The sequence below is a fragment of the Planktotalea sp. genome, assembly GCF_018607995.1.
Classification (GTDB): domain Bacteria; phylum Pseudomonadota; class Alphaproteobacteria; order Rhodobacterales; family Rhodobacteraceae; genus Planktotalea.
Map to the genome: position 1 here is coordinate 283,803 of NZ_JABBAL010000030.1, position 115,343 is coordinate 399,145.

The following is a 115,343-nucleotide window of genomic DNA, read 5'->3' on the forward strand; positions in this document are numbered from 1 at the left end:
CACCCCTGTGACGGAATTGACGATTGGCGAGCATGATATTAGCACCGACCCGATCATTTTAGACGCAATGCACGCCTCTGCGCGTGGCGGGCATACGGGCTATGCGATGGTGCCAGGGATCGCAGCCCTGCGGCGCGAGGTAGCGCGCCGTGTGCAAGAGCGTACGGGTGTTCCAACGGGTCCAGAAAACGTGATGATCACGCCGGGTGGGCAATCGGCCCTCTTCGCGTCGCATCTTGCCACCTGCCCCAAAGGCAAAAAAGCGATGTTCATTGATCCTTATTACGCCACCTATCCCGGCACTTTGCGAGCGATTGGCGCGATTGCGACACCGATTGAGGCCGATGCAAAAAACGGCTTTCAACCCCGCGCAGCCGATATTGAGGCGCAGGTCGAGGGCGCTGCCAGCCTGCTGATAAACTCCCCCAATAACCCGACGGGCGTCGTCTATACCCTTGGCACGCTTGAAGGTATTGCCGAGGTGTGCAAACGGCGAGATCTGTGGCTGATCTCTGACGAGGTTTATGACACGCAAATTTGGGAGGGCGTGCATATCTCACCGCGCGCCCTGCGGGATATGGCGGAGCGCACGCTTGTTATCGGCTCTATGTCTAAAAGCCATGCGATGACGGGCAGCCGTGTTGGTTGGATCGTCGGACCGCGCACAGCGATTGAACATCTGGTTAATCTAGCGACTCACACGACCTACGGTGTTGCAGGCTTTGTACAGGACGCCGCCCTTTTCGCGTTGGAACAAGGGCCAGCTCTAGAGGCAGAGATCGCAGCGCCGTTTAAGCGCCGCCGTGCTTTGGCTGTTGATATACTTGCAGAGCAGAACCTGGTTAAAATGATCCCTGCGGATGGCGCGATGTACGTAATGCTTGATATTCGCGCGACGGGTCTTTCGGGAGAAACGTTTGCTAACCGTCTGCTCGATGAACGCCATATCGCTGTGATGCCCGGTGAAAGTTTTGGGCGTGCTGCGGCCGGGCACTTGCGCGTGGCGATGACGATTGAGGACACGGCCTACGCCGCCGCATTGCGCGAATTATGCGCCTTTGCGGCCGCGCTTTGTGAATAGGTCAAACTGCGATAAGCTCTTTTCATAAGAATAAAAGAGCGTTTTAGCATGACACGTTTTTTGATGATCCTCGCGCTGGTTTTCAGCGCCCACAATGCATACGCGCAATCCTAACTTGAGTACAATTCAACCACCGTGAACGACTACGCGGGACTTTTAGATGACACATCAGAGGCGCGCATCGTTGCGCAATTGGAGGCGCTGAAGAAAGACACGGGCGTTGAAATGGCCGTTCTCACCCTATCGCGTCAAGAAATGTTCGCCCCCGACATCACGCTTGAAAAATTCGCTACGGGCCTTTTCAACGAATGGGGCATTGGCGACAAGACCAGCAATGACGGTGTTCTGGTCCTTGTGATGAAAACAGACCGCGCCATGCGGATTGAACTTGGTGGCAGCTACGGACGGGATTGGGGTCGTGCCGCGGCGCGCGTTATTGATCGTTCTTTCCTGCCTGCGTTCAAGGAAGATCGCTATCAAGACGGAATAGAGGCTGGGGTCACAGACACAATCAACACGATTGTCACGCCCTTTCTTGCGGGGGAAGAGCCGTCGACTGGAGCGTCGAATAACTGGGTTTGGGCGATTGTCATGGCTTTCGTTGGTGGCATTGCTGCGCTTATCTTCAAAGATAATTTCCTAAAGCTAAAGAAATGTCCTGAGTGTGGAACACGCCATCTGGATCGCACACGGCACGTGAAGAACAAAGCAACAAAGATAAACACAGGGGACGGCGATGTAATCACCACCTGTTCGAATTGTTCCTACCGAAATGTGGTGCCGTATACGATCAGCCGGATTAGTTCGTCTTCGTCCAAATCCAGCTTTGGCGGTGGGTCATCCGGTGGCGGTGGCGCAAGCAGCAAATGGTGAAAGGGTCTGAAAGCGACCACTCGTCGTTTTCAGCTTAGAACCGTCAATAAATAAAGTTTCCACTCTTAGCAGAAGCGTCGGGAGGACGACTTTTGAAAGATCGAATTTGGAAGCTCACGCTGACACGCGTGACGATTGGGGCGCGACGGGGACGTGCTGCGCGGGGCCGTCCGTAAAGGGTTTTCGCCCTGCCCTAAATCCAATCGAAAGCTAATCAAATGAATGATCAAACCCCGTCCCGTCGTGCTGGTGGCCGCAACGCGCGGCGCGAAGCTCGCTCTGCCAAACTCGCCGATCACCTGCGCCCCATCCGGCCCGGAATGGAGGGCGGTCGGTACAAACCGCTGAGCGATGCCGATGTCGAGAAAATCCACAAAGCTGCGCTGACGGCGTTGGAAACCATTGGACTTGCGGATGCTCCAGAGTCTGGCGTGCAAATCCTGACGGACGCAGGCGCGATTTTGGGCGACGACGGACGCATTCGCTTTCCTCGCGCTTTGGTCGAGGATGCATTAGCAAAAGCCAACCGCGATGTTGTGTTGTTCAGTCGAGATGGAAAGACGGATCTCGATCTCTCCGGCCAGCGCGTACACTATGGAACTGCAGGTGCGGCGGTGCATGTGGTTGATGTTGAGGGCAATGAATACCGCGAAAGCACTGTGCAGGACTTGCATGATGCGGCGCGCATTTGTGATGTACTCGACAATATCAGCTTTGTGCAGCGCCCAATGGTGTGTCGTGATATAACAGACAACTTGGAAATGGATCTCAACACGATCTACGCCTGCACGAGTGGCACCAATAAGCATATCGGCACATCCTTCACAGAGCCCGGATACGTCAAATACGCACTTGAGATGCTGCACACGATTGCGGGTGGCGAAGATAAGTGGCGCGAACGGCCCTTTATGTCCAACACCAACTGCTTCGTGGTTCCGCCAATGAAATTCGCAACAGAAGCGTGCGAAGTGATGGAAGCTTGCATCGCGGGCGGCATGCCTGTTTTATTGCTCTCCGCGGGCATGGCGGGGGCAACCGCGCCCTCCACAATTGCGGGCGCAATAACGCAAGCCACTGCGGAATGCCTCGCGGGGCTGGTCTATGTGAACGCCATCGCACCGGGTCATCCAGCGATTTTTGGAACTTGGCCGTTTGGGTTGGATCTGCGCACAGGGGCCATGTCAGTTGGATCGGGCGAGCAAGCTTTGTTATCGTCAGGTTGCGCGCAGATGCATGCATTCTACGGACTACCGGGTGGTGCTGCGGGCGGAGCGTCGGATTCCAAAATGCCTGACATGCAAGCTGGCTGGGAGCAAATGTGTTCTAACGTGATGGCCGGTCTGTCAGGGTTGAACATGGTGTATGAAGCGGCTGGGATGCATTCATCCTTGCTTGGATTTTGTCATGAGAGCCTGATCCTGTCTAATGATCTCATCGGTCAAGCCATGCGCTGCGTACGCGGGATTGAAGTAAACGATGAGACCCTCGCGCTGGATCAGATTGCGTCGGTCTGCATGGGCGGTCCGGGTCACTATCTAGGGACTAGGCAAACATTGGGCCGCATGGAGGCGGATCATGTTTATCCAACATTTGGTGATCGCACCTCCCCTAAGGAATGGTCAGAGCTCGGCAAACCTGTATTGGTAGAGAAAGCTAAAGCGCGCAAAGAGGAAATATTGGAAACACGGTCCGCCGCAAGATTCGATGCGGCTTTGGACAGTGAGCTTCGCAGCCGGTTCAAAATACATTTGCCGTCCTAAAGATTGAGTTTATGCGCAAGATGAAGCCAAGCGTCGCGCGCAATTAAGGGTGCGGCGCTATTTCACTGGCCTTTTGAGCGCTCTGCCTATAACGGGGGCGCAACTCAGGTAAAGGCAGACCCAAATGGACCTTCGCAACATTGCGATTATCGCACACGTCGACCACGGCAAGACGACGCTGGTGGACGAACTTCTTAAGCAATCCGGCGCATTTCGCGAAAACCAAGCCGTGGCTGAACGCGCTATGGACAATGACGCGATCGAGCGCGAGCGCGGCATCACAATTTTCGCCAAGCCCACGTCAGTAGAGTGGAAAGGCACGCGCATCAACATCGTGGACACGCCTGGTCACGCGGATTTTGGTGGCGAAGTTGAACGTATTCTGTCCATGGTCGACGGGGTTGTATTACTAGTCGATGCGGCTGAAGGCCCTATGCCACAAACCAAATTTGTGACGTCTAAGGCGCTTGCACTTGGCCTGCGCCCTATCGTTTGCCTGAACAAAGTGGACAAAGGCGATGCAGAGCCTGATCGCGCGCTTGATGAGTGTTTCGATCTGTTCGCGTCTTTGGATGCGAACGATGATCAACTTGATTTCCCGCATATGTATGCCTCTGGCCGTAATGGCTGGGCCGACAATGAACTAGATGGACCTCGCAAAGACTTGAGTGCTTTGTTTGATCTTATTGTGAACCACGTGCCAAAGCCGCGCCAGATTTCGCGTCAGAACGAAGATTTTTCTATGCTGGCAACAACTTTGGGCTCTGACGCTTTTGTCGGTCGCTTGCTGACCGGTCGCGTTGAAACGGGTAAGCTGAAAGTTGGTGCAACGGTTCAAGCGCTTTCCCGCATTGGCCAAAAGATCGAGCAGTTTCGCGTCACGCGTATACAAGCCTTCCGTGGTCTTGCAGAGCAAGATATCGAGGAAGCGTTGGCTGGCGATATCGTCTCCATCGCAGGCATGTCCAAAGCGACGGTTGCTGACACGATCTGTGCGCTTGCAGTTGATGCCGCCCTGCCCGCACAACCTATCGATCCGCCGACCATTACTGTGACCTTCGGCATTAATGACAGCCCATTGGCTGGTCGCGATGGTAAAAAGGTTCAATCACGCGTTATTCGCGATCGTCTGCACAAAGAAGCCGAATCCAACGTTGCGATCAAGATCGCGGACACGCCGGGTGGCGATGCGTTTGAAGTCTCTGGTCGCGGCGAACTTCAGATGGGTGTCTTGATCGAAAACATGCGCCGTGAAGGGTTCGAACTTTCGATCTCGCGCCCTCAGGTGATCATGAAAGAAGGTCTGAACGGCCAACGCATGGAGCCTGTTGAAGAGGCCACAATCGACGTGGACGATGAATATTCCGGCGTTGTGATCGAAAAACTTACAGGCTCTCGCAAAGGCGAAATTGTTGAGATGCGTCCTGCTGGTGCTGGCAAAACTCGCATTATTCTGCGCGTTCCGTCACGTGGCTTGATCGGTTATCATGGTGAATTCTTGACCGATACGCGCGGAACCGGTGTTCTCAACCGTGTTTTCCATGGCTGGACAGAGCACAAAGGATCTATCCCTGGTCGTCGCGCTGGCGTTCTTTTGTCGATGGACAACGGTCAATCCGTGGCCTTCGCGCTTTGGAACCTAGAGGATCGCGGTAAAATGTTCATTGGTGCACAGACTGATGTGTACACGGGTATGATCATTGGCGAGCACAGCCGTGAGAACGATCTGGAAGTGAACCCACTCAAAGGTAAGAAACTTACAAACGTACGTGCCTCTGGCACAGATGAAGCGGTGCGTTTGACCACGCCTGTCACGCTTAGCCTTGAAGAGGCGATTGCTTACATTAACGACGATGAGTTGGTGGAAGTGACGCCGAACTCTATTCGTCTTCGCAAGCGTTACCTTGATCCGCATGAACGCAAGCGCCAGTCGCGTAGCGCCTAAGCATATAAAATACTAATCTAGAACGAAAAAAGCGCGATGGGGAGAACCATCGCGCTTTTCTTTTATAGGGGAGAAAATACGTAATTCTTATGATGACTGCGCAGTCTCGATCTCACTTAGTGATGGCACTTAACCTGAACCATAACGTACTGGGACGCTTTCTTAAGTGTCGCTACCTAACGGTAAAATAGCTGGATAAGAAACTAGCTCGATGCGACCCTTGCGATGTTCGTACTGCTTCTTGCTGTCGTTAACCATGTGCTTTGTGTAGGTGTGTTTCGCAGGCACGAGGTGCTTGTCATAGCAAGCAACTGCGTTGCCTTCCCAGGCCATTGCTGGTGCTGCAAAACCGATTGCGGCAATAACTGCTGTAAATAGGGTCTTTTTAATGTGTCTTACTACAATGAAAGCTCAACTAAGGCATGGACCTTTCACCAAGTATTCGGGGCAAGACATTGCATATTTCATGTTATAATTGTGTTTTGGTCTAATTGAGCGAAAAAAGTTGGTTCGTTTCCAAATCGGCAATCCATTCGACATAAAAAAGCGCGAGATCGAAATCTCATGCTTTTGATAGGTTTGGCGCTGAGTGCTAACGCAGACCGCGCGCAGTTAACTAATTAGTGATGGCATTTGACTTCGCGCATCACGTAGTGGAAGTCAGCAGCTTTCGTTCGAACTTCTTTGTACACAGATAAGTTCTTAACAAGTTCGATGTGACCATTGCGGTGCTCATACTGAGTCATGCTCTCTTTAAAGACAACCTTAACTGCAGAGTACTTTGCAGGAACAATGTGCTTGTCGTAGTAAGGCAAGCTACTGTTTTGCCTGCCCAAGCGATTGCTGGTGCTGCGAATGCGATTGCTGCTACAACAGCAAAATTAGGGCCGTTTTCATTTAAATATCCTGCGACTTACCCTTCACGTACTAAAATCCTAGCGCGTAGAAACTTGGCGCAGCTATAGGGAAATCCGTGTTGTTCTGGGGTGAGTTAAGCAAAACCCCTTATCTTACTTGCTATCGTAAAAATGTTATTTTTAAGCATCAATTTTATACCTAAGGTAATTTTACAATAAAAGCACACTAGGAAAACCTGCGAAATAGTCGAACTATCCTATTAAGATTGTTTTCTTTTTTAACAAGAATTCAGAAACATCCTGTCGAAATGCTCAGGTTAAATCCAAAGATATCCACAAAATTTTTGTTCACTTTGTGTATCGCGCTTATACGACTTGACCGCTCAAATATAAAACACTGGCAGATAACTGCCGGTGTTGTTTGACTGTGTTACGCGCTTGTATTGGATGTTAGAATTCTTCGACGATGACCAGATCCCGCTCCGATGCTCCACGTGCGAAATCAAGTGCGGCTTGATACGCATCGGAGTGATAACAGTCATGTGCCGCTTGCAGAGACGGGAAACGAGCAACAACGTTTCGTGCACGATCTCGCCCTTCGAGCTGCTCATACCTACCAGCGCGCGCCAAAAACACGCCACCATGCTCAGCGATTGCACCCGTCGCGCGGCTTGCATATTCGCTATAAGCCGCCTCGTCAGTCACATGAACATTTGCTATCCAAAGTGCGCTTGACATCGTTTAGCCCTCCAAAATTTGTTTCGCAGCCGCAATCGCCGCATCTGCGTTGGTCGCATCTTTACCGCCACCCTGCGCCATATCAGGACGACCACCACCGCCTTTACCACCTAGTTCGACAACCGCGGCCTTAACCAAATCAACGGCAGAAATTTTGCCTGTCGTATCGTCAGTCACACCCGCAGCGACCGCAGCTTTTCCGCCTGCATCTGCGATAAGCAGAACCGCACCTGAACCAATGTGCGTTTTGTGCTCATCTATAAGGGCAGGCAAATCCTTTCCGGATACACCTGTGAGAACCTGCGCAACAAAGTTTATACCGTTCACTATTTCGGCTTCTGCGCCGCCACCCTGCCCTGCACCGCCCGACATCGCCAATTCACGACGCAGTTGCGCCACTTCATTGGACAGCGCCTTGCGCTCTTCCAGGAGCGCCTTCACGCGCGCAGGAACGTCTGACGCTTGCGCCTTAAGATCGCCTGCAACTTCGCTCAAGCGTTGGTCTTGCGCGCGCATGTGATCCAGCGCCGCTTCGCCTGTCAGCGCTTCAATCCGGCGCACACCTGCGCTCGACGCACTATCGCCCAACAGCGCGAAGGCTCCGATATCGCCGGTTTGACGCACATGCGTGCCGCCACACAGCTCCAACGAATAGGTGTCCCCATTGCTGCCTTTGCCAGACCCCGTTTGCGTGCCCATGGACACCACACGCACTTCATCTCCGTACTTTTCACCGAAAAGCGCTTGTGCCCCAAGCGCGCGGGCATCGTCTGGTGTCATGATACGTGTCTCTACGGGCGCATTCTGACGAATATAAGCGTTCACCTCTTTCTCAACCTTGATCAAATCCTCGCCCGACACCGCCGCACTGTGAGAGAAATCAAAGCGCAGGCGATCCTCAGCGTTCAAAGAGCCGCGCTGCGCCACATGGTCACCAAGGGCTGCACGCAAGGCTTCGTGCAGCAAATGCGTCGCGGAATGGTTCGCCCGAATGGCCGTTCTGCGCCCATGATCAACCTCAAGGATCGCCGCACTGCCTTTGGTAATTTCACCATCCTGCATAGTCGCCATATGTATAATGACGCCCTGGCTCTTCTTAGTGTCGCTCACCACCGCAGTGCCGGTTTCGGTTTTGATGATCCCTTTGTCCCCAACCTGACCACCGCTTTCTGCATAGAACGGGGATTGGTTCAGGATGATCTGAACCTCCTGCCCGACTTTGGCAGCGTCAGCCTCTGCACCGTCGATGACGAGCGTCGCAATCTGACCCTCAGCCGTTTCTGTGTCGTAGCCCAGGAAATCCGTCGCACCATAAGCGTCCACTATATCGAACCAAATCGCGCTATCCGCGGCTTCGCCCGTGCCGGACCACGCAGCACGCGCCTTGGCTTTCTGGGCTTCCATGGCTTGATTGAAACCGTCCACATCGGCCTCACGGCCCTTTTCACGCAACGCGTCTTGCGTCAGATCGAGCGGGAAACCGAATGTGTCATAGAGCTTGAATGCTGCATTCCCTGAGAAGACCTGCCCCTCAGGGAGACCAACCAATTCATCGTCGAGCAACTTCAATCCGCGCTCCAGCGTCTTCTTGAAGCGAGTTTCCTCAAGGCGCAGCGTCTCTGCGATCAGCGCCTGCGCTTGCCCAAGTTCTGGGAAGGCCGCACCCATCTGGCGCACCAAGGCAGGCACCAAACGGTGCATCAAAGGATCTTTTGCACCCAACAAATGTGCATGACGCATGGCACGGCGCATGATGCGACGCAAAACGTAGCCCCGCCCATCGTTTGACGGCATGACACCATCCGCGATCAAAAAGGAGGTGGAGCGCAAATGATCCGCAATCACGCGGTGATGCGTTTTCGTTGGACCGTCAGGATCAACGCTGGTCGCATCCGCACTGGCTTCGATCAGCGAACGCATCAAATCCGTATCGTAATTGTCATGCTTGCCTTGCAGCAGCGCACCAATCCGTTCCAGCCCCATTCCCGTGTCGATGCTTTGCATCTCCAAAGGTTTCATGGTGCCATCTTCGAATTGTTCGTTTTGCATGAAGACAATGTTCCAAATCTCGATGAAACGATCACCATCCTCTTCCGGGCTACCGGGTGGTCCACCCCAAATGTGGTCGCCGTGATCAAAGAAGATTTCCGTACACGGACCACACGGACCCGTCGGACCCATGCGCCAGAAATTATCATCCGTCGCAATCCGAATGATGCGATCATCACTCAGGCCCGCAACTTTCTTCCAAATGTCCGCCGCTTCATCGTCGGTGTGATAAACCGTAACGAGCAACCGCTCTTTTGGTATATTGAACTCGACCGTCAGCAACTCCCAAGCGTATGCAATCGCTTCCGCCTTAAAGTAGTTACCAAAGCTGAAATTACCGAGCATCTCGAAAAACGTGTGATGCCGCGCCGTATAGCCGACATTATCAAGATCGTTGTGCTTGCCACCTGCGCGCACGCATTTTTGTGAGGTTGTCGCTCGCGCGTAATCACGGGTCTCTAACCCCGTGAACAGGTTCTTGAACTGCACCATACCCGAATTTGCGAACAGCAAAGTCGGATCGTTGCGTGGAACAAGAGGACTTGAGGGCACAATAGCGTGCCCCTGTTTTTCAAAGTAATTCAGGAAAGTTGATCGAATTTCGTTAAGACTTGCCATGGGACATGCGCCTTTTGGGCCGGATTTGCGTTTGGTTTGAAATACCCCCCTGCTGGTCCACTGTCCACAGGCCGATGGGGATGATTGGGATTTGTGGGTATAAAACGAAAAAGCGCCACCAAATGGCAGCGCTTTAATCTTTTACGTTGATATTCAGCAGTCTTTACGCCTCCAAAATATCATCGTCGTCTTTTTGTTCTTCTTTAGGCATGTCGAAATCAAGACCATGTGCGGCGCGGATCTTATCTTCGATCTCATAGGAAATGCGCGTGTTCTCTTTCAAAAACGTCTTTGCATTCTCACGCCCTTGACCGATCCGCTCATCGCCATAACTGAACCAAGATCCAGACTTATCGACGATGCCCGCTTTAACGCCCAGATCAAGCAATTCACCCATCTTGGAAATGCCTTCACCGTACATGATGTCAAATTCAACCTGCTTGAACGGTGGTGCGACTTTATTCTTCACCACTTTCACGCGGGTCGCATTACCGACCACTTCGTCACGATCCTTCAACGCACCAATGCGGCGAATATCAAGACGTACGGAGGAGTAAAACTTAAGCGCGTTACCGCCTGTTGTCGTCTCGGGTGAGCCGAACATCACACCAATTTTCATCCTGATTTGGTTAATAAAGATAACCATACAATTGGAACGGCTAATTGAGCCCGTGAGTTTACGCATGGCTTGGCTCATTAAACGGGCGTGCACGCCGACACTGCTGTCGCCCATGTCGCCTTCAAGTTCTGACTTCGGCGTCAGAGCCGCGACCGAATCGACCACGATCATGTTAACCGCGCCCGAGCGCACCAATGTATCGACAATCTCTAGCGCCTGCTCACCCGTGTCAGGCTGCGAAATCAGCAATTCATCCAGATCAACACCAAGCTTTTTCGCGTACTGCGGATCAAGTGCATGTTCCGCATCAACAAAGGCACACACGCCGCCTTTCTTCTGCTCTTCTGCAACAGTGTGAAGCGTCAAAGTCGTCTTACCAGAGCTTTCAGGGCCATAAATCTCAACAATGCGTCCCTTTGGCAGACCGCCGATACCCAGAGCAATGTCCAATCCAAGCGACCCTGTGGACGTCGCTTCGATCTGCTGGACAGCATTTTCATCGCCCAGTTTCATGATAGATCCCTTGCCAAACTGACGTTCGATCTGTGCCAATGCGCTATCGAGCGCCTTTTGCTTGTCTGCTGTTGCTTTGCTGCTCATGTTCAATAAATCTGCCGTTGCCATTGTGTGTGCTTCCTTATTTCATATGCCGCAGAGCGCAGCAATCGGTTCGCATGTTCCTATTTTATTCCTTAGTGAGACCAAAAAGAGAACAAATCAAGTTAAATTTTCACTCTGGTAGATTGGCTAGGAACGGTTAAGAATGCGTATAAAGTTTGAAAGAATGTAAGAGACATTGATATGCTCTTGTTTTGGAAGAAAAAATTGGCTCTCCTGTCTGTTCCAAAGACAAGAACGACGGCGATCGAAGCCGCCTTAGCGCACAAAACGTCAATGATCGTGTCAGAGCCTCCCGAGTTGAAACACGCGCCCGTCTATCGCTATAATCGCTATAATCGCCTTTTTAGGCCGATGTTCGAAAAAGCCTGCAAGGCAGAAATAGCGACATTCGCCATGATGCGGGAGCCGATCAGCTGGCTTGGAAGTTAGTACAAGTACCGCCAGCGCCCTTTCTTGTACGGCTCCCCCAAATCCACGGCACAGATCAGTTTTGATGAATTCATTTTGGCCTATATGAGGGGCGATACGCCACCATTTGCGAATGTCGGTTCACAGGCGCGCTTTCTAGAGCCGCGCCCAAATGGAACCAAGATTGATCATCTTTTCCGGTATGAAGATGTCCACGGTTGGCGCGGTTTTTTGCAAGGTCGTTTCGCTCAAGAGATTACTTTTGAGCGTTTGAATGTTTCTTCGGGACCTGCGCCTGAGCTGTTACAAAAAACCGAACAGCGTTTTCGTAGCAAAATGGCTGAAGAGTTTGAGCTTTGGGATAGTATTGAAACGTCGAGCTGACTTTGCACAGTTGATGTGAGCTCAACCAAGGAAAATGGTTTAGGCAGAAAGACTGATTTGAGCAATTTGAGTTTTTTGCCCTAAAATGCACCCCCTGCATGTCCTGAAACAAAAACGACATTCACATTCGGACGCGCGATCAATGCCTCTTGCCCCCATGTAGGCCCATCCATCCCAGCGGAGATAACGTCCGTGACAAAAACATCAACGTGCAACGCCGTTTTTTCAAGCAATTCCAGCGCTTTTTCAGCGGACCCAGCGTCGATTACGGTAAAGCCGCGTACACTCAATGCGCGCGTTGCGAAGGCCCTTACAGGCGCTTCATCTTCCACCAACAGTACAACGCCGCTGCAAAGTTCTTTAGATGGTGCAAGACGTCCATACGAAGACTTTGTTTTAATTAGGTCTTCTTTATCGCTTGCCGGGAAAAGAAGTGAAAAACAAGTTCCATCCCCCGGTTTGCTGTTAGCGAAAATAAAACCGCCGGTTTTCTTGACAATACCATAAGCTGTCGACAGCCATCGGCCCGTTCCTTCGCCGACACGTTGGATCGTATAGAAAGGTTCAAATATTTTTTGAAGAGACTCTTCATCGATACCAATCCCCTCGTCTTTGACGCGGACCAAGATATAATCACCGACTGGCACTGTGACGCGGTCACGTTTCAGTGGCGTGCTGAGGGTCATGCTTTCGGTCTGAATGGTTAGGTCCCCGCCATCTGGCATCGCATCGCGCGCGTTTACGACAAGGTTCATAATCACTTGTTCAAGTTGGCGCTTGTCCGCGCGCACTGCACGCAAAACTGGATCATGTGTTAACGTTAATGTGACCGTTTCACCGACAAGTCTGTTGAGAAAATGCGTCAAATCAGACAGCGTATTGCGCAAATCAAGATGCTCGAGCTAAAGCGTTTGTTTTCGTGAAAAAACTAAGAGTTGACTAACCAAGCCAGCTGCACGATTCGAGCTCTGATGGACTTGCATTAAGTCAGCGTAATCCTTATCCCCCAGGTCGTGGCGGAGCAGCATTAGATCGCAATGGCCGGAAATGACCGTCAGCAGGTTGTTAAAAACATGCGCCACACCACCTGCCAATTGTCCAATGGCCTGCATTTTTTGACTTTGCACAAATTACGCTTCTAGTGACTTTAACTTGGTCGCATCAGTAAGGATCGCGACCACACTAGCATCGGGTTGGCTGTTTATGCGCTTCAGGGCCACTTGAACAAAGGTCTCTGTCTTCGCACCTTGGGCGCGTAAGAATTCTGCATCAATAGTCGAATGTCATTATTTACCTTTTCGATCCAATCTTCAACTAGCACGCTATGGCCATCAAAAATTTCGCTTAAACTGCGTCCTTTCAAGTTCGAACATCCAAGAAGCGTAAGCGCAGAGGTGTTTGCATGTTCAATCGTGCCATTCAAACTGAACTGGAGTGGCGGGATCGGAAGATCTTTCAACGCATAGTTTTTGGTTTCTATACCGTCTGCCACCGGGGTCATGATAATATGTTAGCGGTCTGCTTGAAGGTGCGGAATATTAGTGTGGACACGTATAACCCCATCCGTAGTTTGAAGAGTTTACAGAGTTCGGTTCATCGGCATTCCCGAGGTAAAAAGCTGATCTATTGACTTAATTCTCTTACCAATTAGGACTTTGCATTTTTGTTCATAAACAAGATTGTGACTTTGCGCGCGACCGTCAGCATGAAAACGTCGTATTGTTCCACGCTGGGATTGCTGTCTTTTAGTGCGAAACGCCAAAGTTGATTGTTCCCTAAGGTCTGCACGTGTACGTCCAAGCGACCCGTCAAGCCAATCAGGCGCTCGGTGAAACGACCTTGATCCTGCGCATGCTGAGACAATCGTCGCGCTATTGCCGATGCATTGGGGAGATGGTCGTCCAAAAAAGCCGCTATAGAAGGTGCGAATTGGATAGTCCCCCCAGCTGCCTGTCTAGCGCTCCTGTTTTGCCATAAGATATCCCCATTGAGCGCTGACACAAATGTCGGAAGCAAGTCATCTGTACAAAGCTCTTCAATATACGAAAGGTCGATGTGTTCCTTGACCACTAATTCTGGCCCTTGGACGATCCGAGAGATCAAAAAGAATATCAGAACGCAGGCACATGCACCGAAAGACAAAATCAAAAACCGTTCTTGAGAAACCAATGCAAAAACGCAAAACGCTACTGCCACGATAAAAAGCCTTGCATGATATGCCTCTGATAAGCGCGCGATCTTTTGAGACCAACTCTGCGTTAGCGCTGTGTCTGCCAAAGAAACCTCCTGAAACTCGCTGCGTATGTCTCTAGAATAAAAACATTAACACTAGTTTAAGAATAGCATTTAGCAGTTTATAGTTGGGCAACTAAGCCTTAAGCTGCAACACGCAGACGAAAAAGCCGTCGCACCCGTCCGCTGGCGTCCAATTATGCTGTGATTTTCTTTCGAAGTTCGGGTGCGTTTCCAACAAGCGCTTTACTTGATTTTCATTTTCTTCAGCAAAAAGAGAGCAGGTCGCGTACACCAGATACCCCATCGGAGCCACTAATTTTTGCGCTTTGCACAGAATTTCAAACTGTAAATCGAGGAGTTCGTTGAATTTTTTAGGTTTAATACGCCACTTGGCATCCGGACTACGACGCCAAGACCCGGACCCGGAACACGGCGCATCGCACAGAACCAAATCGAATGGAGCGTGTTTGGGTAAATCTTCGGATGCGAGACAGGGTATTGTAACTCCTGCTCTTTCAGCACGTTTCGAGATGTCGGCCATCCGCGCGACACTGATATCATGCGCGAAGACCTTTGCATCAGACATATCGCTGATTGTAAGGGATTTGCCACCGCCACCGGCGCAATAGTCGAGAACGGTTTTACAATTTGCCAAAGGCAGCACGCCAACAAGCGCCTGACTGCCAGCATCCTGCAATTCTATTATTCCGTCGAGATAGGTTTGCGAACGCGCAATTTTGCGGGCGTTTTGTTTCAGGCGCAGCGCAGCAGGAGCGAGCGAACATGCTTCAGCTTCAATCTCCTCAGCGTGCAACTGCTCTTGCGCCTGAGAAACCGTTGCGCGGCGCAAATTAACCCGAACATCAACAGGTGCGCGAGATTTCAACGCTTCGGCGATGTGTCGTGCATTTTGAGGGTGAGACGAAGATAGCTTATCGCGGCACCAATCTTGTAAGTCCCAAAAATTAGAAGCACCTTCAGCACCATTCACCTCACTGGACAAGGTATTAGAAAGACGCGCTTTTTCTTCCTCACTCAACTCATAAGGCGCATGCCCAACACCATTGAATAACGCGTCAAACTCGAGATCTTCGTGAAACTGAGCGAGCCCGATCATCACAGAGCGCCCCGTCAAACCGCCACCTATGTTAGCATAAGTATCGCGTCGCCGTAGCACATCAAACACGTGATCGCGAACTGCTGCCCGATCCTTGGATCCTGCAAACCGCGACCGACGCGCCCATCCTGTCAGCGCCTTTTCCGCGGGCATGCCGTCAAAAATAAGATCAAGGCATTCAATTGCTGCCGAAATTCGCGCACCTGGCGTCATAAAAAACGCCTATCCAATGCGATAATTCGGCGACTCGCGGGTGATTTGGACATCATGCACATGGCTTTCTTTCAAGCCTGCCCCTGTGATCTTCACGAAGGAGCAGTTTTTGCGCATGTCTTCAATCGTCCCACAGCCTGTGTAGCCCATCGCCGCACGCAAACCGCCAACCAATTGATGCACGACCGCGCTTGCCGATCCCTTATAAGGAACCTGTCCCTCGATCCCTTCGGGCACCAACTTATCGCTCGCTGCATCCTTTTGAAAATAACGATCCGCAGAGCCACGTGCCATCGCACCTAGACTGCCCATACCGCGATAGCTTTTGAAGCTACGACCTTGATAAAGAATGACTTCTCCCGGGCTTTCATCGGTGCCTGCGATCATTGATCCAACCATAGCGCAGGACGCACCAGCGGCGATGGCCTTGGCAAAATCGCCTGAGAACTTGATGCCACCATCCGCAATGACCGGCACGTTCCCAGCGGCAGCAGCGCAATCCATGATCGCGCTGAGCTGGGGCATGCCGACGCCTGCGACCATCCGCGTGGTACAGATGGAACCTGGGCCGATCCCCACCTTGATGGAATCCGCACCCGCATCAATCAAAGCGCGCGTCGCTTCGCCCGTAACCACGTTACCGACAACGACCTGCACCTCGTTCGAGAGATTTTTGGCGCGTGTCACCGCTTCCGCGACAGAGGCGGCATGACCATGCGCCGTGTCGATCACGATCATATCGACACCTGCATCCACCAAAGCAGCAGAACGTTCAAACCCAGCGTCCCCTACAGTCGTTGCAGCAGCAACGCGCAAGCGACCTAGGGCGTCTTTACATGCGGTTGGATTCAACACCGCTTGCTCCGTATCCTTGAGCGTGAGCAAACCAGTTAGCTTGCCCACGCCATCGGTCACCAACAGCTTTTCGATGCGGCGCGCTTTCATCAGGCTTTTCGCCTCTTCCAGCTCTGCAGGTTCTTGCAAAATCGCCAAATCATCCGAGGTCATCATATGTTTCACAGGCGTTGTATCATCCAACGCAAACCGCATATCACGGTTGGTTACGATGCCAAGCACGCGGCCCTTATCATCGACTACTGGAAATCCTGTGACCCGGTAGCGCTCTTGCAGCGCTTTGGCATCCGCAAGCGTTTGATCTGGCGTCAATGTAATCGGATTATAAACGATGCCGCTCTCGAACCGTTTGACGCGACGCACCTGGCGCGCCTGTTCTTCCACGTCGAGATTGCGGTGAATAACCCCCATACCGCCGGCTTGCGCCATGGAAATCGCCATTCGGTTTTCTGTCACCGTGTCCATCGCAGAACTAAGCAACGGGATGTTCAAAGCAATTGATTGGGTCACAAATGTGCGCGTATCAGCTGTACTGGGCATCACACTTGAAGCCGCAGGAACCAGTAGCACATCATCAAAAGTAAGGGCCTCGCGAATCTCCATCAGAGCTCTCCTTGGGAGGGACGTTTGGCAATTTTCTATTTCACGGCTTTGGAAGAATGGAAAGAGGCTTGAGCTGCTTTATGCAGTTGCAGCACCGGTTTTTGCGGCCAACGCCCCAGTCGACCACATCACAAACACGCGGATCACGACAAATGGTGTAAGGCAACTGATCAGGAGAAGCGGCAGTAGCGCTAACCAAGCGAACGCTGCAACCTGTGCACTAATGGTGAAAAGCGCGACGCTTAAGGCGGCTACAGGAAAAGTGAACGCACCCCAGAGTGGTGAAAATCCAGCGCCCGTGAGGTAGCGCACCGAACTGAGCAACAATCCTGCGACCCCAATCGCCAATGTCGCAAACAGTAAGGACAAAAAAGAGTAACCAAGTAGGCTGCAAACAATCGCGAACAGGCTGACAGGGGCAAGGTGGATCACCAACATGGGTCGTAGTGGTGCCGGCGTGTCCGAATTGCTCATTTGCAAAAGGCTCACCGCGTAAATCACCACCGAAGTTAGTACCGTGAGCAGCAAGATTGTGCGCGCCAGTCCGAGATATCCTAGAGGCACCGCCGCCAAGCAGGCCACGATAAAGCCAACAAAACTGAGGTGCCAAGCCGGCGAAACGATCAAACCATCTGGGGTGCGGAGCATGATGATCAACGCGAACAATGTTGTAATGCAGTGAATTGGCAATGCTAGTAAAAGCGCGGTGCTGGCGACTGTTGGTGAGATCGGGGCCAATGTCGCGGCAAAAAGAAAGACGCTAAGTGACAGCGCAGAAACGCCTGCGCGCCCGGGTACAGTCGCCATATCGTTCAAAACCACGGCGGGTCGGTAGCTGGATTTAGAAAGGTATGACGACACGACAAAAAGCTCGAGGATACAAGCTATACCCAAAATAATACAGCCAAACCAAGGCGTTACGGCAAAAGGAGCATAGTCACTGGCAGCACGCCACGCGAGCCCGAGTCCAAACAACCCCATCATCGATGGAAACAGCGCTGGAGGCGTACGACGCCAGAATTCTAGAGGGGCGTCACCCTGTTTGGGTTCGGGCGCTTGGCTCGACATCTATCTATTCCTTGGTACTTTGAATGGAGCGCTCAAAAAGTCTAGAACATGCTTAACAACAGCGTGAGTGTGTGGAAAGTCCTTGGCACAAAACTTCTGAGAGAGCAGCACAGTTTCGTGAAATCCTGAAAAACGACGCGGTTCATGTTCTTTATGACGTTTGTGCGCTTTTCCACGCACGTGTGTCGGCTTAAGGTAAGCAAATCAGACCTTTATCCGCAGGTGCAAAATATGTCCAGTGATCCTCTTGTCGTCTTCACGCCGTCGGGCAAACGTGGCCATTTTTCTGTTGGAACCCCTGTTCTCACGGCTGCGCGCCAGCTTGGTGTCGATCTCGACAGTGTTTGTGGTGGACGCGGGATTTGTTCCAAATGCCAGATCACGCCGTCCTTTGGTGAGTTTTCTAAACACGGCCTCACCGCGACCGAAGATGCATTGTCTGAATGGAACGCTGTGGAACAACGCTATGACGACAAGCGCGGTCTAAAGAAAGGGCGCCGCCTTGGCTGTCAGGCGACGGTTCAGGGGGACATCGTCATCGACGTGCCCGAGGAAAGCCAGGTCCACAAACAAGTGATCCGCAAGGCCGCCTCAAATCGCGTGATCACCATGGATCCCGCAACAAAGCTCTATTTCATTGAGGTGGCAGAACCCGATATGCACACGCCGACAGGCGATCTTGAACGCGTTGCGCGCGCGCTTCAAGAGCAGTGGGAAATCAAGGACGTGCGCGCCGCCCTACCCGTTCTGAGCAAACTGCAACCCGCTTTGCGCAAAGGTAAATGGCAGATCACAGTCGCGCTATACAAAGGCCATGATGAAAGTCATTCGCGCATCCTTGATGTTTGGCCCGGTCTCTATGAGGGCGGCATTTACGGTCTTGCGATTGATCTTGGCTCCACCACGATTGCCGCGCATTTGTGTGATTTGGTGACAGGCGAAGTCATGGCCTCATCCGGCTTGATGAACCCTCAAATCCGCTTTGGCGAAGACCTGATGAGCCGCGTGTCTTATGTGATGATGAACCCCGGTGGGGACGTTGAGATGACAACGGCTGTGCGAACGGCGATCAATGGGTTGACCGAAAGCATTGCGATTGAAGCAAACATTGATCCTAATACGATCTTTGAGACGGTTTTCGTGTGTAATCCAGTTATGCACCACCTGCTTTTAGGAATCGATCCCGTCGAACTGGGCCAAGCGCCTTTCGCACTCGCCACCTCCCGCTCAATGAGCTTAGACGCGCGCGAAATGGATCTGCATGCGATGAACGACAACGCGCGGATCTACATCCTACCCTGTATTGCGGGCCATGTGGGTGCCGATGCCGCCGCCGTCGCTCTGTCCGAAGAACCCGGCAAATCCAGAGACTTGGTTCTAGTTGTTGATGTGGGCACGAACGCGGAAATCTTGCTCGGTGACGAAAGCCGTGTGCTGGCCTGTTCCTCCCCCACAGGCCCCGCATTTGAGGGCGCACAGATTAGTTCCGGCCAACGCGCCGCCCCCGGCGCGATTGAGCGATTGGAGATAAATACAGACACCAAAGAGCCACGCTTTCGCGTAATTGGATCGGACATTTGGTCTGATGAGGACGGCTTTGATGTGGCAACTGCAACGACTGGGATCACTGGAATCTGCGGCTCTGGCATCATCGAGGCAGTCGCAGAAATGCGCATTGCAGGTTTGGTCGATGACAGCGGTTTGATAGGCTCTGCCAAGCAAACTGGCACGGCGCGCTCTATCCCAGAAGGACGCACTCATGCATACGTAATTCACGATTCCACTGCTGATGGCGGGCCGCTGATTTCTGTGACCCAAGGCGACATACGCGCGATTCAGCTCGCCAAATCAGCACTTTACGCAGGCGCGCGGTTGTTGATGGATGAGCGCGGAGTGAAAACTGTGGGCCGTGTGGTGCTTGCGGGTGCTTTTGGTGCGCATATTTCCCCAAAACACGCCATGGTGCTTGGCATGATCCCTGATGCTCCTCTCGACAAAGTGACCAGCGCGGGCAATGCTGCGGGAACTGGTGCGCGGATAGCCTTGTGCAACGTCACTTCGCGCGCAGAAATTGAGAAAACTGTCGGTGAAATAACAAAGGTCGAAACCGCAATCGAACCAAAATTCCAAGAGCATTTCGTTAACGCCAGCGCGATCCCACACAAAACGGACCCTTTCCCAGAATTGGCGAAGATCACAACATTGCCCAACGTAAGCTTTAACACAGGTGGTGGTGCCAGTGTGGGCGGTGAACGGCGGCGCAAGCGTAAGGGTTAAGCGCCCTTGACCACACCGCACCCCGCGCGTATTTCGAGAATACGCGGGTATGGTGAAAAGGTATCACGGCAGCTTCCCAAGCTTTAGTTACGGGTTCAATTCCCGTTACCCGCTCCAGATTTCTGCCTATTTCGCATAGGAATGTTAGCACGGTTTGATGCTTCGCACTTTTATAATCTCCGCACTGTTCCTTGCGCTTGGCGCTTTGGGCGGTTGGATTTTCGCGTTTTTCCCTGTACCTTTGCCCCACATGCTCGGCTCTATGGCCGCGAGCGCTTTGGCGGTAGCGTTTTTGCCAAGCATAATAACGCAGGACTTCAAACCGCCTGTTCATCTGCGCACACCGTTCATTGCGAGCATCGGCTTGCTGATCGGAGCACAGGTTCACCTTGAAACGCTTTCGTCATGGCAACCGATCGCAATCATTGCGCTGATTGTCACCCTATTCACTCCTATTGCACACTGGCTAAACTATCGCTTCATGCAGCGTTTTGGCGGATATGACGTCCCCACAGCTTTTTTCTGCGCAGCACCCGGTGGCTTGATCGAAGCCCTGACCTTAGGCGAGCGCGCAGGCGCGAAAGCTGCGATCTTAACAGTTCAACAGTTTCTTCGGATCGTTTTGGTGGTCATGCTTATCCCGCTGTTGATGTCAATTTGGGTCGGTCATCCTGTTGGCAGCGCGGCGGGCCTGAGCCAGTTCTCGCATGCGGCCAGCAGCCCGCTTTGGCAGATCGTCGCTGCTGGGGCCGTTGGCTACGCACTTGGTCTCATGTTGCGTATCCCCGCAGGACAACTCACGGGGCCAATGATTTTTGCAGGGCTTTTGACATCCACGGGTTGGCTACCACTGACGCTGCCGAATTGGTTGATCATCCTCGCACAGATCGTCATTGGCACGACACTTGGGTTACGCTTCAACGGGTTAAGCGGCGCGATTGTGCAGCGGGGTTTGATCCTTGCGCTTGGTTCTGCAGCAATGATGCTTGCACTTGGGGCCGTGTTGGCCCTCCTCATCACTTCGCTCGCAGATGTGAGCTTCAGTGCCGCTTGGCTAAGCCTCGCTCCAGGCGGTGTCAATGAGATGTCGCTCGTCGCGCTCAGCATTGCAGCAGATCCCGCACTTGTGACGCTTGCGCATGTTTACCGCATTGCGCTGACCGTCATGATCATGAGCGCGTGGTATCCACGTCTTAGCCGCCCGCTTTCTCCTCAAGCATAAGCCATTCTTCTTCCGCGTCGCTGAGGGCTGAATGTCGCTCGACCAAAGCGTCGCTGGCTTTGGCAAATTTCACAGGTTCATCTGTGAAGAGGTTGGGATCACTCATAAATTCTTCGAGCTTGGCAATCTCAGCGCTGAGGCGTTCCATGACCGCAGGTAGCTCTTCAAGCCTATGTTTTTCAATGAAGGTCATCTTGGCATTTTGTGTGCCCATGTCTTTTGACGCACCGCTCTCAGCGGGATTGCCAGCGGCACCCCCAGATTTTGCGACGACCTCCGGTGCGTTTTCAATGCGCTGCGCCTGATAATCGCTCCACCCACCCGCGTAGACGGTGGCTTGCCCATTGCCTTCCATCGCGATTGTTGTACTTGCGACGCGGTCAAGAAAATCACGGTCGTGACTAACCAGCAAAACGGTGCCCGGATAGTCGCCTAGCAAGTCCTGCAACAGATCCAGCGTTTCTACATCAAGATCATTCGTAGGCTCGTCGAGCACCAAAAGATTGCTCTCGCGCGCCATGATCTTCGCAAGCAAAAGCCGCGCTTTTTCACCACCTGAGAGCGAACGAACAGGCGCACGCACCTGCGCATCATCGAACAGAAATTCCTTGAGATAACCCACCACATGTTTCGGTAGGCCGCGCACCATGATCTGGTCGGCTTTGCCAGAAACGCGCATCTCAGGATCACCTGTCAGACTGTCCCAAAGCGTCATATCAGGATCAAGACGTGAACGCGCTTGATCAAAGATCGCAGGCTCAAGCTTACTACCGAGCTTGACGATACCGCTATCAACAGGTTCTTCGCCCATGAGCATCTTGATAAGCGTCGTTTTTCCAACGCCATTAGGGCCAACGAACGCGATGCGGTCACCTCGTTGTACGGTCAATGTGAAGTTGCGTACGATGGATTTTCCATCAAACGCTTTGGACAATTGAACCGCTTCGATCACCTTTTTGCCTGAGGCTTGCCCGCCATCAAGTGCCATAGCTGCCGTGCCTTGGCGCCGAATTTGCGATGCACGCTCTGCGCGCAAATCCTGCAAGGCGCGCACCCGACCCTGATTTCGTGTGCGGCGGGCTGAAATGCCTTCAACCGCCCAACGCGCTTCAGACTTGATCTTGCGATCAAGCTTGTGGCGCTGCATGTCCTCTTCTTCCCAGACCGTGTCGCGCCACGCCTCGAAGTGTGCGAAACCTTTTTCCTGACGACGCACTTTCCCACGGTCAATCCAGAGGGTTGCACGAGTAAGTACATTCAAAAATGCACGATCGTGCGAGATCAAAACAAATGCAGTGCGCGTGCTTTTAAGCTCGTTCTCTAGCCATCCAATCGCTTCGATATCAAGATGGTTCGTCGGCTCGTCAAGCAACATCAAACCCGGTGCTTCAGCCATCAATTTCGCAAGCGCGGCACGGCGACGTTCGCCACCAGAAGCGGTTGAAACAGCCCGAGCAGGATCAAATTTTAAACCTGCGCCAGCGCGATCAACCTTATACGCCTCGGATGGTTCAAGCGCGCTCAGCGCGAAATCACCTAGGGTAGCAAAGCCGGCCATGTCCGGCTCTTGCTCCATATAACCCACGTTAATGCCCGGGCCAGCAACAACAGAACCTGTATCAGCCTCCACCAATCCGGCCATCACCTTCAACAAGGTGGATTTGCCCGATCCATTGCGCCCCACCAACGCAACTCGGTCGCCTGGTTGCACCACAAGATCGAGGCTTTTGAATACAGGATCACCGCCAAAAGTAAGCGAGATATTGGAGAGCTGGAGGATCGGTGCGCGTGCCATGCTGCCAGCTACGCAAGGCCCAAGCAAAGGTCAACGGGTACTGTTCAACTTGGCAAATAATCTCTGGCTTATTATCCGACAACAGCGCGCAAAAGCCGCTTGCGCGCGGCAGGAATTGCGCGGATCTCAACGCCAGTAAACACATGCAGCGTGTTCATCTGCGGATCGACCACTGCGTGATCGCTGACCCAACCGCCCATCATCAAATATGTGCGCAACAGCGGTGGCATCGCCCGGATCGCGCGTTTGATATCGGGCGTGCAAAGCCCATGCGCGGCAAAGCGAAACACATCAGGTGCCTTCACGCGAGGAAACCAACGTTCAGGGGCGAGATGGCGCTCGCTCAACATCGCAAAGCTATCGAGATAGGTCGCCGTCTCAGTACCCGAAAAGGATGAACAGCCAAACAGCAATTCGACCTTTTGCGCGTCCACGTAGGCGGTCATTGCACCCCAAGCCATGCGCAAAACGTCAGGGTCGCTGCCATGATCGGGATGTGTGCAAAAACGGCCCATTTCTACCATTTGCCCTTCAAACAGCGAAAGCGCAGCCAAGTCGTAATATTGAGCAGAATAACTTTTCGAGAGTGTGCTTCCATTTAGGCAAAGCATGCGAAAACAGCACAAGACCGCCCCGGTTTCGATGTTTTCCACCAAAAGATGCTTACAGAGCGCGTCCAATGCATCCGCATCATCACAGCCAAATGCGAGCGCGCGCAACGCTTGCGCAGCTGCAACATCTGCGCGGTCTGTGCTTTGACGCGCGCGCAAACGGCCTTTTTGCAAAAGCGTACTCAAGGACGGTCTCGACTGCGCCAACCACCTCGTCTGCGCGGACGATCGGACGCGGTTAATCCTTCGCGCATCACCTGTGTCATGGGGTGATCTTCATCACCATGGCGGTCAAGGAGAACTGTCAACGCCTCTTTGCTGTCACCTTGAAAACTCAACGCCCAATCAAGGAAAATACTGCGGCATTCCGCTGCCGTAATCCCATCAATTTTATAGGCCTCAGCCACCAAGCCTTTGGGATCAAGTGCGTCGCCTTTGAGTGATCGCATCATGGCACGTCCTTTATGTCTGGCAACACGCTCTCTAGCGCGATCGCCGCTGTTTCGCCAACCCCTTCGATCCCCGCGCGTAGTGCCGCAAGCGTGTCAAATTCGCATTCGCGCAAAAGAAACGTGAGACCGCCCTGTCCAATAATCTCTGGCATATGCGCATCATCAATCACTGTTTCGCTCAGCAGTTTGGTCACCAACTGGATATGCCAAAAAAGCCTGTAACTGCGGCTCAATGCTGCGCTTTGTGCGGCGTCCATCCAGCCCAATGCGACGCATTCTTGTAAACCTGATTCAATATCGCGCGCTGTACTGCCAGCGCCAAGCAATCCCGCCTGCCCCATAAGTTCGATATCTTGCAATCGTCCTGCCCCGAGCTTGCCATCCCAAAATTGCGCTTGCTTGACCGCTTGGATGCGCTCTCGCATTTTGGCGACTTCGCTCAGAATCATCTCAGGATCGTGCGGACTTTGCACAATTGAGACGCGCAAGTCATCGACGTCGCGCGCCAGATCCTCACTGCCCGCAACCACACGTGCACGCGTCAAAGCCAAATGCTCCCATAGCCACGCGTGATTTTTCTGATAGTCCTGAAAGCTTTGCCAAGAGGTCGCCACAGGCCCTTGCGTACCCGACGGGCGCAGGCGCATGTCCACCTTATAGATCCGCCCCTGCGCCATTGGCGCAGTCATCGCCGTCACCATCGCTTGGGTCAAACGAGCATAATACTGGCGCACAGGCAGCGAACGTTTGCCCGTCGACATCTCAACGCCATCCGCATCATAGATCATGATCAAATCAAGATCAGACGTGGCATTCAATCGCCCCGCCCCGAGTGAACCCATGCCTACAATCACCGCACCGCGCCCCGGCATGTTGCCGTGTTTGGTCGCAAATTGCGCCACCACATGCGGCCAAAGTGCACACAATGACCCCTCGGCTAGTTCCGCGTAGCGCATGGAGACCTGGTCCGCATCCGCAAGCCCGCGCAAGTGATGTACCCCAACGCCAAAATGCCATTCCTTGGCCCAACGACGTGTGGCATCCAGCTTGCGTTCATAATCGGTCTCGCGCCCAAGAACCTCGCTCAGATCACTGCTGAGACTATCAACGCCGGGCCAATCCGCGAAGAAACTCCCCGCGATCACCCCGTCAAAGACCCCCGCATTGCGCGACAGATGCCGCGAGAGCGCGGGCGCGGTGCCTACAATATCAATCAGTAAATCAATCAGTTGCGGATTGGCTTCAAACAGCGAGAATAGCTGCACACCCGCTGGTAGACCCGCGAGGAAACCGTCAAACGCGAGCAAGGATTCATTGGGTTTAGCGGTCTTTGAGAGCCGTTTCAAGACATCTGGTTTCAAGCGTTGGAAAATCTCCACTGCGCGTTCAGAGCGGAGCGCAGGATAGGTTTGCCAACGTCCGATGACTGTTTCATCAAAGCTGTGATTGCTCTCAAGCTGGGCGGCGTCTGGGGCAAAGAACCCCTCAGTGAGATCATGAACTGCCTGCAAACGCGCCATCAGATCCTTGCGCAACTCCGCCTCCTCACGACCCATAAAAGCGGCAAGGCGTGCAAAACCTTCGTCCGATTTCGGCAAAGTATGGGTTTGTGCATCGTTAAACATTTGCAAACGGTGCTCCACCTCACGGTGCGCACGGTAATGATCGGTAAGCGCAGCGGCCGCCTCATCCGGTACCCAGCCTTTGGCGCATAAAATCGCAAGTCCCTCAACTGTACCGCGCAAACGCAATTCAGGATTGCGGCCGCCTGCGATAATCTGGCGGGTTTGAGTGAAGAACTCGATCTCCCTGATCCCACCGCGGCCAAGCTTCATATTATGTTCTGCCAGTTTGATCTTTCCACCCAGCCCTTTGTGTTCGCGATAGCGCAGGCGCATATCATGGGCGTCCTGAATGGCTGCAAAGTCTAGGTGCTTGCGCCATACGAAAGGCGTCAGCGTTTTCAAAAAACCTGCGCCTGCCTGAAAATCGCCTGCACAAGGACGCGCCTTGATGTAGGCGGCGCGTTCCCACGTGCGACCAAGGCTTTCATAATACCGCTCCGCCGCTTCCATCGCCATGCAAACTGGCGTGACACCAGGATCGGGGCGTAAGCGTAGATCCGTGCGGAACACGTAACCCTCCCCTGTCAGATCATTCAACATTGCCGCCATACGGCGGGTCGCACGCACGAATGACGCACGTGCATCGTGGAAATCGTCAGGTGCAAAACGGGTCTCGTCAAACAAACAGATAAGATCAATATCAGAGGAATAGTTCAGCTCATGCGCGCCCATCTTGCCCATGGCGAGCACGCTCATGCCACCCGCGTCCACAATGTTGCTCGCATCCATGCCCGGCAATTTATTCCGCGCAATTTCTGCGCCGATGGTCGAACGCAGCGCGCAATTGACCGCAAGGTCAGCAAAATTTGTAAGAACAGTGGTGACCTTTTCCAGCGGCCAAACGCCACCCAAATCCGCAAGACCTGTGATCAAAGCGATACGCCGCTTGGCTTGGCGCAGCGTGGTTGACATGGCTTTGGACTCGACCTCTGGCAGGTCTGCGAAAAGTATTTCGACCGCCGCATTGGGGTCGTCAAGCGCCTCCTCCAGCCACGTGGATTCTTTATAAATCAAACTCTTGAGATAGGGACTACAACCAGCGGCTCCTAAAACCAGATCGCGCAATTGGCCATCAAGTGCTGGTAGGAAACCAAGCGCTTCTTGCCCTAGTGAGGCATCAAATGGTGTTGGCACGCGCATGATGGACGAAAAATTGCTCATCCTTCTATGAAGTCGCGGTGCGGCGGGATTTGCAAGTCCACAATTGAAAGGTTCTAACGAGATCATCTTGATCAAAGGCGAACGAGCATGAAGAAATCCTTGAAACGCGTGCACGCAGCGCTTATCGTAAAAGACTTACCCGATATAAACATCGAGACAGGCCAAGCAACGACCGCCCAAATGGCAGCGGAAGAAATTGGCTGCGTAGTCGATCAAATCGTTAAATCCATCATTTTTCTCGGGGAGACTTCGGAGCACTGCATCTTGTTTCTGACTGCAGGCAGCAATCAGGTAGATGTGGCAAAGGCGTCAAAACTCGCGGGGGAGCCTTTTGGGCAAAGCCGATGCGACGGTGATCCGTCAGCAAACGGGATTTGCGATTGGCGGGGTTTCGCCCATCAGTTACCTTCGGCAGCCACGGGCGTTTTTCGATCCGAGATTGATAGAATTTGACGAAATTTGGGGGGCTGCGGGCATGCCACGCCATGTATTCAACGCTGCACTTGCAATAGTCTCACGCATCTCCGACGCGCAAACATATGATTTCAAGATATAAATCTAAATAATGTAAAAAACGTTCACATTAACCCTTTTGACACGCAGGAAAGCAACCATCTTATTCAATGTGACAGTCATTCACATTTACAACGTAACCGAAAATAGGAATACCACATATCCACCCTCGACCTCGCCTACACTTCCCAGCCCCAAGGTTGGTTCGCCCGCTCTGAGGCCTGGCTCGACAGCAAAGGCAAAAGCGTGTGGATTGCGGCCATGGTGCTTGGCTTCATTTTTGTCTGGCCCGTCGGCCTCGCCCTTCTGTTTTATATGATCTGGAACAAACGCATGTTCTCACGTTCTTGCCGCACATCATCCGCCCGCCATGGCTTTTCAGCGATGCGCCCCTCTGGCAACACTGCCTTTGACGCCTACAAAGAAGACACGCTACGCCGCCTAGAAGACGAGCGAGGCGGCTTTGAAGATTTCTTGCAGCGCCTGCGTGACGCAAAGGACAAGGCAGAGTTTGACGAGTTCATTGATAACCACGCAAAAGTGGCCGCAAGCTCGAAAGAAACTGAAGACGCATAAGCAGTGAAAAACGCACGGACCGCCTTCTCCTCCCAAGGGCAGCCCGTATCCTCAAAACCAAACCCATAGAAGGACCATGACCGAGACCTTCGCCAACCTTTCCGACCCGATCCAAGCGCCGCAATTTTATGCCTCTGTGCCAAGCAAGCGGCTCTATGCTGGGGTTCTCGATTCCATATTTACAATTGCTATGACATTGGCGTTCCCCTCCACGGCCTTCATCGGCATGTTCTTTTTTCCCGTCCTAGCCCTGATCATCGGCTTTGCTTATCGCAGTCTGACAATCGCGTCCTCATCTGCAATCTTGGGGCATGCGTATGATGTCTATCGAGCTGCGCGACGCGCGCGGTGAGCACTTTAATTTTTGCCGAGCGCTTGTGAAGGCCTTGGGTTCTTCGATCTCTGTCACGTTTTTTTTCTGATCCAGATCGTGTCGATGATCTGCATGGCAGGCTCCGCACGTGGCCAAGGTCTGACTGACATGGCGCTGGGGCCGGTGATGATCAACCGCCGCTAAAGACCGGTTTTCGCTGCATCCAATTCTAGCTTGGATCATCTGGTGTTAGAGTGTTAGTTTCCAACCAAAGGAACCCTGACACGCATGCGCCATTCGCTCCCCGTTGTTCCGCAGTTTTATGTGACTGCCCCGCAGCCCTGCCCTTATCTTGAGGGCAGGATAGAGCAGAAATTGTTCACAACCTTGCAAGGTGAAGGTGCGGAAACCTTGAACAACAGCCTCTCAAAGCAAGGATTCCGGCGTTCGCAAAATGTGCTTTATCGCCCGACCTGCGCGGACTGTGCTGCGTGTTTGTCTGCCCGTATCGAGGTCGCAGCCTTCGCCCCAAGCAAAAGCCAAAAGCGCGTCCTGAAACGGAATGCGCATCTCGTGCGCCGGGCCACATCGCCTTGGGCCACGGAAGAGCAATACGAAGTATTTCGCACCTATCTTGAATCTCGCCACGCGGCGGGTGGCATGGTCGATATGGACGTGTTCGAATTTGCAGCCATGGTTGAAGAAACCCCGATCCGCACCCGTGTGATCGAATACACGAACGAGTACACCTCAGTCCTTGAGGCCGTGTGTTTGACAGATGTGCTCGATGACGGGGTGAGCATGGTGTATTCTTTCTATACCCCTGATGTCCCGCGCCAATCGCTTGGCACACATATCATTCTCGATCACATCGAGATCGCCCGGGCGGCCGCCTTGCCTTATGTTTACTTGGGCTACTGGGTGCCGGGCAGTCCAAAGATGGGCTACAAAATCAGCTTTGAGGGTCTTGAGGTGTTCTCAGCTGGCGAATGGCACAAAATGCGCGACCCAAACGAGTTTAAGCCAACATTGCATCCACTTTCAACGCCATCTATCGCAAAACAAGTGGCTGGCATATCGCTTCCGGGTGGATACAAGGTTGTGCCGAAGTGAATAGGAGCGCTCGATTTTTCGGCTCTGCCTAGAATAAGGAACTAAGACGAAGTGAGAATACGGCATAACGGGTGTTATGTGATATCGAACAAACAAACCGACCTTAAAAAAAGCGAGGCCAAGCGGCCTCGCTTTTCTTTTCAACTCAACCAATGATCAAATCAATTCGGGATCAGATCCGGTACGATTGTCACGATGGCTGGGAACATCCAGAGCAGGCCCAAACCAACCACTTGGATCAACACGAACGGTGCAACCCCGCGATAGATATGGCCTGTTGTGACCCCTTTCGGTGCAACCCCGCGCAAGTAGAACAGCGCGAAGCCGAAGGGTGGTGTCAGAAACGACGTTTGTAAGTTCACCGCGATCATGATCGTCACCCATTTCGGGTCGAATGTGCCGCCATAAATGACGGGGCCGACGATTGGGATCACGATGTAGATGATCTCTAGGAAATCAAGCACGAAACCGAGCACAAAGAGCACGAGCATCACGATCAAGAAGACCGTCAGCTCATTGTCGAAACTCTTGAGGAACTGCTGGATATAGTGCTCGCCACCGAATGAAATCACGACAAGGTTCAAGACTTGCGAGCCGATCAGGATGGTGAAGACCATGCTGGTCACTTTGGCCGTTTCGCGTACGACGGGCGGTAGAATGCCCGCCTTGAACAAAACGTAGCAAGAGAACAGCAAGCCAAAGAACGCATAGAGCCAAGCCGTGTAGGCAAAGGCAAAGGCGATCCATGTCTCTAAGCTCGGGCTACCCTGGTTTACCCGCAAATCGAAGTTCACACCTATCAGGATCATCAAGATCACTGCTAAGGTGGAGAAGATCACGACCTTGCCTGACTTGTCATCTTCACGCAATCGACGGTAGGCCGCGAGCATGATTGCACCCCCTGCCCCAAGCGCCGCTGCGGGCGTTGGATTGGTGATCCCACCAAGGATCGAGCCTAGAACAGCCACGATCAAGATAAGCGGTGGGAAGACCACGCGAACCAGCTCGTTCTTGGAAAGCATAATGGCCGCAAAAGTACAGCCATAAAGTGCAATGGCCCATGGGATCAGCATAAGAACCACGGCGGCACCCGCACTTGTTGTTGGGCGGATAAACAAGATATCCACCAACAGCCCAAGCACGACACCAATCAAGCCGATATAAATCGGGCGATGGTCCGCAGCGGGGCGTGCACCGCGCGCCGTAGTCAGGATCAATGCGAAGAGGATTGCAAGGATCGCAATGCCAGTGCCGATGGGCGCTGCCGCGTCTGCCTTAGCAACAACCGCTGCTGCGATCTCTTCTTCAGATAGTTTCACGCTTTCTGCGACACCGCCTGCGGCTTCGATTTCAGCAGATTGGGTAATCGCCGCATCCCACGCCTCTTGACCATGCAGACCAATCATTGAAGCTTGGCATTGTTCGCTCACGTTTGTGCGCAGGCTCGCGCCTTGACCGATGTCTGTGTAGCTATCGACTTGAATGCTTTGGCTGCCCACCATGTTGAGATTGCTCATCAACATCAGACCCGCGATCAACGCGACCGGCACACCAAGGAACCATGTGAAGCTTTCAGAGCGCGTGATAACGTCGCCGTTGCTTACGCCCATTTCAACCGCAGGTGCTTTGCTAGGGTTCACCAAGGCGTAGCCGAATGCATAGAGCGCATAGAGCAACGCAAGCAAGATCCCCGGCAAAAGCGCTGCTTGGAACAATGTACCGACCGAGAGAACCGCAGGTTCACCAAGGTAAGTTAGAGCATCCGTACAGCCCGCTTCAATCGCACGCGACTCCTGTGCGGATGAGTAAAGATCCCCCGCCAAAGTGCCGAGCAAAACAATAACGATAGAAGGCGGAATTATCTGCCCCAACGTGCCTGAGGCTGCAATGACTCCTGTGGCGATTTCGGGCGAATAATTGTTGCGCAACATGGTCGGCAAGCTGAGCAGCCCCATGGTCACAACCGTCGCGCCCACAATTCCTGTGGAGGCCGCGAGAAACGCGCCCACAACTACAACAGACACAGCCAGACCACCGGGCAGCGGTCCAAAGACCTTTGCCATAGTTGTCAGCAAATCATTGGCAATCTTGGAACGTTCCAGTGTGATTCCCATCAAAACAAACATCAAAACTGCGAGAAGCGTTTCGATGGATTGTCCAGCCAGAACGCGTTCGTTCATGCGGTTCACAATAAAGGAAACGTTGCGATCAAGCGCGAATTCCCAACCACGTGGGAAGACGGGCTCTTCCATTCGGGGCAAATCGGGATATCGGAAGATCGAAATCGCATCCGCCTTGATCCCGGAATTGATTAGATCGACATACATCGCCGAGCCAGTATCAATCGCTTGGTGAATAAGCAGGCCCGCCCCATCCAGCATCGCAATGATGCCAAAAGAAATTACGCCAGCGCCACCAATGGCGAACGCCACAGGAAAGCCCGACAGGATGCCACCGAACAAACACAGGGCGACAATGATCAGGCCAATTTCTACGCCATCAAGTCCAAAAATCATCGACTACGCCTCCCACACATTGGTTGCATTTTCGAAATGCATAATCGGTTCCCACTTTTGCTGAAAATGCGCCATTAGTGCGTCCCCTCATAAGCTTCTTCACCCTCACCGAGCGTGTCTTTGTCGAGGTACTTGCCCTCACTTTCTGGACCCTCTTTCCACTCAAGATAAGAGCGGTAGAAGAACGCAATTGCTTGCAAGAACACCATCACAGTGAAGGCAACGAGCAGGATCTTGAAAAGGAAGTAAGCGGTAAATCCGTTGGGTGAAAAACCGATAGTTTCTACGTTCCACTTCAGCAATTTGGATTTACGCATCAAAAGGTCAATGTTGTCAGACGCGGACACCTTTGGCGTCACAAGATGACGCCACATAAAGTACCAGCCATACATCCAAATCAACACAGCAGCCGGCATCATGAACAGGAGCGAACCGACCATGTCGATCACCTTCTTGGAGCGGTATTTGACAGCTGAATAGACCAAATCCACGCGCACGTGGCTGCCCTGTACAAAGGTATATGTTACGCAAAGACAGACGACTAACGCATTGTAAAGCTTGAGTTCTTCCGCGAACCACGAAATGTCGAATTGAAGCGGGATACCGAAGCCGAAAGAAATATCTGGGCGCGTGAAAATACGCTGCATGAAGACGATAACGATCTGCTGGATCACCATAAAAAGACCCGCCCATGCGAAGAAACGTCCTACCGAATTGGCAAATCCTTCTAGGATACGCACGCAGCCCCACATGATCGAATTTCGCCAAATGCCAACGGCCGTGAGGATCAAGAATGCCGTGAAGACGACGAAGAAAAACTCGACAGAACCACCGTAATAGATGAACCGCATCAGGGATTGGCTATTGGACCAATCGAGCCAGCTGGCCGGATGGGTAATTGCATAACCGAAGTTATAGAATGCCATGCCAATGTTCTGAATAAACCAGAGCAAACCATCGCCTATCGCGGCGAATGCTCCGCGAGACGCTTCATCCGTCATCGGTGTCCCCCCTTAAGAAAACCTGTCTTGCTGGCAACGCTATTTGAATAACGCGCTGCTCGTTTTAGGCAAGGAATAGGCTGGGCCACAGCGCGCGATGCGTGGGCCCAACCAAGTCGTTTCTGCCTCGTTTTAGCCGCCCAGAACGCGGTTACGCTGCTGAACGTAGAAGCCGTCAGACTTGTCGATCCAAGAAGAGCTGGACGCCATGGACTCTTCGAAGGACTTACGTGTCTTCGCGAAGATTTCGTCGCCCATGTTTTCGTCCATGACTTCTGCGGACGCTTTACCGAATGCATCCCAAACGTCGTCAGAGAACTGCAGAACTTTAACGCCCTGAGACTGAAGACGCGCAAGCGCAGCACCGTTGTTTGCAAGTGTCTCAGACAACTGCAAGTGCGTTGTCGCCATACATGCGTTGGAGATGATTGCCTGATGCTGTGGGGACAGGTCGTTGTAAACGTCGAGGTTTACACCAGCCGCAAGACCGGAACCTGGCTCGTGGAAGCCCGCAGCGTAGTAGACTTTCGCAACTTCTTGGAAGCCGGCGCGCTCGTCAGCCATTGGGCCAACCCACTCAAGACCGTCCAAAGCACCAGAAGATAGCGCTTGATACAGCTCGCCGCCTGGAATGTTCTGAACAGATGCGCCCAGTTTACCAAGCACTTTGCCGCCAAGACCTGGCATACGGAACTTCAAACCGTTGAAGTCTGCCGCAGATGCGATCTCTTTACGGAACCAACCACCGGACTGGGAACCGGAGTTACCAGCAAGGAAGGACTTCAGGTTGAAGATCTCGCCCAGCTCGGAGTGCAGCTCGTGGCCGCCGCCGTGGTGGTACCAGTTTGTCAGCTCTTGCGCTGTACCGCCGAATGGAACAGCTGTGAAATATGCATACGCAGGGTGCTGACCGATAAAGTAGTAGTCCGCAGAGTGATACATGTCTGCTTGACCAGAAGACACAGCGTCAAACACTTCAAGCGCGCCAACCAGCTCGCCCGGTGCTTTCTTGTCGATGGTCAATTGACCGTCAGACATCGCGCCGACCATATCCTGCAGGTATGTTGCCGCGTCGTCAAGAACAGCAAAGCCACGTGGCCAAGACTGAACCATGGTCAGAACACGCTTGCCCTGTGCATAAGCAGGTGCTGCAAGTGTTGCCGCTGCTGCCGCGGAGCCGCCAAGTGCGGATGTTTTTAGAAAAGAACGACGATCCATTTAGAATCCTCCCAGATGTGGTGATGCGTGAGAAGGCAAGATGGATCAGCCCTCCCAGCGCGGATCGTTTCAAGTGAAAATACCCTACCCAGCAAAATTGCAGAGCGGAATACCAAGTTATGCGTAGAGACGCGGTTTTTTCGCGTCTTTTCGCATGAAAACAGGCATTTTGTGTCTAATCACCGATCCTTTCTGTGAACGCCCCCCCCCCTGAGCTCTAACGCGCAAGCGCTATTGCTTTGATTCGCTTTCGATTCGCAGATAGCAAATGGTCATGACAGCGCGCCGCCTTCTTTCACTAAGCTATAAGCAAAAACTGTTCCTCCTTGGAACCGTTCCGCTGATCGTTGCGGTCGCTGCAATTTCGCTGATCGTCGCCTATCAATCACGTCAATTGGCAGAGCGCGAGATTGCCACGCTTGAACAAACCTTGATCGAAGCCAAGAAGGAAGAGCTACGCAATTATGTCACACAAGCACGCAATGGATTTTACTTTATCTACGGTAGTGCGCCTCCTGATGATGCTGACGCAAAACAACAGGTGATGCAGATTTTGTCTGCGATGATCTACGGCGATGAAGGCAGTTTCTTTGTCTATCACTATGATGGCACCAATCTGGTAAGCCCGCGCGACACGCAATTGATCAATGGCAATTGGAGCGGGTTGAGCGACCCCGAAGGCACACCCATCGTAGATGAGTTGATTAGCATCGCGCGCTCGGGTGCCGGGTACCACAGCTACATCTGGCCTAAGCCCTCAACGGGTGAGCCAGCGCGCATGATCACCTATGTGACCAGTTTTCCAAGCTGGCAATGGGCTGTGGGCACAGGTGTTTTCATTGACGATGTCATTGCGACGGTCGCCACCAGCCGCGCACAGGTAGAGGCGCGCACACGCAGAACCTTTCTCTATATTGGCGCGATAACATTGGCCGCTTTATTGATCGTCTTCGGCTCGGGCATGTTGCTCAACATTCGCGAACGCCGCTTGGCGGACACCAAGCTTAAGGCCCTCACCCAGCGCGTCTTTGACGCCCAAGAAGAAGAGCGCGGCCGCGTTGCGCGCGAATTGCACGACGGGATCAGTCAAACGCTTGTGGGTATTCGCTACGCTTTGGATGTGACGCGCCGCCAGCTGAGCGCCGAGCATCGTGATGTTCCGAAAACGCTGGATAAAGGCATCGAAGGGCTGGCAAGTGCTGTGCAAGAGATCCGCAGCATAAGCCGCGATTTGCGCCCCGGTGTTCTTGATGACCTAGGGCTTGGCCCTGCCCTAAAAACCCTCACGGAGGAATTTTCGTATCGCACGGGCATGACGTCCGAATTTTCCACTGTGGTCTTTCGCAACCGGCTTGATGCAGATGCCAAGATCGCACTTTATCGTGTGGCCCAAGAGGCGTTGACCAATATCGAACGCCACGCAAATGCCAGTATCGTGCGCGTGTCCGTGCGTGGGGATCGGCGCGGTGCGATTCTGACAATATCTGATGATGGACAAGGGATAGACCCGTCTCGTAAAGCGGCGAGCCAATCCGCGAATGGCGGCAGTGGTATGCGCAACATGCAAGAACGCATGGAGCAATTGAATGGCGCGTTCAGTGTCACAAGCTCTAAGGAAGGCACCACCATTGAAGCACGCCTGCCCTTAAGTCATATGTTACCCCCAGACTCCGAGGGACGTCAGGCGCAAAACGACATCGAGGACCCAAAGCAATGACAACGAAAGTCGCAATTGTTGATGATCACCCTATGGTCGCCGCAGGGATCAAAGCGATCTTGGAGAGCTTTGACGATATCGACGTTGTGGCTACTTATTCCTCAGGCCAAGACATTATCGACAACGCTGTTGCGCTGGCCCCTGATGTGATCCTGCTAGACCTTAACATGCCCGGAATGAACGGTCTCACTACAATTGAATTGTTGCTGGAAGCGCGCGAAGAAACACGCATTTTGGTGCTAAGTATGCATGACAGCGCGGAGTATATCACCACCGCCCTCAGTCACGGTGCGATGGGTTATGTTCTAAAGGACGTGCCAACTGAGGAAATAAAGACAGCAATCGATACGGTAATGACGGGCCAACGCTACCTGTGCACGGGCGCAAAAGGATCGCTGGTGCCTGAAGAAGGTGCCGCGACACGCGATGCGCTGACGGGGCGCGAACAAACGGTCTTACTGCAATTGGCCAAAGGACAATCCAACAAAGAAGTCGCTGCAGCGCTCAACATCTCTGTGCGCACGGTGGAAACGCATCGCAAGAACATCAAACGTAAGCTGGGGATATCGTCAACTGCGGGGTTAACCCGCTACGCAATGGAACATGGTGTGTTGCAAGGCACAGGTGCCTTTTTGTGAGCCGGGTCATTTTGCTGAACAAACCGTTCGGGGTGCTGTCACAGTTCACCGATAAGGGGCTTGAGGGCATAACCCGCCCCACCCTGTCAGCCTATGTAAATGTACCGCAGGTCTACCCCGCAGGCCGTCTTGATCGCGATAGCGAAGGATTGTTGGTTTTGACCGACGATGGACGCCTGCAAGCGCAGATCGCAGATCCGAAGTTCAAAAAGCCGAAGACCTATCTGGTTCTTGTGGAACGTATTCCTAGCGATGATGCGCTGCAAAGCCTGCGCACCGGCATAACCTTAAAAGATGGCATGACGCGCCCCGCAGAGGTGGAGAGGATCGAGCCACCTGATCTTTGGGAGCGCGACCCGCCCGTGCGCTTTCGCAAATCTGTTCCAGATTGCTGGTTAAAATTGACTATCCGCGAAGGCCGCAATCGCCAAGTACGCCGTATGACGGCTGCAGTGGGACATCCAACGTTGCGTTTGGTGCGTTGGACGGTAGGCGATTGGACATTAGATGGAATTGCATGTGGCGCTTGGCGGGACGCGTGACGGGCTTCGACTTTTTTAGAAAAATCGCTCCCTATAGTTCAACCCGCACCTCATGCATCCAAAGCTTTGCAGGCCGCGAGAGCATAAAGACAACCACATCAGCTAAATCATCAGGCTCTGTGAATATATGATTTGGCACGTCTTCACCCGCTTTCGCGAACATGCCTGTATTCGTGCCACTTTGATACAAGCCTGCTACGCGGACACCGCTCTCTGCTTCGTCCTCTTTGAGAACTTCGGTAAACCCGCGCATGCCGTATTTGCTTGCCGTATATACCGATTGGCCCGCCTGAGCTATCACGCCTGACTTAGAGATTACGTTCAAAACAGCCGCTTCATCTTGTGCACGCAATGTCGGCAAAACGTTCCGTGTTAAGATCATCGCGGCTGTCAGATTGACCTGCACGGTTTGCAAAAGCGTCGCTTCATAAATCGTATCAAGTGGGCCAGTTTTATGCCAAACCCCTGCGTTGTTGATCAAGATATCAAGACCGCCCATCTGCGATACAATCTGCGCACCCAAACCACTCACCACACTCGTATCATTCAGATCCGCCGCAAATATATGCGCGCGCGCTCCACTTACACTTTCAACCTCGCGCTTGACTGCCTCAAGACGCGCAGTATCGCGCCCCAAGATTGCCAACTCGCACCCGGCCTCGGCCAACTTCAAACAAATATGTCGTCCGATTCCATCGCTTCCGCCGCTTACGGCGACTCTCTTGCCTGCTAAGTCCATCTCAATCTCCCATTTGGGCCCTTGCTAACACGGCCAAAAGGCATCGAAAAGCGTCGCAGCTTCCATCATATGTCCCAAAATACCCATTTTGCGCAACAAACGGAAAGAAAATCTTACACTGACGTCACTTTTTTCGTAGGCAGACTGTTGACGACCCTATTTAAGAGACATAGTGTCTGCAGACGCAAAGAGGAGCGATCAGTGATGAAAGACGTCGTCGTCATTCTAATTCGAAAGCGCATGGAGCCGTAAGGCAGCCCGTGAGGGAACCCATGCGCCCCCGCCAGTCAGGACGGGGGCTTTTTTTATGTGTAACAGTTTTGAACGCCTATGAGATGGAGACAGGCGCATGGCCCAGAAAATGACCGGTGCAGACATGGTAATTCAAGCTCTGAAGGATCAGGGCGTCGATACCGTCTTTGGATACCCTGGTGGTGCTGTCCTACCGATTTATGATGCTATTTTTAACCAAAATGGCATTCGTCACGTGCTTGCGCGTCACGAACAAGGAGCTGTGCATGCAGCGGAAGGTTATGCGCGCTCAACGGGCAAGCCCGGCGTGTGCCTTGTGACTTCTGGCCCCGGTGCCACAAACGCGGTGACAGGTTTGACGGATGCGCTGATGGACAGCATTCCAATTGTTGTTTTGACGGGCCAAGTGCCAACTTTCATGATCGGCTCTGACGCGTTCCAAGAAGCTGATACCGTTGGTATCACACGTCCCTGCACGAAGCACAATTGGTTGGTGAAAGAAACCTCCAAGCTTGCGAGCACTGTGCATGAGGCATTTCATGTCGCCACAACAGGCCGTCCCGGCCCTGTTCTCGTGGACATCCCAAAGGACGTGCAGTTCGCCACAGATGAGTACACCCCACCAGCAGAGGCAGACCTTGGGCATTATCAGCCGCAAGTTAAAGGTGATCTAGAGACGATTACCGAGCTTGTCGAAGCCATTGAGCAAGCAGAGCGTCCGATCTTTTACACAGGCGGTGGCGTGATCAACTCTGGTCCCGCAGCCAGCCAGCTTTTGCGCGAACTTGTGGGTGCAACAGGCTTTCCCATTACATCTACGTTGATGGGGCTTGGCTGCTATCCTGCATCCGGTGAAAGCTGGATTGGCATGCTTGGTATGCACGGGCTTTATGAGGCCAATATGGCAATGCATGGCTGTGACTTGATGATCAACATTGGTGCGCGTTTTGATGACCGCATCACGGGTGTGCTTGATGCGTTTAGTCCTGATAGTCGCAAAGCACATATCGATATTGATCCAAGCTCCATCAACAAAGCGATCCGCGTGGAGATGCCAATTGTCGGCGATGTTGCACATGTTTTGGAAGATCTGCTGAATGTTTGGAAAGCACGCGGTCGCAAAACTAATTCTGCTGCCGTTAAGAAATGGTGGGGTCAGATTGATGAATGGCGCAAAGTTGAGTGCTTGAAGTTCGAGCAAAAGGGCAAGGTTATCAAGCCACAACACGCGCTTGCACGTTTGGAAGCGCTGACAAAGAAACATGACCGCTACATCACGACTGAAGTTGGTCAGCATCAGATGTGGGCCGCGCAGTATCTGGGGTTTGAAGATCCAAACCGTTGGATGACATCGGGTGGTTTGGGCACGATGGGCTACGGCTTCCCCGCTTCCATCGGTGTGCAAATGGCACATCCTGATGCGCTTGTGATTAATGTCGCAGGCGAAGCAAGCTGGTTGATGAATATGCAAGAACTGGGCACTGCGATGCAATATCGCCTACCCGTAAAGCAGTTCATTTTGAACAACGAACGTTTGGGCATGGTACGTCAATGGCAAGAACTCTTGCACGGTGAGCGCTATTCCGAGAGCTGGTCTGAATCCCTGCCCGACTTCGTCAAGTTGGCGGAAGCTTTTGGTGCGAAAGGCATTTTGTGCTCTGATCCCGATACGCTTGATGATGCAATCATGGAAATGATCACACACGACGGGCCGGTGCTGTTTGATTGCCTCGTCGAGAAGCACGAAAACTGCTTCCCGATGATCCCGTCAGGCAAGGCGCATAATGAAATGCTCTTGGGTGAAGCGGACACGCAGGGTGTGATTGATGCGAAGGGCTCTGTGCTAGTTTAGCACGAGTTGATCTATTGCAGTGGGGGCTTGCCCCCACACCCCTAAGGTATTTGAAGACCAAAGAAGGACAAGAAAATGTCACCTCTTAAGATCAAAAAAGGCGCGACTAGCCATTCTGCATATAATTTGCGTCCAAATTTTTCCGACGTTCAAGAAAGCCATACATTGGCAATCATCGTCGATAACGAGGCCGGTGTTCTGGCACGTGTGATCGGACTTTTTGCAGGGCGCGGCTATAATATCGAAAGCCTGACAGTGGCCGAGATCGATCATTCTGGCAATCTGAGCCGGATCACTGTCGTAACCACAGGTACACCGCAAGTAATCAATCAGATCAAAGCGCAACTCGGGCGGATTGTTCCTGTCCATCAAGTCAACGATCTGACCGTTGAAGGTCAATCGGTTGAGCGCGAGTTAGCCCTGTTCAAAGTGGAGGGTACTGGTGACAAGCGCGTCGAAGCATTGCGGCTGGCGGATATCTTCCGCGCCAACGTTGTGGATAGCACATTGGAGAGCTTTGTGTTCGAGCTTACGGGACCATCCGAAAAGATTGACGCCTTTGCGGATCTTATGCGCCCGCTTGGTCTAAGCGAACTGGCGCGTACGGGCGTTGCCGCCCTGTCGCGCGGGACGTAAGTCCTAGTCAGCCCCCGGCGCGGCAGATTTATACTTCTGCCGCGTTTCCGCAAAGTCAATTACACTGCATGATTGTTTCTTAGGCGGTGCTAGGCGCGCTTTGTCCCGTTCAGGCATCGCCTTTTTGATGTCTGATTTAACGGACTGTGCTTTCGCCAGCACTCCATCCAAATCGGCACAATAATGCTGTGCAATTTTCCGCGGGTTCTGAGCAAGGCGCATCGTGCGATGTTCAGCCAAATCGAACTGAATAAGATCACCTTGATCAACTTTCAAAATATCGTCGGCATGGTTGTGCTGACCCAAAAAGGTTAGTTTACCATGATTTTCACACCAGATGATCGCTTTGCTCTCAGTGGCGTCTGTCCAGATTACAACCCCAAGCATATTGCCCTTTCCACGAAACCTGGGGGAAGTATGACGGCAATCGCGGGGATCACCACTGCTTTTGACGCATCGTTCGCGTGCAATTTATGGTCAAGTTTCGCACAATTGAAACAATTTTGACTCTGCTTGTGTCAGTTTTGTATCAAATTATCCAAACATGTTCATTTTTGAACTCCTGAAGAAAACAAATCCCGAAATGACGACGACAGAGCACTGCTAATGGATAAGATAGCTCGCCCGGTCGCGATCCGTGCTCAATTTGCACGAAACCTCAGGTTGTTGTGCGCAGGTTACCCCTCTGTGTCTAAAGTTTGCCGCCAGCTTGAGATCAATCGTGCGCAGTTCAATCGCTATCTGAATGGCGAAAGTTATCCGCGCCCTGATATGCTTGCCCGGATTTGTGACTTCTTCGAAACCGATGCGCGCATTCTGATCAAGCCGCTTGAAGACATTGCTCAGGTAAAGCCCGACCTGTTGTCTCACCCAGAAATTCGCGATTTTGCCGCCCCTGAAACAACACGCATTCCCGAGGACACCTTGCCCACCGGGTTTTGCCGCTTTACGCGTCAGAGTTTCCTTTTCCCAGAACGCTATATCTTGGGTCTAATTTTCTCTATCGCAAAGACGGTTGGACCTTTCTCAAAGGCTCTGAGGCGCGTCAGTCTTTGAGCGAACAAGGCTTGTCCAATGAACCCTTCGTACGCCAATTCAAAGGCTATGCTCAAAAGATTGAAGATGGCATTAACATTGTCGTGTCAAGTCGCAACGCGATAACTTACACCAACAGCTTCATCACACCTGTAGCCTCATTTGATCGCAATTTTTGGCAAGGCTATTCGACCCGCACGGTGCATGAAGCGATTAATACAGCACGCGCAACGCGCTTGGCCTATGAGTTTATGGGCGGATCAACAAAGTTGATCTTGGAAACCGCTCGAAATACCGGCTTTTGTGAGCCAGAGAACTTGCCGTCGTATCACCAGCGTTTATTGCGCATTGGAGAGCCCTTCTACTAAAACGCAAGTCGCGTTGAGAAAAGTTGGCGTCGTTCACAGACCTTAGATATGCAACACGGCTTGCTAGTCTCAGGAGACATGCTCGGGAGGCGAAACCATGACTGCACCACTCACAAACTTATCAGCTGTACGCCGCCCCGTGAGCGAAGCGCAGGGCCTGCCTAACCCACATTATATAGACAGCCAGATGTTTAACGAAGAGAAGCACGCGGTATTGTTTTCATCTTGGTCCGGCCTTGCCGTCACGGCCGATGTGCCAGAGATTGGCGACGCAGTCCCAATGACATTCCTCGGCATGCCTTTGTTGGTGATCCGCGACAAATCCGGTACCCTACGTGTGTTTCAAAACACTTGCCGCCATCGCGGAATGATCCTTGTCGAGGAGCCCCGTAAAATTGAAGGGGCTATCCGCTGCCCTTATCATAGCTGGTGTTACAGCACAGAAGGCCGCCTTGTGAGCACACCGCACGTCGGTGGCCCCGGTCAGAACACACACGAAAGCATTGACCGTAATCTTCTTGGTTTGATCGAAGTGCGCAGCCATATTTGGCGCGATGTCATCTGGATCAACATCGACGGAACCGCCCTGCCCTTTGAAGATGTCAACGCTGATCTAATCGCGCGGTGGGCCGAATTTGACAAACCACTCTTTCATGGCGGTTCGGATAGTGTGTTTCAGCTTGAGGTGAAGTGCAATTGGAAGCTCGCCGTTGAGAACTATTGCGAGAGTTATCATCTCCCTTGGGTGCATCCCGGCTTGAATAGTTATTCGCGTCTTGAAGATCACTATCATATCGAAAAACAGGACTCCTATTCCGGGCAAGGCACATTGGTTTACCGCCAACTAAAAGGCGCAGAGGGCCAAGTATTTGCGGACTTCGAGGACGTGGGCGAAAAGTGGAACGAGGCCGCAGAGTATATTTCGGTTTATCCCAACGTTTTGCTTGGTGTGCACCGCGATCATGCGTTTGCCATTGTCTTGGTGCCTGAAAGCACGGAGCGCACGGTGGAAAACATTCACCTGTATTATGCGACCCCCCAAACCGATGACGCGATGCGCGCAGCCAACACCGAACAATGGAAGTTGGTCTTCGAGGAAGATATTTTCGTCGTTGAAGGCATGCAAAAGGGCCGCCATTCGCCCAACTTTGATGGCGGACGTTTCTCTGCCGTGATGGATAGCCCGACGCATAGTTTTCATGCATGGGTCGCGGGCAAGATCGAGAGCTATCGCGCCACGGCCCAAGCTGCAGAATGAGTGGGTTAGACGCACGTTTGCTGGACGCGCATGCGCGCGATGATCGCGCTGCCCTTGTGACCTTGTACCAGGAGGCTGCGGATGCAGCGTCCGATCAAGATGCGGAAGGGTTCTATCTGACCCATGCTTATGTATTCGCACTAGAGCTTGGGCATCCAGATATGCAAATGCTTCATCAACGGCTCAAGCGTGCCGGCCGAGAAGAATAGACTTATTCGTCAGCGATACGGATCGCGCCGTACAGATGCCAACTGGCATGGCCCAAAACTGGCAGCGTGATCAATAAGCCGAAGAACGCTGGGATCATCGATAGGATCAGCACCGCTACGACGAACATGCCCCAAAGTACCATAGGTGGAAAATTTGCCTGCACTTGCTGAAAACTAGTGATCATCGCTGTGACGAAATCGATCTCTCGTTCTAACAACAAGGGTAGAGCAAAAACCGTAATCATGAACAACAACAAACACACGAGCGCGCCGATCGCGCTTCCCATTACGAGCATTGCAAGCCCTTCAGAGGAGAGCAAGACATCAAGGCTGCTGTGAATGTTGGTCATCTGCGACAAGCCAAGAAACAGTGCGGAAATCATGTGGCCGATGAAGAACCAGAACAGGATTATGAAAACGATGATGGAGCAAATGGACGGCAACTGGCGTAGCCTTTGTTGCAAAACGACGCCAAACACACTTGGATCGCTCATCTTTAGCCCGCTTTCCTGTCGTCGGCTGATCTCGTAGAGCCCCACAGCTGCAAAAGGGCCAAACAATGGAAAACCGATGGCTGCAAGGACCAACCAATAAGTGGTATGCGTTACATAAGTGATCCACACCATGAGCAAGCCCGCAAGCACTTAAAACCCCGCAAACAAAAGGCCGTAGAGAGGAAACGGACGAAAATCACGCCAGCCTTTTGAAAGTGCCTCTTTAAGATCTATCGCTTTCACGGGTCTGCATGTCGGGACACCGCGGATTGGATCAAACGCCATTGCTTACCTTCTCACTAACCCACTCAAATCAGGGCGGCGGGATGCATTCTCGCTGATCTCATGCCACCGTTGGCCAATCTTGAGAAGCTTAGCATCGCTATGGCGCGGCCCAAATACCTGGATGCCCATGGGCAGTCCCCCCTCGTTAAAGCCTGCTGGAATATTGAGACTGGGCACTCCGACAAGGCTCACCGGGATCACAACCTCCATCCAGCGATGATAGGTATCCATTACACGACCCGCGATCTCTTTCGGGCTGTCCCAGTCGACAGGAAACGGCCAGACCTGCGCAGAGGGCAGTATTAGCGCGTCATACGTAGCAAACATCTCGTTCAATTTGGTGAACCACGCGGTGCGAATGGCGCTCATTTCATGTACCTCCACAGCGCTCAGCGCCATGCCGGTTTCGATTTCCCAGATGGCGTCGTCTTTCAGCAATTTGCGTGTGTTTTCATTTTTGTATAACGCGGCTTTACCACCAGCATTGGCCCATGCGCGCAGCTTGACCCAAGCCTCCCAAATCTTCTCCGCCGGGAACGGCGGATGAAGGAGCTCAACAGTTGCTCCAAGGCTCTCGAAACCTTTCAGCGAGGCTTCACAAGTCTCAAGAACGCCTGCATCCATCGCGTATGCGCTGCCCCAATCCCCGAGCCAGCCCAACCTCATCCCCTTGAGATCGCCGTCCAGTTGATCAAAACTCGGCGCTTGCGAAAAACTATGGGGATGGCGCGCATCAAAGCCCGCTTGCACGTCCAAAAGCAGTACCACATCTTGCGGCGTGCGCCCCATCGGGCCAGCGACGGCCAGTTGATGATGAAACATATCCCCTGGCATATCCAACGGCACCAATCCATAGGTCGGCCGCAGCCCATAAACATTGTTCCAAGCCCCAGGATTGCGCAGGCTGCCCATCATGTCTGACCCGTCCGCAATCGGAATCATACCCGTCGCCAGGGCAGCCGCAGCACCGCCCGATGATCCCCCTGCAGAGCGGTTCGGATCATAAGGATTGCGTGTTGCGCCATGCACCGAGTTGAAGGTGTGCGAACCAAGCCCAAATTCAGGCGTGTTAGTTTTCCCGATAACAATCGCACCCGCTGCTTTCATGCGCGCGACGAACAGGTCGTCCTTTTGTGCGATGTTTTCTGCGAAGATGGGAGAGCCCATCGAGGTCAGCAAACCCTCAGAATTGGCAAGATCTTTGATAGCGACCGGCAGACCATGCAAAGGACCTTTTGGTGCTATACTGTCAGCATGTTTGGCATCTGCGATGCAGTCCTCTCGGTCCCTTAAGGAAACCACAGCGTTAACAGTTTCGTTAACCGCATCAATACGATCCAGCGAGGCTTGCATCAGTTCCACCGAACTCAGATCTTTGGACGCAATACGTGCGGCAAGCTCTGCTGCCGTTTCATACAATAGGTCTGTCATAACACACCCTCCCAAGCGGATTTAGTCGTCGCCTTGCGCCTCTGCACGGCTCTTGCCTGCGACATTCATCGCAAGGGTCGCACCCATGAATCCATCGAGATCACCGTCGAGAACACCTTTGGTGTCCGACGTCTCGTGGTTGGTGCGCAGATCTTTAACCATCTGATAGGGCTGCAAAACATAGGATCGGATCTGGTTGCCCCAGCCCGCATCACCTGCATTCTCATGGGCTTCGTTCACCAGCGCAGACCGCTTATCCAGTTCGATCTGGTAAAGCCGCGATTTCAATGCTTTCATCGCAATGTCGCGGTTTTGATGTTGCGATTTTTCCGATGAAGTCACAACGATCCCTGTCGGCGCATGCGTGATACGCACTGCGGAATCCGTAGTATTCACGTGCTGACCACCTGCGCCGGACGAACGGTAAGTGTCGATACGAATATCAGACGGGTTCACTTCAATTTCGATATTGTCATCGACAACTGGGTAAACTTTAACGGAAGTAAACGAAGTATGCCGCTTTGCTGCGCTGTCAAAGGGCGAAATGCGCACCAACCGATGCACGCCGCTTTCCGACTTCAGCCAACCATAAGCATTCTGACCGCTAATCTTATAGGCTGCTGATTTGATACCCGCCTCTTCGCCCGCGCTTTCAGATTGCAATTCTACTTTATAGCCGCGTTTTTCGGCCCAACGCACATACATACGCGCTAGCATCGACGCCCAATCGCAGCTTTCCGTGCCACCCGCCCCAGAATTAATTTCAAGGAAAGTGTCATTACTATCAGCTTCGCCATCCAGCAGTGCTTCCAGCTCTTTCGCGGCGGCGAGTTTGGCAAGGACGTTCAAAGCCTCTTCGGCCTCGGCGACGACATCCTCGTCCTCTTCCATCTCACCCAGCTCGATCATTTCGACCTGATCCGACAGCTCTTGCTTGATCGAGGTATACGTACCCATCGCATCGACCAAGGCCTGACGTTCCTGCATCAGCTTTTGCGCGGCGTCGGGATCATTCCAAAGGTCAGGATCTTCGACGCGCGCATTGAATTCTTCAAGCCGGAATTCAGCGCTGTCCCAATCCAAGCGCTGCCGCAGCAGTTCCAAGGATTTTTCGATGTCTACAACCGTATTTTGAGCGTCTGCGCGCATGGAACGTCCCGTCTAATTGGCTTGTCTGGGCGTGATAAACCAGCGCCAAGCCACTCACAAGGGTTGCGCCCTAGTAAAGACCGCCAGAACTAAGCGTGCCCAAGGTAGCCCTTGGCCCCACGACTGCTTTCTTGCCTGTGGAGGTCGTCACTTGACGCCCAGCTTCGCCGTCAGGGCGGATCAAAGTCAGGTTGCTGCCCATCGCAAAACCACCATCAAAGGAGATGCCGAAGATCAGCTCCTCGCCCTCGCGGAAACATTCGTTCACGACGTTGTCGCCCGATGCATCATCCGACAAACGCGCACCAGAGAAGCGGTCAATCTTGATAAATTCACAGCCCTCAGGGACACGAAACTTGCTCGCGCCATACTTCTTAGTTGCTTTGAGCATGAATTGGTTGAACACAGGTCCACACATTCCACCACCTGACGCCCCGCCCCTAAGCGAACGTGGCGTGTCATGACCAATATAGCAGCCAGCCACGATGCGGTTGGTAAAGCCTACAAACCAGACGTCCTTCGCATCATTCGTCGTGCCAGTTTTACCCGCAGTCGGCACTCCCAAGCTTACAGTTTTAGCCGCTGTTCCGCGTTCCACCACGCCACGCATCATCGACGTGAGCTGATAGGCCGTCACAGCGTTCATCACCCGCTCACGATCAGACAAGATGCGCGGACTGCGCGTTGGCGCGATTGCAGGGTCATTACAATCAGTACACTCGCGAAGGTCATGCTTGTACACGGTTTTTCCGTATCGATCCTGCACACGGTCGACCAAAGTTGGCTCCACGCGCTCACCACCATTGGCGAACATCGCATAAGCGGCGACTATCTTGAATAGCGTGGTTTCCTGACTACCGAGCGAATTGGCAAGCACCCGCAGGAATTTACCGCTTTCATAAACGCCAAATTTTTCGGCATATTCGCCGACCACGTCCATGCCCACCTCTTGCGCAAGCCGAATGGTCATAAGGTTTCTCGACCGCTCGATCCCTGTGCGCAAAGGTGTTGGGCCGTAGAAAGTTTTCGACGCGTTTTTGGGCCGCCACAGACCTTGCGGTGTGTTAATTTCGATTGGCGCGTCGACGACGACAGTCGCGGGTGTGTATCCACTATCAAGTGCAGAGGCATAAACAAAAGGCTTAAAGCTGGACCCTGGCTGACGCTGCGCTTGCGTTGCGCGGTTGAACACAGAGTGCTGGTAGGAAAAACCACCCTGCATCGCAATCACTCGGCCAGAATTGACGTCCATCGCCATGAAACCGCCCTGCACTTCTGGAACTTGGCGCAGCGTCCAACGGATGAAATTGCCAGAATTATCATCCGTCATTTGGCGCACGTGAACGACTTCACCAACTGCAAGCAGATCGCCCGCGACCTGCGCTTTACGACCAAGTTTGCCATCAGAGAGCCGCTTCCGTGCCCACTGAACATCCTTTGCTGGAATCCAATGGCCATCGCTGTCCTCGTCCACACCTTCCAGACCAACTCGCGCTTCGTTGGAACCAACTTCCAACACAACGGCTGGATGCCATTTGTTTTCCAAACCGATATCGCGAGCAACTTTGACATTGCTCAGCGCTTCGCGCCAGTCGGCTTCCCTGCCAAGCTGCTCGACCGGAACCGTCTTGCCCGTGCCACGCCACACCCCTCGCGAGCGGTCATAGCGCTCAAGCTCGCGGCGCAATGCATCTGCCGCTTCGGCCTGCATTTCAGGATCAATCGTTGCGCGTACTGTCAAACCTCCTGTGAAAAACTCGCCCTCACCAAAATCACGGCTCAATTGACGACGAATCTCATCTGTGAAATAATCACGCGGGGGGAGCGCTGATTTAAAGCTGTCAAAGTCGCCGTTCTGTACCGATTTCAGCGGTAACTTCACTTCACTTTGATACACTTCTTGCGTGATGTAGCCGTTTTCCATCATCTCCTTCAGCACAAAATCACGGCGTTGCTTCAAGCGTTCTTTGCGGCGCACAGGATGAAATTGGCTTGGCGCTTTTGGCATAGAGGCGAGGAATGCGGCTTCATGCGGGGCAAGTTCACCCATGGTTTTGTTGAAATAAGTTTGCGAGGCAGCCGCGAAGCCGAAACTGTTTTGACCAAGAAAAATCTCGTTCATGTAGAGTTCAAGGATTTGATCTTTACTAAGCGTGCTCTCAATGCGCGTGGCGAGAATAATTTCCTTGATCTTACGTTCCGCACGGCGCGAGCCATCAAGTAAGAAGTTCTTCATCACCTGCTGCGTAATCGTCGAAGCACCCCGCACGTTTTCGCCGCGCGACACGACAGCATCTCGAAACGCGGAGGCCATGCCGCGGGTGTCATATCCAGCATGAGTGTAGAAATTTTTGTCTTCTGCAGAAATTAGCGCATGTTTCACAAGATCGGGGGTTTCATTGGCTGGCGCAAACAAACGACGCTCGCGCGCGAACTCGTCGATAATCTGGCCCTGCCCCGAATAAATCCGTGAAATCGTTGGTGGCTTGTATTGCGCAAGGCTCTCATGGCTGGGCAAGTCACGGCCATACATCCAGAAAATCGCGCCAATCGTCAGAGTGGCCATCATCGCTCCCATCGTCACGAGAGAAAAGATTGAACCGAAGAATGATAATATTGCTCTGAGCACGTGCCGGCCCCCGTTTTTTATTGGCTCCTCTATACGCGCGCAGGACCAAATGGTCAAAACACGACCTTATGAACGGTAAGCAGCTTCCCGCGCATGAAAAAGCATCACATCATCGTCGTTATTTTCGTCGCAACTGCGCGTCCGCCGCATCATTTAAGATCCACGCATGGATGCCATTGTTAATGCCCGTCACCATTTTTCTGCGCCATTTCGGATCCATCAATTTGCTCAAATTACCCTTGCTCGAGAGGAAACCCACCTCGATCAAAACCGATGGGATTTCCGGTGCTTTAAGCACGGAAAATCCGGCAGGTTGGATTGGTCGCTTATAAGCGTGCCCCACTTCGGCGTTGATCCCACGGATAATATTGCGCGCAAGCACCTGAGACCACAGTGTATTTTCAAGTCTCGCGAGCTCCATCAGGATTGAGGCTATTTCATCGTCCTGCCCTGACAGGTCCACTTCCGCCAGAAGGTCCGCACGATTGTGACGTTCTGCAAGCACGGCAGAGGCCTTATCAGACGACTCTTCTGTCAAAGTGTAAACCGCAGCACCGTTGGCCTTGCCGCTGGCCAACGCATCCGCATGAAAGGACACGAACATATCCGCCCCCGCTGTGCGCGCGATCTGAACACGGCGCTCAAGCAAGACGAATTCATCGCTATTACGTTTTAAAACAACATAAAAATCGCCCGATCGCAGCAAAGCATCGCGCATTTCTTGAACAAGCGTGAACATCAGATCTGCTTCGTTAAGACCATTCTCAGCAGCGCCCGGATCAATCCCCCATGGCCGGGATCTAGCAAAATGGTTATTGCTTTATCTTCTTTAGTTGGTATCGAAGCCAACGTACTTGGCATTAGCTTGCCCCATTCGGGATCGCGCGGAGTGCCCGTAGCAGCGTCGAACTCAGCTTGCTCAACCGCGACCAAAGCCACCTTCAAACGCGCATTTCTAGAATTCGCATCTACGCTTAGCCCTGCATGTTTGACCCCATGCGGGCTTGCCAAATCAAGCTCCAAACGCGACCAGCCTGGGCGCACAGCGCCAAACTTTAAGACGTTCGCATTCAAAGTGCTCATCAAAGCAGTGGGATCGATGCCTGCAAAATCAACCTCGCGAAAATCAAAAACCAGACGCGCAGGGTCATTCAGCATAAAGACGCGATACGGCACCCCTTGACTGGGGGCGAGATCAAGCTGATACGCGCTACCGCTTATTGTGATCAGGCTGTGCTAAAAATCGAGCCGCGCAAGCGCTGTGAACGGCTGCGCATAAGCGTTTGAAAAGCTGTTCAAAAGCACCGCAAGACTAAAGAATACCGCTCGCATCATTGGCCTTTTTCCGGCTCGTTTAAGCAGCGTATTATAGCCAGAGAGCACGCGGGACGGAACCGCTAATTTACGTCAAACAAGGTTGTGATGTCGTAACCGTAGAGCCAATCAAATTGCCTCAGCATCACACTTGGCACGACCCTGCTGCCAATCCCAAGCGCGAAGTGAGCCGCCAACCGGACAGGACCACGCGGCAAATGATAGCGCCACGCATTGCTGTTTGCAGCTGCGATTACTTTGCGCACACGCGGCTGACGCAGCGCTTGATAATGTGCAAGCCCGCTTTGCAGATCATCGCCTTGAACCGATTTGCACAGCGCCCAGGCGTCCTCCAAAGCCATATTCGCTCCCTGCGCCAAGAAAGGCAGCGTTGGATGCGCTGCATCGCCAAGCAAAGCGCAGCTTTCTGCAACCCAAGTCTCAGCAACAGGATGGCGGAATAATCCCCACAAGTGCACCTCCTCTACGTGATCGAGCATCGCCATCACCTTTGCCGACCCGCCCTCAAAAGCGGCACGCAAGTTTTCAGGATCATCGCGTTGTGACCAGCCTTCCCGATGCCAAGCAGTGCGTTCTTGAACCGCGACGAGGTTAATAAATTCACCACTCCGCAACGGATAACTCACTATATGGCGGCGCGGGGCCATGTGTACCTGCACATCATCCACCCGCCCCTCAATGTTTGGAATCAACGCCCGCCACGCAGTTTGTCCGGTAAAAAACGGTTCGTTTTGGCCATTCAAAGTGGCGCGCAACCTGCTGTGAATCCCGCTCGCATCGATAACAAAATCGCTGGCGATGTCTTGCTCGTCTTCAAAGTGGATCTGCGCAGGCCCCCCAGGCACAATCGCACGCACCTTTTTGTTGAGTTTTACATCAACGCCCGCAGAAAGCGCTGCTTGCAACAAAATCTCAATCAAATCTGCGCGGTGAATGAAGTGGTACTTTTGTGTCTTTAGCAGAAGGGTCAGATCAAGGTGCGCAACCTCGAAATCGCTCTCAGCGCGACGCAAGCTGACGCGACGACCTTGGCTTGAACACTGCGTGACCGCGTCTTCCAACCCGAGCGCACGTAAAATGCATAGCCCATTGGGACTGACTTGAATGCCTGCGCCCACTTCGCGGATTACCTCCGCTTGCTCGAAGACCGTGACACGCGCACCGTGCTGCGCAAGGGCGGTGGCCGCCGCTAAACCACCGATGCCGCCGCCAACGACACTTATATGATGCACTTTTTTCATAAGGCTTGTGTGCAAAGAAAAACGCCGGAGCGAAAGCCCCGGCGTTCAAATATTCCCAAAAACCTAAGCGGCTTAATCGTCGCGGTGCACTTTCTCACGGCGCTCATGGCGCTCCTGCGCCTCTAAGCTCATCGTAGCGATGGGGCGCGCATCAAGGCGTTTCAACGAAATCGGATCACCGGTCACGTTGCAATAGCCAAATTCGCCTTCGTCAATTCGGCGTAAGGCTGCGTCGATCTTTGCCACCAGCTTGCGCTGACGATCCCGCGTGCGCAGCTCAAGCGAGCGATCTGTTTCCTCGCTGGAACGATCAATCACATCCGGGATGTTGCGCGTCCCGTCTTGCAACGTCTCAATTGTATCACGCCCATCCGAGAGTAATTCATCGCGCCAATTGGTAAGCTTTAGGCGAAAATACTCTGCTTGACGCTCGTTCATAAACGGCTCGTCTTCTGCTGGTCGATAGTCTTCTGGTAAAAAGGCTTCAGCTTTCATGTCCGCTCTCCCTGTAAGGCCATGATCCATGAATAAATTCCTTCGGTGCATAGCTCCCGCTGGGCGCGAGATACCGCAAGCAAGAATGCTTGTCACTACCGAATAAACTCACATTGCAGCGATTTTTTCAGCGCGATAAGGTGCACGAATTAGATCAATGAGAGCAGGACTCGATATGAAATTCACCGGAACGCAAGACTATGTGGCCACAGATGACCTTACGATTGCTGTGAACGCGGCCGTCACCCTGGAACGTCCGCTACTGGTCAAAGGCGAACCTGGCACTGGAAAGACAGAGCTGGCCCGCCAAGTTGCTTCTGGTCTTGGACTGCGGATGATTGAGTGGAACATCAAATCGACAACGAAGGCCCAACAAGGCCTTTATGAATACGACGCCGTCAGTCGTCTCCGCGACAGCCAGCTTGGCGAAGAGCGCGTGCATGATGTGGCGAACTATATCCGCAAGGGTAAGTTGTGGGAGGCCTTTAGCGCCGACGAAAAAGTCGTGCTGCTGATTGACGAGATTGATAAGGCAGACATCGAGTTCCCGAACGATCTTTTACAAGAGCTGGATCGGATGGAGTTCTATGTCTACGAGACGGGTGAAACCATCCGCGCGGTGAACCGCCCTATTGTCATCATTACTTCCAACAATGAAAAAGAGTTGCCAGACGCCTTTTTGCGGCGCTGCTTCTTTCACTACATCCGCTTTCCAGAACCTGACGTGATGCGCAAAATCGTTGAAGTACATCATCCCGGTATAAAAGACGCCCTTCTCACAACTGCGCTGACGCAATTCTACGACATTCGCGAGCAACAAGGCTTGAAGAAAAAGCCCTCAACGTCTGAAGTGCTCGACTGGCTCAAACTGCTTCTGGCAGAGGATCTGACCCCCGAAGATCTCAAGCGAGACGGCGCAAGTGCCCTGCCCAAATTGCACGGTGCGCTGTTGAAAAATGAACAAGATGTCCATTTGTTTGAGCGTCTCGCCTTTATGGCCCGGCGCGGCTGAATCCCGCGTTAACCAAAAATTATTTCACGTTTGTATGCCTTTGGCGTGCCCTTGCCCCAATATCTAGGTGGCAGGGCCGCAACAAACGTCCAAACGTCAACAATCTCCTATAACGTCTTGAAATTGTATCGGGTTAGCCTCTCCGAGGCACTTTCTTATTATTGCCACGTTATTTTCTTAAACCCGAAAGGGTGTGCTGGCAGAAAGCACGAACCTTGATGACGAAACGAAAGAAATACTTTGCAGGCAACATTTTCATATTTGCGACCCAATGACATTTTAGGTGGATCGCCAGAAACCCTTGCCAGCACGGTCTCGATCATTGCGGTACCTCACGGTGCGTTCGCGCACCTTTGTAATCAGATGGCTATTCTACGCGCCCAGCCCTCGCATGATATGCGGGCAAGACCAGATTTAAAGATTTAAATGCGTCGATTTCTATTACCATTTTATCTGGTTTTGTCAGGCTGTATGCCCTCGGCACCTGGCGACATGCCGTCCCGTGCTCAAACAACTTCCATTGACGGCAACTTACCCGCGGTGAAAGTATTTACTGCTCCGCGTCCGACCCCATCCTATCGCGCGAATTCCGATATTGCCCGTGATTTCCTTGATCTTGCGTTCAATATGGAAAGCGGTCGTAGCTTGCCGACACTCACGCGTTTTGAAGGCCCAATCTCTGTCCGCGTGACGGGTCGGCCGTCTACGGGGCTAGGAATCGATCTCAATCGTCTGCTGCACCGACTGCGAACAGAAGCCCACATCGACATCCGTCAAAACCAAGCGGACAACGCGAACATCACAATTGAAGCGGTTTCGCGCAAAGAAATCCGTGCAGTGTTGCCGCAAGCCGCGTGTTTTGTGGCCCCGAACGTCTCTAGCCTGGCACAATATCGTCTTGCGCGCCGTACGTCCCTCGTCAATTGGACGGATCTTAAAGAACGCAAGCGCCTGTCCATCTTCCTACCAAATGATGCCAGCCCTCAAGAGGTGCGTGATTGCCTTCATGAAGAGCTCGCGCAAGCCCTTGGTCCTTTGAACGACCTTTATCGCTTACCCGATTCTGTTTTTAACGACGACAACGTGCATACGGTGTTGACCGGCTTCGACATGCTCATTTTACGCGCCTACTACGACCCTTCTTTGCACAATGGCATGCAGAAATCCGAAGTTGCCAAGCGCATTAGCCCAATTTTGTCGCGCATCAATCCACGCGGAAAACAGTTTGCACCGCGTCGCCTGACACACACACCGCGCTCCTGGATCAATGCTATTAAGCGCGCACTTGGCCCGGGTGCGAACCAGAAAGAACGTATCCGCGCCGCACATCAAGCGATGCAAATCGCAGTTTCCATGGGCTGGAATGATCATCGCCGCGCCTTTAGCCACTATGCGATGGGCAGCTTGAACATGTCAGTCAATCTTAAGAAAGCGCGTGAACATTTCTCTATCGCCGCGCGCCTTTATGGCCAAGACCCCTCGACCCGCCTGCACGCCGCTTATGCCGCTTCACAACTCGCATCTTTTCATATTGCCGAAGGCAATGGAGAGGCAGCGCTCAAGCAGATTGGCCCTCATCTTGATACCGAAGGGCGTCATGAAAACGCCGCGTTGATGTCAACGCTCATGTTGCAACGCGCCGAAGCGCTTGATCTGACCGGCCGCAGTTCCGAAGCACGTTCGATCCGTATGGACAGTTTGGGTTGGGCACGCTACGGATTTGGTCCAGACTGGGCAGTGCGGGCCAAGGTACGTGAAATTTCATCACTCAGCCCGCTCAAAAAAGGACGCGGCTAGCAATGATCTACACACTCGCGGGGCTATTTGGCATCGCACTAGGCGCATGGCGCGCAAAAAAGAACGGCGGCAACAAAGCTGATATGGCTCAATATGCCGCCGGCTTCGGAATCGCTTTCATGCTGGTCGGCTTCATCATTACGCTTATCGTACACCGCCTCGCGGTGTAACGGCATGTTTCTTCCCTTCTTTGCAAACCTACGCGACGGGGACATTCCGGTATCGCTGCGCGAGTATTTGTCATTTCTCGAAGGGGTGAAACGCGGCTTGGCCACCTATGATATCGATGCCTTCTATTACCTCGCACGCACCTCAATGGTCAAAGATGAGCGCAACATCGACAAGTTTGATCGTGCTTTCTCGAATACATTTAAAGGGTTAGAGACAATCAGCTCTGAAGAGATGCTGGAAGCCGTCGAAATCCCCGAAGAGTGGCTGCGCAAAATGGTGGAAAAGCACCTGAGCGAAGATGAAAAAGCTGAGATCGACGCGCTCGGTGGATTTGAAAAACTGATGGAGACGCTGAAAGAGCGTCTCAAAGAACAAGAAGGACGCCATCAGGGCGGCAACAAATGGATCGGCACCGGCGGCACCTCCCCGTTTGGGGCGTATGGCTATAATCCTGAGGGCATCCGCATCGGTCAAAGTGAAAGCCGCCATAAGCGGGCGGTCAAAGTTTGGGATAAGCGCGAATTCAAGAACCTTGATGACAGCGTCGAGCTTGGCACACGCAACATTAAAGTCGCGCTAAAACGCCTGCGTCGCTGGGCGCGTGATGGTGCGACTGAAGAGCTTGATCTTAATGGCACAATTCGCGCAACGGCTGAAAACGGTTATCTCGATGTGAAAACTCGCCCCGAGCGACGTAATGCGGTGAAAGTGCTGTTGTTTCTTGATGTTGGCGGTTCCATGGATCCGCATATCAAGGTTGTAGAAGAGCTCTTCTCCGCCGCACGCGCAGAATTCAAGCATCTTGAATACTTCTATTTTCACAACTGTCTTTATGAAGGTGTGTGGCGCGACAATCGCCGCCGCTGGGATGCGCAAGTCCCGACTCACGAAGTGCTGCGCACTTATGGCCCTGATTACAAATGCATATTCGTTGGCGATGCCTCGATGAGCCCGTATGAAGTCGCCTACGCAGGCGGCGCGAATGAGCATTGGAATTCAGAGAGCGGTCAAACATGGCTCACTCGTGCGCGTGAGCAGTGGAAAAGCAATCTGTGGATCAATCCCCTGCCCGAAAAGCATTGGGGCTACACGCATTCGATCAAAATGATCCAAGAAATATTTGATGCGCAAATGGTGCCGATGACGCTTGCAGGTCTTGAGCGAGGCATGAAAGAGCTAACGCGATAACGGTAAGCGGTGTTGGCCTTGCATCACATTCAAAATTTCTTATATGTTGTATGTAAAGGGAGACAGGCTATGACACCTGACGTTACCGCATTTTTCGACGACCCAACCAACACTGTCTCTTATGTTGTCAAAGACCCGCACGGAACCGAGTGTGCGATTATCGACAGCGTATTGGATTTCAATCACGCTTCTGGATCCACGGACACGAAAAACGCCGATGTGATTATCACGCATATCAAGTCGCATGCCTTAGAAGTCGCATGGATTCTTGAGAGCCATGTGCACGCTGATCACCTTTCGGCGGCCCCCTATTTACAAGAGCAATTGGGCGGCAAGATCGGCATAAGCGACAATATCACTGTCATTCAAGATACCTTTGGCAAGGTCTTCAACGAGGGCACTGAATTTCAGCGCGATGGCAGCCAGTTTGATCAGCTTTTCAAAGACGGTGACAGCATTCACATCGGCCAGTTGCGGGTAGATATTCTACACACGCCTGGCCACACACCTGCGTGCTTGACCTACTTGATCGGCGATGCGGCCTTTGTGGGCGACACGTTATTCATGCCAGATTTCGGCACCGCGCGCTGTGACTTCCCTGGTGGATCTGCGCAGAACCTATATGCCTCTATTCAGAAAATCCTAGCACTCCCAGATGAGACCCGGATTTTCGTTGGCCATGACTACAAAGCACCCGGACGCGAGGAATTTGCGTGGGAAACCACCGTAGATGCGCAGAAAGCGGGAAATGTTCATGTAGGTGGTGGCCGCGCAGCAGAGGACTTTGTGCAAATGCGCGAAACCCGTGACGCGACGCTCGGCATGCCGCGATTAATCATACCGTCGCTGCAAGTCAACATGCGCGCAGGCAACATGCCTGAACCTGATGATCAGGGCGATGTCTTCCTGAAAGTTCCAATTAACAAACTAAAATAGACACGTGGAGAAACTGAGATGGAACAAGATTGGCTCATGGGCCTTATGGGCGGCCTTCTGATCGGCCTTGCTGGCGCTGTCTATTTACTTGGGAACGGGAGAATTATGGGGGCAAGCGGCATTATCGGTGGGCTCATCGACGGATCTGAACGTGCTGCATGGAAAGAACGCATAAGCTTTCTCGCAGGTGTTATTCTGCTGCCCATACTTTTGATACCTCTTGGCGCAAACGGTGAAACCAATCTGACGCACAGCCCTGTTTTGCTTATCATCGCAGGTCTTTTGGTTGGGATCGGAACACGTGTTGCTAACGGATGCACCTCAGGACATGGGGTATGTGGTATATCACGCCTGTCCTTACGCGGCATCGTGGCAACTGTGTTCTATATTTTGGCAGGTGCGGTCACGATGGTCCTGTTCCGGCATACATTGTGGTGGATCTAATGCGCAGTATCTTAGGATTTATCGCCGGAGGATTGTTTGGCGCAGGGCTTGTGATCTCAGGCATGACCGACACTATAAAAGTGCAAGGCTGGCTTGACGTCTTTGGCGCTTGGGATCCGACATTGGCCTTCGTGATGGGTGGCGCGATCATTCCGATGGCAATCGCTTGGCACTTGAGCAAACGGCGCACGCCTTTGGTGGGGGGGGAGTTCCCCACCCCCGCTAACCCGAAAATTGGACGAAACCTAGTGCTTGGATCCGTTATGTTTGGCATGGGCTGGGGTTTGGTAGGCCTTTGCCCCGGACCAACAATTGCCTCTATCGGGTTTGGTGGATGGGCGAACAGTCTTTTCATTTTAGCGATGATTGCGGGCATGGCCCTTGCGCCCATGGTACGACAGCGCTTAGACCTAAGCTCCGACACTCGATAGGAGAAACCGATGCTCATTCGTGCTATTACCGAAAAATACGCGGTGTCTGAACAGATCGCGCCAGAGGATTTCCCAGCAATTTCCGAAGCTGGCTTCACAACAGTGATCTGCAATCGTCCTGACATAGAAAACCCGCCATTTTTGCAAACTCATGTGATGGCAGAAGCTGCGGCGCTTGCGGGTTTACAATTTGAAGACTTACCGCTGACGCATCAAACGATGACGCCCGACAATATCACGAGGCAGTTTGACATCGTCGAAAATGCTGAGGGTCCAGTCCTTGCTTATTGCGCGTCTGGGACGCGGTGCTCTGTTATCTGGGCGCTTAGCCAAGCGGGCAAACAAAGTGCGGACGATATCTTAGCGCAAACAGCGCAGGCGGGTTATGATTTATCTGGCCTTCGAAGTGCCCTCGGCTAAAGCGTATTGCTTATTGCAACTCCTGCCTACATGGTTAAGTTCGTTCTTCTTTTTCTGCTCGCAGTAGTATATCCAACTCGTCTTTCTGCACAGGCGCTAACCCGCTGCTCTGTTGCTCCTGAACGGGTTCCTCAATCTCAACTTCAACTCCTATTTCAGCGCTCGCGTTGGGGACGTCAAAATTTTCATTCGGTCTTGAAAGGGCAAGTGCGACCGGCTCCATCATCCTGGAATCTTCGTTTTAGTGAATTATCCTGACCGCGCGCATACCATGGAGCTAGCCCAAGCGTACGCTTTGTGCGCTAAGACCGGAACAATCAACCAAATGCGCCTGCTTTGCAGCATCTTGAGGCCAGTGCACCAAGTGCCCCGGCTGCAACCTGTTCAATTCCGATAAGGACAACATGACCTTGCACATGATTGCGTCCATTTCAACATTGGCCGCCATCGCAAAACGACGGATCGTATGTTCGCTTTCTAAAAGCGCAGCACCTGTCTTCCCCAGTTTATTTTTTGAGTTCTGTAACGCGACTTTTTCTTTGATCGGCAGGAATATACGCATGTTTATTAGGCGTTCGGCTTCCACGACTTCGCTTTGCATATCAAAGCCGCAGTATTCTGCATCATCACGCTGCAACACTATCATATGACGGATCGCAACCGCGTCCTCGGAACGATAACCACAAATCCAATAAGCAGTAGGGCCTCCTTTCAAAGCCTCATCAAAGCGTCGCAGAAATACTTCAATAAACGCGACGGCCAAGGCTTTGTCCGTTTTTGTCAAGCGAGGCAGTTCCCCCGCCTCTGTGCTCACCCATCCCATCGTTTGGGATTCGACAAACGCAATAATGCACACGGGTTCAAAATACATCACACCGACGGATCCGTCATCATGCAAAAGCGGAAAAAGCGCCCAATCCTCATTGATCTGATCAACCACATCCACGAGATCCAGGCGGCTTTGACGTATGCTATTTACCCTCAGCGCAAAACTGAATGCCTGATCCGCCGCACGCGCCAAACTGACACGCGCCGCAGTCGCGGGCTATACCGTCTGGTCGTCCGGTGATTTCACATCGCTGCGCAGCATTCGGCATAAAACACTCGGATTGGGTGAAATTGTGCTGCCTCCAACACGTTACAAGTGAGCGCCAAGGTTGTTTTTTGCCAATTCAGTTTCCCAGTTATTAGATTCATCAAAGCTAAAGTCTTGCCAAAGGTTTACTATCAAGCGGCTTGGCCTTCACAAATTATTGGAAACTGCACCCTAAAAGCAGTGCCATCCTGGCCCGGCAGATAGACAATATCGCCGCCCAATCGCGTCATGATTTCACGACAAATCGCAAGGCCAAGCCCTGCCCCACCCGCTTTGGTTTCTCCAACGCGCGAAAACTTTTCAAAGATCACATCACGCATGTCTGGGTCAATTTTACTGCCATTGTCGATGAAATCGACCGTCGCCAGTCCCTTTGATTGAAAGGCTTTTATTGTTAATTGGCGCGGATCTGCGTCACAATACTTCTGTGCGTTTGAGATCACATTGATAAAGACCTGCGCCAAGCGATCTACGTCTGTGTGCAAAAGAATGTCCTCGCGTGCTGGGGTGCGTCTGATCAAAAGCGGGTTTTCGTCGCTTAGTCCTGCAGACGAAATTGCCCCCTCAATCACGTTTTCCAAGACTTTATGAGACAGGTTAAGCGACACGCGCCCCGCTTCCAACACGGACAAGTCCAACAGATCGTCGAGCAAACGCGTCAACCGCAGCGTTTCCGAGTGGATAATCCCCGCATAACGCGCCTTATCAATGTCGGCCATGTCCTGACTGTCGCGCAGAATTTCAGAGAACGAGCGAATTGATGTCATCGGCGTGCGCAATTCGTGGCTAATCTGACTGAGAAACCCGTCCTTTTGAACAGAAAGTTGCGTAAGCTTCTCGTTCACCTGACGCAATTTTTCGGCTGTGCGTCGTTGTTCTGTGGATTGCGCTTCGAGCTTGCTGGAATATTCCATCATCTGCGCGCTCTCATCCGCGACAGCCAGCAAATCATCGACCGAAACCGACGCACCGCCGACGATTTGCCCGACCATGGCATGGGCCGTCGCCGCCCCCACAGATCCTGACAATTCGCGCTCTAACACGCCAAGAAACTCTGGTGTCGGTTCGGGCAATAACCCTTGTGCGCCTTGTCGTGCCGCCTCTAATCCGAAAAGGGACTGTGCTTCGCGTGCGCCTAGAATGCGCTGCGCCATGACCATCAAGTCTTCGGATTGTGCGGCACCACTTGACCATTCTTTCGCAGATCGCGCGTGATCAAACACGTTCACAAATTGTGCACCCTGCAACCGCTCCAAGGGCGCTGGAAAGCTACACAGAGAGACCACTACAAAGGCAAAACTGTTCAACAGCATGCTCCAGAGCAAGCAGTGCAAGATTGGGTCCATACCTTTGACCCCAAACAAAGCGTGCGGTGCCAGCCATGTGAGACCAAACGGCCCACTTGCCATCATCGCTTCAGAGACCACAACACCCACTCCGAGGCTGGGCAAAAACAGCGCGTAGATCCAAATGACAAAACCGATAGAGAGGCCGCTTAATGCACCAATGCGCGTGGCACCACGCCAGAAAATACCACCAATCATGACAGGAAGCGCTTGGGCGACGCCAACAAAGGACACCAGACCAATCGCCGCGAGTGCGGAGCCACCGCCCGATAGCACAAAGTAGAAATAGGCCAGCATCACCACTGCGGCGATAGAAAGCCTGCGCGACAACAACACGATGTAGCGCACATCGCCCGACATGCTCGCCCCCGCGCCGGTGAACGACAGCCAAATCGGCATGACAATATGGTTAGACACCATCGTTGAGAGCGCGATTGACGCCACAATCACCATTGACGTAGCCGATGACAAACCGCCTAGGAAAGAGAGCATCGCCAAACCATTCTGGCCTTGGCTTAAGGGAACGGTCAACACGAACATGTCGGGGTTTGACCCTTTGGGCAGCAAATCCAAACCCGTGACGGCGATGGGCAGGACGAACAAGCTCATTAACATCAGGTAGGCAGGAAACGCCCATGAGGCCATGCGTAGATGGCGTTCGTCATCATTTTCGACGACCATCACATGGAACATGCGCGGCAAGCAAATAAAGGCCGCAGCAGACAAAAAAGTAAGACCGGCCCAACGCCCGCCACTGACATTCCACGTACCAATCTCGGAGGCGTCGATCTTTTCAAGCATCGGTCCAATGCCGCCCGATAGCCCCCAAACCACAAAGATCCCCACAGCCATCAATGCGATAAGCTTCACCACCGCCTCAACCGCGATGGCCATGACCACACCGTCATGACGCTCGTTCACATCAAGTTTGCGGGTTCCGAACAAAATGGTGAACAGCGCCAGACCAATGGCCACCCAAAGGGCTGTCGTGGTTTGACTCGTCTGGTTAAATCCGTCTTGGGACGCTTCCGCAAAAACCGCATAGGATTGCGTGACTGATTGTAATTGCAGCGCAATATAAGGTGTCGTGCCCGTCACTGCGAGTAGGGTCAAACCCACAGCCAGCAAATTAGATTTACCAAACCGCGACGAAATCAGATCCGCGAGAGAGGTAATGCGCTGGGTCCGCCCTATCCGCACCAGTTTGCGTACGGTCCACCACCAACCAAGCATAACAAGCGACGGTCCCAAGTAGATCGTGATGAACTCCAAACCTGAACGTACAGCAAATCCAACCGCGCCATAAAAGGTCCAACCCGTGCAGTATATCGACAGAGACAATGTATAGACGACAGGCGCGCGTAGCCATTTGATGCGACCGGATCGCGCTGCGCGTTCAGCCATAAAAGCGACGGTGAAAAGCGCCAGAACATAGCCAAGCGAGACGACAATCAGAACATTCATCACCCTGTCCGATCGCGTCTTCGTGTTTCGAAAGCGCTTTCATCCATAGGACCGCTTGGCTTGGTTGGGCTTTCGTCCGCAGGTGCCATGCGCCAAGCAACTAAAGCCCCCACGACGATCAGTCCTATCCAAATCGTAAAAATATAGGTCGATGCACTTGATGTCGAAATTTCGCCGTTTTCCTCAGCGCTTGGCCAGACCAGTGGTACAAACCACAGCACGATGCCCACGACAGGCAAGATCCGTGCAGCATCAATTAGGCGTCTTTGTCTGTAGCTGCGGCGCTCTAGAAAGACGCGGGCTTGCAAACTCGTCTCCGTGGGCTTTTCGTCCTGCGCGCTCAAGCGAGGCTCATCTCATTGAGGGTCTCGATAATTTCTGCGTTAGAGAAAGGCTTCGTCATAAAACGGGTCGCACCGATGCGCTGCGCCATTTCACGGTCTTTGGTTTGCCCGCGCGCGGTGAGCATAAGGACAGGAATGCCCTCGCCCGTTTCGCGCCCGCGCAGATCGGCGAGAATGTCAAAGCCGCTACGCCCAGGCAGCATCACATCTAGGATAAGAAGATCCGGTTGTTTCGCCTCAATTACCTCCAACGCATCATGTCCATTGGAATGCGTCGACACTTTATACCCATCACGCGACAGCAAAAAACTGACCGCTTCGATGATATTCGGCTCGTCTTCGATCAACAGAACATGTTTGCTCATCCGACGTCTCACTCCCCTTGGCTTTTACGCGCTGGGATGTCCCGCGCCACAAAACGTAAACAGAGTTTAGGCAAACGCGATGCAGTTGCAATGGAAACAAACAGGTTTTTAAAGCCCGCTCGCGAGGATAGAAGGTTCGCGCCGCCCTTGACAGTTCTCGCGCGGGCAAATGCGGCAGCTTGTTCCAATGGGTCTTGTACGCGTTTCGTTTTGGTTTACCGAAGCCAAAGGCAAGATCAGCATATGCGCCTCAAACAATGGCACTGCACCAAATTGCGGCGGCGTTAAGGGCGTCGAGATCGCGAGTGTTTCAAAATGCGCGATCTCACGGCCTTTGAGTTCGGCAACCTCGCGCAAGGCGATCATCGGGCGCGATATAGCTTGATACAAAACCCAAAGCGGACAGGCGGCGCCGAACCTTGGTAGCGCAAACCCACTCAGCGGCTTGCGAAACGTCAAAGTGCCCGAGCTGTCACAGACCACAAGCCCTAGCCCTTCTTCTGAGAGAGCGTAGCCTGCATCTTGTAGCAGCGGCGTCAAGGCGTTGCCACTAAGACTGGCCAAACGACGCATGACACAGCCAAGATCAACGCCGGAGGTTTGGGCAATGTGTGCGGGATCCAAGCCAACTTTGGAAATCTCATCCAATAACGCTTTGGATGATAGCAACTGCACATCTCGCCAATATCGTGACAAATGCATGGAAACCTGTGCCTGCGCAGAGGTCGATACGAGAATGTCCGCGGCCTCTGCTATCAATGTGGTGATTATGTCCTGTGCGTTTTGGGTGTCTGCCGCCTGCTCCAAATCATTAAACGCATAGGCATGACGCATGAAGAACGCTTCAATTTCATCCTGCGGGGTTGTCACCTCTTGCGGCTCAGACACCTCGCTATTGAGATAGGACACCAAAGCCTGCGAACTTTCTGTCAGCCGCTTGGCATCCTCATTGATGTTGCGATGAAATCTATCTTGCCATTCCGTTTCTATCGCGTCCGTTTCAACCAGGATGGACGACGTGGAGCGAATAGCCGTCACCGCCCCCAACATATCATGCAGCGCCTCGGCCAATTGCGGATCATGGGTCATGCGGTCGGAAATTGAGACAACGGTTTGCTCAAGCGAACTTTGACGCGCAGCCAAGCCTTGAATCAAACCCGCCCAGCCCGGAAAACGGCCCGCAAAATCTTCCGTCCGATCCAGTTCAATCGCGTGATCAGGATATCCGGCGGCGACCTCGCGCAAAGACGCGAGCAAAGCAGCTTCCGCGCCTTCACTTAGAGCGCTTGGCTCTACGTCTAAGGCAGCTGCGATTCTGAGTAATAACTTACCACCGATTCTGCGACGGTTATGCTCGATTAAGTTGAGATAGGACGCAGATATCTCCGTCCTTCGCGCGAGGTCTGCCTGCTTCATACCTTGGATCAAACGCCGTTCACGAATGCGGCTGCCGGTTAGGGTATCACGGCTCATGAAATTTCCTTCACTCTTTCAACAGCTTTCCGCGGCGCAGAATAATTAATTTACAAAGTATACTACAGTATTGTGTATTCGTTGACAAAATAATTGTTTTTCTTAAGGCACTTGTTGCGAAGTTTTCTAACAAACGTCCATAAACGAGCAGCACTTTGTGCATTGTGGCGATCTGCGGAGGAGCAGATCACCGCTCTTTAAAAAAATGGGAGGATTTTCATGTCCACAAGTAACTTCACACGTCGCGGTCTTTTGAAGACAAGCGCCGTTGCGGGCGCAGGCTTGGCATTGCCAACGTATCTGTCCGCTGCAAACCACGCCGGTTATACCAACGCACCACAGGGTGATACGGTAACACTCGGCTTCAACGTTCCACAGTCTGGTCCTTACGCAGACGAGGGCGCAGACGAGCTGCGCGCATATGAGCTTGCAGTTGAGCACCTCAATGGCGGCGGCGACGGCGGCATGATGAACACCTTTAGCTCTAAAGAGCTTACGGGTAACGGCATTCTCGGCAAGAAAGTCGAGTACGTCACAGGCGACACGCAGACGAAATCTGACGCGGCGCGTGCATCCGCGAAGTCCATGATCGAAAAAGACGGCGCAGTGATGATCACTGGCGGTTCTTCTTCTGGTGTTGCGATTGCTGTTCAGGGCCTTTGTCAAGAAGCTGGCATCATATTTATGGCTGGCCTCACGCACTCCAACGACACTACTGGTAAAGACAAGAAAGCCAATGGCTTCCGTCACTTCTTTAACGGTTATATGTCTGCGGCAGCTTTGGCGCCGGTTCTCAAGAACCTCTATGGTACAGACCGTAACGCTTACCACCTGACAGCTGACTACACATGGGGCTGGACACAGGAAGAGTCGATCGCTGCGGCAACCGAAGCAATGGGTTGGAACACAGTCAACAAAGTGCGTACGCCTCTCGCGTCCACAGACTTCTCATCCTACATTGCGCCTGTTCTGAACTCCGGTGCAGACGTTCTGGTTCTAAACCACTACGGCGGAAACATGGTCAACTCTTTGACAAACGCTGTTCAGTTCGGTCTACGTGATAAGCAGGTTAACGGTAAGAACTTCGAAATTGTTGTTCCACTTTACTCTCGCCTGATGGCGAAGGGTGCGGGCGCAAACGTAAAAGGCATCCACGGCTCCACAAACTGGCACTGGTCCCTGCAGGACGACGCTTCTAAAGCATTCGTTAAGTCTTTCGGTACAAAGTACGGCTTCCCTCCTTCACAGGCGGCGCACACAGTTTACTGCCAGACAATGCTTTATGCAGACGCAGCGCAGCGTGCAGGTACCTTCAACCCGTGCGGCATTGCCGAAGCACTCGAAGGCTTCGAGTTCGACGGTCTTGGCAACGGCAAGACACTCTACCGTGCAGCAGATCACCAGTGCTTCAAAGACGTTCTGGTTGTGCGCGGTAAAGAAAACCCAACATCCGAGTTCGACCTCTTGGAAGTTGTGGAAGTTACGCCAGCGGCTCAGGTTACGTATGAGCCCGATCACCCAATGTTCGCGGGTGGTGCTTTGGGTACATGTAACCCAGGCGCATAAGCCAATTGGCTTTCGTAGGGCGGATTTACTCCGCCCTACACTCTCTCAAAGTTTGAGGCTGCACAGATGTCGCAGCGCTTTCCCTAAGCATATTGGTGGGGACCATGGACGCAATCATCCTTCAAATTCTAAACGGCCTCGACAAAGGCTCGGCTTATGCGCTGATCGCGCTAGGCCTTACTCTCATTTTCGGCACGCTCGGTGTCGTAAACTTCGCGCACGGCGCATTGTTTATGATCGGTGCGTTTTGCGCGGTAACGCTTCAGCGCATTCTGTCGCTCAGCACTGTCACTTTGAGCAAGACCGAGACCAACTTCCTCGGCCAACCTGCTGAAATCAAAACACCTTATGTCGAAAGCTGGTTCGGACCCGAAGCAGGTGCCGCCATTATTGATTGGTCAGTCCCCCTTGCAATCCTATTCTCAATCCCGGTTATGATCGCCATTGGTTTCATTATGGAGCGTGGATTGATCAAGCATTTCTACAAACGTCCACATGCGGACCAGATCCTCGTAACCTTTGGTCTTGCGATCGTTTTGCAGGAAGTTATCAAATATTTCTACGGTGCGAACCCTATCCCCACGGGTGCGCCGGAAGTCTTCAAAGGCAGCTTTGATTTTGGTGTCTTGCTTGGCTTTGATCCAAACACGATCATCTATCCTTATTGGCGCTTGGTCTACTTCGGTTTCTCTGCACTGATCATCAGTGCTGTCTTCGCCTTCTTGCAATTCACCACCTTCGGGATGGTTGTTCGTGCCGGCATGGCGGATCGAGAAACTGTTGGCCTTTTGGGTATCAACATTGACAAGCGCTTTACGATCATGTTCGGCCTCGCCGCTGCGGTCGCGGGTCTTGCTGGCGTTATGTACGCGCCGATCAACTCGCCAAACTATCACATGGGCATGGATTTCCTCGTGCTTAGCTTCGTTGTGGTTGTTGTAGGCGGTATGGGCTCCCTGCCCGGCGCTGTTCTCGCGGGTTTCATGCTTGGTATCTTGGAAAGCTTTGCTTCCATGAACGAAATCAAAAGCCTGATCCCCGGCATCGACCAAATTATCATCTATGTGGTCGCTATTCTCATTCTACTGACGCGTCCGCGTGGCCTTATGGGCCGCAAAGGCGTGATGGAGGAGTAAATCCATGTTCGGTTTAGCTAAAAAAGACGCAACTTTGTTGCTGGTTGTTGTGGGACTGACATTGCTCGCCCCCTTCATCCTGAACCCCTTCCCCACAGACAGCGCGATGGCGCAGTTCAACGCGGGATATCCAGACCTGATGCAGCGTTTTGTAATTTTTGGTATTTTTGCCATTGGTTTCAACATCCTGTTCGGTCTCACAGGCTACCTTAGCTTTGGTCATGCTGCCTTCTTGGGTGTCGGATCCTACTCTGCGGTATGGATGTTCAAACTTCTGAGCATGAACGTCATCCCTGCGATTGCACTGTCAGTTGTTGTGGCGGGTCTATTCTCGCTCCTCATCGGCTATGTCAGCTTGCGTCGTTCAGGCATCTATTTCTCGATCCTGACGCTTGCTTTCGCACAGATGAGCTTCAACCTCGCATATTCAGTTCTAACTCCCATCACCAACGGTGAAACGGGTTTGCAACTGACACTGAACGATCCACGCGTACTTGGCATTAGCCAGACTGCGGATGGCTCCATCCCGGTGACAGGTTTGTTTGGCCTCGAAATGCGCTCGACCTACACGATGGATGTTGGCGCATGGGCATTCCAGTTTAATGTCGGTTACTACCTGTGTGCGGTTGCTTTGCTTGTTGCCTTCTACCTTGCAATCCGCATCTTCCGCTCGCCTTTTGGGCTTATGCTGCGGGCGGTGAAATCCAACCAGCAACGGATGAATTACACTGGTTTGAACACACGTCCTTACACGCTTGCGGCCTTTGTGATCTCTGGGATGTACGCTGGTCTTGCGGGTGGTCTTATGGCGTCGATGGATCCTCTTGCAGGCGCAGAACGTATGCAGTGGACAGCCTCAGGTGAGGTCGTTCTGATGACTATACTTGGAGGTGCGGGCACGTTGATCGGCCCTGTTCTTGGCGCAGGTTTCATCAAGTACTTTGAAAACATCTTCTCCAAGATCAACGACAATGTTCTGCACGGCTGGTTCAGCTTTATGCCCGATGGCCTTGAGAACTTTGTCATTACAATCATTCACCCTTTCATCGGCAAAGGCTGGCACCTCACGCTTGGCCTGTTGTTCATGATGGTTGTTATCTTCTTGCCCGGTGGCCTTGTTGAAGGCGGACAGCGCATTGCCACGCTATTCAAGCGCGGTAAAAAGGATGACGATGGCGCGGATACGTCAAAAGCAACCACACCTGCGGAATAAGGAAACAAAACAATGAGTATCCTTGAAGTAAAAGACGTAGGCAAACGCTTTGGCGGCCTACAAGCCTTGAGCGATGTGAATCTCTCGGTCGCAGAAAACTCGGTGCATGCGATAATCGGACCAAACGGGGCTGGTAAATCCACGCTGCTGAACTGTTTTGTCGGCAAACTGATCCCTGACACGGGTTCCGTGATGTTCGACGGGCAATCGGTGCTGGGGCGCAAACCGTTCGAGATCAACCAGATGGGTATCAGCCGCGTTTTCCAAACTCCTGAGATCTTTGGCGATCTGACGGTTTTGGAAAATATGTTGATCCCCTGCTTTGCCAAACGTGATGGCGCGTTCGAATTGAACGCCATTGGGTCGGTCCAAAGCGATAAAGAGATCGGCGACCGTGCGATGCAAATGCTCGAAGAGATGAACATGGCCGACAAACGCGACATGCATGCCGCCGCGATGAGCCGGGGTGACAAGCGTCGTCTTGAGATTGGCATGTGCCTCTCCCAAGAGCCGCGTTTGCTGCTGCTCGATGAGCCAACAGCCGGCATGGCGCGCGCGGATACGAACAATACCATCGACTTGCTCAAGCAGATCAAAGACGAGCGCGACATCACAATCGCGATCATCGAGCATGACATGCACGTTGTTTTCTCTTTGGCGGAGCGCATCACCGTTCTTGCGCAAGGCACACCGCTTGTGGAAGACACACCAGACAATATCAAAGGCCACCCCAAAGTGCGCGAAGCGTATCTTGGCGAGACGGCATAGGAGTTTTTGACATGACCACTGCTGCGAAAGCCTCCACTGGTGTGAACCACGCGACAACTGCGCCCGCTTATTTGGATGTTTGGGATTTGCACGCCTACTACGGCGAAAGCTATATCGTCCAAGGCATCAGCTTTAAGATCCATGAGGGCGAAATTCTTGCCCTTTTGGGTCGCAACGGCGCGGGCAAGACCACCACTTTGCGCGCGATTGCACGCCTTGATGAGCCACAAGTGTCGCATGGTGAGATCTGGCTTGATCACAAGCCTTTGCACCATATGAAAAGCTATGAGGCCGCAACCAACGGCCTTGGCCTTGTTCCAGAAGACCGCCGCATTATCGCGGGTCTCACGGTAGAGGAAAACCTCAAGCTAGCGCAAATCGCACCACCAATCGGTTGGTCACTGGATCGTCTCTACGATTTGTTTCCACGCCTGCGTGAGCGCCGCAATCAGGAGGGCATCACGCTTTCTGGTGGCGAACAGCAAATGCTTGCCATCGCGCGCGCCCTTGCACGTGACATCAAAGTGCTGCTGCTCGATGAGCCTTACGAAGGCCTCGCCCCTGTGATCGTGGACGAGATCGAAAAGACCCTGCGCCTGATCAAAGAGCAAGGCATGACCACAGTGATAGTTGAGCAAAACGCGGTCCGCGCACTCGAACTCGCAGATCGTGCGGTGATCCTTGATACGGGTGGCATCGTGTTTGACGGTCTCGCCTCCGAGGTGCTTGAGAACGAAGAGCTTCGCGCCGAATACCTCGCGATCTAAACAAAACAAGGTCCAGCAGGCAGCGCCGAGCTGGACCTTGTCATTTCAAACACATTGAATGACGCTTGAGGGGGATTTACGCCCTGCCCGAGCATACCTGAAGAATGGAGCCGATCCCATGAGCGATACTTTCCCCCCTTCCGCCGACATGTCCAAAAATGCACATGTTGATAGCGCCAAATATGAAGCGATGTACGCGGCCTCCGTCGCGGATCCAGATGCGTTTTGGAAAGAACAAGGCGCACGGGTTGATTGGATCAAGCCCTTTACAGAGGTGAAAAACGTCGATTACAGCTTTGGCAACGTCGATATCAATTGGTACGCCGATGGCACATTGAATGTGGCTGCCAATTGCGTCGACCGCCACCTTGCAACGCGCGGCGATCAAACGGCGATCATTTTTGAGCCCGACGATCCCAAAGAAGCCGCGCAGCATATCAGCTATAACGAGCTGAGCGCCAATGTAAACCGCATGGCTAATATCTTTAAGGATATGGGCGTTGGCAAAGGTGACCGTGTCGTTCTGTACATTCCGATGATCCCAGAAGCAGCCTACGCGATGCTTGCAAGCGCGCGGATCGGCGCAATCCACTCTATTGTTTTTGCAGGCTTTTCTCCTGATGCTTTGGCAGCACGCATAAACGGTTCTGAGGCAAAGCTGCTGATCACCGCAGACGAGGCGCCGCGCGGCGGCAAAGCAACGCCGCTTAAATCCAACGCGGATCTTGCGCTCGCAAACTGCGGCGACAGTGTGAAATGTTTGGTGGTGAAGCGCACAGGTGGCAACATTGCTTGGGTCGATGGCCGAGATTTCGATTACAACGCTCTCGCCGCAGAAGCTTCTGACGTTTGCGCGCTGGAAGAAATGAATGCTGAAGACCCGCTGTTCATCCTCTACACATCCGGCTCCACTGGCATGCCCAAAGGCGTAGTGCACAGCACAGGCGGTTACCTCGTTTACGCCTCCTTCACCCATGAAGTCGTGTTCGATTATAAAGAGAACGACGTGTTTTGGTGCACCGCAGATGTGGGCTGGGTCACGGGCCACTCTTATATCGTTTACGGCCCGCTCGCGAATGGCGCGACAACTGTAATGTTTGAAGGCGTACCAACCTACCCTGATGCATCACGCTTCTGGCAGGTCTGCGAAAAGCACAAAGTGAACCAATTCTACACTGCCCCTACCGCTTTGCGCGCGTTGATGGGTCAAGGCAATTCCTTCGTGGAAGCAGCTGACCTCTCCTCCCTGCGCGTCCTTGGCACGGTGGGCGAGCCGATCAATCCAGAGGCATGGAACTGGTACAATGAAGTCGTCGGCGGGGGTCGTTGCCCCATCGTCGATACGTGGTGGCAGACGGAAACAGGCGGTCACTTGATGACTCCCCTGCCCGGCGCACATGCTATGAAACCCGGTTCTGCGATGAAGCCGTTCTTCGGCATTGAACCTGTCATTCTTGAGCCGACCACTGGTGAAGAAATTAAAGGCAATCCAGCTGAAGGCGTGCTTTGCATCAAGAACAGCTGGCCCGGCCAGATGCGCACAGTTTGGGGCGATCATGAGCGTTTCCAGAAAACTTACTTCGCCGATTACAAAGGCTATTACTTCACAGGTGACGGCGCAAAACGCGACGACGACGGTGACTACTGGATTACAGGTCGCGTCGACGACGTGATCAACGTCTCTGGCCACCGGATGGGTACAGCCGAAGTTGAGTCCGCACTGGTTGCACATCAGAAAGTCGCTGAAGCCGCTGTCGTCGGCTATCCGCATGACATCAAAGGCCAAGGCATCTATTGCTACGTAACATTGATGAACGGCGAAGAACCAACAGAAGAGTTGAGCAAAGAGCTGCGCACTTGGGTGCGCACTGAGATAGGCCCGATCGCGTCGCCTGACGTAATTCAATGGGCACCGGGCCTGCCAAAAACCCGCTCTGGCAAAATCATGCGCCGCATTCTGCGAAAGATTGCCGAGAACGATACAGGCTCGCTTGGTGATACATCTACACTCGCCGATCCATCGGTCGTAGATGACTTGATTGCGAACCGCACAGGCGCGTAGGTCGTTACCAAATCTGCTTTTCAAAGGCCCCGTTTCACGAGTAACGGGGCTTTTTATGTATCTAAAGCAACTTGCGCAGCTCGGTTTTAAGCACTTTACCATAGTTATTCTTAGGCAGTTCACTCAGTACGATATACTCCTTAGGCCGCTTAAAACGCGCGATCTGCGAAAGACAATGCGTATCGAGCGCTTCCATATCAATAGAAGAGCCAGCGATGGGCACGACAAATGCAACCACCTCATCGCCCCACTCAGGATGCGCACGACCGACAACAGAGACCTCAGAAATCGTCTCATGGGTGAGAAGTACCTCCTCCACTTCGCGTGGGTAGATGTTCGAACCACCTGAAATGATGACATCTTTTGATCGATCTACTAGTGTGACGTAGCCATCGGCATCGATCGATCCCATGTCACCCGTCATCAGCCATCCATCAATTATCGTTTGTGCGCTCGCCGCTTCGTTGCGCCAATAGCCGGGCATGACAGTGTCGCCGCGCACGATTATCTCGCCGACTTGGTCCCTATCACAAAGCCCATCGGCACCTTTGATTTGTACCTCGACAGAGGACTGCACCCGCCCGACAGAGCCAAGACGCGCTTGCCAATTGGGGTGCGTGCGATCCGAAACATCAAAGCGTGACAAGGCGGTGATGCCCATCGGACATTCACCTTGGCCATAGATTTGCACGAAAATATCGCCGAAATGATCAACCGCTTCTATGATATCAGCCTGATACATCGGTCCGCCCGCATAGACGATTGTGCGCAACCCTTTGCCGATTTGCGCCGCTTCAATCGCCTGTCGCGTCAATCGCTTCACCATCGTGGGGGCCGCAAACATGTGGACAGCGCCAAAATATTCAGTCAATTCAAGCACATCCGCTGGATCAAAACCCGGCACTGCAGGAAAGATATGCTGCGCGCCTTTTAGGACATGCACCATATTATAAAGCCCCGCACCATGCGACAGCGGGGCCGCATAAAGCGCACTATCCGCGTCACTTACCACGTCCACATCTGAGATATAATTCAGCGACATAGACACCAGCATACGATGCGTGATCATCACCCCTTTCGGTTGGCCAGTTGTACCTGAGGTATAAAAAAGCCAAGCGAGGTCAGTGGGTTTTCGGTGCACATGGGTCGTGACTGGCTTGGCATCATCAAACAAGTTTCCCCGCTTGTCACCGACATCAACAACCTGCCCGACCACGCCCGCACCAATCAAAAGATCGTCCTTTGAGGCATTGGTAAATGTCAAAGCTGCCTCGGAGTTTTCAATGATCCATGCGGCCTCTTTCGGGTGAAGTTTGGCGTTGATAGGCACGATCACCGTTCCCGCATACCAAGCCGCATATTGAACGTAGAGATACTCCGGCGCGTTTTCCATAAATATCGCGACACGATCACCCGATTTAGTGCCAACGCTTATCATCCACCCCGCAATTACCCGCGCGCGCCTGTCAAATTCTGCGTAATCGGAAACGCAAGCGCGACCAACAAAGAGCGCTGGCGCATTCGGGGATTGTTCTGCACGGCGCGTCAGCCAAGAAACGATATTCACGGGATTTGCCCTTCTCTTAAATTATTCCCAACAGACTACCCGCGGCCCACATCCGAATGGAAACAATAAGTGCAAACGCACCGTCAAATTCCCCCTAACTTTGCCTCTGAAGTCGCGCAAAGTACAAAAACGCCAGATCTTTTCACCCAAGACGACTTGCACTATAAGCGTTGCGACAAAGATGGCGTAGCCAGCGAAGATCCAAGATCAGGGACATTGAAATAGCATGACAAACAAATCACACGAGGCCGATGTTGCATTCATTCAAGCGCTTGCAGAATTGCTGCGCGAAAATGACCTGACAGAACTGCAAGTCAAACGCGCATATGCTGAGGATGACAGTTTGAACGTGCGTGTGAGTCGTGCGAACCCGCAAATGATGGCTGCTCCTGTTCATTTGGCTGCAGCTGCGGCACCCGCGCAAATCGCGGCTCCTGCTGTTGCGGCGACGGCGGCACCCGCGTCGGATGATCCAGCCTCCCACCCAGGTGCAGTGACTTCCCCGATGGTTGGCACCATATATATGCAGGCCGAACCAGGCACGCCCGCATTCGTCACCGTCGGTGCGCAGGTATCTGAAGGCGACACGCTGCTGATAGTCGAAGCGATGAAGACAATGAACCATATTCCAGCGCCACGTTCGGGCAAGGTGACCCGTATCATGGTTGAAGATGGCTCTACTGTTGAGTTCGGTGCTCCCTTGGTTATCATCGAATAAGGCGCTGATATGTTTGATAAAATACTGATCGCCAATCGCGGCGAAATTGCTCTTCGGGTCATTCGCGCCTGTCGTGAAATGGGCATCGAATCTGTTGCTGTGCACTCCACGGCGGATGCGGATGCGATGCATGTGCGCATGGCTGACGAGGCCGTTTGCATCGGCCCGCCGCCTGGAACGGAAAGCTATCTTTCCATTCCCGCGATCATTGCAGCCTGTGAGATTACCGGCGCGCAAGCGATCCATCCAGGCTATGGATTCCTGTCCGAAAATGCTAATTTTGTACAGATCATCGAAGATCACAACCTGACCTTCATCGGCCCAACAGCTCAGCACATCCGTACGATGGGCGACAAAATAACCGCGAAAGATACGATGAAAGCGCTCGGCGTGCCCTGTGTACCCGGCTCTGATGGCGGCGTTCCAACGCTGGCGGATGCAAAGCGGATCGGCGACGAAATCGGCTATCCTGTCATTGTCAAAGCCACTGCCGGCGGCGGTGGAAAAGGCATGAAAGTCGCGCAAACTGCGGCTGACATGGAAAGCGCCTTTATGACTGCCCGTGCAGAGGGCAAGTCAAATTTCGGCAACGACGAAGTCTATATCGAGAAGTATCTGATGACGCCGCGCCACATTGAAATCCAAGTATTTGGCGATGGCAAAGGCCGCGCGGTGCATCTGGGCGAGCGGGATTGCTCCTTACAGCGCCGTCACCAAAAGGTCTTCGAGGAGGCCCCCGGTCCATCTATTAGCCCAGAAGAGCGCGCCGCCATCGGTCGAACCTGTGCAGATGCGGTCGCCAAGATCGACTACATCGGTGCCGGCACAATCGAGTTTCTCTATGAAAACGGTGAGTTCTACTTCATCGAGATGAACACACGCTTGCAGGTCGAACACCCCGTCACAGAAAGTATCTTCGGCGTCGATCTCGTGCGGGAACAAATTTTGGTTGCTGCTGGACAAGACATGTCTTTCCATCAAGACGAACTAGTGATTAATGGCCATTCCATCGAGGTGCGTATCAATGCAGAACGGCTGCCGAATTTTGCGCCCTGCCCTGGAAAAATCACACAATATCATGCCCCTGGTGGATTGGGTGTTCGGATGGACAGTGCGCTTTACGATGGCTATTCGATTCCTCCATATTACGATAGTTTGATCGGCAAATTAATCGTTCACGGACGTGACCGTCCAGAAGCCCTTGCGCGTTTAAACCGTGCTTTGGGCGAATTGATTGTGGATGGTATTGACACAACCGTGCCGCTGTTTCACGCATTACTGCAAGAGCCAGACGTGCTTTCAGGTGGATACAACATCCACTGGTTGGAGCATTGGCTAGAAACGAACTTAGGGGCATAGTTGCTTTTGCACCTTTGCCCTTCATCTTGCATAACTTTGGGTTAGAATAGAGTTATGCGAGATGAAACTCCGACACTCACACCTCAAATGCTGTTGCGCGCCTATCAAGCGGGCATTTTTCCAATGGCAGAATCGCGGGATGATTCCGAACTGTTTTGGGTCGACCCACGTCGTCGTGGCATCATACCAATCAATGATTTTCATATCTCTCGATCTTTGGCGCGCCACATGCGGTCAGCCAATTGGACCATCCGAATAAATACAGATTTTGACGGTATCGTTGCTGCCTGCGCGGAACGCAAAGATACTTGGATAAGCCATGATATCGCACGTCTTTACAGCAGCTTGCACAAAATGGCTAATGCCCATTCCTTAGAGGTTTGGGAAGAGACTGACCTTATTGGTGGCGTCTACGGCGTTGTGGCTGGCACAGCCTTTTTTGGTGAAAGCATGTTTTCAAAGCGCCGCGATGCGTCCAAAACTGCGTTGGCTTTTCTGACGAAACATCTGTCAAACTGCGGCTTCACCCTATTTGATACGCAATTTCTGACAGATCATCTCGCCACATTAGGCGCTATTGAAATTTCTCGTGCAGACTATCACACGCAATTGCATGAGGCTTTGCAAGCGCACGCCAGCTTTACCTCAAAGCCTTTACCCAGTCTTCACGATGTTTTGCAGCGCAGGACCCAAACGTCATAGCGCGAATGCTCCATCGCGTTTAAGGCGGGTGAAGAAGCAATCATCCAACCGCCAAAAACCGAAGCAGCACTTTCGGTTTCAGTGACCTCAATATAGGCGAAAGCGTCGTTAGAGGGTGCCCCTTCAGGATAACGGCACGCTCGTAAAGCAACTGTGAGCCGCCCGACCTCCATCTTGCCACCGCTCGTCAGATCATAGTTGGAGCTTTGGCCACTCACTTTATCAAGCACACGCAATTCAGCCCCCGTACCTGAGGACACTGCCTGCTGCGCATGAACCGCGCTTGCACACAGGAACAAACCCACAAAGGTATTGAAAAAACGCATCATTCGCCAGATCCAGACACAAATTTCAACAGCAATGAGACGAGACTAACCGCGCTTTGTGTGTCTTCGATTTCCGAAGATGGGTCGAACATAAACGGCGAACCACCCGGTACTATTTCAACAAAATTGCCGCCCAGTAAGCCTTCGGAGGCGATAGTAATGGCGCTGTCATCTGGAATCTTGATGCCATCTTTGACGGAGATGACAGTATCCGCACGGAAGGTTTCAGTGTTCAAATCGACTGACTTGACGCTACCTATCTTCACGCCTGCAAGACGCACATCGGTCCCGACTCTGACCCCTTCCAGAGAACGGAAGCTCGCGATCAAGGGATAGCTGCCCGCGCTTGAATGCATTCCGATTACTTGTGAAGCGCAGACCAAAAAACCCACAGCAACCGCTAATACCAAGCCGCCTACAACAATTTCAGTGGTATTTTGTGTCATGCCTCGCCCCGTTCCTCAGCTTAGTGGAGTTATTTAGGCACCCATGCTTCGTAATCGCTGCGATTTGCTGGTTCGGCTTTGCGAATTGAACCTGCCGGCGCATAGGCGGCAAGAGTACCTGTCAGGTTCTCCTGATGCGGCTTTTGCCACGACTTATGCTGCAAAGGTTTGTCTGTTGGTGGCTCGTCCCAGGTGTGATGCAACCAACCGTGCCAATCAGGACTGATTTTGCTTGCTTCAATCTCACCGTTGAAAATCACCCAACGCTTTGATTTATCAAAATTTTCATAAAAGATGTTGCCGAGCTCATCCTCACCCACACGCACGCCTTTGCGCCATGTGAACAGTTGGGTGTTCAACGTCTGACCATTCCACCACGTGAGAACACGCAAAATACTGCTACCAAAGCCCATGGATCACTCCGCTCATGTTTCCTCAGATATGCCCGATCCTTACGCAAACGTCTAGACACGTTACAACTCATAAAGGCAGGCATTTTGCCAGCCTTTTCTATATTTCATTGAGCAATCGTTAACTCGCTGACGCCGGCTCTTTTTCTGGCTCGCCGTGAATCATCAAGGGCTGTGCGTCCGATGTGACGGCTTCATCATTCACCACAACTTCGGTCACTGTGTCCATGCCCGGTAGCTCGAACATCGTATCAAGGAGGATTTCCTCCAAGATCGAGCGCAGACCACGTGCGCCCGTCTTGCGTTCAATCGCACGTTTCGCAACTGCACTTAACGCGTCTTCGGTAAATGTTAGCTGTGTGCTTTCCAGCTCGAACAGGCGTTGGTATTGTTTAACCAAGGCATTCTTAGGCTGCGTCAGGATCGTGACAAGCGCATCTTCGTCCAGATCTTCAAGTGTCGCAAGAACTGGTAGCCGGCCAACAAATTCAGGGATTAGACCAAAGCGCAGAAGGTCTTCCGGTTCCAGATCTGTAAAAATTTCGCCAATTCCGCGATTATCATTGTCGCGCACATCCGCGCCAAAGCCCATTGCAGAGCCTTTACCGCGCGCTGCTATAATTTTGTCGAGACCCGCGAAAGCACCGCCACAAATGAACAGAATGTTCGTTGTATCCACTTGCAGAAATTCCTGCTGCGGATGTTTGCGCCCACCTTGCGGAGGAACGGAAGCAACGGTGCCTTCCATAAGCTTCAGCAATGCCTGCTGAACTCCCTCACCCGAGACATCGCGCGTGATCGACGGGTTCTCAGATTTGCGCGTGATCTTGTCGACCTCGTCGATGTAAACGATACCGCGTTGTGCTTTTTCAACGTTATACTCGGACGCTTGCAACAGTTTGAGGATAATGTTTTCAACATCTTCACCGACATAACCCGCTTCGGTCAACGTCGTAGCGTCCGCCATGGTGAAAGGCACATCCAAGATACGCGCTAATGTCTGCGCAAGCAGGGTTTTACCACAACCCGTTGGCCCCATTAGAAGAATGTTGGACTTCGCCAGCTCAATCTCACTATTTTTCTGAGCGTGGTTCAAACGCTTGTAATGATTGTGCACCGCGACAGAAAGGACACGTTTCGCGGTTGCCTGCCCGATCACATAGTCATCAAGCACTTGGCAGATATCTTTCGGCGTAGGCACCCCCTCAGAGCTTTTCAAACTGGCGGTTTTCGTCTCTTCGCGGATGATGTCCATGCACAATTCAACACATTCATCACAAATGAACACTGTCGGGCCAGCAATCAATTTACGCACTTCATGCTGACTTTTGCCGCAGAAGCTACAGTAGAGCGTATTTTTGCTATCGCCGCTGGAGTTGCTCGCCATAGATCACCTTTCGGGCAACTTGCCCTTAAAACTCTTAAATGCGACATCAGGTGTCGCACCGCCTTAACATAGCTTATGGGAGCCAGCCCAAAGCCACAATCGCAAAAATCAGCGCGCTCACATGAAGTGAACGCGCCTATTCTTTAGCTCTCTTCATCAACCGTTTTAGGGCGGGTCTCGAGAATTTCATCTATCAAGCCGAACTCTCTCGCCTCTTCAGGCGACATGAAGTTGTCACGCTCAAGCGCAGCTTCAACTTTCTTCAAGGTTTGGCCAGTGTGCTGGACGTAAATCTCGTTCAAACGCGTCTTCAGTTTTTGTGTCTCTTGCGCGTGGATCATGATGTCTGTCGCTTGACCCTGATAGCCTCCAGAAGGCTGGTGTACCATCACACGGGAATTAGGAAGAGAAAAACGCATGTCCTTTTCACCCGCCGTCAAAAGCAATGAACCCATAGACGCCGCTTGCCCGATTACCAGCGTGGACACCTTTGGGCGGATGTATTGCATCGTATCGTAGATCGACAGACCAGAGGTCACAACGCCGCCTGGGCTGTTGATATACATGGATATTTCTTTGGACGGATTTTCCGCCTCAAGGTGCAAAAGCTGCGCTACAATCAGACTCGACATGCCATCATGCACAGGACCATTTAGGAAGATAATACGCTCCTTCAACAGACGCGAGAAAATGTCGTATGCGCGCTCACCACGGCTGGTTTGTTCAACCACCATGGGAACCAATGTGTTCATGTATGTATCAATTGGATCGTTCATATCTCGCCTGCCTACTGCTGCTCATGAGTGCTTACCACACGAAGCACTAACAGAGTCTTAGTGCTGGCATAGGGGGCCTGCAAGGGGGAGGTGCAAACTGCGTTTCATCGAACGGTAATCTGCGAGGTTTTTTGTCGCAAAGAGTAAACACTTTGTTTCCTTACAAAACCTTAACAACACACACATACATTAGATCAAGCTCTTGGATTTTAATCCGTGCGAGGCAATTATTATGCCCGATACATTACTTGGAAGCATTGTCATCAACAAGATTCTCGTTGACCCAAATGGGGCGCCCAACTTTGACATGGATGGCAGTGGGACAGCCAACAGCGCCGATGAATACATCGAACTCTACAACACCTCAGGTGCTGCGATAAACATAGGCGGTTTACAGCTTTGGGACGCAGGTGTCGGCCTTTGGTTCACCTTCCCTGTTGGCACTATGTTTGCTCCGGATGCACGTGCGATGATTATGTCAGGCGTGCAAACGGGCGGCGCATTGCCAACGGGTGATCCGGGCGATTTGTTCTTTGACGCTGGGCGTGGCTCCTCACTGGGCGACAATGGTGGTGACAACGTTAAGCTTCTAGATCCCGCAGGTGCGGGCAATTTTATCTAAGCTACGTTCAATGGCGTTGCTTTGGATGATCCAACGCTGGGCGGCGGTGGCTATTCCGGCTTTCCTGCGGGTGCGACGCGCAGCGGCGCTGGCTAAAATTTCGGCAATGATACCAATGGTGAATCGCTGCAACGCACAGGCGACGGCACGACCACCTTCTTCAGCGCCAGCCCGACTCCCTGTAGCACCAACATTTGCTTTGCAAATGGCACGCGGCTTTTAACCCCGTCCGGCCAGCGCAAAGTCGAAGACCTCTCTGTTAGCGATTTGGTTCTAACTTCTGGTGGCACGCCAGAGCCAATCTGTTGGGTTTTCGCAAAAACGTGGCAAACGCGCGATACTGAGATCCTTCACAATTTGCGTCCAGCTTGCATCTCTCAAGTTGCCCTTGGGCCAAACCTGCCAGCACGTGATTTACGGATCTCGCAACAACATCGCATCTTGGTTCAAGGGGCAATTGCTAAACGTATGTTTGGTGTTAAGGAAATGCTTGTGCCTTCAATAACATTTCTACCATTACCAGGAATTTACGTTGAAAAGTAAAAGATTACTATTTCGTACTTTCACATTATGCTCGATCAACACGAAATTCTGATAGCTGAAGGGATTAAAAGCGAAAGCCTCTATCTTGGACCGCAAGCACTCTCATCAATTCCAAGCTTGGCGCTCAAAGATACGCCCGCAGTATTGGGGCTCAAGCGGTCACAGTTAAAGCACTGTGAAATAGAAGCTGCGCGTACTATCGCCCCGATAAAGCAAGCCCGCCGTCTTGTTCAAAGACACCGACGCAACGACAAGTTTTGATCGCACAGCATTAAGCCCAGTCTTGCAAGCGCGCGACGTAGCGTGCGAGCGTGTCGATTTCGAGGTTCACAGCATCACCCACCTGTGCGTCACCCCATGTCGTCGCCGTCTTGGTGTGCGGAATAAAGTTGATCCCGAAATCCGTGCCATTCACTTCGTTAACCGTCAAAGATGTGCCGTTCAACGCGACAGATCCTTTAGGCGCGACAAATTTCGCAAGTGCCTCAGGCGCGCGCAAGGTTACGCGCGTGCTATCCCCTTCATCATATATCTCAATAATTTCAGCAACACCATCCACATGACCCGACACAATATGCCCGCCAAGCTCATCCCCGACCTTAAGCGCCCGCTCTAAGTTCAGACGACGACCCGCAGACCATTTGTTCGCGCCGATATTGGTCAAATTCACGGTCTCTGCGCTGATTTGCACATCAAACCAATCTGCGCCCAGCTCAATCACCGTCAAACAGACACCATCGCATGCGATCGAGGCCCCGACATCAATGCCCGACGTCACATATGACGTGCCGATCCGTGCAAGCAAATCGCCCTGCATCTCAGTTTTGCGCACGTCTCCAATATCTGTGATGATCCCTGTGAACATTGGTACTGGCTCCAAGTTATGCCGCAAACTAAATGGGGAAAACAAAGCAAATCTTTGCCTTAATTTCTCCAAAGAGGCGGTCTATGATTGTTTACAAATAACGAGTAAACTGTATGCTATGAGCACCGCAACGGCGAAAAGTCCTGTTTTTTCTATTTCAAGGACCACACGGTCCTTTCTTTCAGCGCTTGGGGCGTATGCTTCATCGTGCAGGGGCTGGTGTGTGACGTCTGGGCTTTAATGCTAGCGGTCACGGATTCTGGTTTCAACCCTCCACCAACATCCCGTTTCGCGGTGCTTTGCAGGATTGGGACAACACATTTGATACGCTTATCGCCCCAAAAGTCGTCACTGACTCCGTGCTCTATGGCGACACGCGCCCTGTGCATGCCCAAGCTGTTGCGCGTGCCAATGCACTTGGGCTGCGCGTTCATGTCTTTGAAGAAGGCCACATGCGGCCTTTCTGGGTGGCCTATGAACGCGACGGATCTAATGGCAATTCGCGCCTGATGAACACTACCGTGTCTGAGATGCAAACTGCACTCAAACGCTCTGACATGGAAGCGCCGATGCCGCAAAGCCATTGGGGCGGTATGCGCCAGCATGTTTTTTGTGGCGCGCTCTATCATTGGTTCGTGATGTTTCGACACGGCCAATAACGCCACTTCCGGACCCACCGCGATATTCCAATGATCAAAGAATTCGGGCTCTATGTAAAGCGTCTCCCGTTGATGCCAATTCAAGTTATTGAATGCCGCATTGCCACTTGGCGCATCAGTAATGATGGTTTTCCCTTCCATCTCGCACTTTTGCAGCTCGAGCATGACAGTTCTTTTCAGATGCATTCCCACTTCGACACCATGACCAACTTCCTAGAACTGGTGATCCGCGATTTTGCCAAAGGTGCCCCACAGCACCACCATTTGGTTTTCAAAGCACATCCACTGGAAGATGGTCGCGTGCCCATGCGTAAATCCTTGAAGGAAATGGTCGCGCGATTTGGCGTTTCGGACCGTGTGCACTACGTGCGCGGTGCCAAACTTGCGCGTTTACTCAATGATTCACGCACCGCCGTCAGAATGAACTCAACCTCAGGGCAACAGGTTCTATGGCGCGGCATCCCGCTTAAAACCTTTGGCAGCGCAGTCTATTCCAAGCCTGAATTCGTCTCCGATCAGCCCCTCGTCCAGTTTTTCAAGGCCGATGAGCGCCCTAATGAACGAGCGTACAAAGATTATCGCCGCTAACTTTTGGAGACCAGCCAAGTCCCTGGCGGCTTTTATTCTGCGCGCTATCGGCGTCAATTGCCGCGCCATGTGCCACGCCGTCAACATCAACTAAGCCGCGCGCAATTATTCGCGGCCGCGATGATCCTCTATCCTAAATAGTATGACCTATATTGCGATTGCCTCTGCGATTTAGAAACCGCTATTGATAGGTTAGACGCGCAAACACGCGCGCAGCGCGAAGACCACAAAGGCTGGGTAGCAAGCGGCATACGCCTGTGGAAACGCACGCCTTTTCAGCGTGCATTTGGTCAAACACAACCTGTCATATTCGAAGACAATCAAAGCCACGTCGAAGCCGCAATCAGTGCAGATCGCCGCCATATGGTCTGGGCCGGCGCGAAGGATGTCCTCGTTGGTAATTACACGACTTATGTGGAAGACGGATTTTTACGTTCCGAAGGCCTCAGCGCAGAAGTGGTCGCGCCGCTGTCCTTGATTTTGGATAATCTTGGCGTCGACTACGATCCTACCCGCCCGAGCCGCCTCGAAGAGTTCCTGCGCATGCGCAAGATCCTGCGTCCTCATCAAAAACAGCGCGCGGAGCGGATGATTGCGGCGCTGATCAAAGCGCGTTTAAGTAAATATAATGTTGGCTCACCCAAGCTGGTCGATCTGCCGAAAGGCCATCGCATTCTAGTGCCAGGCCAAGTCGAAGACGACGCTTCGATCCTAACCGGAACCAAATAGATCAACACAAACATGGCCTTGCTCAGCGCTGGGCGCGCCGTAAACCGTGACGCTGTGATCCTTTACAAAGCCCAGCCAGATGTCGAAGCGGGTTTGCGCAAAGGTTTGGTTGCGAACGAGAATACAGCGCATCTTTGTGACGCAGTTTTACATAAATGCGATCCCATTGCCGCCATCGACGCGTCGGATGAGGTCTGGACCATGACCTCCCTCCTTGGGTTTGAAGCCTTGTTGCGCGGTAAAACCGTCACCTGTCTTGGCGCACCCTTTTATGCGGGATGGGGCCTCACGAGGGACCTTGGTCCTGTTCCGGCATGGCGCAGTACAGAGATTACACTCGAAAGTTTGGTGCACGCTGCCTTCATCGACAATCCGCGCTATTTCGATTCAATAACGCAGCAACCCTGCCCCGCAGAAGTCGTTCTGGAACGTCTTGCATCGGGTAAAGTGACAAAGCCCAAACTGCTCAATCGAATCTTGTCGAAGCTTCAGGGCCTATTAGCGTCGAAGGCCCACTTTTGGCTTAGCTAGGCGCGCTGCCAGATATGTTCAATATCCGCACCAAGTTGACGATGCGAAGCTAGGCGAAACCGTGCAGCATCCGCCAAAACATCATGCCCCATGCGAGCAAGACCTGCCAAACCATCGCCGCCAATCGCGACACCCGCAGAATGGATGACCAAGCTATCCACCAAATCCGCGCGCAAAAGCGAGGCAGCCAAATGACCCCCCCCTTCACAAAACACTCGCGTTAATCCTTTTTGGCCAAGGGCTTGCAACATCTGATGCGGTTCAAGACCTGACGCGTCCATCTCGCAAGCGATCAACTCCGCGCCAAGATCGATCCACGCTGCGCGATCCCCATCTTTGACGTCAGATCCATGGCAAAGCCACACAGGAACATCCCGCGCGGTTTTAGCAAGCGAGCTCTCGAGATCGATCTTCAAGCTTTGGGCTGCAACAACGCGCACAGGCTGATGACCTATGCCTAAGCCTCGCACGGTCAGCGATGGATCATCACCGCGCGCAGTCCCCGCGCCAATCAGCACTGCATCATGCGTTGCACGCATAGCATGGACAGCACGTCGCGCCTCTGAGCCGGTGATCCATTGGCTGTCACCTGTGCGCGTGGCAATTCGCCCATCCAGGCTCAGCGCCAGCTTCAAGGTCACAGACGGGCGACCAACTTCTGTTTTCAAGAAAAACCCAGCGTTACTCTCAGCCGCGTCTTTCGCACAAATTCCATTCTCAACAACAACACCAGCCTCGCGCAGTTGTGCGAAGCCACGGCCAGACACACGCGGATCACTATCTTCGATTGCGGCAACTACTCGCGCTATCCCTGCTTCAATAAGGGCTTCACTACAAGGCGGCGTTTGCCCATGATGCGCGCAAGGCTCCAGCGTGACGTAAGCCGTCGCCCCATTCGCGCGCTTGCCCGCTTGCAACAAGGCGACGGTTTCTGCATGAGGACGTCCGCCCACCTGCGTCCAACCACGACCCACGATGCGACCAGCGTTCACGAGCACACAGCCCACCGCAGGATTAGGCCATGTACGACCAAGGCCCCGCCGCGCAAGCGATAAAGCCATTTTCATATAAGCTTGATCGCTTAAGATCACTCTTCGGGCGTCACGTCTGGACGCAACTCAGAAACGAATTTATCAAAGTCATCAGCGGCTTGGAAGTTTTTGTAAACACTCGCAAAGCGAACATAGGCGACAGTGTCGATCCGTGCCAAAGCTTCCATGACGATCTCACCAATCTGCTTAGAATTGATGTCTGTCTCACCCATGCTCTCCAATCGGCGCACAATACCCGAGATCATTTGATCCATCCGCTCAGGTTCAACAGGTCGTTTCTGAAGCGCGATCCGAATAGAGCGTTCCAGCTTGTCACGATCAAAATCTTCGCGACGGCCATTGGACTTGATAACCACCAAATCACGTAGCTGAACGCGCTCATATGTTGTAAATCGTCCACCACACGCTGGGCAAAAACGCCGCCGACGAATGGACACATGATCCTCGGCAGGACGTGAATCCTTCACCTGAGTATCTATATTTCCGCAAAATGGGCAGCGCATGGCCGTCCCCCTTATATACTGTCTCTGCCTCTGGCTGTGGATTTGCCCCACTTATCCACAGGAAGTATACGCCCTCCGCTAGAGTTTGGGTAGAGTGTAATTAGGGACGCTGTATCTAGTGTGGCGCGTAAGACTCAAAAATGCGGCAACATAGGCGCTGGCTTAGCAGCCCTCGCCCCATCGGTTTGTCTAAGCGCAATATTTCTGGCCAGACATTTCCTTCGCATCAAACAGTGGGTAAAAATACGCCTCTGTCACGCTATCCGCGTCACAAATCAATTCGGCAATTTTGATGTCTTTCTCAGTTACAATCAAACTTCTGTCGCTTTTCTAATCGTCAAAGTTACGTTCGATCGCAAAAGACAAGATGTAGGAATAGATATCATTATACGGGGTTACATCTTCCCAAATCACACGTGCGACACCGTTCCATGGCGTCATCGAAATGCCCCTCGCCTGGCGTGCAAGCAACATATCAGGTATGCGATCAGTCGCTCCAAAACGGTAAAGCACAATGTCATCTTGCAAACATAAATCGACCGTTTTTTCACCATCGCTAAAGGTGCAGTGAAACAACGGCTGACTTGCGCCAAAACAGCTGGCCTGCGCAGTTGCATCAAGGCTCATAGCGAGGAAATAACGCCACAAAACAGCCCCATCAAACCCGCTCCTTGCAAATACTTAGTAACTCTGGCCAACACCGATCAGAAGAGACGTTCGCCTACTTGATCAATCATCTGCTTGGCTTTGCCAATAGACGCTTCATTGCATTGATCGAGGTTAGCAATCGTATCTGCACGGATCAGGCGATGGGTCTTTAACTCCCCATCCACCTCTTTTTCGATCACAGCACAAAGGCGATAGCCTTGGCTTTCTTTCATGGGTTCTGCCGTGATGCGGAAGTCCAGATACTCCACTGAATTATCTACAGGGCTCGCGCTTTTCTTGGACCCAAACAAACGTGAAAGTAACGACATCCCTCGCCCTTACTGATCTAGGAAGCTACGTAGCTTACGCGAACGACTTGGATGCTTGAGCTTACGCAGGGCTTTCGCTTCAATCTGGCGAATACGTTCGCGCGTCACGCTGAACTGCTGACCCACCTCTTCAAGCGTGTGATCGGTATTCATACCGATGCCAAAACGCATCCGCAAAACACGCTCTTCACGCGGCGTGAGCGAGGACAGAACTCGCGTTGTCGTCTCTTTGAGGTTTTCCTGAATGGCGCTGTCCAAAGGCAAAACCGCATTCTTATCCTCAATGAAATCACCAAGCTGGCTGTCTTCCTCGTCGCCAATCGGCGTCTCCAAAGAAATCGGCTCTTTCGCGATTTTCATTACCTTGCGTACTTTTTCCAGAGGCATTTGCAGCTTGGCAGCCAGTTCCTCTGGTGTCGGCTCACGACCGATCTCGTGGAGCATTTGACGACCTGTACGCACCAGTTTGTTGATCGTCTCGATCATATGCACTGGAATACGAATTGTGCGGGCTTGGTCAGCAATGGAGCGGGTGATTGCCTGACGGATCCACCACGTCGCATAGGTGCTGAATTTATAGCCGCGACGGTATTCAAACTTATCGACGGCTTTCATAAGGCCGATATTACCTTCTTGAATTAAATCAAGGAATTGCAGGCCACGGTTTGTGTATTTCTTGGCAATGGAAATCACCAAGCGAAGGTTGGCTTCAACCATTTCTTTCTTGGCCTGACGCGCTTCTTTTTCGCCTTTCTGAACCTGCTGCACGATGCGACGGAATTCGGAAATATCGAGCCCAACATATTGACCGACTTGCGCCATATCAACACGCAATTCTTCAACTTTGTCGGTTGAGCGTTCGATGAACATCTGCCAGCCACGCCCCGCCTTGCCAGCCATTTCTTCCAGCCAGTTCGGGTCAAGCTCACGACCTCGATATGCCTCAACAAATTCACGACGATTGATGCGCGCTTGGTCTGCGAGCTTCACGATGGAGCTGTCGATGCTCATAACGCGGCGGTTAATACCATAAAGCTGATCAATCAACGCTTCGATGCGGTTGTTGTGTAAGTGCATCTCGTTAACCAAAACAACAATCTCAGAACGCAGTTTTTGATAGTTCGCCTCTTGCTTGTCAGAGAAACTATCATCTTCGTTCAAAGTCGCTGAAATCCGACTGTCTTGCATTTGCGAAAGCTGCTCGTAGAGGCCAGCAATAATTCCCAAAGACTCTAAAGCCTGCGGCTTGAGCGCAGCTTCCATCGTGGCAAGCGACATATTCGCCTGATCATCTTCATCATCGTCGTCATCATTGTTGATCGGATTGCCATCCGCATCAATTTCAGCCGTCCCTTCGGCCTTTGGCGCTGACGCCGAATTGGCCGCAGCAGGCACAACAGGCGTGGTTTCCTCTTCGCCCATCTGATCGCCAAAGGTAGCTTCAAGGTCGATGACATCACGCAACAAAATATCCTCAGAAAGAAGTTCGTCGCGCCAAATTGTAATCGCTTGGAAGGTCAGCGGGCTTTCGCACAGCCCTGCAATCATCGTATTGCGACCCGCCTCAATGCGCTTGGCAATCGCTATCTCGCCTTCGCGCGAGAGCAGCTCGACAGAGCCCATCTCACGCAAATACATACGCACAGGGTCGTCAGTACGATCCAATTTTTCTGACGAAGCCGTGGAAACAGCGACTTCTTTGTTGATCCCTGCCGCAACAAGATCGGTAGTGCCCTTATCTTCTTCTTCGACGTCTTCGTCTTCTTCGGTTACCTGAATACCCATTTCAGAGAGCATCGACATGACGTCCTCGATCTGATCGGAGCTGACCTGATCCGGCGGCAAAACCGCGTTCAACTGGTCGTAAGTAATGAACCCTCGCTCGCGCGCGTCGGCGATCATTTTCTTGACGGCGGTTTGGCTCATATCGAGCGTATGCGCAGAGTCCTGATCGTCGGATTTGCGGTCGTCATTGTCTTTGGCGGCCATGCAGATGCTCCTGTGCAGGGCGCTAGACCCCTGAATTGGCTATGGTTCGAACTAGTTGCACAACATAGAACTGATTCGCACCTTCCGAATCATAGCGCGTGAAAGTGATTCGAAAACCCGTTTACCCTGATTTCTTTACCTATTCCTCACCAAAATGCCAATTCATGGCTCTTTGGTAACGTTCAACTTCCCGAGCAAAGCATCAAAAGCACTTTTCTCGTCACGACTGATTCGCGCACCATTCGGGGCAGTGTCATATTCAGCCTTGTCTTCATGTTCACTTCGCATCGCGAGATTTCGCGCTTGCGCTGCTTGCCCTAACCGCCAGGTCACACTTTCATCGGCGAGCCCCACGAGGTCTTCTGCCGCTTCAGCAACTTCTGCGCTTAGCCCCTGCTCCGCTTCAAGTTTGGCCAGTTCTTCAGAGATTGCCATCATCGCCATCTCTATATCACCAGGCCGGCGAACGCAGGGTGTAATCGCCACATGGCCCGCGCCGAGCAGATTTTCAAGGTTATTGATGCCGCGTGCGTCAACTATTTTTTCGCGCAACACTTCTGGACCATGACTGGCATGGGCAAGGATCAGATCGAGAAAGGCGCGGTGCTCTTGCGTGCTCACGTGCAACTCTTCCAACTGGCCTTCGAATTCGGCAACAACATACGGTGTGCAGATCAAACTCGCGATGATCACCGCTTCACGCATTTGGCGCTGGGTATCTTCGCCCGCACCGGCCAGAAGCGAGGCTTTGGTACTGGCGGTCGCCGGCGCAGGTGGAGGATTACGCCAATCGCCGCGTTTGCCCTTTGTCCACGGCTTTTTCGAACTGCCTGCGCCAGATCCAGCACGAAACAATTGCCAGCGCATATCCTTGATCGCCTGGCCATAATGCGAACGGATAGACGGATCGCGAATTAGCATCAGCTTTTCACGCAGCGTCTTATCAAGCGCAGCTTTGCGTTCGGGACTGTCGAAATTCTTGCCCTCGATCTCTTTGTCCCAGAGCAATTGCACCATGGGCATCGCACCGTCGATCACGCGTCGCACTGCCTCTGCGCCTTCTGCGCGGATCAAATCGTCGGGATCTTTGCCCTCTGGCATCAGCGCAAATCGCAAGCTTTTGCCCGCTTCTAATAAAGGCAGTGCCAGATCAATCAAACGCTGCGCTGCACGCAGACCCGCCTTATCGCCATCAAGCGCAATGATCGGTTCATCCGAGATACGCCACAGCAGATGCAACTGGTTGTCCGTGATCGCCGTGCCAAGCGGCGCGACGCACGCGCCAAAGCCACCCTCTGCAAGCGCAATCACATCCATATAGCCCTCGGCCACGATTAGCGGCGCGCCTTTGCCAGCCGCCTCGCGGGCGGGACCGTGGTTGTATAGGCTGCGCCCCTTATCAAACAAAAGCGTTTCCGGCGAATTCAGATACTTCGCATTGTCATTGGGATCCATCGCACGACCCCCAAACGCCGTACAGCGCCCGCGCGCATCGCGAATGGGAAAGATGATGCGATTGCGGAACGTATCATAGGGCTTGCCGCCTTTGTTTGACGGCTTTCCAAGCCCCGCCGCGAGGATTTTCTCAGACGAAATACCCTTACCGCTCAGATGATCCCACAGCCCTTGCCATGCGTCTGGCGCAAAGCCGATCTCAAACAGCTCTTGCGTCGCTTCTTTCAAGCCGCGTCGATCGAGATACTCACGCGCCTCAGAAGCGTTGCCAGTGCGTAATTGCAGACGGAAAAACTGCACCGCTTGCTCCATTACATCGGCAAGCTCTGTGCGCTCATCTGCTTTTTGCTGTGCATACGGATCTTGCTTTGGAACCTCTAATCCGGCTTCGCCCGCGAGGATTTCGATGGCCTCCATAAAGCCTACGTTTTCGGTCTCACGCACAAAGGAAATCGCGTCGCCTTTGGCCTGACATCCAAAGCAGTAATAGAATCCCTTTAGGTCATCCACATGAAACGACGCAGATTTTTCTTGGTGAAACGGGCATGGTGCCCACATATCGCCTTTGCCCTGATTGGACTTGCGCGAATCCCACATCACTTTACGACCTACAACCTGCGAAAGGCTGAGGCGCGTGCGCAGTTCATCAAGGAATCCGGGGGGCAGGCTCATGCGCGCAGTATCTGTCGCAGCGCTGGCAGAGTCCAGTTAGCCATTAAAACCTTTGCATTGCTCCGAAAACGACGCTTCGACATCGCCTTGCAGGTTTTCCTTATCAAGACCATACACAAAGCTGCTGAGGTAGGGGATCATCTGCAAGTGGTTCAACTGGTCGTCGTCATATTGCCCGGCAACGATTAGCTGCGCTTCCTTTTCGTCGCTGCCACCTATCCGCAAATCCGCCATTTGCTGGCTGTCAGACGCTAGCTCTTCGCAGAACCTGTCCTTCTTGGATTTCGCGGCAGCAGGCATGGCTACAAACACACAAAGCGTGAGACAGCTTACAAAATGCGACGTCTTCATAAACTTATACTCCTCACCAGCCGTATCGATGTACTTATGTCATCCAAGCCCAAAAGTCACCCGCGCGCTGACAGAAGCTTTATCTTATGCGTCACCTCATGCACCATCGTGCCCGCCATCGAACGGAAAGTCATCAAGCGAAACGCGTCTTTGCCTGTACGCGTTATGTGTAGCGGCATATGCCCCAGCTGACTGCGCAACGCGTGGCCACGTTTGAATGTGCCTGCCCTCAGATCAACCGGAACAAGTCGCGCAAGCACCGCTTCACTGCCTACACCCTCGAGGGTGATCGCACACCACGCATCGCTTTGATCCGTAAGCGCCGCATGTTTGACAAGGAGCATATCCACCGCGCCGCCGATCACCAAATACTGCCCTTGCGAGAACCAAACGACCTCTTGCCCCGCTTTCGAAACGGAGCGTCCTACTTTAGGCAACGCACCTCCAAGCAGCTTTTCCACTTGGACATCTTGGCCCTTAAATGGCGCGAGAGAGATCATTACGCCCAGCACGACTTCGCGCAGGTTCAAACCACCCATTGTGACAGGCAATAGCCCCTCAGCCGGTGTTTTTGCTACTAAATCAACCACGTAGCTTGCCCCCATCTGGATCATGGAACAGAGGGTCGCAAATTTCGCAAAGGGTTTCGATACCGCGCATATGGTCAATCAGCTTGATCGTCTCCCCATGGCGCGCACGTCCGTTCATCAAGAACCCCATCCCAAGAAAGCTAACTTCAGTCGGGGAAAACCCAACAGAGGTCACATAGCCAATCGAGTTTTGTCGCGTCGGCTCGCTCTCAGGCTCAAACAAATGCGCACCACCCGTGAGCTGCTTCACGGCACCAATCGGTTTCAGGCCAATCAATTGCTCGCGGTCAGGACCAACAAGCCCCTCGCGCGCCGCCATAGTCTGTCCAATGCAATCCTTCTTGGCAGAAATCATCCGTTCCATCCCGATATCAAAGGCCGTCACCCGCCCATGAATTTCGGCATGCGTGATAAAACCCTTTTCGATCCGCAGCACATTGAGCGCTTCCATCCCATAAGGACCACCGCCCAGCGCTGCCGCGTGTTCATTCAGCTTATCAAACAGCGCAGCGCCGTAGCGCGCGGGCACGGCAATCTCATAGGCATGCTCCCCAGAAAAGGAGATGCGGAACAAACGCGCATTTACCCCCCCGATAGCGACGTCACCGCAGCCCATGAAGGGAAAGCTGTCATTGTCGATGGGCGCATCAAGCAACTCGTTCAATAACGAGCGCGATTTTGGACCAGCAACGGCAAATTGCGCCCATTGTTCCGTCACAGAGACCATCGACACGTCGAGTTCAGGACGCAAACATTGATGCACATATTCCAAATGACGCATCACAGCGCCGGCGGCGGCGGTGGTCGTGGTCATCACGTAATGGGTATTAGAAAGACGCGCAGTGGTGCCGTCATCCATCACGGTTCCGTCTTCACGCAGCATGAGACCGTAGCGCACTCGTCCGGGTTTTAAGGTACTGAAGGTGTTGATATAAATGAAATCCAGAAACGCGGCGGCGTCTGGCCCCTGGATATCAATCTTGCCTAGCGTGCTCACATCGCAAATACCAACGCTACTGCGCACCATATTTACTTCACGGTCACACGACTGGCGCCAGTTTGTTTCACCCTCTTTCGGAAAATAGCTTGGACGATACCACATCCCCGCTTCGATCATCGGCGCACCCTGCGCCACTGTACTCTCGTGCGAGGTGACCAAACGCTCAGGCGCAAAGCCCTTGCCCTCGGCCCCTGCACCCATCGCCGCAATCGGCACAGGTGTGTAGGGAGGACGGAACGTGGTTGTCCCCGTCTCGGGAATACCACGCCCAGTCACATCCGCAAGAATGGCCAAAGCGTTCACGTTAGAGTTCTTACCCTGATCCGTCGCCATCCCCTGCGTCGTGTAGCGTTTCATATGCTCGACAGAGCGAAAGTTTTCTTTCGCCGCTTGTTTCACATCTTTCACAGTCACATCGTTTTGGAAGTCGAGCCAGGCACGCCCTGTTCCACCAACGGCCCACAAAGGGCTAATACGAATAGGCGCATCTTCTGCTTCAGGCGGATCGCTCTGTATGGCTTTCTTGCCCAAAGCTGCCAAAGTTAACTCTGCAGCTTTGCGCCCCTCGGCTAACGCACCATGCGTCGAGAAGGTTCCATTGCAGGCACCAGCCGTCACCATCCCCGGAATCATTCCCGCGCGCGGCACAAAGCTTGCGATGTCTTCGCGCCATTCGGGACGTCCATTCATGTGACACGTCATATGCACAGAGGGGTTCCACCCCCCCGACATCGCCAAACATTCGCTGGCAATCTTTTCTGTCCCGCTCTGCGTACGGATGGTCACGGACTTTAGTCCCTGCCGCCCACTCGCGCCACAAATCTGCGCACCTGCATATACGGGGAAATCGCCGCTTACCTGCACATCAGGACGACTATCGACCAAGGCGGCCACATGCACACCTGCCGCGCTTAGATCAAACGCAGTGCGATGCGCATCATCATTATTACCAAACACAACAATATCGCGACCCGCAGTAACACCCCAACGATTCAGATAAGCGCGCACAGCGCCCGCGGTCATGATGCCGGGGCGGTCATTATTCTGAAACGCGATAGGTCGCTCCAGCGCGCCCGCTGCAAGGATCGAACGCTTGGCTACGATACGCCAGAAACACGCCCGCGGCGCATCTGCACGTGAGATGGTATGGCCCGTCACACGCTCCAACGCGCCGAATGTGCCTTGGTCGTAGACCCCCGTGACAGTCGTACGCGACATGATCCGCACATTGTCCATGCTCGACAACTCAGCAATCACAGATGCGACCCAATCCAGCGCAGCACGTCCGTCAATCTCATAAGTCTCACTGAGCAAACGGCCACCCGCTTGCGCATCTTCATCGGCCAGAATGACATCCGCACCTGTGCGGCCCGCTTCTAGCGCAGCCATTAGACCTGTAGGCCCAGCGCCGATGATCAAGACATCACAAAACGCAAAGGCTTTCTCATACTCCTCATCGTTGGAGGTCCCACTTAGCCCGCCCAAACCTGCGGCACGGCGAATAAGCGGTTCATACACACGCTCCCAAAAGGCGCGCGGCCACATGAAAGTTTTGTAATAAAACCCGGCACTGAAGAAGGGCGCGGCCAGATCATTCACCGCTAGCGCATCAAAACCAAGCGTCGGCCAAGCGTTTTGCGAGCGCACCTCAAGGCCGCCATAAATTTCTTGAACGGTTGCACGCACGTTGGGCTCAACATTTTCCCCGCGTTTAATCGTGACTAGCGCGTTCGGTTCTCCACTGCACGCCGTCAAAACGCCCCTTGGACGGTGATACTTGAAAGACCGCCCCATCAAACGCTGATCATTCGCCAACAAAGCAGAAGCAACCGTATCGCCCGCAAACCCTTGATAGTGATGCCCATCAAACGTGAAATTCACAGGCTGCGTCCGATCAATCAGACCTTTGTTTTCAAGTCTCATGACATCGCTCTCTTAACGTCGGACGCGAGGGCTGTATCTAACACCTCATGACTGACCGTATTGCGCGTCACAACGACCCAAGCGGCACATCCTGCTTCGTGCTGCCATAAATCGCGCGTGATACCTGCCGGATTATCACGGTTATGCACATAGTCATCCCAAGCAGATATGCCCGCATCAGGATCAGGACGCGCCAAAGCCACAGCATCCCCAACATAGTAAAATTCGCGGCGATCACGCTCCCCGCACAGCGGACATTTCAAACGCATATCATCCCCTCTTTAACGCTCTCGCGCTTCATCTTGCCAAATAAACTCACGCCATTGGCTGCCATACTCTCAAGCCTCCTAGTGCAAATTGTGCTGAGAGCCGGTGCCCTCTTCATCAATTATGCCAACACCTGTGCGGAACCGATCAAGCTTAAAGCCCGTCGCCTCACTGTGATGTTGATCGGTCGCGATCAGATGCGAGAACACAGACCCTGATCCGGGCACAGCTTTGAACCCGCCGTAACACCAGCCTGCATTAATATAGAGCCCCTCCACAGGGCTTTTATCAATAATTGGACTGCCATCGGGCGTCATATCCATGATCCCGCCCCAGGACCGAAGAACCTTTGCTTCGCCAATCATCGGCATCAGCGTCATGCCCGCTTCCATCACATGCTCTTTCATCGGCAAGTTGCCGCGCGATGCATACGAAGCATAGAAATCCAGATCACCGCCAAAGACCAAGCCGCCCTTGTCAGACTGTGAAATATAAAAATGTCCCATGCCAAAACTGATCACATGATCAATCACGGGTTTTAACCCTTCGGTCACAAAAGCCTGCAAAACATGGCTTTCAATCGGCAAGCGCATGCCTGCCATTGCCGCGATTTGACCAGAGCGTCCTGCGACTGTCATCCCAATTTTTTTGGCCTTGATAGCCCCGCGTGTTGTTTGCACACCTATGACCGCACCATTTTCTATGTCGATGCCGGTCACTTCGCAGTTCTGGATAATGTCTACGCCACGCATATCCGCGCCACGCGCAAATCCCCAAGCCACCGCATCATGACGGGCTGTACCGCCACGTGGATGAAGTAAGCCGCCGTAGATCGGAAAACGAACGTTGTCGAAATCAAGATAAGGCAGATGTTTACGCACACCCTCGCGATCCAGCAAAATCGCGTCATCGCCTTGGTTTACCATCGCATTTCCACGCCGTACAAACGCGTCGCGCTGTCCGTCGGAATGGAAAAGGTTGATCAGGCCACGTTGGGAATGCATGATGTTGTAGTTCAAATCTTTTTCCAGCCCCTCCCATAGCTTCAAGGAATGGCTGTAAAATTCAGAATTTCCATTCAGGAAATAGTTGGCCCGCACAATCGTGGTGTTGCGTCCTACATTGCCACCGCCAACGTAGCCCTTCTCAAGGACAGCAATATTGGTTAGGCCATGGTTCTTCGCAAGGTAATAGGCCGTGGATAAACCATGACCGCCCCCGCCAATGATAATCGCGTCGTAATCCGACTTAGGATCAGGATCGCGCCAATGCGCGCCCCACCCTTTGTTTCCTGTTAGACCCTCTTTGAGAATGCGAAGTCCTGAAAACCGCATGCCTCTCTCCCCAACGTTTCAGAGACAGACCTAAACTATAAAATTAAGCACACGCAACGCCTCTGCGACATTGCGTGTCTTTTTTCGCGTTTCTTGAAGCTATATCATCTTAAAAGTGGCTGTAGCCCTTTCGCATGATAGCTCGCAGCCACCTTATAGATAGCAACTAAAGAAGCCGCTGTGCGTAGATCTTCCACGTCATCGCGGCTATGCTAGACATCACGTATCGCTTGATACGAAATCCGCATCGTATTGTCTAAGCCAGAGCGTACCAATTCCAATTCATCCGCACCGCGCAGATATTTTTCTTTAAAACCCGGCGACAATTGCCAGCCAATCCCTTTGTCTGAGCTCAAGCGCTCCAACTCATCAACAACCAGCTGATGGCACCCTTCTTCTTGGCGACGTTGTATACGACCAAAGCGGATGTGGCTTGGGTTCTTTACCCATTCAAAATAGCTAACCGGCACAGCGCCGGCCTTTGAATACATGTAGGAGATGATGACTGTCTCTTGCGAGCAGAGGATCTCATCTGCGCCCGCCGTGACAGGGCCGTTCGCCGCCTCAATGATCAAAGGGGACTTAATCCTAACTGCATTGCTGAGGTTGATTACCACCTCCAAAGCCGCTGGAATAAGAATATCGCATTCTTCTTCCATAGCAGCATCGCCATTTTCCTGGTAGCGTGCATCACGATAGCCGCTGACGCCACCATTCTCGATGATCCAAGTGCGCACGGCTTCAACATTCAAGCCTTCCACACCTAACAAGCCGCCATCTTGTTTCACAATGTCTGTGATCTTGCTGCCATCTTTTTCGTTTAGAAATTTAGCCGCCTAATAACCAACATTGCCGAGACCTTGCACGATCACACGCTTGCCATCCACGCGGAAATATTCACGCAGCGGTGAGCGCGGTAACTTAACGGTCGAATTCGCCCTGGTGTTCGCTATGATCCTAACCTCGAGCATCTAAATGGGGATCATCGCGGTCCGTTAAACCTTGTTTGAGGGCGGTCTCGAAATCGCAATGCGCGAAGGCCGCCTGGACACATGGACAAACTACACACACAACCAAGTGCCTGGAATGATCTGTGATGGTGCGGTGATCTTTGAAAATTGCGAAGCCAATCTTCGATTGGAAATGGCCGCAAGCGATCTACGCAATTACACTGCACTACCCGACGCGGTGGATTATGTTCAACATGCTGCAGGTGAATCCAAAGTCTTGAACCCCGTGCGCGAATTCACTGCAGGCCAATCAAACAGGTTGCTGATCGTACGAGCATGTATGCTCTATGATCCGGTCTTCCCGACCTCGGGACTCGAGCTTGACCGCACTACCAATCAAAATGGCAAAAGCGCCTTGGTCGCTGTGTCAGCATACACCCATCAACCGATGGTAATAGCTATGAAATTGTCACTCCTGTCAAAATTACGCGGGTGTCTGCAATATACCAAAGGCACGGCCTCCGTCGAAGCAGCGATCATCTTTCCAGTCGTCTTCTGGGCTTACGCGTCAATGTTCAAGTACTTTGAAGCCTATCGTGCACAAGCGGTTGCGGAAAAGTCGGCCTACACGATCAGTGACATGATTAGCCGTGAAACGCTGGCAATCATCCCATCCGATATGACAAATGCGCGCAACATCTACAAAGACCTGTCCAGTCTTAGCCCAGGTAAAACTGCGCTACGCGTCACATTTTTGCGCTGAGATGGTAACGAAAAAAAATCCAAAGCGGAGTGGTTCAAGCGTCGCTGCGATATTCCAAAGCCGCGCAACCGCGATTTGAAAAAATACGATGATCTGCTGCCCACATTGATCAACAACGAGCGCATCATTCTGATCGAAACAGCGTCGGACTATGTTCCATCTTTCAGCGTTGGCTTGGCTCCACGAGTGATTAAGACATTCGTCCACACATGCCCCTCAGATCGTTAGGGATGCAAACGGTTAAGCAACCGCAATATTGCAAAAAGCGCGGCGTCATTTTCATCTGGCGCGGCGCTTTTCATTTCAGGACTTAAGATCTTGCTCTGCAATCAAAATGGACAGGGTTTCGGCCAGGCCCTTTGACTGCGGCGCTCCCGTGACACCACCAATGCCGATGCGCGTTGCGAAACACCAATACATCCCCGGTGACCAACGACGTGGCCCGCCTTGCTTGGTTGTTACAAGAAACCCGTTAGAGGGTTTGAACGCAAAGGCCCCACGCTCTACATTGGCTATATTTGACAGCTCTGTTAGCACAATCCCGTCTTTCACTCGCAGCTCTGTCTTGGTAAGCTCAATAACTTGTGCGGTGGCCCTATAAAGTCGGCTTGCCGCCGCAATCACACCTACACCGCACAGGATCAAAACGATCTGAGACACGCCAAATGGCACTGAAAACGCCAGATAAACCAGCAACACGCCAAGCAGCCCAAGCATAGCAGTGCCCGTCCAGCGGCGCGGTGGCGAGGCAGTGAGCGTGGCAATCACAGGATCAGACATAAGAAAGCGACCTTTGCTGAGAGGTAGAGGTCTCTTCCCCTACCCGTTCTGGTAGCTGTTGGCGAGACCTTGCACGTGCGACTCGCTCTAACGACGTACAATCACTTCTGCACCACGCTCTTCGGGTTCGTCGTCCGTCATCTCAGCTGGAAAACCGGGTGCCGTGACATCCAGATCCGTAATTTCTTCCAAACGTTTGATAATATTTGGTGACAACTCTCTAGGGCCGAACCGCTCGATGCCATCTTTGAAAATATCAATCAACAGTGGATTAAGTTGCAGCGGCACATTCGCGCGATCCGCAACCGCTTGGAACAGACCGATATCTTTAGCGACCAGATCCATAGTAAAGGAAATATCGCGACTGCCGTTCAAAATGACTTGGCTTTCAGTTTCATGCACAAAAGAATTTCCAGATGAAATCCGGATTGCTTCAAAGGCTGTTCCCAGATCCATGTCTGCTCCCTTGGCCACCGTCAACGCTTCGGCTACAGACACCAGATTGGCTGTTGCCAAATAGTTGGTAATCACCTTCAAAATGCTGGCAGAGCCAAGGTCGCCCGTATGCAAAACACGCCGGCCCATAATCGTCAAAAGCGGCAAGACACGTTCGAACGTGTCGCGCGCGCAACCTGCGAATATCGCAATATTGCCAGTATCTGCGCGATGACATCCACCTGACACAGGACAATCCACCGCCGCGCCACCTGCCCCGATCACTTTCGCCCCCAAGCGTTTGACCTCGGCTTCGTCCGTCGTGGACATTTCCATCCAGATCTTACCTTCGCAGACCTCAGGTAACATCTGGCTCATAACCGCATCAGACGCAGCGGGGCTTGGCAGGCAAGTGATAACAGCATCACAGTCGCGCATCATTTGAATAGGGTCGCCCCCGTCACGCGCACCAAACGCTACAAATTTCGCAACCAAAGTCGCATCAAGATCATGCACCGCAAGATCCATACCATTGCGCAGCAAACTACTAGACAGTTTTCCACCCACGTTCCCAAGCCCAATAAATCCAATTTTCATAGGTATCTCCCTCACTTAACCCACACCCTGGTAAACAGACACACGACCCGTCGCGCCCATTCGCGACCTATAAACTCAAATCTGGCACTTGCAGCGAAAACAACGCACGTTAGGCTTGGATCATGACATATCGTTCCAATCATCCTGCACAGGCAAATGATTCCGAAGCTGGAATTGAGGTCACCGACGATTTCGAACGCTTTACACAGCGCAATGATATTTTCACGCGTGCCTTTTGGGACGAAACTATACGCAGCACGCAAACAGACGGGTTCTTCGCATCCTACAGAATGGAGGCAGCACCACGGCGCGGCGATGGTTTCACGCAACGTGACTTTGCCCTGCGCAATGCGTCTTGGTTGATCTCAGATGTAATGTCAGATCGCGGTGCCGAAACAGGTAAACGCGAAGGATTTCAAGCTCCTATCGCTTATGACACACCCGTCGCCCCTGATCGTGCCGAAATTAACGATCCCGCAAGAATGAGCCGCGAAATCAAGCGCATCGCCGCCTTTTTTGGGGCTGACCTTTGCGCAGTAACGGAGCTTGATGAACGCTGGCTTTACTCGTCTCGCGTGGACACGCGCGACATGAGCGATGCGCCCAATGATCTGCCCCCAGGCATCACCCATGTGATTGTGCTGGGACATCAAATGGACGAGGACTTGGTCGCAACCTACCCCTCCGCTTTAGCGGGGGCCGCAACGGGGCGCGAATACAGCCATGAGGCCGCAATCGTGATGCAGCTCGCCGCCTATATCCGAAACTTGGGCTATGAGGCCGTCGCGTCGATGAACGACACGGGTTTGGTTATCCCATACGCACTTAAAGCTGGCCTTGGAGAATACGCGCGCAATCAAATGGTGATCACACCGGAATTCGGGCCGCGTTTGCGGTTCTCGAAAATCTTTACAACTCTGCCCCTTGAGGCCGATACGCCCAAAAAACTAGGTGTGGCAGAGTTTTGCAACATTTGTACCAAATGCGCTGATGCCTGTCCTGTCAAAGCATTGCCCTTTGGAGCACCCAATATCTCGACCCAAACCTCATCCATCAAAGGCGTGCGTAAATGGACCTCTAACGCGGAAAAATGTTTCGGTTTTTGGGCGAAAATGTCCACGGACTGCGCAATTTGTATGCGAGTCTGCCCGTTCAATCGCGACTTCACCAAGAGACGTCACAAAATCTGGCTGAAACTTGCGTTGTCCCGCCTTCGGAAACTCGCACTTTGGCTGGATAAAGATCGCGGCGCACGGGTGAAACCTGCGACGTGGTGGGCGCGATCCTCTAAGTAGATTATTCTTGCGAATGGCCCCGAATGCGTCGCACCATCCACAACACAAACAAGACAACTGGCAAAGTAACGGCGGCTGTCAAAAGCTCTTTACTGGTACCTGCAACACCAGTCAGCGGATAAAGCAGATAGCTCGCCAAAGACACCGCATAATAGCTGATCGCAACCACTGAAAGGCCCTCAACCGTCTGTTGCAATCGCAATTGCAGATCGGCGCGTTTGTTCATACTTTCCAACAACTTCTGGTTCTGTGCAGAGCGATCTACATCAACCCGTGTGCGCAACAATTGCGAGGCTCGCACAGCACGTTCTGACATGGTTTCCAGGCGCGCTTGCGTCGCTTTCACGGTGCGCATTGCAGGATCAAACCGACGCATCATAAACTCTGCGAGCGTTTGCCGTCCCTCCCAAGGCACCTCGCGTAGGGCTTGGATGCGTTGGTTTACAATCGCTTCATAGGCCCCCGTCGCACCAAAACGGAACGAGGTTTTCGCCTGTAGCGCCTCCAACTCAGCCGAGATACGGAGCAACTCGTCGAGCTGACCAACTGCGTCATCGCCATTGGTTTGCATTTGGCTCATCAATTGCGTCAATTCAAAATCAAGCGACCCCATGCGTTTGCTAAGCTCTCGTGATTTGGCAAGGCCCAGCATCGAATTGGCTTTGTAAGTTTCAATCTCGAACAGACGTTGCAGAATGCGACCTGTGCGCCCTTGGCCCACACCATCCGCAATGAACAAAGCGAAGCGCGAATGGCCTGCTTCATCAATGTGGAAATCCCCTGCAATAACGCCCGAGCTGTCCAAAACCGAACTCGCCGCGAGACTTTCGCGCACAAACCACTCTGATAGTTTTTCGCGGATGATCCCTGCATCATGCTGTGGCTCAATTCGTAAAAGACACGAAGTGATCCGCAAACCCGGTGCCGCCGCGAGCCAATCCTCTGGGAATAAAGCGAAATCAGCCGCGTCAAAGGCGCGGTCGCTCAGGCCGTCAACGAGCAATGTGAAGGTCACAAATTCCGTGTGGCGCTCCCATTTCAGGCGATGCTTCCCGAGTTTGCCGAAATAATGCGTCGCACCGGGCTGCGGATGTGCCGCGCCATAGCGATCCAGCAACATGATCAGATGATCAAGGTCCGCTTGAACCGCATCTACACCAGCGACATTTCTGTGCTTCAGCGCGAGAAAAACCGCGCGCGACCCCGTTGTGAGGGTCGGAGACGGACGTGCGTGCAGCTCATTCGAGAGTTGGAAACGCAATGGGTGGTCTTGGATCGGCGGCACAGGCAATCACCTATAATCTTTGATGTGACTTAATTGTAGCTTGCACACGCCGCCTTGGAAAGAAAAAACGTTCTATTGCAATATGTTAGCGGAATACTTTGGTATACCGAACGACATCGCCTCTCTTACACGTCGCAACTACTAGCTTCAACGCGGGCCTGTGCAGTGGCGTCAAAGACTGCCGATCGGCTGCCCTCTGCGCTATCCACTTTAACGCGTGCACCGGCAATTTCAGCGCCGCTTACCGTGATTTCACGTGCGCTGCCCGTGTCGTCCACATCCAACGTAAAGGCCACGACCTGCCCTTTTGGCAACGCTGACAAACGCAGGCTTAACGCCGTATCGCCGTCCATGACTGTGGGCGCTTGATCCACTAAAACAGTGCCCGTGGTCAACTCAAACGGTTGAAACACTTCGACGCCCGCGCCTTTGCTTGTGGTGTCAAATATCAACCCACCTGCGGAGCCGTCTAGATTGATAGATACCGTCAGTGGCCCGTTCAAGCAATCAGAGACTGAGCTGATCTCAAATCGGTCTTTCGGCGCGCCTTCGATGAAACGTACGTTCAAGTCTGCCTGCGCGACGGAGGCTAAAGCGAAAAGGCAACTCGAAAGGGTGGGATTGGTTTTTATATCAAAGATCCTTATAGAATTCACTGTCACCTCGAGCAGAGCGCCTCAAAGGCAAGTCATTGGCAGAGCTGCAAACAAAAAAAGCCCCGCCAAATGGCAGGGCTTTCTTTAATTCTTCGCGGTAGGTTTTAGTCGATCAATGGCAAAAGCTTGTTCAAGCTTTCTTTCGCATCGCCGTAGTACATGCGCGTGTTCTCTTTGTAGAACAATGGGTTCTCGATGCCCGAGTAGCCCGTGCCCTGCCCACGCTTGGAGACGAACACTTGCTTGGCTTTCCAACACTCCAGCACGGGCATGCCCGCGATTGGAGAGTTCGGATCGTCCTGCGCCGCTGGGTTCACGATGTCATTGGAACCGATCACGATCGCAACGTCCGTCTCTGGAAAGTCCTCGTTGATCTCGTCCATTTCCATCACAATGTCATAGGGCACTTTGGCTTCTGCCAAGAGCACGTTCATATGACCCGGCAAACGACCTGCCACAGGGTGGATAGCAAAGCGCACATTCTTCCCTTTTGCACGCAGCTTGATCACCATTTCAGCAACCGCTGCCTGCGCTTGTGCCACAGCCATGCCATAACCCGGGATCAGAATGACACTATCCGCTTCGTTCAAAGCAGCTGCAACGCCGTCTGTGTCAATCGCCACTTGCTCGCCCTCGACGGCCATCTGCTCACCCGCAGGGCCACCAAAACCACCAAGGATAACAGAGACGAACGACCGGTTCATCGCCTTACACATGATGTAACTGAGGATCGCACCGGAAGAACCAACCAGCGCACCAACCACGATCAACAGGTCATTCCCGAGGGAGAAACCAATCGCCGCAGCCGCCCAGCCAGAGTAGCTGTTGAGCATGGAGACAACGACAGGCATATCCGCGCCGCCGATGCCCATAATCAAGTGGTAACCGATGAACAAAGCCGCCAGGGTCATCAAGAACAACGGGAAGAAACCGCCCGTGTTGTAGTACCAGATCAAGCAGATGGCTGACAGAATCGCAGCACCCGCATTGAGCAAGTGACCGCCCGGAAGCTTTGTCGCTGCACTGTCAACTTTGCCCGCAAGCTTGCCGTAAGCGATGACAGAACCTGTAAAGGTGATTGCACCGATGAAGATACCAAGGAACAACTCAACCCGCAGAATGCCGATCTCAACGCCATCTTTCTTGGCCAAAAGCGCTGCAAAACCTTCAAGCGCTTTCTTACCTGCATCGTCCATCGCCAACACGCGACCAAGCTCGATATGTGCAATCAAACCGACGAAAACCGCCGCTAGACCCACAAGAGAGTGCATAGCAGCAACCAATTCTGGCATCTGCGTCATTTGCACTTTCGTCGCCAGTTGATAGCCGATTGCACCGCCGCCGATGATCATCAAGATGGACAATAACCAGTAGCCCGAACCAGGGCCCACAAGCGTCGCTGCCACCGCAAGCGCCATGCCCACGATGCCATACCATACCGCGCGTTTCGCACTTTCCTGTCCAGACAAACCGCCCAAAGACAGAATGAAAAGAACTGCGGAAACTACGTAAGCTGCTGTTGTAAAACCAAATTCCATTTATCCAGCCCCCTTAAGATTTCTGGAACATGGCGAGCATGCGCCGTGTTACAAGAAAGCCGCCAAATATATTGATGCCTGTCATAAAGATCGACACAGCTGCGAGCAGAATCACCAACGATGAGCCTGAACCGATTTGCATCAGCGCGCCCAGAATGATGATCGATGAGATCGCATTCGTCACCGCCATCAGCGGTGTGTGCAAGCTGTGCGCCACACCCCAGATAACTTGGAAGCCCACAAATACCGAAAGAACAAAAACGATAAAGTGCTGCATAAAGCTTGCAGGGGCAACGAGACCAACACCCAACAAAAGCACGGCACCAACAGTAAGCAAAGTCACCTGCTGCTTGGTTTGCGCTTTGAACGCTGCGGTTTCTGCCGCGCGCTTTTCCTCTGGTGTCAGTTCTGGAATGACTTCCTTCGGCTTAGCCGCAATGGCCTGAACTTTCGGCGGTGGCGGTGGGAAGGTGATTTCTTTGCCAAACGTCACAGTCGCGCCGCGAATGACATCGTCTTCCATGTCATGATTAATCTGGCCGTCCTTTTCAGGGGTCAGGTCAGTCATCATGTGGCGAATATTCGTCGCATAAAGCGTGGACGCTTGCGCCGCCATACGCGATGGAAAATCGGTGTAGCCGATGATTGTGACACCGTTATCAGTGACAATCTTCTCGTCCATGACAGTCAGCTTACAATTGCCGCCCTTCTCAGCGGCAAGGTCGACGATCACAGAGCCGGGCTTCATGCTTTCAACCATATCTTTGGTCCAAAGCTCTGGTGCTTCGCGGTTCGGGATCAGGGCTGTCGTAATGACGATGTCCATGTCCGGCGCAATCTCGCGGAACTTGGCAAGCTGTGCGGCAGCAAACTCGGGAGACGACACAGCGGCGTAGCCACCTGTGGCCGCGCCATCTGCCTGCTCTTCCTCAAAATCGAGGAAGACGAACTCAGCCCCCATGCTCTCGACCTGCTCGGCCACTTCAGGGCGCACGTCGAAGGCATATGTTATTGCGCCAAGGGATGTAGACGTCCCGATGGCAGCCAAGCCAGCAACGCCAGCACCGACAACCAGAACCTTCGCTGGCGGAACCTTACCCGCCGCGGTGATCTGACCTGTAAAGAAGCGAGGGAAGTTGTTACCAGCCTCGATCACCGCGCGGTAGCCCGCGATATTTGCCATCGACGACAGAGCATCCATCTTCTGAGCGCGCGAAATACGTGGAACCATTTCCATGGCAATCACGTTCGTACCCTTTTTCTGCGCCGCATCCATGCCCGCATCATTCGCAGCCGGCGTGAAGAAGGAAATAAGCGTTTGGCCCTCGCGCAAGCGCTTCAGCTCAGCCGCTTCGGGCTGGCGCACCTTTGCGACGATGTCCGCACCCTTCCAAAGCGCCGATGCGGTTTTGACAACCTCAACGCCAGCCTCGTTATAAAGCGCGTCTGAAAAACCAGCGTTCGCACCTGCGCCCGTTTCGATCATACAGTCATATCCGAGTTTCTGGAGTTGCTTCGCGCTCTCAGGCGTCATGCCTACACGGTTTTCTCCCTCGAACACTTCCTTTGGTGTTCCGATTTTCAAAGATCTGCCCCCTTGTAACAAATAAGCCAAATCACTGGCCGAGCGGCACAATGTTGCTGCCTTGCTAAAGGGCACGCGCGAAACGTGCAAGCAAAGGTCGCAACAAGCGGACTTAATGTCGCAAATCAGACGCCGCAGTCAAAGCCACTGCCTAACTCTCTGACAATACTTGACAAAATTAGCGCTTATGGTGATGTGCAAGCGATTTTTTTCAAGCACAATAAAGCGGTGTTCCAGTATACTTACGAATACAGAGATCAACGGGAGCGCTGAAACAGCGTCCCAACGCAGAATCAACCCAGCAAGGATCAGCACATCCCCAAGATAATTCGGATTACGGCTGCGCTTGAAAATGCCACTCACCACGAGGTGATCCGCGTTCAAATGTGGAATGACGGTGGTGCGATGTTTGCGCATCTCACTCGCAGCGAGCAGCATCAATAAAATGCCCGCCCCCAACAACAACCCGGCTAGAAAGTCACTCCAAACGCTACCAATGCTTAACCCAAAGTTCAGAAAATCACTTTGCATCCACGCGAGCGCACAAAATCCGAAAAGCCAAACAGGTGAATTATCAATGAGCTAAACAAGGGGGAGCTTTCGCATGTGGGCTATCCCTTAAACGCGTCTTTCTAAAGTAACCTAAAACACCAAATGACGACACGGCGCGTCTTGTCACCCCCTCAGCGCGAGGTAGTGTGAGCGTCAAAGGGAGTAGAGATTATGGATCTAAATGGCAAACACGCATTGATCACGGGCGGCGGCACGGGCATTGGCCTTGCGATCGCGAAGGCTTTGGCGGAAGCCGGTGCAGAGGTGACAATCACGGGACGTCGCAAAGACGTACTCGACAAGGTCGCGGGCGGGCGCATCCACGCGCTCACGATGGACGTCGCAGATGAGGCCTCTGTGGTAGACGGGTTCGCCAGCGCCGTGGCCGAGCGTGGCCCCATCTCGATCTGCGTCGCCAATGCGGGTATCGCAGAGGGCAAAGCGCTGCATAAGATGGACATGGATTTCTGGCGCAAGGTCATCGGGATTAATCTGGATGGTGCGTATCTTACGATGCGAGAAGCGATGAAATCAATGGCGGGGCTAGACTATGGCCGCATCATTGCTGTGGCGTCGATTGCGGGCATCAAAGGTTTGCGCGGCGCACCTGCCTACACGGCATCTAAGCACGGAATGATCGGTCTTATCAGGGGTTTAAGCGAAGATTACATGGGCTCTCCCATCACCTTCAACGCAATCTGTCCGGGCTATGTGGACACAACGATTGTGTCAGAAAACATAGTCTCCATCGCTGCGCGGGCGGGCATTAGCGAGGAGCAGGCTTTGAAAATGATGGTGGAGACGAACCGTCACCAACGCCTGATCACCCCCGAGGAAGTTGCGCATACAGCGATGTATCTCTGCGATGAAAACTCAGGATCCATCAACGGACAAACCATGGAGATCGCTGGCGGGCAAATGTGATGCTTAGCCGCGATGCGATCAACGCATATTGCAAATCTCTGCCCCAAAGCACGTATGTCGTACAATGGGGCAACTCCGATGTGTGGAAGGTCGGCGGTAAGGTCTACGCGGTCGGTGGTTGGGCGGATGGCGAGAATGCGGTGAGTTTCAAGGTCACCGATCTTGGCTTTGAGGTTCTAAGCGACATGCCCGGAATTCGCTCCGCGCCTTACTTGGCGTCGCGCGGAATGAAATGGGTGCAGGTCTACGGAGATCATGGGTTGCCGGAGGATGAACTCAAAGCGCATATCAAGGCGAGTTATGAGATGATCATCGCTAAACTCACCAGAAAACTGCGTGCAGATCTTAATTTAGGGTGAAACAACGACAGGCTGACATAAACGATTACCTTTGTCAGAACCTTACAGGAGATTGATCCATGGCGACCATACTCACCGTTAACGGCACCCAGCGCAGCATGGATCTTCCCGATGACATGCCCCTGCTTTGGGTCTTGCGTGATGAACTAAACCTGACTGGCACAAAATTTGGCTGCGGTGTCGCGGCCTGCGGGGCCTGCACGGTGCACATCGATGGCAAGGCCGTGCGCTCTTGTCAAACAGCGCTCTCAGATGTGGACGGAGAGGTCATTACCATCGAAGGTCTCGGAACCCCAGAAAGCTTGCATGCTTTGCAAACCGCATGGGTCGAACATCAGGTCGCGCAATGTGGTTACTGCCAGTCAGGCCAAATTATGCAAGCGGCCAGCCTTTTGGCCGAAAACCCCAACCCCTCAGACACAGACATCGACGACGCAATGCAGGGTAACCTGTGCCGATGCGGGACGTATCCGCGTATTCGCGCCGCGATTTACTCCGCTGCCAAAGCCACGCAGGGAGAATAACCCATGGCCTCTTTAAAAAAAATCGCCCGCCGCACATTCCTCATTGGTTCTGCCGCTATCATTGGTGGCGTCGCATTTGGCGCATATAAATACACCCGCCCTTTGGAAAACCCAATTGAGGCAGGCCCGAATGAGGCAGCACTCAATCCGTTCATTTTTATTGATCAAGAGGGCGTCAAGATCATCACGCCACGCGCAGAAATGGGTCAAGGGGTACACACCACGCTTGCCGCTCTCGCCGCGGAAGAGCTTGATATAGCTTGGGAAGATGTTCGCGTTCTGCACGGTCTACCCGCGCAGGCCTATTACAACAGCGCCTTAATGGGCGCGTCGCTGCCCATGGCGGAATATTCAAAAACCGCATTTATGCAGACCGTGTCCGAAGCCTTGGGCGAGGCCAACAAATTGCTCGGCATGCAGCTCACAGGTGGGTCTACGTCAATGATCGACGGCTATGACCGCTTGCGCCACGCGGGGGCCACCGCACGAGAAACGCTCAAATTGGCCGCCGCAGACGCCTTTGGTATTGATGCGGGCAACCTGAAAACAATGAACGGGCGTGTGTATCAGCCTGACGGAAACTCAATTTCTTATTCCGATCTTGCAACCGCCGCTGCGAAGATCGATCCCCCTTCGGTCGAACTGCGTCCAAAATCCGAGTGGAAATACGTCGGCAAAACCATGCCACGTGTGGATATTCTGGCCAAAGCAACAGGCACCGCAGAGTTCGGCATTGATGTGCGCCTTGAGGGGATGAAATACGCAACTGTGCGCATGAACCCGCGTCGTGGCGCGCCGATGAAATCAATGGATGCTACTAACGCGTTGGGCATGGCAGGCGTGGAGCAAGTGATCGAGCTTGATGGTGGATTTGCGGTGATCGCGTCCAATACGTGGCTGGCCTTTCAAGCGGCAGACGCAGTGGAGGTTGAGTGGGTCACTGCCACCTACCCTCCCAACCAAGACGAAATTTGGAGCGCGATTGAACAGAGTCTCGACACCAAGCCGAATTCTATGCTGCGCGATAATGGTGATGTAGAGGCAACAATCGCGGGTGTCACCGAAATCACCGCAGAGTACCGCATGCCCTTTCTTGCGCACTCCACAATGGAGCCGATGAACGCAACGGCATTATACACAGATACCTCATTAGAACTTTGGTGCGGCAATCAAGGGCCGACAATCGTGCGCGACAAATGCGCCGTCGCGGTTGGCCTCACCGCTGATCAAGTCACGCTTCATACGACATTACTTGGCGGTAGCTTTGGACGGCGCGGTGAATTCGACTTTGCACTTTATGCCGCGCAGATCGCTCAAAAAATGCCCGGCGTCCCCGTTCAAGTCACGTGGAGCCGCGAAGAAGACATGCGCCACGATTTCTATCGTCCGGCTGCGCTTGGGTGCTACAAAGGCGCGGTAAAGGACGGCAAAGCAGTCCTGCTTGATGCAAAAGTCGCGGGCCCATCTGTCGCGTTTGATGCGATAGAGCGCTGGATGGGCTTTAGCGGCGGCGGGCCTGACAAAGTTCACGTCGAAGGTGCATTCGATCAACCCTACAAAATTCCCAACTACCGCGTTGCCGGACATCTCACTGATCTCAGTGTGCCCCTCGGCTTTTGGCGCTCTGTGGGAAATTCGGTCAACACGTTCATGCATGACAGCTTTCTGGACGAGCTCGCCTATGCGGCTGGCGCGGATCCCCTGGCCTTTCGCCTTGATATGATGCGCGATGAACATGCGCCCTCTGCGGCTGTGCTCGAGACCGTGCGCGATATGTCGGGTTGGACGGGTAAGACAGAAGCAGGCGTCGGGCGTGGCGTTGCCTTTGCGCACAGCTTTGGCACGCCAGTCGCGCAAATGATCGAGGTGATTGACGAAAACGGCAGTATCCGCATCAACCGCGCTTGGATCGCAGCAGACCTCGGCACGATCCTTGACCCCGGCAATTTGGAAGCACAGCTTTATGGTGGAATGATATATGGACTTTCAGCAGCGCTCTTTGGGGAAATCACTTTTGCGGATGGCGAAGTCGAGCAAGGCAACTTCCCTGATTACGACGCTTTGCGCATCCACAACGCGCCTGTAACAGTAGTCAAAGTCATGGAAAGCGGTGGCCACATTGGTGGTGCAGGAGAGCCCGGAACACCACCGTCAATGTCTGCACTCACCAATGCGATCTTCGACCTCACGGGCAAGCGCGCACGCACGTTGCCGCTGATGCATGAGTTTGATCTACTGACCTAATCGCAACACACTGCGCGCCTTTTTGAAGCAATAGGCGCTCAGAAACGGGCCGAGTCCCCTGCCACAAAGGCGACACAAACGCTTTAAAACCATCCTGAAATCGTCCTAACCCGTGCGCAAACGCGCCAAATTGCAATTGTTTCCACTTTGGAGACGCAAAGGAAACGCACTGTTTCCAATGCATATTTCTAGAATGGAATACGCATTCGCCCAATGGATATCTGGTCACGCTCGACGATGCATCGCTTGATGTGAATGACATCATCGGTGCGACACAGGTCTTTTTAACCATCGATGCCACCATCGGCGCAGGTGGATGGAATTGGCCTGGAATCTGGGGCAGGTAACGGCTCGTTTTATTCCAACATCAATGTCACAGGCACCTACTATGAGGGCACAGACGGCAACGCCTACTTTATCCCAGACACGTGGTTCACAACCAGCGGCACCGCCTATGTGACCTCTGCACCGGCTTTCTCACTTTCAATACTCGACGACGGTACAAACGGTGCAGATGTCATTGATGCCAGCTACACAGACGGTGACGGAGACCAAGTGGATGCGGACGATGGTTCTGGCCCTTCGGGGCATGAGGACACAATCAGCGCGGGCGACGGAAACGATAGTGTTGAAGCGGGCCTTGAGGACGACATCGTCTACGGTGGCGGCGGCAGCAATACGCTTGAAGGCGGCTCTGGCAACGATTTCATTTTTGGCGAAGACGGTGCAGATATTATTCGCGGCAACGGCGGTTCTGACACCATCTCGGGCGGCGACGGTGCGGATACGCTTCGCGGCGGACTTGGCAACGACAGCATTGATGGCAAGGATCTGATTGGGGCAGATCCAGCAAGCGACTCTACAACGCTAGACTAAGGTACTCTCGACGAGAACGGCAGCCTTGCGATCACAGGCACAAGCGAGACGATGAAGGTCAAGATCACCAAAACGACCAACGGTGCAGGACAGACTGCAAACGTACAATCCCAAGGCTCCACTGCGGCGGACGGCCTCTGGGTGTCTAGTCTGACAGACCCCGTCACGACGAAGATGACCTTTGATAGCTTGATCGAGAATGCCAATTCTGAAATCTACGATATAGATCAAAACACTGGATCATAGGATGACCTTTTGACGGTTGTTGCGCTCGATCAAGTCGGCAACCAAATGCCTGAGGTCCGTTCCGACTTGGACGGGCTGCATTTCATCAGCGGCGATGACCTAAACGCAGACGGCAATGCCAGCACCGACGTTAAAACGACTGGCGCGGACCATTCCGTGACCGTTGATATCACAGGTCCTTTTGTTCAATTGATCTTCACTTTTGACAATGGCGAAAGCGCGTCAAAAAGCGGGCTCTTCGGCGTTGGCAATATGACCATCGACTTCACAGTTGATTATAATGTGGGATCCGGCGACGACACGATCAACGGTAGGGCTGGCAACGATACGATATTCGCGGGCAACGGGGACGATTCCATATCTGGTGGGATAGGCAGCGATAGCCTGGATGGTCAGGTCGGAGATGATTTCTTCAACGTTGGTGACGGCGATGACTACTTCCAACTGGTCGAGTTAGGCGAAGCCTCTGGTGCGGGTGCCAGTATTTTCATCCAAGGCAACGAAGGCGATGAGACCACTGGCGACACACTGAACCTCGACACGCTTGGTGATCGCAACGATATTGTCTACTCAAACACTGATGACGCAGCGAGCGACCTCAGCGGGACGCTGACCCTGGAAGATGGCACGCTTCTGACGTTTGAAAAAATCGAAAAGATCATCTGCTTTACCCGCGGTACGATAATTGACACGCCCTTTGGTCCACGCGCTGTTGAAACGCTGAAAGCAGGCGATCTCGTCACTACACGCGATACTGGCCCGCAACCAATTGCTTGGACGCGATCGCGCACGACGCCCTGCACTCCGGCAACCACGCCGATCCAATTTGAAATGGGATCGATCGACGGATTAAGCGCGCCGTTGAAAATTTCGCCACAGCATAAAATGCTCGTGTCGCATTTTGCCTGCGACTTGCTTTTCGGTCAAAACATCGTGTTTTGCACTGCGCAACACATGCTAAATGATCGCATTAAACGTGTGGCGCAAAAAATTGTAACCTATGTGCATATCACGCTCGACACGCATCAAATGATCACCGCAAACGGTGTGGAAACCGAAAGCTTTCTATCAGGCCCAGAAGGATTGAAGGCGCGCTATAACGCGTCCAAAGCCGACCTATTCTCGGCCCTTCCAGTACTCAAATTCGATCCCGACTCACACGGAAAAGCCGCCTACACCTGCTTAAAACCCCATGAAAACAAACTCTTCATGGAAAAAATTGCGATGGCAGATGCGTGGCGCATGTCCCAACAATACGCCGCTTAAGGTCTCAGCCTACGCACTTAACCGTGCGCGCGAGCGACGCGCATCAGCAAAGCCGTGCACGGCTGCGCCAAAGGCCGCAAACAAAGGTCGCGACACAGGATCACCATCCGCGTTCCATTCCGGATGCCACTGAACAGAGGCCGTAAAACCGGGCGCGTCCTTCACATAAATCGCCTCTGGCGTGCCATCTTCAGCAACCCCATCGATAATGATCCGAGGCCCTGCCTCTTTGATCCCCTGACCGTGCAGCGTATTGGTCATCACCTCGTCTGCCCCAAAAATTTCGTGAAACACTCCGCCAGTCTTGACGCTCACCTTATGGCGGATTTCGAACTTTTCCTCGAGCGAGCCGTCAGGCGGCATGCGGTGGTTCATTCGCCCCGGCAAATCGCGGATCTCTGGATAGAGCGAGCCCCCCATCGCAACATTCACCTCTTGAAACCCGCGGCAAATCCCAAGGAACGGCTGCCCTAGCTCCACGCAGGCACGCACCAGTGGAAGCGCAATCGCATCACGCGCGCGATCAAATTCACCATGTGCCTCAGTAGGGCTTTCACCATATTCCTCGGGATGCACATTCGGACGCCCACCCGTGAGCAAAAACCCGTCAAACTGCGCCATCAACTCTTCAACGCTCACATGCGCAGGATCCGCAGGCACTAGGATCGGCATGCAGCCCGCCACTTGCGCGATCGCATCGGCGTTCATCACCCCACCCGCATGTACAGGATATTGATCATTCAGCAGATATGAATTCGAAATGATGCCGACGATAGGACGCGTCATACACTCTCCTTGAGCGATGTTGCTTTTCCATTGCAATATATGGCGGCAATGCGCAGGCTTGCAATGCATCTTAGTAAATAAGCGATGTGACGCATGCCACATTACAAAATCAATGATCCCGACTTTCTAAAAGACCCAACCGCGACCCTTGCACACATGCGCGCCGAAGACGCCTTGGTACGAATCAAACTTCCGATCATCAGGCTATGCTGGGCCACGACCACAGATGCGGCCGCACGTGATATCCTCAAAGACGATGCTCATTTCGCCCGTAATCCCACCAATGCGGGAGGCCGCTATATCGGGCGGTATTATTGGTTCTTACCCCGCTTTATGCGTCCCTTGACCCGCAACATTCTTGGCTTTTAGGGGGCTGAACATAAACGCATTCGTACGGCCGTGGATCAAAGTTTTTCCCAAGCATCAATTGAAGCATTACGGCCCAACATCACAGGGATCGCTGATCATTACCCTGATCAACTCGACACAAACAAACCCGTCGATATCACTGAGGATTACGCCCGTCCGCTACCGCTGGATGTGATCTCAGTACTAATCGGAATCAAGCCAGATTTACGCACCATCCTCGCGCGCGCAATC

Annotated in this window: 107 protein-coding genes, 1 tRNA gene and 5 pseudogenes (2 of these 113 cut by a window edge); 55 read left to right on the top strand and 58 right to left on the bottom strand. The window is 52.9% G+C overall.

Translation table 11 applies throughout. The features are described 5' to 3' along the window. The 4 genes from QZ280_RS12680 to typA all read left to right on the top strand — a co-directional run. On the top strand, positions 1–1,081 hold the 3' portion of the coding sequence (locus QZ280_RS12680) for a pyridoxal phosphate-dependent aminotransferase (RefSeq protein ID WP_293444757.1). The gene continues 95 nt to the left of window position 1, outside the view; 1,081 of the gene's 1,176 nt are visible here — the last part of the coding sequence; its start codon lies off the left edge, out of view; its stop codon occupies positions 1,079–1,081. Positions 1,082–1,216: 135 nt separating this feature from the next. Beyond that, positions 1,217–1,954: a TPM domain-containing protein gene (locus tag QZ280_RS12685; RefSeq protein WP_293444759.1), complete on the top strand. Its 738-nt coding sequence runs from the start codon at positions 1,217–1,219 to the stop codon at positions 1,952–1,954. Between the two features lie 218 nt (positions 1,955–2,172). Then, positions 2,173–3,714, top strand: coding sequence for a trimethylamine methyltransferase family protein (locus tag QZ280_RS12690; RefSeq protein WP_293444761.1), 1,542 nt, complete (start codon positions 2,173–2,175; stop codon positions 3,712–3,714). Positions 3,715–3,838: 124 nt separating this feature from the next. Then, a complete protein-coding gene (gene typA / locus QZ280_RS12695) occupies positions 3,839–5,659 on the top strand; it encodes a translational GTPase TypA (RefSeq protein ID WP_293444763.1) in 1,821 nt (606 codons plus the stop codon). Positions 5,660–6,966: 1,307 nt separating this feature from the next. Here typA and QZ280_RS12700 read toward each other — a convergent pair. From QZ280_RS12700 to recA, 3 genes are all read right to left on the bottom strand, one after another. After that, on the bottom strand, positions 6,967–7,254 hold the full coding sequence (locus QZ280_RS12700) for a DUF1330 domain-containing protein (RefSeq protein ID WP_293444765.1): 288 nt from the start codon (positions 7,252–7,254) through the stop codon (positions 6,967–6,969). Between the two features lie 3 nt (positions 7,255–7,257). Further along, positions 7,258–9,921 carry an alanine--tRNA ligase gene (gene alaS, locus QZ280_RS12705; RefSeq protein ID WP_293444766.1) on the bottom strand — a complete coding sequence of 888 codons (2,664 nt, stop codon included), beginning with the start codon at positions 9,919–9,921 and terminating at the stop codon, positions 7,258–7,260. A 163-nt stretch (positions 9,922–10,084) separates the two neighbouring features. After that, the gene (recA, locus tag QZ280_RS12710) at positions 10,085–11,164 is read right to left on the bottom strand and encodes a recombinase RecA (RefSeq protein WP_040777979.1); all 1,080 of its coding nucleotides are present in this window, start codon (positions 11,162–11,164) and stop codon (positions 10,085–10,087) included. A 450-nt stretch (positions 11,165–11,614) separates the two neighbouring features. On the opposite strand from recA, the gene QZ280_RS16440 reads away from it, so the two are divergent. Continuing rightward, positions 11,615–11,953, top strand: coding sequence for a hypothetical protein (locus tag QZ280_RS16440; RefSeq protein ID WP_365734680.1), 339 nt, complete (start codon positions 11,615–11,617; stop codon positions 11,951–11,953). Between the two features lie 80 nt (positions 11,954–12,033). Here QZ280_RS16440 and QZ280_RS16445 read toward each other — a convergent pair whose 3' ends face one another. The 6 genes from QZ280_RS16445 to QZ280_RS12740 all read right to left on the bottom strand — a co-directional run bounded on the left by QZ280_RS16445 (position 12,034) and on the right by QZ280_RS12740 (position 18,044). After that, positions 12,034–12,708 carry an ATP-binding protein gene (locus QZ280_RS16445; RefSeq protein ID WP_365734748.1) on the bottom strand — a complete coding sequence of 225 codons (675 nt, stop codon included), beginning with the start codon at positions 12,706–12,708 and terminating at the stop codon, positions 12,034–12,036. A 147-nt stretch (positions 12,709–12,855) separates the two neighbouring features. Next, positions 12,856–13,065 carry a histidine kinase dimerization/phospho-acceptor domain-containing protein gene (locus QZ280_RS16450; RefSeq protein WP_365734750.1) on the bottom strand — a complete coding sequence of 70 codons (210 nt, stop codon included), beginning with the start codon at positions 13,063–13,065 and terminating at the stop codon, positions 12,856–12,858. Between the two features lie 535 nt (positions 13,066–13,600). After that, on the bottom strand, positions 13,601–14,230 hold the full coding sequence (locus QZ280_RS12725; protein WP_293444769.1) for a hypothetical protein: 630 nt from the start codon (positions 14,228–14,230) through the stop codon (positions 13,601–13,603). Between the two features lie 91 nt (positions 14,231–14,321). After that, on the bottom strand, positions 14,322–15,518 hold the full coding sequence (locus QZ280_RS12730) for an RsmB/NOP family class I SAM-dependent RNA methyltransferase (protein WP_293444771.1): 1,197 nt from the start codon (positions 15,516–15,518) through the stop codon (positions 14,322–14,324). Positions 15,519–15,527: 9 nt separating this feature from the next. After that, complete coding sequence (gene guaB / locus QZ280_RS12735) at positions 15,528–16,976, bottom strand: IMP dehydrogenase (RefSeq protein WP_293444773.1); 1,449 nt, start codon at positions 16,974–16,976, stop codon at positions 15,528–15,530. Positions 16,977–17,054: 78 nt separating this feature from the next. After that, positions 17,055–18,044 (bottom strand): tellurium resistance protein, encoded by a 990-nt coding sequence (locus QZ280_RS12740; RefSeq protein WP_293444775.1) that lies wholly within the window; start codon positions 18,042–18,044, stop codon positions 17,055–17,057. Between the two features lie 231 nt (positions 18,045–18,275). Between QZ280_RS12740 and QZ280_RS12745 the strand changes: the two genes are divergently transcribed. The 3 genes from QZ280_RS12745 to QZ280_RS12755 all read left to right on the top strand — a co-directional run bounded on the left by QZ280_RS12745 (position 18,276) and on the right by QZ280_RS12755 (position 21,543). After that, positions 18,276–20,321: an ASKHA domain-containing protein gene (locus QZ280_RS12745; RefSeq protein ID WP_293444777.1), complete on the top strand. Its 2,046-nt coding sequence runs from the start codon at positions 18,276–18,278 to the stop codon at positions 20,319–20,321. Positions 20,322–20,364: 43 nt separating this feature from the next. Then, a tRNA-Gly gene (locus QZ280_RS12750) sits at positions 20,365–20,438 on the top strand. Positions 20,439–20,478: 40 nt separating this feature from the next. Further along, positions 20,479–21,543, top strand: coding sequence for an AbrB family transcriptional regulator (locus QZ280_RS12755; RefSeq protein ID WP_293444779.1), 1,065 nt, complete (start codon positions 20,479–20,481; stop codon positions 21,541–21,543). Here QZ280_RS12755 and QZ280_RS12760 read toward each other — a convergent pair. The 4 genes from QZ280_RS12760 to QZ280_RS12775 all read right to left on the bottom strand — a co-directional run bounded on the left by QZ280_RS12760 (position 21,515) and on the right by QZ280_RS12775 (position 27,187). Beyond that, entirely contained in the window at positions 21,515–23,338 is a 1,824-nt protein-coding gene (locus QZ280_RS12760) for an ATP-binding cassette domain-containing protein (protein WP_293444781.1), read from the bottom strand. The genes QZ280_RS12755 and QZ280_RS12760 overlap by 29 nt on opposite strands. Positions 23,339–23,409: 71 nt before the next feature. Then, positions 23,410–24,135: a GNAT family N-acyltransferase gene (locus QZ280_RS12765; protein ID WP_293444783.1), complete on the bottom strand. Its 726-nt coding sequence runs from the start codon at positions 24,133–24,135 to the stop codon at positions 23,410–23,412. After that, positions 24,132–24,401 carry a hypothetical protein gene (locus QZ280_RS12770; protein ID WP_293444785.1) on the bottom strand — a complete coding sequence of 90 codons (270 nt, stop codon included), beginning with the start codon at positions 24,399–24,401 and terminating at the stop codon, positions 24,132–24,134. Before QZ280_RS12770 ends, QZ280_RS12765 begins: the two co-directional genes overlap by 4 nt. Further along, positions 24,398–27,187 (bottom strand): glutamine-synthetase adenylyltransferase, encoded by a 2,790-nt coding sequence (locus tag QZ280_RS12775; RefSeq protein ID WP_293444787.1) that lies wholly within the window; start codon positions 27,185–27,187, stop codon positions 24,398–24,400. The genes QZ280_RS12770 and QZ280_RS12775 overlap by 4 nt, the downstream gene beginning before the upstream one ends. An 87-nt stretch (positions 27,188–27,274) precedes the next feature. Here QZ280_RS12775 and QZ280_RS12780 point away from each other — a divergent pair. From QZ280_RS12780 to QZ280_RS12800, 5 genes and pseudogenes are all read left to right on the top strand, one after another. After that, a pseudogene (locus QZ280_RS12780) lies at positions 27,275–27,743 on the top strand (YbaK/EbsC family protein). A 116-nt stretch (positions 27,744–27,859) separates the two neighbouring features. Then, positions 27,860–28,276 carry a DUF2852 domain-containing protein gene (locus tag QZ280_RS12785; RefSeq protein WP_293445200.1) on the top strand — a complete coding sequence of 139 codons (417 nt, stop codon included), beginning with the start codon at positions 27,860–27,862 and terminating at the stop codon, positions 28,274–28,276. Positions 28,277–28,352: 76 nt separating this feature from the next. Beyond that, positions 28,353–28,628: a hypothetical protein gene (locus QZ280_RS12790; RefSeq protein WP_293444789.1), complete on the top strand. Its 276-nt coding sequence runs from the start codon at positions 28,353–28,355 to the stop codon at positions 28,626–28,628. A 12-nt stretch (positions 28,629–28,640) separates the two neighbouring features. Further along, entirely contained in the window at positions 28,641–28,793 is a 153-nt protein-coding gene (locus QZ280_RS12795; RefSeq protein ID WP_293444791.1) for a hypothetical protein, read from the top strand. 84 nt (positions 28,794–28,877) lie between these two features. Next, entirely contained in the window at positions 28,878–29,702 is an 825-nt protein-coding gene (locus tag QZ280_RS12800; protein WP_293444793.1) for an arginyltransferase, read from the top strand. 161 nt (positions 29,703–29,863) lie between these two features. On the opposite strand, the gene QZ280_RS12805 is transcribed toward QZ280_RS12800, so the two are convergent. The 3 genes from QZ280_RS12805 to QZ280_RS12815 form a co-directional block, all read right to left on the bottom strand. After that, positions 29,864–32,218, bottom strand: a complete 2,355-nt coding sequence (locus tag QZ280_RS12805; RefSeq protein ID WP_293444795.1) for a TRAP transporter large permease subunit — start codon at positions 32,216–32,218, stop codon at positions 29,864–29,866. A gap of 74 nt (positions 32,219–32,292) precedes the next feature. Continuing rightward, positions 32,293–33,219: a TRAP transporter small permease subunit gene (locus tag QZ280_RS12810; protein WP_293444797.1), complete on the bottom strand. Its 927-nt coding sequence runs from the start codon at positions 33,217–33,219 to the stop codon at positions 32,293–32,295. Between the two features lie 132 nt (positions 33,220–33,351). Continuing rightward, complete coding sequence (locus tag QZ280_RS12815) at positions 33,352–34,437, bottom strand: TRAP transporter substrate-binding protein (RefSeq protein WP_293444799.1); 1,086 nt, start codon at positions 34,435–34,437, stop codon at positions 33,352–33,354. Positions 34,438–34,711: 274 nt separating this feature from the next. Here QZ280_RS12815 and QZ280_RS12820 point away from each other — a divergent pair, with 274 nt between their 5' ends. Genes QZ280_RS12820 through QZ280_RS12830 form a run of 3 tightly spaced genes read left to right on the top strand, consistent with a single transcriptional unit; the run spans position 34,712 to position 37,334 of the window. Beyond that, on the top strand, positions 34,712–36,154 hold the full coding sequence (locus QZ280_RS12820; protein ID WP_293444801.1) for a cache domain-containing protein: 1,443 nt from the start codon (positions 34,712–34,714) through the stop codon (positions 36,152–36,154). Then, positions 36,151–36,792, top strand: a complete 642-nt coding sequence (locus QZ280_RS12825; protein WP_293444803.1) for a response regulator transcription factor — start codon at positions 36,151–36,153, stop codon at positions 36,790–36,792. Before QZ280_RS12820 ends, QZ280_RS12825 begins: the two co-directional genes overlap by 4 nt. Then, positions 36,789–37,334 (top strand): pseudouridine synthase, encoded by a 546-nt coding sequence (locus QZ280_RS12830; protein ID WP_293444805.1) that lies wholly within the window; start codon positions 36,789–36,791, stop codon positions 37,332–37,334. The genes QZ280_RS12825 and QZ280_RS12830 overlap by 4 nt, the downstream gene beginning before the upstream one ends. Before the next feature lie 31 nt (positions 37,335–37,365). Here QZ280_RS12830 and QZ280_RS12835 read toward each other — a convergent pair whose 3' ends face one another. Then, positions 37,366–38,073 (bottom strand): SDR family oxidoreductase, encoded by a 708-nt coding sequence (locus tag QZ280_RS12835; RefSeq protein WP_293444807.1) that lies wholly within the window; start codon positions 38,071–38,073, stop codon positions 37,366–37,368. 349 nt (positions 38,074–38,422) lie between these two features. Between QZ280_RS12835 and QZ280_RS12840 the strand changes: the two genes are divergently transcribed. Then, the gene (locus QZ280_RS12840; protein WP_293444809.1) at positions 38,423–40,177 is read left to right on the top strand and encodes an acetolactate synthase 3 large subunit; all 1,755 of its coding nucleotides are present in this window, start codon (positions 38,423–38,425) and stop codon (positions 40,175–40,177) included. 75 nt (positions 40,178–40,252) lie between these two features. Continuing rightward, complete coding sequence (gene ilvN / locus QZ280_RS12845) at positions 40,253–40,813, top strand: acetolactate synthase small subunit (protein WP_009827601.1); 561 nt, start codon at positions 40,253–40,255, stop codon at positions 40,811–40,813. A gap of 3 nt (positions 40,814–40,816) precedes the next feature. Here ilvN and QZ280_RS12850 read toward each other — a convergent pair whose 3' ends face one another. Further along, the gene (locus QZ280_RS12850) at positions 40,817–41,200 is read right to left on the bottom strand and encodes a hypothetical protein (RefSeq protein WP_293444810.1); all 384 of its coding nucleotides are present in this window, start codon (positions 41,198–41,200) and stop codon (positions 40,817–40,819) included. 300 nt (positions 41,201–41,500) lie between these two features. Between QZ280_RS12850 and QZ280_RS12855 the strand changes: the two genes are divergently transcribed. The 4 genes from QZ280_RS12855 to QZ280_RS12870 all read left to right on the top strand — a co-directional run bounded on the left by QZ280_RS12855 (position 41,501) and on the right by QZ280_RS12870 (position 43,683). Then, the gene (locus tag QZ280_RS12855; protein ID WP_293444811.1) at positions 41,501–41,869 is read left to right on the top strand and encodes a helix-turn-helix transcriptional regulator; all 369 of its coding nucleotides are present in this window, start codon (positions 41,501–41,503) and stop codon (positions 41,867–41,869) included. Next, complete coding sequence (locus QZ280_RS12860) at positions 41,866–42,216, top strand: hypothetical protein (protein WP_293444813.1); 351 nt, start codon at positions 41,866–41,868, stop codon at positions 42,214–42,216. The genes QZ280_RS12855 and QZ280_RS12860 overlap by 4 nt, the downstream gene beginning before the upstream one ends. 97 nt (positions 42,217–42,313) lie before the next feature. Continuing rightward, positions 42,314–43,474 (top strand): aromatic ring-hydroxylating dioxygenase subunit alpha, encoded by a 1,161-nt coding sequence (locus QZ280_RS12865; RefSeq protein ID WP_293444815.1) that lies wholly within the window; start codon positions 42,314–42,316, stop codon positions 43,472–43,474. Beyond that, complete coding sequence (locus QZ280_RS12870; RefSeq protein ID WP_293444817.1) at positions 43,471–43,683, top strand: hypothetical protein; 213 nt, start codon at positions 43,471–43,473, stop codon at positions 43,681–43,683. The genes QZ280_RS12865 and QZ280_RS12870 overlap by 4 nt, the downstream gene beginning before the upstream one ends. A gap of 2 nt (positions 43,684–43,685) precedes the next feature. Here QZ280_RS12870 and QZ280_RS12875 read toward each other — a convergent pair. From QZ280_RS12875 to dksA, 8 genes and pseudogenes are all read right to left on the bottom strand, one after another. Next, a pseudogene (locus QZ280_RS12875) lies at positions 43,686–44,462 on the bottom strand (DUF2189 domain-containing protein). Between the two features lie 3 nt (positions 44,463–44,465). Then, positions 44,466–45,893, bottom strand: a complete 1,428-nt coding sequence (locus QZ280_RS12880) for an amidase (RefSeq protein WP_293444819.1) — start codon at positions 45,891–45,893, stop codon at positions 44,466–44,468. Positions 45,894–45,914: 21 nt separating this feature from the next. Then, the gene (gene prfB / locus QZ280_RS12885; protein ID WP_293444821.1) at positions 45,915–47,042 is read right to left on the bottom strand and encodes a peptide chain release factor 2; all 1,128 of its coding nucleotides are present in this window, start codon (positions 47,040–47,042) and stop codon (positions 45,915–45,917) included. Between the two features lie 70 nt (positions 47,043–47,112). Further along, positions 47,113–49,671, bottom strand: coding sequence for a PBP1A family penicillin-binding protein (locus QZ280_RS12890; protein ID WP_293444823.1), 2,559 nt, complete (start codon positions 49,669–49,671; stop codon positions 47,113–47,115). A gap of 118 nt (positions 49,672–49,789) precedes the next feature. Next, positions 49,790–50,410, bottom strand: coding sequence for an N-acetylmuramoyl-L-alanine amidase (locus QZ280_RS12895; RefSeq protein ID WP_293444825.1), 621 nt, complete (start codon positions 50,408–50,410; stop codon positions 49,790–49,792). Further along, positions 50,410–50,829, bottom strand: coding sequence for a hypothetical protein (locus QZ280_RS12900; RefSeq protein ID WP_293444827.1), 420 nt, complete (start codon positions 50,827–50,829; stop codon positions 50,410–50,412). Before QZ280_RS12900 ends, QZ280_RS12895 begins: the two co-directional genes overlap by 1 nt. Positions 50,830–51,068: 239 nt before the next feature. Continuing rightward, the gene (locus tag QZ280_RS12905; RefSeq protein WP_293444829.1) at positions 51,069–52,247 is read right to left on the bottom strand and encodes an FAD-dependent monooxygenase; all 1,179 of its coding nucleotides are present in this window, start codon (positions 52,245–52,247) and stop codon (positions 51,069–51,071) included. 72 nt (positions 52,248–52,319) lie between these two features. Next, on the bottom strand, positions 52,320–52,742 hold the full coding sequence (dksA, locus tag QZ280_RS12910) for an RNA polymerase-binding protein DksA (protein WP_293444831.1): 423 nt from the start codon (positions 52,740–52,742) through the stop codon (positions 52,320–52,322). 175 nt (positions 52,743–52,917) lie between these two features. On the opposite strand from dksA, the gene QZ280_RS12915 reads away from it, so the two are divergent. From QZ280_RS12915 to QZ280_RS12950, 8 genes are all read left to right on the top strand, one after another. Further along, positions 52,918–53,754: a MoxR family ATPase gene (locus QZ280_RS12915; RefSeq protein ID WP_293444833.1), complete on the top strand. Its 837-nt coding sequence runs from the start codon at positions 52,918–52,920 to the stop codon at positions 53,752–53,754. 426 nt (positions 53,755–54,180) lie between these two features. After that, positions 54,181–55,551, top strand: a complete 1,371-nt coding sequence (locus tag QZ280_RS12920) for a DUF2927 domain-containing protein (RefSeq protein WP_293444835.1) — start codon at positions 54,181–54,183, stop codon at positions 55,549–55,551. Between the two features lie 2 nt (positions 55,552–55,553). Continuing rightward, complete coding sequence (locus QZ280_RS12925; RefSeq protein WP_009830356.1) at positions 55,554–55,721, top strand: hypothetical protein; 168 nt, start codon at positions 55,554–55,556, stop codon at positions 55,719–55,721. A 4-nt stretch (positions 55,722–55,725) separates the two neighbouring features. Continuing rightward, positions 55,726–56,910, top strand: a complete 1,185-nt coding sequence (locus tag QZ280_RS12930; protein WP_293444837.1) for a VWA domain-containing protein — start codon at positions 55,726–55,728, stop codon at positions 56,908–56,910. 69 nt (positions 56,911–56,979) lie between these two features. Continuing rightward, complete coding sequence (locus QZ280_RS12935) at positions 56,980–57,846, top strand: MBL fold metallo-hydrolase (RefSeq protein WP_293444839.1); 867 nt, start codon at positions 56,980–56,982, stop codon at positions 57,844–57,846. A gap of 18 nt (positions 57,847–57,864) precedes the next feature. After that, a complete protein-coding gene (locus tag QZ280_RS12940; RefSeq protein WP_293444841.1) occupies positions 57,865–58,290 on the top strand; it encodes a YeeE/YedE thiosulfate transporter family protein in 426 nt (141 codons plus the stop codon). Then, positions 58,290–58,721, top strand: a complete 432-nt coding sequence (locus QZ280_RS12945; protein WP_293444843.1) for a DUF6691 family protein — start codon at positions 58,290–58,292, stop codon at positions 58,719–58,721. Before QZ280_RS12940 ends, QZ280_RS12945 begins: the two co-directional genes overlap by 1 nt. Before the next feature lie 9 nt (positions 58,722–58,730). Next, the gene (locus QZ280_RS12950; protein WP_293444845.1) at positions 58,731–59,141 is read left to right on the top strand and encodes a TIGR01244 family sulfur transferase; all 411 of its coding nucleotides are present in this window, start codon (positions 58,731–58,733) and stop codon (positions 59,139–59,141) included. Positions 59,142–59,418: 277 nt separating this feature from the next. Here the strand turns inward: QZ280_RS12950 and QZ280_RS12955 are convergent, their stop codons facing one another. The 5 genes from QZ280_RS12955 to QZ280_RS12975 all read right to left on the bottom strand — a co-directional run bounded on the left by QZ280_RS12955 (position 59,419) and on the right by QZ280_RS12975 (position 65,229). After that, positions 59,419–60,081 carry a hypothetical protein gene (locus QZ280_RS12955; RefSeq protein ID WP_293444847.1) on the bottom strand — a complete coding sequence of 221 codons (663 nt, stop codon included), beginning with the start codon at positions 60,079–60,081 and terminating at the stop codon, positions 59,419–59,421. A gap of 287 nt (positions 60,082–60,368) precedes the next feature. After that, positions 60,369–63,047 carry an ATP-binding protein gene (locus QZ280_RS12960; RefSeq protein WP_293444849.1) on the bottom strand — a complete coding sequence of 893 codons (2,679 nt, stop codon included), beginning with the start codon at positions 63,045–63,047 and terminating at the stop codon, positions 60,369–60,371. Next, entirely contained in the window at positions 63,047–63,391 is a 345-nt protein-coding gene (locus QZ280_RS12965) for a hypothetical protein (protein WP_293444851.1), read from the bottom strand. Before QZ280_RS12965 ends, QZ280_RS12960 begins: the two co-directional genes overlap by 1 nt. Further along, on the bottom strand, positions 63,388–63,756 hold the full coding sequence (locus tag QZ280_RS12970) for a response regulator (protein ID WP_293444853.1): 369 nt from the start codon (positions 63,754–63,756) through the stop codon (positions 63,388–63,390). Before QZ280_RS12970 ends, QZ280_RS12965 begins: the two co-directional genes overlap by 4 nt. A gap of 108 nt (positions 63,757–63,864) precedes the next feature. Beyond that, entirely contained in the window at positions 63,865–65,229 is a 1,365-nt protein-coding gene (locus QZ280_RS12975; RefSeq protein WP_293444855.1) for a helix-turn-helix transcriptional regulator, read from the bottom strand. 219 nt (positions 65,230–65,448) lie between these two features. Between QZ280_RS12975 and QZ280_RS12980 the strand changes: the two genes are divergently transcribed. The 6 genes from QZ280_RS12980 to acs all read left to right on the top strand — a co-directional run bounded on the left by QZ280_RS12980 (position 65,449) and on the right by acs (position 72,741). Further along, positions 65,449–66,795, top strand: a complete 1,347-nt coding sequence (locus QZ280_RS12980; protein WP_009830097.1) for a substrate-binding protein — start codon at positions 65,449–65,451, stop codon at positions 66,793–66,795. 104 nt (positions 66,796–66,899) lie between these two features. Then, complete coding sequence (locus QZ280_RS12985) at positions 66,900–67,931, top strand: branched-chain amino acid ABC transporter permease (RefSeq protein ID WP_293444857.1); 1,032 nt, start codon at positions 66,900–66,902, stop codon at positions 67,929–67,931. Positions 67,932–67,935: 4 nt separating this feature from the next. After that, the gene (locus tag QZ280_RS12990) at positions 67,936–69,144 is read left to right on the top strand and encodes a branched-chain amino acid ABC transporter permease (RefSeq protein WP_293444859.1); all 1,209 of its coding nucleotides are present in this window, start codon (positions 67,936–67,938) and stop codon (positions 69,142–69,144) included. 12 nt (positions 69,145–69,156) lie between these two features. Continuing rightward, positions 69,157–69,912 (top strand): ABC transporter ATP-binding protein, encoded by a 756-nt coding sequence (locus QZ280_RS12995; RefSeq protein ID WP_293444861.1) that lies wholly within the window; start codon positions 69,157–69,159, stop codon positions 69,910–69,912. Positions 69,913–69,923: 11 nt separating this feature from the next. Continuing rightward, the gene (locus QZ280_RS13000; RefSeq protein ID WP_293444863.1) at positions 69,924–70,679 is read left to right on the top strand and encodes an ABC transporter ATP-binding protein; all 756 of its coding nucleotides are present in this window, start codon (positions 69,924–69,926) and stop codon (positions 70,677–70,679) included. 118 nt (positions 70,680–70,797) lie between these two features. Next, entirely contained in the window at positions 70,798–72,741 is a 1,944-nt protein-coding gene (gene acs, locus QZ280_RS13005; protein WP_293444865.1) for an acetate--CoA ligase, read from the top strand. Between the two features lie 61 nt (positions 72,742–72,802). Here the strand turns inward: acs and QZ280_RS13010 are convergent, their stop codons facing one another. Next, positions 72,803–74,308, bottom strand: coding sequence for an AMP-binding protein (locus QZ280_RS13010; RefSeq protein ID WP_293444867.1), 1,506 nt, complete (start codon positions 74,306–74,308; stop codon positions 72,803–72,805). Positions 74,309–74,534: 226 nt separating this feature from the next. Here QZ280_RS13010 and accB point away from each other — a divergent pair, with 226 nt between their 5' ends. Genes accB through aat form a run of 3 tightly spaced genes read left to right on the top strand, consistent with a single transcriptional unit; the run spans position 74,535 to position 77,087 of the window. Further along, positions 74,535–75,026 carry an acetyl-CoA carboxylase biotin carboxyl carrier protein gene (gene accB / locus QZ280_RS13015; RefSeq protein WP_293444869.1) on the top strand — a complete coding sequence of 164 codons (492 nt, stop codon included), beginning with the start codon at positions 74,535–74,537 and terminating at the stop codon, positions 75,024–75,026. Between the two features lie 9 nt (positions 75,027–75,035). After that, the gene (accC, locus tag QZ280_RS13020; RefSeq protein WP_293444871.1) at positions 75,036–76,385 is read left to right on the top strand and encodes an acetyl-CoA carboxylase biotin carboxylase subunit; all 1,350 of its coding nucleotides are present in this window, start codon (positions 75,036–75,038) and stop codon (positions 76,383–76,385) included. A 54-nt stretch (positions 76,386–76,439) separates the two neighbouring features. Further along, entirely contained in the window at positions 76,440–77,087 is a 648-nt protein-coding gene (gene aat / locus QZ280_RS13025) for a leucyl/phenylalanyl-tRNA--protein transferase (RefSeq protein ID WP_293444873.1), read from the top strand. Here the strand turns inward: aat and QZ280_RS13030 are convergent. The 5 genes from QZ280_RS13030 to QZ280_RS13050 form a co-directional block, all read right to left on the bottom strand. Next, entirely contained in the window at positions 77,051–77,416 is a 366-nt protein-coding gene (locus tag QZ280_RS13030; RefSeq protein ID WP_365734696.1) for a DUF2155 domain-containing protein, read from the bottom strand. The genes aat and QZ280_RS13030 overlap by 37 nt on opposite strands. Next, on the bottom strand, positions 77,413–77,859 hold the full coding sequence (gene mlaD, locus QZ280_RS13035) for an outer membrane lipid asymmetry maintenance protein MlaD (RefSeq protein ID WP_293444874.1): 447 nt from the start codon (positions 77,857–77,859) through the stop codon (positions 77,413–77,415). The genes QZ280_RS13030 and mlaD overlap by 4 nt, the downstream gene beginning before the upstream one ends. 29 nt (positions 77,860–77,888) lie before the next feature. Further along, positions 77,889–78,272, bottom strand: coding sequence for an NADH:ubiquinone oxidoreductase subunit NDUFA12 (locus QZ280_RS13040; RefSeq protein WP_293444875.1), 384 nt, complete (start codon positions 78,270–78,272; stop codon positions 77,889–77,891). Positions 78,273–78,390: 118 nt separating this feature from the next. Then, positions 78,391–79,656, bottom strand: a complete 1,266-nt coding sequence (clpX, locus tag QZ280_RS13045) for an ATP-dependent Clp protease ATP-binding subunit ClpX (RefSeq protein WP_293444876.1) — start codon at positions 79,654–79,656, stop codon at positions 78,391–78,393. A 143-nt stretch (positions 79,657–79,799) separates the two neighbouring features. Continuing rightward, entirely contained in the window at positions 79,800–80,432 is a 633-nt protein-coding gene (locus tag QZ280_RS13050) for an ATP-dependent Clp protease proteolytic subunit (protein WP_293444877.1), read from the bottom strand. A gap of 232 nt (positions 80,433–80,664) precedes the next feature. Here QZ280_RS13050 and QZ280_RS13055 point away from each other — a divergent pair, with 232 nt between their 5' ends. Both QZ280_RS13055 and QZ280_RS16455 read left to right on the top strand, forming a co-directional pair. Further along, positions 80,665–81,054 carry a lamin tail domain-containing protein gene (locus QZ280_RS13055; protein ID WP_293444878.1) on the top strand — a complete coding sequence of 130 codons (390 nt, stop codon included), beginning with the start codon at positions 80,665–80,667 and terminating at the stop codon, positions 81,052–81,054. A gap of 192 nt (positions 81,055–81,246) precedes the next feature. Next, positions 81,247–81,858 (top strand): annotated as a pseudogene (locus tag QZ280_RS16455) (Hint domain-containing protein). A 10-nt stretch (positions 81,859–81,868) separates the two neighbouring features. Here the strand turns inward: QZ280_RS16455 and QZ280_RS13060 are convergent. Next, on the bottom strand, positions 81,869–82,462 hold the full coding sequence (locus QZ280_RS13060; protein ID WP_293444880.1) for a riboflavin synthase: 594 nt from the start codon (positions 82,460–82,462) through the stop codon (positions 81,869–81,871). Between the two features lie 230 nt (positions 82,463–82,692). Between QZ280_RS13060 and QZ280_RS13065 the strand changes: the two are divergent. The 3 genes and pseudogenes from QZ280_RS13065 to QZ280_RS13075 form a co-directional block, all read left to right on the top strand. Continuing rightward, a pseudogene (locus QZ280_RS13065) lies at positions 82,693–83,781 on the top strand (capsule biosynthesis protein CapA); the annotation flags it as partial. Positions 83,782–84,072: 291 nt separating this feature from the next. Then, complete coding sequence (locus QZ280_RS13070) at positions 84,073–84,438, top strand: hypothetical protein (RefSeq protein WP_293444882.1); 366 nt, start codon at positions 84,073–84,075, stop codon at positions 84,436–84,438. A gap of 12 nt (positions 84,439–84,450) precedes the next feature. After that, positions 84,451–84,969, top strand: a complete 519-nt coding sequence (locus QZ280_RS13075; RefSeq protein ID WP_293444884.1) for a hypothetical protein — start codon at positions 84,451–84,453, stop codon at positions 84,967–84,969. On the opposite strand, the gene ribD is transcribed toward QZ280_RS13075, so the two are convergent. The 12 genes and pseudogenes from ribD to QZ280_RS13135 form a co-directional block, all read right to left on the bottom strand. Then, a complete protein-coding gene (gene ribD / locus QZ280_RS13080) occupies positions 84,966–86,060 on the bottom strand; it encodes a bifunctional diaminohydroxyphosphoribosylaminopyrimidine deaminase/5-amino-6-(5-phosphoribosylamino)uracil reductase RibD (RefSeq protein ID WP_293444886.1) in 1,095 nt (364 codons plus the stop codon). The two genes, QZ280_RS13075 and ribD, sit on opposite strands and share 4 nt — an antisense overlap. Beyond that, positions 86,057–86,524 carry a transcriptional regulator NrdR gene (gene nrdR, locus QZ280_RS13085; protein WP_040778035.1) on the bottom strand — a complete coding sequence of 156 codons (468 nt, stop codon included), beginning with the start codon at positions 86,522–86,524 and terminating at the stop codon, positions 86,057–86,059. Before nrdR ends, ribD begins: the two co-directional genes overlap by 4 nt. A gap of 330 nt (positions 86,525–86,854) precedes the next feature. Beyond that, entirely contained in the window at positions 86,855–87,151 is a 297-nt protein-coding gene (locus tag QZ280_RS13090; RefSeq protein WP_293444889.1) for a hypothetical protein, read from the bottom strand. 77 nt (positions 87,152–87,228) lie between these two features. Then, positions 87,229–87,501 carry an HlyU family transcriptional regulator gene (locus QZ280_RS13095; protein WP_293444891.1) on the bottom strand — a complete coding sequence of 91 codons (273 nt, stop codon included), beginning with the start codon at positions 87,499–87,501 and terminating at the stop codon, positions 87,229–87,231. 9 nt (positions 87,502–87,510) lie between these two features. Beyond that, on the bottom strand, positions 87,511–89,490 hold the full coding sequence (rpoD, locus tag QZ280_RS13100) for an RNA polymerase sigma factor RpoD (protein ID WP_293444893.1): 1,980 nt from the start codon (positions 89,488–89,490) through the stop codon (positions 87,511–87,513). Positions 89,491–89,652: 162 nt separating this feature from the next. After that, positions 89,653–91,617: a DNA primase gene (gene dnaG / locus QZ280_RS13105; RefSeq protein ID WP_293444895.1), complete on the bottom strand. Its 1,965-nt coding sequence runs from the start codon at positions 91,615–91,617 to the stop codon at positions 89,653–89,655. Between the two features lie 36 nt (positions 91,618–91,653). After that, positions 91,654–91,968, bottom strand: a complete 315-nt coding sequence (locus tag QZ280_RS13110) for a hypothetical protein (protein ID WP_293444897.1) — start codon at positions 91,966–91,968, stop codon at positions 91,654–91,656. 56 nt (positions 91,969–92,024) lie between these two features. After that, positions 92,025–92,558 (bottom strand): sarcosine oxidase subunit gamma, encoded by a 534-nt coding sequence (locus QZ280_RS13115; RefSeq protein ID WP_293444899.1) that lies wholly within the window; start codon positions 92,556–92,558, stop codon positions 92,025–92,027. Continuing rightward, on the bottom strand, positions 92,551–95,481 hold the full coding sequence (locus tag QZ280_RS13120; protein ID WP_293444901.1) for a sarcosine oxidase subunit alpha family protein: 2,931 nt from the start codon (positions 95,479–95,481) through the stop codon (positions 92,551–92,553). The genes QZ280_RS13115 and QZ280_RS13120 overlap by 8 nt, the downstream gene beginning before the upstream one ends. Further along, positions 95,478–95,750, bottom strand: coding sequence for a sarcosine oxidase subunit delta (locus QZ280_RS13125; RefSeq protein ID WP_293444903.1), 273 nt, complete (start codon positions 95,748–95,750; stop codon positions 95,478–95,480). Before QZ280_RS13125 ends, QZ280_RS13120 begins: the two co-directional genes overlap by 4 nt. Positions 95,751–95,828: 78 nt before the next feature. Continuing rightward, positions 95,829–97,082, bottom strand: coding sequence for a sarcosine oxidase subunit beta family protein (locus tag QZ280_RS13130; protein WP_293444905.1), 1,254 nt, complete (start codon positions 97,080–97,082; stop codon positions 95,829–95,831). Positions 97,083–97,186: 104 nt separating this feature from the next. Beyond that, a pseudogene (locus tag QZ280_RS13135) lies at positions 97,187–97,969 on the bottom strand (glutamate dehydrogenase); the annotation flags it as partial. 142 nt (positions 97,970–98,111) lie between these two features. Here QZ280_RS13135 and QZ280_RS13140 point away from each other — a divergent pair. Further along, positions 98,112–98,795, top strand: a complete 684-nt coding sequence (locus QZ280_RS13140; protein ID WP_293444907.1) for a hypothetical protein — start codon at positions 98,112–98,114, stop codon at positions 98,793–98,795. 303 nt (positions 98,796–99,098) lie between these two features. On the opposite strand, the gene QZ280_RS13145 is transcribed toward QZ280_RS13140, so the two are convergent. Beyond that, positions 99,099–99,575: a hypothetical protein gene (locus QZ280_RS13145; RefSeq protein WP_293444909.1), complete on the bottom strand. Its 477-nt coding sequence runs from the start codon at positions 99,573–99,575 to the stop codon at positions 99,099–99,101. An 87-nt stretch (positions 99,576–99,662) separates the two neighbouring features. Then, positions 99,663–100,607 carry an NAD(P)-dependent oxidoreductase gene (locus QZ280_RS13150; protein WP_293444911.1) on the bottom strand — a complete coding sequence of 315 codons (945 nt, stop codon included), beginning with the start codon at positions 100,605–100,607 and terminating at the stop codon, positions 99,663–99,665. A gap of 122 nt (positions 100,608–100,729) precedes the next feature. Between QZ280_RS13150 and QZ280_RS13155 the strand changes: the two genes are divergently transcribed. After that, a complete protein-coding gene (locus QZ280_RS13155; protein WP_293444913.1) occupies positions 100,730–101,902 on the top strand; it encodes a reductive dehalogenase domain-containing protein in 1,173 nt (390 codons plus the stop codon). 1 nt (position 101,903) lies between these two features. Here the strand turns inward: QZ280_RS13155 and QZ280_RS13160 are convergent, their stop codons facing one another. From QZ280_RS13160 to QZ280_RS13180, 5 genes are all read right to left on the bottom strand, one after another. Further along, the gene (locus tag QZ280_RS13160; RefSeq protein ID WP_293444915.1) at positions 101,904–103,187 is read right to left on the bottom strand and encodes a DUF3422 domain-containing protein; all 1,284 of its coding nucleotides are present in this window, start codon (positions 103,185–103,187) and stop codon (positions 101,904–101,906) included. 125 nt (positions 103,188–103,312) lie between these two features. Beyond that, entirely contained in the window at positions 103,313–103,756 is a 444-nt protein-coding gene (locus tag QZ280_RS13165) for an aggregation factor core (protein ID WP_293444917.1), read from the bottom strand. Between the two features lie 191 nt (positions 103,757–103,947). Continuing rightward, complete coding sequence (locus QZ280_RS13170) at positions 103,948–105,381, bottom strand: NAD(P)(+) transhydrogenase (Re/Si-specific) subunit beta (protein WP_293444919.1); 1,434 nt, start codon at positions 105,379–105,381, stop codon at positions 103,948–103,950. A gap of 13 nt (positions 105,382–105,394) precedes the next feature. Then, positions 105,395–106,966, bottom strand: coding sequence for a Re/Si-specific NAD(P)(+) transhydrogenase subunit alpha (locus tag QZ280_RS13175; RefSeq protein ID WP_293444921.1), 1,572 nt, complete (start codon positions 106,964–106,966; stop codon positions 105,395–105,397). 138 nt (positions 106,967–107,104) lie between these two features. Further along, positions 107,105–107,497 carry a methyltransferase gene (locus tag QZ280_RS13180; RefSeq protein ID WP_293444923.1) on the bottom strand — a complete coding sequence of 131 codons (393 nt, stop codon included), beginning with the start codon at positions 107,495–107,497 and terminating at the stop codon, positions 107,105–107,107. A 192-nt stretch (positions 107,498–107,689) separates the two neighbouring features. Between QZ280_RS13180 and QZ280_RS13185 the strand changes: the two genes are divergently transcribed. The 7 genes from QZ280_RS13185 (at position 107,690) to QZ280_RS13215 (ending at position 113,957) form a co-directional block, all read left to right on the top strand. Beyond that, positions 107,690–108,442, top strand: coding sequence for an SDR family oxidoreductase (locus tag QZ280_RS13185; protein WP_293444925.1), 753 nt, complete (start codon positions 107,690–107,692; stop codon positions 108,440–108,442). Continuing rightward, complete coding sequence (locus tag QZ280_RS13190; RefSeq protein ID WP_293445204.1) at positions 108,442–108,801, top strand: MmcQ/YjbR family DNA-binding protein; 360 nt, start codon at positions 108,442–108,444, stop codon at positions 108,799–108,801. Before QZ280_RS13185 ends, QZ280_RS13190 begins: the two co-directional genes overlap by 1 nt. Before the next feature lie 59 nt (positions 108,802–108,860). Beyond that, positions 108,861–109,325, top strand: a complete 465-nt coding sequence (locus QZ280_RS13195) for a (2Fe-2S)-binding protein (RefSeq protein ID WP_293444927.1) — start codon at positions 108,861–108,863, stop codon at positions 109,323–109,325. A 3-nt stretch (positions 109,326–109,328) separates the two neighbouring features. After that, positions 109,329–111,569: a molybdopterin cofactor-binding domain-containing protein gene (locus QZ280_RS13200; RefSeq protein WP_293444929.1), complete on the top strand. Its 2,241-nt coding sequence runs from the start codon at positions 109,329–109,331 to the stop codon at positions 111,567–111,569. A 294-nt stretch (positions 111,570–111,863) separates the two neighbouring features. Continuing rightward, positions 111,864–112,445, top strand: a complete 582-nt coding sequence (locus QZ280_RS13205; protein ID WP_293444931.1) for a calcium-binding protein — start codon at positions 111,864–111,866, stop codon at positions 112,443–112,445. 51 nt (positions 112,446–112,496) lie between these two features. Beyond that, positions 112,497–112,691, top strand: coding sequence for a hypothetical protein (locus QZ280_RS13210; protein WP_293444933.1), 195 nt, complete (start codon positions 112,497–112,499; stop codon positions 112,689–112,691). Between the two features lie 9 nt (positions 112,692–112,700). After that, positions 112,701–113,957, top strand: a complete 1,257-nt coding sequence (locus QZ280_RS13215) for a Hint domain-containing protein (protein ID WP_293444935.1) — start codon at positions 112,701–112,703, stop codon at positions 113,955–113,957. 9 nt (positions 113,958–113,966) lie between these two features. Here the strand turns inward: QZ280_RS13215 and QZ280_RS13220 are convergent, their stop codons facing one another. Further along, positions 113,967–114,743 (bottom strand): gamma-glutamyl-gamma-aminobutyrate hydrolase family protein, encoded by a 777-nt coding sequence (locus QZ280_RS13220; protein WP_293444937.1) that lies wholly within the window; start codon positions 114,741–114,743, stop codon positions 113,967–113,969. 93 nt (positions 114,744–114,836) lie between these two features. On the opposite strand from QZ280_RS13220, the gene QZ280_RS13225 reads away from it, so the two are divergent. Both QZ280_RS13225 and QZ280_RS13230 read left to right on the top strand, forming a co-directional pair. Then, on the top strand, positions 114,837–115,112 hold the full coding sequence (locus QZ280_RS13225) for a hypothetical protein (protein ID WP_293444939.1): 276 nt from the start codon (positions 114,837–114,839) through the stop codon (positions 115,110–115,112). 30 nt (positions 115,113–115,142) lie between these two features. Then, positions 115,143–115,343, top strand: the 5' end (the start) of a protein-coding gene (locus QZ280_RS13230) for a hypothetical protein (protein ID WP_293444941.1). The gene runs 228 nt beyond the window's last position; only the first 201 of its 429 coding nucleotides appear in the window; it begins with the start codon at positions 115,143–115,145; its stop codon lies beyond the right edge, outside the window.

What these genes read in the sequence shown, in the direction of transcription:
- QZ280_RS12690 (WP_293444761.1), top strand. Translation starts at nt 2,173, where the DNA reads ATGAATGATCAAACCCCGTCCCGTCGTGCTGGTGGCCGCAACGCGCGG.
- typA (WP_293444763.1), top strand. Translation starts at nt 3,839, where the DNA reads ATGGACCTTCGCAACATTGCGATTATCGCACACGTCGACCACGGCAAG.
- QZ280_RS12700 (WP_293444765.1), bottom strand. Translation starts at nt 7,254, where the DNA reads ATGTCAAGCGCACTTTGGATAGCAAATGTTCATGTGACTGACGAGGCG.
- alaS (WP_293444766.1), bottom strand. Translation starts at nt 9,921, where the DNA reads ATGGCAAGTCTTAACGAAATTCGATCAACTTTCCTGAATTACTTTGAA.
- recA (WP_040777979.1), bottom strand. Translation starts at nt 11,164, where the DNA reads ATGGCAACGGCAGATTTATTGAACATGAGCAGCAAAGCAACAGCAGAC.
- QZ280_RS16445 (WP_365734748.1), bottom strand. Translation starts at nt 12,708, where the DNA reads ATGAACCTTGTCGTAAACGCGCGCGATGCGATGCCAGATGGCGGGGAC.
- QZ280_RS16450 (WP_365734750.1), bottom strand. Translation starts at nt 13,065, where the DNA reads ATGCAGGCCATTGGACAATTGGCAGGTGGTGTGGCGCATGTTTTTAAC.
- QZ280_RS12730 (WP_293444771.1), bottom strand. Translation starts at nt 15,518, where the DNA reads ATGACGCCAGGTGCGCGAATTTCGGCAGCAATTGAATGCCTTGATCTT.
- guaB (WP_293444773.1), bottom strand. Translation starts at nt 16,976, where the DNA reads ATGGAGATTCGCGAGGCCCTTACTTTTGATGATGTGCTACTGGTTCCT.
- QZ280_RS12740 (WP_293444775.1), bottom strand. Translation starts at nt 18,044, where the DNA reads ATGTCGAGCCAAGCGCCCGAACCCAAACAGGGTGACGCCCCTCTAGAA.
- QZ280_RS12745 (WP_293444777.1), top strand. Translation starts at nt 18,276, where the DNA reads ATGTCCAGTGATCCTCTTGTCGTCTTCACGCCGTCGGGCAAACGTGGC.
- QZ280_RS12755 (WP_293444779.1), top strand. Translation starts at nt 20,479, where the DNA reads ATGCTTCGCACTTTTATAATCTCCGCACTGTTCCTTGCGCTTGGCGCT.
- QZ280_RS12760 (WP_293444781.1), bottom strand. Translation starts at nt 23,338, where the DNA reads ATGGCACGCGCACCGATCCTCCAGCTCTCCAATATCTCGCTTACTTTT.
- QZ280_RS12770 (WP_293444785.1), bottom strand. Translation starts at nt 24,401, where the DNA reads ATGATGCGATCACTCAAAGGCGACGCACTTGATCCCAAAGGCTTGGTG.
- QZ280_RS12775 (WP_293444787.1), bottom strand. Translation starts at nt 27,187, where the DNA reads ATGAGCAATTTTTCGTCCATCATGCGCGTGCCAACACCATTTGATGCC.
- QZ280_RS12790 (WP_293444789.1), top strand. Translation starts at nt 28,353, where the DNA reads ATGACCGAGACCTTCGCCAACCTTTCCGACCCGATCCAAGCGCCGCAA.
- QZ280_RS12800 (WP_293444793.1), top strand. Translation starts at nt 28,878, where the DNA reads ATGCGCCATTCGCTCCCCGTTGTTCCGCAGTTTTATGTGACTGCCCCG.
- QZ280_RS12805 (WP_293444795.1), bottom strand. Translation starts at nt 32,218, where the DNA reads ATGATTTTTGGACTTGATGGCGTAGAAATTGGCCTGATCATTGTCGCC.
- QZ280_RS12810 (WP_293444797.1), bottom strand. Translation starts at nt 33,219, where the DNA reads ATGACGGATGAAGCGTCTCGCGGAGCATTCGCCGCGATAGGCGATGGT.
- QZ280_RS12815 (WP_293444799.1), bottom strand. Translation starts at nt 34,437, where the DNA reads ATGGATCGTCGTTCTTTTCTAAAAACATCCGCACTTGGCGGCTCCGCG.
- QZ280_RS12820 (WP_293444801.1), top strand. Translation starts at nt 34,712, where the DNA reads ATGACAGCGCGCCGCCTTCTTTCACTAAGCTATAAGCAAAAACTGTTC.
- QZ280_RS12825 (WP_293444803.1), top strand. Translation starts at nt 36,151, where the DNA reads ATGACAACGAAAGTCGCAATTGTTGATGATCACCCTATGGTCGCCGCA.
- QZ280_RS12835 (WP_293444807.1), bottom strand. Translation starts at nt 38,073, where the DNA reads ATGGACTTAGCAGGCAAGAGAGTCGCCGTAAGCGGCGGAAGCGATGGA.
- QZ280_RS12840 (WP_293444809.1), top strand. Translation starts at nt 38,423, where the DNA reads ATGGCCCAGAAAATGACCGGTGCAGACATGGTAATTCAAGCTCTGAAG.
- ilvN (WP_009827601.1), top strand. Translation starts at nt 40,253, where the DNA reads ATGTCACCTCTTAAGATCAAAAAAGGCGCGACTAGCCATTCTGCATAT.
- QZ280_RS12850 (WP_293444810.1), bottom strand. Translation starts at nt 41,200, where the DNA reads ATGCTTGGGGTTGTAATCTGGACAGACGCCACTGAGAGCAAAGCGATC.
- QZ280_RS12865 (WP_293444815.1), top strand. Translation starts at nt 42,314, where the DNA reads ATGACTGCACCACTCACAAACTTATCAGCTGTACGCCGCCCCGTGAGC.
- QZ280_RS12870 (WP_293444817.1), top strand. Translation starts at nt 43,471, where the DNA reads ATGAGTGGGTTAGACGCACGTTTGCTGGACGCGCATGCGCGCGATGAT.
- QZ280_RS12880 (WP_293444819.1), bottom strand. Translation starts at nt 45,893, where the DNA reads ATGACAGACCTATTGTATGAAACGGCAGCAGAGCTTGCCGCACGTATT.
- prfB (WP_293444821.1), bottom strand. Translation starts at nt 47,042, where the DNA reads ATGCGCGCAGACGCTCAAAATACGGTTGTAGACATCGAAAAATCCTTG.
- QZ280_RS12895 (WP_293444825.1), bottom strand. Translation starts at nt 50,410, where the DNA reads ATGTTCACGCTTGTTCAAGAAATGCGCGATGCTTTGCTGCGATCGGGC.
- QZ280_RS12900 (WP_293444827.1), bottom strand. Translation starts at nt 50,829, where the DNA reads ATGCTGAATGACCCTGCGCGTCTGGTTTTTGATTTTCGCGAGGTTGAT.
- QZ280_RS12905 (WP_293444829.1), bottom strand. Translation starts at nt 52,247, where the DNA reads ATGAAAAAAGTGCATCATATAAGTGTCGTTGGCGGCGGCATCGGTGGT.
- dksA (WP_293444831.1), bottom strand. Translation starts at nt 52,742, where the DNA reads ATGAAAGCTGAAGCCTTTTTACCAGAAGACTATCGACCAGCAGAAGAC.
- QZ280_RS12915 (WP_293444833.1), top strand. Translation starts at nt 52,918, where the DNA reads ATGAAATTCACCGGAACGCAAGACTATGTGGCCACAGATGACCTTACG.
- QZ280_RS12920 (WP_293444835.1), top strand. Translation starts at nt 54,181, where the DNA reads ATGCGTCGATTTCTATTACCATTTTATCTGGTTTTGTCAGGCTGTATG.
- QZ280_RS12925 (WP_009830356.1), top strand. Translation starts at nt 55,554, where the DNA reads ATGATCTACACACTCGCGGGGCTATTTGGCATCGCACTAGGCGCATGG.
- QZ280_RS12930 (WP_293444837.1), top strand. Translation starts at nt 55,726, where the DNA reads ATGTTTCTTCCCTTCTTTGCAAACCTACGCGACGGGGACATTCCGGTA.
- QZ280_RS12935 (WP_293444839.1), top strand. Translation starts at nt 56,980, where the DNA reads ATGACACCTGACGTTACCGCATTTTTCGACGACCCAACCAACACTGTC.
- QZ280_RS12940 (WP_293444841.1), top strand. Translation starts at nt 57,865, where the DNA reads ATGGAACAAGATTGGCTCATGGGCCTTATGGGCGGCCTTCTGATCGGC.
- QZ280_RS12945 (WP_293444843.1), top strand. Translation starts at nt 58,290, where the DNA reads ATGCGCAGTATCTTAGGATTTATCGCCGGAGGATTGTTTGGCGCAGGG.
- QZ280_RS12950 (WP_293444845.1), top strand. Translation starts at nt 58,731, where the DNA reads ATGCTCATTCGTGCTATTACCGAAAAATACGCGGTGTCTGAACAGATC.
- QZ280_RS12960 (WP_293444849.1), bottom strand. Translation starts at nt 63,047, where the DNA reads ATGAATGTTCTGATTGTCGTCTCGCTTGGCTATGTTCTGGCGCTTTTC.
- QZ280_RS12970 (WP_293444853.1), bottom strand. Translation starts at nt 63,756, where the DNA reads ATGAGCAAACATGTTCTGTTGATCGAAGACGAGCCGAATATCATCGAA.
- QZ280_RS12975 (WP_293444855.1), bottom strand. Translation starts at nt 65,229, where the DNA reads ATGAGCCGTGATACCCTAACCGGCAGCCGCATTCGTGAACGGCGTTTG.
- QZ280_RS12980 (WP_009830097.1), top strand. Translation starts at nt 65,449, where the DNA reads ATGTCCACAAGTAACTTCACACGTCGCGGTCTTTTGAAGACAAGCGCC.
- QZ280_RS12985 (WP_293444857.1), top strand. Translation starts at nt 66,900, where the DNA reads ATGGACGCAATCATCCTTCAAATTCTAAACGGCCTCGACAAAGGCTCG.
- QZ280_RS12990 (WP_293444859.1), top strand. Translation starts at nt 67,936, where the DNA reads ATGTTCGGTTTAGCTAAAAAAGACGCAACTTTGTTGCTGGTTGTTGTG.
- QZ280_RS12995 (WP_293444861.1), top strand. Translation starts at nt 69,157, where the DNA reads ATGAGTATCCTTGAAGTAAAAGACGTAGGCAAACGCTTTGGCGGCCTA.
- QZ280_RS13000 (WP_293444863.1), top strand. Translation starts at nt 69,924, where the DNA reads ATGACCACTGCTGCGAAAGCCTCCACTGGTGTGAACCACGCGACAACT.
- acs (WP_293444865.1), top strand. Translation starts at nt 70,798, where the DNA reads ATGAGCGATACTTTCCCCCCTTCCGCCGACATGTCCAAAAATGCACAT.
- accB (WP_293444869.1), top strand. Translation starts at nt 74,535, where the DNA reads ATGACAAACAAATCACACGAGGCCGATGTTGCATTCATTCAAGCGCTT.
- accC (WP_293444871.1), top strand. Translation starts at nt 75,036, where the DNA reads ATGTTTGATAAAATACTGATCGCCAATCGCGGCGAAATTGCTCTTCGG.
- aat (WP_293444873.1), top strand. Translation starts at nt 76,440, where the DNA reads ATGCGAGATGAAACTCCGACACTCACACCTCAAATGCTGTTGCGCGCC.
- QZ280_RS13030 (WP_365734696.1), bottom strand. Translation starts at nt 77,416, where the DNA reads ATGATGCGTTTTTTCAATACCTTTGTGGGTTTGTTCCTGTGTGCAAGC.
- mlaD (WP_293444874.1), bottom strand. Translation starts at nt 77,859, where the DNA reads ATGACACAAAATACCACTGAAATTGTTGTAGGCGGCTTGGTATTAGCG.
- QZ280_RS13040 (WP_293444875.1), bottom strand. Translation starts at nt 78,272, where the DNA reads ATGGGCTTTGGTAGCAGTATTTTGCGTGTTCTCACGTGGTGGAATGGT.
- clpX (WP_293444876.1), bottom strand. Translation starts at nt 79,656, where the DNA reads ATGGCGAGCAACTCCAGCGGCGATAGCAAAAATACGCTCTACTGTAGC.
- QZ280_RS13050 (WP_293444877.1), bottom strand. Translation starts at nt 80,432, where the DNA reads ATGAACGATCCAATTGATACATACATGAACACATTGGTTCCCATGGTG.
- QZ280_RS13055 (WP_293444878.1), top strand. Translation starts at nt 80,665, where the DNA reads ATGCCCGATACATTACTTGGAAGCATTGTCATCAACAAGATTCTCGTT.
- QZ280_RS13060 (WP_293444880.1), bottom strand. Translation starts at nt 82,462, where the DNA reads ATGTTCACAGGGATCATCACAGATATTGGAGACGTGCGCAAAACTGAG.
- QZ280_RS13070 (WP_293444882.1), top strand. Translation starts at nt 84,073, where the DNA reads ATGGTCTGGGCCGGCGCGAAGGATGTCCTCGTTGGTAATTACACGACT.
- QZ280_RS13075 (WP_293444884.1), top strand. Translation starts at nt 84,451, where the DNA reads ATGGCCTTGCTCAGCGCTGGGCGCGCCGTAAACCGTGACGCTGTGATC.
- nrdR (WP_040778035.1), bottom strand. Translation starts at nt 86,524, where the DNA reads ATGCGCTGCCCATTTTGCGGAAATATAGATACTCAGGTGAAGGATTCA.
- QZ280_RS13090 (WP_293444889.1), bottom strand. Translation starts at nt 87,151, where the DNA reads ATGAGCCTTGATGCAACTGCGCAGGCCAGCTGTTTTGGCGCAAGTCAG.
- QZ280_RS13095 (WP_293444891.1), bottom strand. Translation starts at nt 87,501, where the DNA reads ATGTCGTTACTTTCACGTTTGTTTGGGTCCAAGAAAAGCGCGAGCCCT.
- rpoD (WP_293444893.1), bottom strand. Translation starts at nt 89,490, where the DNA reads ATGGCCGCCAAAGACAATGACGACCGCAAATCCGACGATCAGGACTCT.
- dnaG (WP_293444895.1), bottom strand. Translation starts at nt 91,617, where the DNA reads ATGAGCCTGCCCCCCGGATTCCTTGATGAACTGCGCACGCGCCTCAGC.
- QZ280_RS13110 (WP_293444897.1), bottom strand. Translation starts at nt 91,968, where the DNA reads ATGAAGACGTCGCATTTTGTAAGCTGTCTCACGCTTTGTGTGTTTGTA.
- QZ280_RS13120 (WP_293444901.1), bottom strand. Translation starts at nt 95,481, where the DNA reads ATGAGACTTGAAAACAAAGGTCTGATTGATCGGACGCAGCCTGTGAAT.
- QZ280_RS13125 (WP_293444903.1), bottom strand. Translation starts at nt 95,750, where the DNA reads ATGCGTTTGAAATGTCCGCTGTGCGGGGAGCGTGATCGCCGCGAATTT.
- QZ280_RS13130 (WP_293444905.1), bottom strand. Translation starts at nt 97,082, where the DNA reads ATGCGGTTTTCAGGACTTCGCATTCTCAAAGAGGGTCTAACAGGAAAC.
- QZ280_RS13140 (WP_293444907.1), top strand. Translation starts at nt 98,112, where the DNA reads ATGCGCGAAGGCCGCCTGGACACATGGACAAACTACACACACAACCAA.
- QZ280_RS13145 (WP_293444909.1), bottom strand. Translation starts at nt 99,575, where the DNA reads ATGTCTGATCCTGTGATTGCCACGCTCACTGCCTCGCCACCGCGCCGC.
- QZ280_RS13150 (WP_293444911.1), bottom strand. Translation starts at nt 100,607, where the DNA reads ATGAAAATTGGATTTATTGGGCTTGGGAACGTGGGTGGAAAACTGTCT.
- QZ280_RS13155 (WP_293444913.1), top strand. Translation starts at nt 100,730, where the DNA reads ATGACATATCGTTCCAATCATCCTGCACAGGCAAATGATTCCGAAGCT.
- QZ280_RS13170 (WP_293444919.1), bottom strand. Translation starts at nt 105,381, where the DNA reads ATGGAATTTGGTTTTACAACAGCAGCTTACGTAGTTTCCGCAGTTCTT.
- QZ280_RS13180 (WP_293444923.1), bottom strand. Translation starts at nt 107,497, where the DNA reads ATGCAAAGTGATTTTCTGAACTTTGGGTTAAGCATTGGTAGCGTTTGG.
- QZ280_RS13185 (WP_293444925.1), top strand. Translation starts at nt 107,690, where the DNA reads ATGGATCTAAATGGCAAACACGCATTGATCACGGGCGGCGGCACGGGC.
- QZ280_RS13190 (WP_293445204.1), top strand. Translation starts at nt 108,442, where the DNA reads ATGCTTAGCCGCGATGCGATCAACGCATATTGCAAATCTCTGCCCCAA.
- QZ280_RS13195 (WP_293444927.1), top strand. Translation starts at nt 108,861, where the DNA reads ATGGCGACCATACTCACCGTTAACGGCACCCAGCGCAGCATGGATCTT.
- QZ280_RS13200 (WP_293444929.1), top strand. Translation starts at nt 109,329, where the DNA reads ATGGCCTCTTTAAAAAAAATCGCCCGCCGCACATTCCTCATTGGTTCT.
- QZ280_RS13205 (WP_293444931.1), top strand. Translation starts at nt 111,864, where the DNA reads ATGCCACCATCGGCGCAGGTGGATGGAATTGGCCTGGAATCTGGGGCA.
- QZ280_RS13210 (WP_293444933.1), top strand. Translation starts at nt 112,497, where the DNA reads ATGAAGGTCAAGATCACCAAAACGACCAACGGTGCAGGACAGACTGCA.
- QZ280_RS13220 (WP_293444937.1), bottom strand. Translation starts at nt 114,743, where the DNA reads ATGACGCGTCCTATCGTCGGCATCATTTCGAATTCATATCTGCTGAAT.
- QZ280_RS13225 (WP_293444939.1), top strand. Translation starts at nt 114,837, where the DNA reads ATGCCACATTACAAAATCAATGATCCCGACTTTCTAAAAGACCCAACC.